Below are 115343 nucleotides of genomic sequence, written 5' to 3'. Positions count from 1 at the left end.
GTAACTTAAGTGTAATTGCAACGTCCGTTCAGCAGGCGCATAGCTAGGTGTCAGTTGAAGTTGCCAAGCACCACCAATATCACAACCATGACGCAATTGTTGAGGCTGGCAAATCGCCTCATCAGTGACCCAATCAGGGGCGTCTTTGGTAACCGCATCAGGCATATCTGACTTCGGCTGACAGCCCGCCAACACTAAGGCTGCAAAGGAAAAGCTTAAAAGTCTATTTAATGCTTGCACTGCTGTTTTCACTAATGGTTTCACGGTTTTTGCGCCACAACCAGTTTCATCTACACTTGAGGACAGTGAATAAGATACCCAATGCAGTCGCTTGATGTAAGTCATGATTTATACAAACTGCGCTATATTTTTTGTCGCGTAAACAGTAGAATGGCGACGGTTTTCAGGGGTGGTTCTGCGGGTTTATTCCGTCTACTCCCTGCAATCACCTGAAGTCTGAGTCTCACTATCGAGCCTAAATTTGTGGAATCAAATGATGAGCCAAACAAGTCAACAACAACCGATAGATTATAACTTGAAGGTCGTTCGTCAATTTACCGTGATGACGATCATTTGGGGTATTATCGGTATGGCTTTGGGGGTTTTTATCGCAGCCGAATTAATTTGGCCAGATTTAAGCCTGCACTTGCCTTACCTTACCTATTCAAGATTACGTCCTTTACACACTAACGCTGTTATTTTCGCTTTTGGTACCAGTGCGCTGTTCGCGACCTCGTACTACGTCGTGCAAAAAACCTGTCAGGTACGGTTATTCTCTGACAAGCTCGCAGCCTTTACTTTCTGGGGCTGGCAAGCAGTCATTGTCGCTGCCGTCATCACCCTGCCTTTAGGTATCACTAGCTCAAAAGAATACGCTGAGCTGGAATGGCCAATTGATATTCTAATTGCGGTGGTTTGGATTGCCTACGCACTGGTGTTCTTTGCTACCATCGTTAAGCGCCGTACTAGTCACATATACGTGGCGAACTGGTTCTACGGTGGCTTCATTGTCACTATCGCGCTGCTGCACATCGGCAATAGCTTAGCCGTACCGGTATCGTTCACTAAGTCTTACTCGATGTACTCCGGTGCCGTCGATGCGATGATGCAGTGGTGGTATGGTCACAACGCTGTCGGTTTCCTGCTGACCGCGGGCTTCTTGGGTATGATGTACTACTTTGTACCTAAACAAGCCGAGCGTCCGGTGTACTCTTATCGCTTATCGGTTGTACACTTCTGGGCCTTGATTTCACTCTACATCTGGGCCGGTCCGCACCACTTGCACTATACCGCACTACCCGACTGGACTCAGTCAGTCGGCATGGTCATGTCAGTTATCCTATTTGTGCCGTCTTGGGGTGGCATGATCAACGGTATCATGACACTGTCAGGTGCTTGGCATAAACTGCGTACTGACCCGATTCTACGCTTCTTAATCGTATCGCTGTCGTTCTACGGTATGTCGACCTTCGAAGGTCCGATGATGGCGATTAAATCGGTTAACGCGCTGTCACACTACACCGACTGGACCATCGGTCACGTTCACTCTGGCGCATTAGGCTGGGTAGCGATGATTTCCATCGGTGCGATGTACTTCTTAGTACCGCGGTTATTTAACCAAGAACGCTTATACAGCACCCGTTTGGTTAACGTGCATTTCTGGTTACACACCATCGGTGTCGTGTTGTACATCGTCGCCATGTGGATTTCCGGTGTCATGCAAGGCCTAATGTGGCGCGCGACCAACTCTGACGGTACCTTGACTTATAGTTTCGTCGAGTCGGTGGAAGCCTCTTACCCATTCTGGTTCGTCCGTTTTGTCGGCGGTGTCTTTATCGTTACCGGTATGCTGATCATGGCTTACAACTGCTACAAAACTATCCGTGCTGGTCAGCGTGCAAGCGCTGCAGTCAGCCACGACGTGAAGACTGCTTAAGGAGTTCGCAGAATGAGTAATCAACACGAACGTGTAGAAAAAAACGTCGGCTGGCTATCGATTTTTATGATCATCGCCATCTCTATCGGTGGTTTGGTCGAAATCACACCGTTGATTTTTCAAAGCCAAACCAACGAACCGATTGTTGGCTTAAAGCCGTATACGGCGTTACAACTGGAAGGTCGAGACATTTATATTCGTGAGGGTTGTAACAACTGTCACAGCCAAATGATCCGTCCTTTCCGTTCAGAAACCGAGCGCTACGGTCACTATTCGTTAGCCGGTGAACACGTTTGGGAGCACCCTTTCTTATGGGGCTCAAAACGTACCGGTCCTGATTTGGCTCGGGTCGGCGGTCGATACAGCGACGAGTGGCACCACGTACATCTGCACAACCCGCGTGACGTCGTACCTCAGTCCAATATGCCGGCTTTTCCATGGTTAGCAGAAAACACCCTTGATGGTGAGCTGACAGCGAAGAAAATGGAAGTTTTCCGTGGTTTTGGTGTGCCTTATACCGACGAAGATATCGCCGGTGCTAAAGCTGCCGTTACCGGTAAAACTGAAATGGAAGCGCTGATCGCCTATCTGCAGTCGTTGGGTACATCGCTTTCAGAAGCCGATAAAGCAATGAGAGAGTCTGAATAATATGGATTATGGAACTTGGCGTGGTGTTTTTACCATCATCATTCTGGTGTTGTTTATCGCCTTAGTGATTTGGGCGTTCAGCAAACGCCAACGTAAGAGCTTTGACGAGGCTGCAAATTCCATATTTGAAGAAAATGAGTCGTCGCTGAACAACCGCAGCGACGATCAACAGGAGTCTAAGAAACATGAGTAGCTTCTGGAGTGCATGGGTTATTGTATTAACCCTCGGCCTGTTGGTAGCCATCATTGTGCTACTGCGCTGGAACATGAAAAACTATACCGACGTTGCCGAAGGCGAAGAAATGGGCCATGAATTCGACGGTATCGTCGAAATCAACAACCCGTTGCCTAAGTGGTGGACCTATCTGTTTTGGATCTGCATCGTTTGGGGCTTTGTCTACTTGGCGTTGTACCCGGGTTTGGGGAACTTTCAGGGTCTATTAGGCTGGAAGAGTTCTAACCAAGATGTGCGTTCATTAGCCGAGTCTCGGGCCGCCGAAAAGCGTGCTGAAGAAGAAGGTCTGATCGTCGAGTATGACCGTCAAATGCGAGCGGCAGAAGCCGAATATGGCCCCATCTTTGCGGCTTACGCGGCACGCTCTATCGAAGATTTAGCCGCTGATCCAGAAGCGGTTGCGGTAGGACAGCGTTTATTCTTGCAAAACTGCTCTCAATGTCACGGTTCAAACGCCATGGGTGGCCCAGGCTTCCCTAATTTGACCGACGACGATTGGTTACATGGTGGCTCTCCGGCAAAAATTAAAGAGACCATCATCGGTGGCCGTCAAGGCGCAATGCCGGCCTTTGGTGAGCAATTTACCGACCAACAAATCACCGAAGTGGCAACCTATGTGTTAAGCCTTAGCGGTCGCAAAGTCGACCCAGAATTGGCGGCAGCCGGTAAAACTCGCTTCGCAGTTTGTAGCGCTTGTCACGGTGTTGACGGTAAAGGTAACCAAGACATCGGCTCGGCCAACTTAACCGACAACATCTGGTTGTATGGCGGTAGTCAGGCCAAAGTCGAAGAAACCCTACGCTATGGTCGTAACGGTGTCATGCCGGCTTGGAAAGACATCTTAGGCGAAGACAAAGTACACGTTGTCGCGGCCTACATTTATAGCTTGTCTAACGAGCAATAATTGATATACCGCAAGGTATCGTAGAAAGTAAGCAAAAGTGTCCGCTGTTGACATTAAAAAAGCCCCGCTCAAGCGGGGCTTTTGTTGTTTAGATTGGTTATAATACGCGCACCAATACGCGATTGTAGTGAGAGCCCCGTATGAGCAATAGCAATTCGTCTGCCACAGCCCCCCGTAGCCACGCTGACACGGCTGACAACACAGTCATTGAACCCTGGTATAAACAGTTTTGGCCATGGGTGCTGATTGCCATTCCGGTTACCGTAGTGATCGTTTGCGCCACTATCATTACCGTTTCTACCAGTCAGGGTAGTTTTAACATGGTGGTTGACGATTATTACAAGCGCGGCAAAACCATTAACGTCGTAGTTGCTAAAGTGGAAGAAGCTCGCAAGCGTGGTATCGAATTTAATATTGCCGCTCACGACGGCCAGCTGCGCTTACGTTACGTGCACGGTCAGCCAGAATTGCTGAGCGCGTTGAAAGTGAGCTTTTATCATGCCACACAACCCGATAAAGATTTCAGCCGCTTAATGAGTGTGGCCGGTGATGGCACCTATCGCACCGACGTGCCAGCCGATTTAGATGGCAAATACACCATTACTGTGGAGCCGCACGACGGTAGCTGGCGTGTGAGTCAGCAATTTCGCCTACCGCTTTTAAAAGACACCACCTTGTCGCCCAAACTTTACGGTGTATAAACCCATGGCGGTAGCGCCCAATGATCAGCAGCAGTCACTAGCCGCCGCTAGCGACTGCTGTTTTCACTGTTTACAACCAATCCCCGAGGGCGTTGCCTTACAGGTTGTTTATCAGGGACAAGCGCAAGCGGTGTGTTGCCAAGGCTGCCAAGCCGTTGCCGAGACCATTATCGAAAAAGGCTTGAGCCACTTTTATCAGTATCGTGACACCAGCAATCCACAAGATATCGCTCTTATTCCGGACGAGTTGAGCGCGCTAGAAGCTTACGACAACGAACAGTTGCAACGCGGCTTTGTCGGCACCGACAAACAGGGTTTACAGCAAATCACGCTATCGGTGGATGGCATGACTTGCGCCGCCTGTGCTTGGCTTATCGAGCGTCAGCTACAACAACAGCCAGCGGTAAAACAAGTACTGGTGAATGCTTCGACCGACCGCGTGCAATTGCATTGGGATGCGCAGCAGCAGCCCCTTAGCGAATTACTGAAAGCCATTGCCCGGGTGGGCTATCGCGCCTTGCCCTTTCAGCAAGCCAACAGCGAAGCAGACATCAAGCGTCGAAAACGACAACTACTAAAACGCTTAGGCGTGGCCGGTTTAGCCACCATGCAAGTCATGATGGTAGCGTTCGCGCTTTATTTTGGTGTGGTCAGCGACCTCGATAGCGATACCCGTCACTACCTGTGGTTGGTCAGCCTTTTATTTGCCACACCGGTGATTGGCTACAGCGCTACGCCGTTTTATATCAGCGCGTTACGCAGTTTACAGGCGGCTAAGCCGAATATGGATGTGCCGGTATCGATTGCTTTACTGGCAACTTACGGCGCTAGTGCCTACGCCACCTTTAGCAATCATGGCGAAGTCTATTTTGAGTCGGTCGCCATGTTTACCTTCTTTTTGCTGATCGGTCGTTATTTAGAACTAGCCACTAAACAGCGTGCCATTAGTTATGCCGCAAACTTAATGAAGTTAGTGCCAGCGCTGGCGACGCGTATCGACGCCGATGGTCAAACGCAAGCGGTGGCGGTGTCGGCCTTAGACATTGGCGATATCATTGTGGTTAAACCCGGCGCCACCGTACCCGCCGATGGCGAACTACTCAGTAGCCAGGGTTGGCTCAGTGAATCGGTCTTAACCGGCGAAAGTCAACCACAAGCCAAAGCTCAAGGCGAACAAATATTAGCCGGCAGCGTCAATCAGCAACAACCGATTCAAATTCGCGTTAACGCCGCCAACCAACAAACCGTATTAGCCAGCATAGTGGCGCTGCAAGACAATGCGCTAGCCCATAAACCCAAGTTGGGGCGGCTGGCTGACTCGTTAGCCAATGATTTTGTTAGTAAATTGCTGGTCATCACCGCCCTCACCTATGCTGGTTGGTATTGGTTCGCGCCCGAACAAGCTTTTTGGGTCGCCTTGTCGGTGCTGGTGGCAACTTGTCCCTGTGCGCTATCGTTAGCGGCGCCAACCGCCTTAACCGGCGCTGTGCATCAGCTCAATAGCCAAGGTATTTTATTAAAAGACAGTGCCGCGTTAGAAACCATGCATGCCATCGATACCGTGGTGTTCGATAAAACCGGCACCCTCAGTAACGGCGAGTTCAGTTTACTCGATAGCCACTACAACACCACCAGCGAGTGGTCAACGGCCACTTTACAAGGTCTCACCAGCAGCTTAGAGAAACATTCAGAGCACCCGTTGGCACGACTATTACAGCAATGGCCAGCGTTACCTGCTGATGCACCTCTGAGCAATATCGAAAATCACGGCGGCGCGGGACTTTCAGCTAACTATGCCGGTCAGGCATGGCGTTTAGGTGCGCTCGACTGGATCAAGCAATGGCATCCGCAATACCGCCCGACGCTGCCACAGGCCAACGTCATTTTAGCCAATCAAACGCAGGTATTGGCCGAGTACTGGCTAGACGATGCACTACGCGATGATGCCGTCAACAGCGTCGCGCAGCTGGGTAAAGTGACGCAATTACAGTTGCTCAGCGGTGACAGCAGCAGTCGCGTGGAGCAATGCGCGCAGACCTTAGCTATCGACACCTGGCAAGCCAACTGTAAACCGGCCGATAAACTCGCACAGGTTGCCGCGTTGCAGCAGCAAGGGCACCATGTAATGATGGTTGGCGACGGCATTAACGACAGCCCCGTATTGGCGCAGGCAGATTTGTCGGTTACCTTTGCTAACGCCGCCGATATGGCGAAAAGTAGCGCCGATGTCGTCATTTTAAAACCGCACTTGCAAGCGCTGTTAAACTTGCGTGAAATTGCCCTACGCTGCCGTCGTATCATGCGTCAAAACTTAAGCTGGGCGGTGGCTTATAATGTGATTATTATTCCGCTCGCCGTGGCTGGCTTGGTCACGCCTTACATTGCCGTATTAGGCATGTCGTTCAGCTCGCTGCTGGTGGTGTTAAATTCATTAAGGTTGTACCCACGATGAGTGTCATTTACGTACTAATTCCAATCGCCATGATCATCGTCGCTATTGGCGTCGCTATTTTCTTTTGGGCGGTGCGCTCTAATCAGTTTGAAGATATTGAGCGGCAAGGCATGAGCATTTTGCTAGACGATGAAGACGAGCAGCAAAACGCTAAGCCACGCAATTCGGCCAACACTGACCAACAACAGCGCGATAAGTCGGACAAGCCGTGAACGCCATAGATGCCTTTGCGGCTTTGTTAATGGGGTTAGCTGGGGCTGGTCATTGCATGGCGATGTGTGGCGGTATCAGCGCCGCTATCGGTCTACAACAACGGCCCGCCTTGTTACTCTGTTATAACTTAGGGCGCATCACTACCTACACCCTGATTGGAGCATTAGTGGGCGCGGCGGTATTGCTTGCCGCGCAAGGTAGCATCGCCGTGCTACAAGGTTTACGCGTGCTGGCGGCACTATTTTTGCTTGCATTAGGCTTGTATTTTGGTGGCTGGTGGTTTGGCTTAAACCGCTTAGAACGACTGGCGCAACCACTGTGGCGACGCATACAACCATTGGCGGTGCGCTTACGTGGTCAACACGGCTATCTGGGCAGCTTTGCCGCCGGCATGGTCTGGGGCTGGTTGCCCTGCGGACTGGTTTACAGTGCGCTAAGTTGGGCGGCATTAAGCGGTAGTGCCGCCGGTGGCGCGCTGTATATGGCGCTGTTTGGCTTAGGAACATTGCCAGCGATGTTTATTTTTGCTCTGTTCAGCCGTACACTACAGGTTATTGTAAGCTCGACAGGGTTTCGTAAAGCCATGGGTGTGTTGCTTATCGCTTATGGCGCGTGGCAATTGCTACAGCTTGCTAAACAGTTTATTGGACAATTATAAGGGGTCGTTGCTATGCCCTCACCTTCAGCTCAACACATTCACTGCCAAAATTGCAGTATTAGCCAACTGTGCTTACCCTACAGCTTAGATAGCCAATCTTTGACTCAACTTGACGACATTATCGAGCGCAATAAACCGTTGCAAAAAGGCGATCAATTGTTTGCCAGCGGCAAACGTTTGCAATGCCTGTATGCAGTGCGGTCGGGTTCGTTAAAGTCCTATACACTGTCGGACGACGGCGACCAACAAGTCATCGGCTTTCATTTGCCCGGCGATTTAATCGGTTTTGATGGTTTAGCTAAGCAGCAGCATCAAAGCTTTGCCGTGGCGCTGGAAACCAGCATGTTGTGCGAAATTCCCTACGAGCAGTTACAACGTTTATCGATGCAACTACCGGCTCTGCAACAACAAGTGATGCGCTTGATGAGTTCTGAGTTGGTTGCCGATCAACGCTTGCATGGGCTATTAAACCAAAAAACCGCCGAGCAACGCTTAGCGGCCTTTTTATTGAGCCTGTCCGAGCGTTTTGCCAGCCGTGGTTTGTCCGCGCGCGAATTTCGCTTATCGATGACCCGAGCCGATATCGGTAATTATTTGGGCTTATCGGTAGAGACCGTCAGTCGCCTGTTAAGCCTGCTACAACGCCAGCAAATCATCGTCGTTGATAATAAGTGGGTAACCATTGCCGACCCGCAAGCACTACGCACCACAGCCAAGGAACTGGCAGGCTGCGAAGCCTAAGCGTTAGCCACTCGTATCGATAATTAATATCGATGCTTCAGTAAACAGCGTCCTCGGCGATCAGCCGACGCGGCGCTGTTTAGACCGCGCCCCTGATCATGAAAAAACCGTGATTTAAGACAATATTGACGCCGCTTTAAGTCATCCGCACTCGCACATCGCCGCGCCCTAGGCTAATCTAATAACAGAGCAATTACCGTATGAACGTTTATTGCAGTGCTGATTAAGGGTGGTCAGATGATGGACAGTACACAGGCAAGCGAACAGCGTATCTTGGTGGTGCTGGACGCCACCGAGCAACAGCAAAAAGCGTTACACCGGGCATTAGAACTAGCGCGCTTAACTTCTGCCAAGCAATTGGCCAACGTCAAGCTAACGCTATTTCTGTCGATTTATGATTTCTCCTACGAAATGACCACGATGTTGGCAGCGCAAGAACGCGAGGCCATGCGACACAGTCTGATTGCCGACCGCGAAGCTTGGATAAAAGATTTACTCAGCGACTATGATATGCACGGCGTTGAGCATGAACTCTGTGTGATGTGGCATAACCGCCCCTACGAGGCTATCGTCATCCATGCTATCGAGCAGCAGCACGACCTGATCATTAAAAGCACTCGCCGTCATGACGGCTTACAGCACGTTATCTTCACCCCTACCGACTGGCACATATTACGTAAAGCACCCTGCCCGGTATTACTGGTCAAAGACCATGACTGGCCCCAACAAGGCCATATTATTGCCGCAATTCATGCGCTTAGCGACAACGACCATCACGACAGCCTGAATCGCCGTATTATTGAGCGTGCTCTAGCTTTGGCAGAGCCGTTACAGGCGCAAGTGCACCTGCTCAACGCCTACCCCGGTGCCCCCATGAACATCGCGGTCGAAATTCCTGAATTCGACATGGTTGGCTACGGTGATACCTTGGCAAAACAGCATTTGCTTCAACTACAACATTACGCCGATCGTTATCACATTCCCGCCGCTTGCTGCCATGTCGAAGAAGGCATGCCCGAACATGTCATTCCCGAGGTGGCAGAACGCTTAGATGCCGAGTTAGTCGTGCTTGGCACGGTTGGTCGCAGCGGTTTTAGCGCCGCCTTGATCGGTAACACCGCCGAACACGTGATCGACCATCTTAATTGCGATGTATTGGCGGTCAAACCCGAGGGCTTTAAATCGCCGTTGGCAAAATCCTGAGTCAGGCGGCTAAATCCAACCTGCAGGGCATGACAGCGCTGACACGGTTCGCTATAATCGGCGCCCGTTAACGTTCAGCCGTCCGCGTCAGTCAGGAGCCAGCATGGCAGCCAATAAGCAGCAATACAGCTTTAATAAATTGCAAAAACGTATCCGTCGTGACGTCGGTAAAGCCATCGAGGACTTTGCCATGATCGAGGACGGCGACCGTATTATGGTGTGCTTATCGGGCGGTAAAGACAGCTATACCCTGCTGGACGTACTGATGTATTTAAAACGCATTGCACCGGTATCATTCGAGCTGATTGCGGTTAACTTAGACCAAAAACAACCCGGCTTTCCCGAGCATGTGTTACCCGACTACCTGAGTGAACTGGGTGTTGACTACCGCATTGTCGAAGAAGACACCTACAGCATCGTGAAAGAAAAGATCCCGGCTGGCAAAACCACCTGCTCGTTGTGCTCGCGCTTACGCCGTGGCATTTTGTATCGCACCGCAAAAGAGTTAGGCGCGACCAAAATCGCTCTCGGTCATCACCGCGACGACATGTTGGAAACCTTGTTTTTGAATATGTTTTACGGCGGCAAGCTAAAATCGATGCCGCCCAAATTAGTGAGCGACAACGGCGAACACGTGGTGATTCGTCCGCTGGCCTACGCCCGCGAAAAAGACATCAGCCGCTACGCCGAACAGATGCAGTTTCCGATCATTCCGTGCAACCTGTGCGGCTCACAAGAAAACCTGCAACGCCAGGCGGTTAAACAGATGCTGTCACAGTGGGATAAACAATTCCCCGGCCGTATCGAAAGCTTGTTCACCGCCGTGCAAAACGTCGTGCCCTCACACCTAGCCGACGCAAACCTATTCGACTTCGCCGCCGTCAGCGCCCACGGCGTCGCCGATAGCAATGGCGACACCGCCTTCGACTCACCCAGCTACAGCGTCCCCAGCATCGACGCCATGGACGCCGAAGAACAGCAACTTGGGAAAATTCAGGTGGTTAATGTGGGTTAGTGGTTAAAGGCGGTTTTGTGGCAGGAGCGAACCGGGGCCAGATTAGTATTCATCATGAATCAGCTCGACAGCCCGTGCCGTTTAGAAAATTATCGATAACGTTAGTAATTTCATCTTTAAGCCATTTAGGGCCGTAATCAGTCATGTCATTGTGACGGGACTCTGGTATTTCTTTGACGCACATGCTGTACTTTTTTGCCTCTTTCTTTGAGGGCAATACGCCCTCGTCAGCAGGATAATCGCTACCTCGAATTGAGAGGACGTTAATACCCTTTCTTCTGGGAAGCGGAACGCGGCGATGGTCAAGTGTAATCAGTGTGACGATATAATCCTTATCGGCATTCGCAAGCCAAGAGGAAATATCCCCACCGTTTGAATGACCAATAAGTAGCAAATCGTTGAAGTTATAGTGTTGGTAAGTGGGTGCCAGCCTGTATTTAATAAACTCCAGTGTTTCTGAGCCTCTCATCCAGTTTTCGCTTCGAGCTTCATACAAATTACCCGAGACCGACAACGGAGGATCGTTTTCTAACTCGTGCCCAATAGCCACCACCATGTAACCCAGTTGGTTTAGATGGTCGGACAAAAAAGTGTATTTAGTATGTGATACGCCGTAACCTGCGCTCAGTAATGCTACTGAGCACTTCTGAGCCTGATTGCAATGTTCGTTTTGATTAGGGTACGAGACTTCTATCGGAATATGTCTATCTCTGGATTCATCGTAAAGCTTATCGCCTGCAAAACTTAAAGCGCTGAAAAATAAACTTGCGAATAATGTGAGGAGTTTCAAGTTACAATCCTTTACGATTTAATCTTTGGCGATTTGTGACGATACTACGGATTGTAATAAATGTCCGCTCCTCGCTTACTACTGAACTTCAGCTTTATGCCATTAGCGGACACTCAACCTTGACACCAAGTGATCAAAAACCAATCGAATACGTTGTGGTACTGGACCACGTTGGGGGCGATAAATATATAAATCCCAAGGCACCGGCTCGACCTCTTCTAACACTCTCACAAGTTTCTCTTGGCGTAATAAGTCTTGGGCCGAAAAGTCAGGAATTTGAGCAAACCCCAGTCCATTTTGTACACCCATTAATTCAGCTTCGGCGTCGGCACTTCGAAAACGTGTTATGGATGGCGTCCACTGTCTGTCCATGGAAAAAACCCATGGCCAAAGCTTTCCCGTATTGCAATCTACTAACCCTGTAACCGGCAAGTGGTTTAGATCTTCAATAGACGCAGGCCTTCCCACTCTATTTATTAAGTCAGGCGAAGCCACGACATACATATTAATTTTGGTGAGCTGGCGGGCAATAAATCGACTATCTCTCATGAAGCCGATACGAATCCCAATATCTATTTTTTCGTCAACTACATCCACGCGCTCGTCACTGAGTGTCAGGTCTATATCCAGTTGAGGATGTATTGTTGAGAGTTCCAGTAATGCTGGCATCAAGCATTTATGACCAAAACCAACAGGCGCTGCGATACGAACCCGCCCTTGTAATTCATTACCCGAGTTAGGGACGCTTGTTTGAAACAATTCATCTACAGCGCGCAGGCGTTCTTTTGCTATCACAGCAAATTTTTCTCCAACTAGGGTCACTTGTATGTGTCGAGTATTTCGATGAAATAAAAGCTCCCCTTGCAATCGCTCTAACTCCTTCACTGCTCGTGTCACCGCCTGAGGAGAAATTCCCAGACGGTTAGCCGCTTCTTTAAAGCTGCGAGACTCAGCAGCAGTACAAAATATCCGGAGCATTTCCAATCTGTTAAGCATCACAGTCACATTCAGGTTTGATATGAATACACTAATATTATTCCAAATTATGGAATTGTGAAATTAAAACGTTTCCATTTATTGATTTTTGACGGTAAGGGATAATTTGCTCGTTATTTAGACAGAGTCATTCATTCAACTGATTTGAGGATATTAACTATGAGTAGTGTTTTAGCAAACAACATCAGCGGTAAGGTCGTTGTTATCACTGGTGGTAGTAGCGGTTTAGGCGAAACCACAGCAAGACATTTAGCCAGTCTTGGCGCATCTGTTGTTTTGGGTGCCCGACGCATCGACAAGCTTGAAGCTATTGCTGCTGACATACGCACAGCGGGTGGAAAAGTTGCGGTTCAAGCGACAGATGTGACTAGCCAGGACGAAGTGAAGGCCCTTGTAAATCTTGCACAAGAGCGCTTCGGTAAAGTTGATGTGGTTATCAATAATGCAGGGTTAATGGCGATTGCACCGTTAGCTGAGACTCGAGTTGACGAATGGGATCGCATGATTGACATCAACGTTAAAGGTCTGCTGTATGGAGTAGCCGCAGCGCTTCCGATCTTTCAGGCTCAGGGAACAGGCCACTTTATCAATATTTCTTCCGTAGCGGGTATCAAAGTATTCAGTCCCGGCGGCACGGTTTATAGCGGAACCAAATTCGCTGTTCGCGCTATTGCCGAAGGCTTACGTCATGAAGTTGGGGGTAAAATTCGTTCAACAATCATTTCACCGGGGGCAATCGAATCTGAATTAAAACATGGAAGTTCAGATACTCAGGGTGCAGCCTTTGTAAAAGATTTTTATCAGCAAAATGAAATTCCATCTGAATCTGTTGCTCGTGCTATCGCATACGCAATTGAGCAGCCTGCGGATGTGGATATCAACGAGATTGTTCTGCGCCCAACTGTTCAAGAGTTTTAATTCGTTTAATAAAAGACCGATTAATCAGCGGGTGATTTAACCACCCGCTGAATATTCAGTTTGTGAGGTTATTGATGACAGCGTTAAACAAACAAATGCGTGCTTTGGTATTAGATAGCTATGAAGAGGGTACAGTATTCCGGGATGCCCTGATTAACTTACCCTCTCCATCAGCAGGTCAGGTGCAAGTAAAAATATTTGCAAGTGGAGTCAATCCTATTGATTACAAGATCCGCCAAGGTATCGCTCCTTATGCCATGCCGGAATTACCCGCAGTACTTGGCACCGATTTAGCTGGAGAAATTGTTGCTATCGGCGACGGCGTCACCGACTTTTCAGTAGGCGATGAAGTTTATGGTCTGACTGGCGGAGTGCGAGGATTGCAAGGATCATTGGCTGAATATGCCAACGTAGATGCTGAGTTACTTGCTCTCAAACCGAAAAATTTGTCCATGCGTGAAGCTGCGGCTTTACCTCTGGTTGCACTTACCGCTTGGGAAGGTTTGGTTGACAAGGCGAATGTTAAAGCGGGCCAGAAAGTCCTTATCCAAGGTGGAGCTGGCGGAGTTGGGCATGTAGCTGTGCAAATTGCTAAGGCCTTAGGTGCCGACGTTTATGCCACTGCATCGACTGGAAAACAACAACTGCTCAAGGCGCTTGGTGCCGCGCCAATTGATTATCACACTGCAAGCCCTGCTGAGTACGTGGACGCATACACCCAAGGCAAAGGATTCGATATCATTTACGACACTGTCGGTGGCTCTGTACTCGATGCCTCATTAGTTATCATTGCACATTATGGACATATTTTAAGCTGTGCTGCATTCGGCTCACATAACCTGGCACCGTCGTCATTACGCTCTGCAACATTGTCAGCGATTTTTGTGTTACACCCACAGCTCAGCGGAGAGGGGCGCAAACATCATGGTGACATTCTGCGGCAAATTACGGCTCTCGTTGAAGCTGGACAAATTAAGCCACTACTCGATCCGTCACGCTTTTCCCTTGACACGGCAATGGATGCACATAATGCCGTAGAGTTGGGGTCCATGGGTAAAGTAGTTATTGATGTAATTGCTTAAAAAATCATTGTTGAGGATGCATATGAGCCCAAGAAAACTAGTTCGAACTGTTCGTTTCCATGAATTAGGTGGTCCCGAGGTGTTAACTATTGACTCGCTGGCGAGTCCAAATTTGCAGGCCACAGATGTTCGTATTGCGGTCAAAGTTGTTGGCCTCAATCGTGCTGATGCCATGTTTAGGCGAGGCCACTATATAGAAAAGGCTGACTTCCCTTCGCGAATCGGCTATGAAGCATCCGGGGTAGTCATTGAAGTCGGGGAAGAGGTAAATCATTTACGCCTTGGGGACGAGGTTTGTATTGTCCCTCAGATGGGGCTTTCTCAGAATGGCTGCTACGCAGAAGAGATTGTCGTACCAAGTGAATATGTGGCACTCAAACCAGCAGGGCTAACCTTTGCTGAAGGCGCAGCAGCTTGGATGCAGTACCTGACAGCTTATGGCGCTTTGGTCGAAATTGCTAACGTGCAAAAAGGCGATTCAGTACTGATAACCGCCGCATCGAGCAGTGTTGGATTGGCTGCGATTCAAATTGTGAATTCTCTGGGGGGTATCCCTATCGCTACAACTCTAACAGGAGCTAAAAAGGCTGCTGTGCTCAAGGCTGGTGCGGCCCATGTGATTGCAACCCAAGAAGAACCGCTACTGGATAGCTTGAGAAGCATCTTGGGAGCAAACAATTTAAAAATCGCATTTGATGCTGTCGGTGGGCCGCAGATAGCTGAAATTGCTGAAGCAATGAGCCCTGAAGGAACAATAATAGTACACGGAGCATTAAGTCCCGAAACAACCCCTTTTCCCTTAAAAATAGCACTTCGTAAAAGTCTGACAGTTAGGGGGTATGTGTTTACTGAAGTTATAAAAGACATCGAGCGTTTTCGCAGAGCAAAGCAATTTATCCACTCGGGTTTATCCGAAGGAACACTCAAGCCTGTCATTGATCGAAGCTTTAAATTTGAAGAGATAGTAGCAGCGCATCACTATCTGGAGTCAAATCAGCAGATTGGTAAAATAGTGGTCGAACTTGATTAACAGTTCGTAGCTTCCGCTTGTCTCTCAACTCAGTCAGTGCCTGATGATAATTAGCGTGCTGTAAGTTTCATACTTAGGCGTAAAGCAGGAACGCTTATTCGGCGAATTATAAATATCTGGATAGTACATGCAGAAAAGTCCGCTTTTCGCTCATAGCAGACCTTAAGCTTTACGTCATATAATTACAAAAAATGCGCCATTAAGGCGCATTTTTAAAAAGCTAAGCTCTTAATTAATTTGCTGTATCAATGGTCGATTAACACGGATCATGGCGTTAAGTTCGTCGATATACTCAGCACCACGTTCGGAGTAGCGGTGCAGGCCTTCGGTGAGTTTTATGGCGCTGATGTCTTCACCCTGTTGGCGTAGTTTTTGTCGAATCAGGCGTAGGTCTAAATAAGCGGGATGGGTGTTGATGTTGCGCATGTACGAACGTACCGAGGCGTTGACCGAATCGAAGCGGGCCACTTCGTGGCGGCCGTCGTCGTCGCGGCTTAGTGGCACTAAACCGCAGCCTTTGCGATAGCACCACTGACCGAAGAAGTTTAGACCCTCTAGTGCGAAGCGTGAGGTGCCCCAACCGGATTCGTTAGCCGCTTGAATCAGCACCAACGATTCCGGCACTTGGTCGACGCGGCGTTCGAGCAACACAAACATGTCGCTGTCGGGGTCTAAGTCGAAGTCGACCTCGTAATTACGGGCAATTTGCCGCAACCAGCGCTTATCGTCAGCACTCAGGGTGGTGCCGAGCTGCCACTGCGAATCCAGCCACTGGATACGTTGCCGTTGATAGTCAATGCGCACGTTTTCAGCACGCACGGTCGGCAATAAAAACTCGAAAAACGCGATTTTCTTTTCGGTAACGTCGTTAAATTGGGTAAAGTCCGGCACTTCGGTTTTTTCATCGACATGCGGAATAGTGGGTAATAATGGCCGTCCGGAAACGGCTTCATCGACACTCGTAGCAGGCTTTAACCAAGGTGTGGCCAAGGCCACCAAGACTAACGCTGCAAAAATTAATCTGAATAACCATTTCATGGCTGTACCGCCTATTAAGCTGACCAGCTATCGTTGTTATCGGTAACGTTAGTGTTGCCGTTACCTCGGTCGTTATCGTCGCCGCGTAAGCGCACTTCAACACCCACGGCTTCGCGATAAATCACCCCAGTGGTAGTGACCAACAATGGGAACGCAATAATACCCACTAGACCATAGGTGATGGGTGTTAATACCAGCAATATACCAATCAGCGCATAGAGCGCCGCAAATACGGTGATTTTTTTATTCACAATCAGCGTCGAGGCATACAGCGAACGTAATGGCGATAACTGACGCTCCATGCACAATGGCATCGCCAAAATAAAAATTAAGGTGCAGTAACTTTGAAATAGAATGCTCAGCACAGGACTAACTAGCGCCAGTACATATTGGCCTAACTGCGAAATTAAAAAGCCCACTACCGCCACTGTGATAAGCGGTAACAAACGACTAAAACCGGCAAAAATATCGCGTACCCGGGTTTTTAAACCGATGCTTTGGTGAATGCCCATCAAAAAGATACCGCCCCATAACGGCGCGCTGACAATTTGATAGACCAATTGCATTTGCATCAGCGTCATCGACGCTTGTTGTTGTTTGTCAGCGGTCAGTTCGGCGCCATTTTGCACCGCCTCGACGATGCTTAAAAACGCACGCAGTTGATCACCCAAAATCAAACTAATGACAATGCTCGACATTAAAATTAATACAATGCCGCCCAGCAATAATTGTGGCATATACTGCAAGCTTAATTGCCAGGCGTTTTTTAGCGTCGCAGCAAAGCCTAAATGATAGTCACCGCGCAGTGCGCGGCTTAAATCGCCGCCAATAATCATTCGTTTATCCGTATCCATTAATGATACTCTTTACCCCATAAAAGCCGTTTATTTTAGAGGATCAGCACGGTGAAGCCAACGAAAATCGGGTCTAACACGAGCCACCGACGCCGTCGAAAAGCCCCCAAAAGCGCCGCAGAACGGCGCCCTGCCAACCCTAAACTGGTGTTATTAAATAAGCCGTTTAATGTGCTTTCGCAGTTTTCTGGCGACGACCCTAGCGCCACCTTAAAGGGTTACGTGCCCTTTACCGATGTTTATCCTGCCGGACGCTTAGATAAAGATAGCGAGGGATTATTGCTGCTCACCAACGACGGCCGTTTACAGGCACGTTTGGCCGATCCCCGTTTTAAAACGGTAAAGACCTATTGGGCGCAAGTCGAAGGCATACCCGATCAAGCAGCGCTGACGGCGCTCGCCAACGGCGTTGAGCTAAACGACGGCCTAACGCTACCGGGCGAAGCTTTTTTAATGCCGCAACCGCAACAATTGTGGCCACGCAATCCGCCCATCCGTAGCCGTAAGAACGTCGCCGACAGTTGGCTTTGCTTGCGTATTCACGAGGGCCGTAATCGCCAAGTTCGGCGCATGACGGCACACGTTGGTCACCCGACACTGCGCTTGATCCGCGCCGCCGTTGGCCCCTTTGCTTTGCGTACCCTGCAACCCGGCCAATGGCGTGAGGAAACGCCGGTCTGGTAGGACGCCAGTTAAAACCCGAGGTAGCACCCCAATGCTACCTTTTAAACGAAAAAACTGCTAAAATCGCGGCCTTAATTTTTACCGATGTTTGTCATTTACGTCAGTAACTCAATACAGCAGAGGTCGCATGTCCAGTCGTAATAGCGCAGATGAAAACGCGCGCCATGCCGCAACAGTGCCACCGGCTACCGCTCAGGTTTTAGCCGACGGCAAACAACCCCAGGATTGTAAAGTCATCGTCGGCATGTCCGGCGGTGTCGATTCGTCGGTATCGGCGTATTTGTTGCAGCAACAAGGCTTTCAGGTGGAAGGCTTGTTTATGAAAAACTGGGAAGAAGACGACGATACCGAATATTGTTCGGCAGCGGCAGACCTAGCCGATGCTCAGCAAGTCTGCGATAAGTTAGGCATTGAATTGCACACGGTTAATTTTGCCGCGGAATATTGGGATAACGTATTCGAGTACTTTTTAGACGAATACCGCGCCGGGCGTACGCCCAACCCCGATATTATGTGCAACAAAGAAATTAAATTTAAGGCGTTTCTAGAGTTTGCTTTAGAGGTGCACGACGCCGATTACATTGCCACTGGTCATTACGTACAACGCAGTAGCGCATCGGCGCATGCAAACCCCGACCAAGCCGATACCGTGCAGATGTTACGCGGTCTCGATGGCAACAAAGACCAAAGCTACTTTTTGTATACCTTATCGTCAGCACAGCTCGCGCGCACGCTGTTTCCAGTCGGCCATTTAGAAAAACCAACGGTACGCGAAATTGCCGAGGCTCAAGGCCTAGTAACCGCCGACAAAAAGGATTCAACCGGCATTTGCTTTATCGGCGAGCGCAAGTTTAGCGACTTTTTACAGCGCTTTTTACCCGCTCAACCGGGTCCCATTAAAAGCGTCGATGGTGAACTACTGGGTGAACACCAAGGCTTGATGTATCACACCTTAGGACAGCGTAAAGGCTTGCACATTGGCGGCCGTGCCGATAGTAACGGCGAGGCTTGGTACGTGGTCGACAAAGACGTGCAGAATAACGTTTTGTTGGTGGCGCAAGGTCACGATCATCCGCGGCTGTACTCGCACGGCATGGTAGTCAACCAATTACATTGGGTCGCTGCGCACGGCCCCGCTGATAATGCCCAATTGACGGTAAAAACACGCTATCGTCAAGCTGATATTGGTTGTCGTGTACAGCGTTTAAACACGCAGCAGTGGCAAGTCGATTTTGCCGAACCAGTAGCGGCGGTAACGCCCGGCCAATCGGCGGTATTTTACTCAGGCGACGTGTGTCTAGGCGGCGGTATCATTGAACAACGCTGCAGCGATCACGAAGTACTGCTATGAACACATCCCCCCAGAGTAACCACTGCTGAGCTGAAGGAGAGCTTTTTGGATAACTTGCAACAGCGGGTATTGGCCTTAGCCGGTTTAGCGCAAGCCGCAGCCAGCGTCAAAGCGCTGGCTCGACAAGGCCAATTGCGCCACCCACAAGCCAGCGATACGCTGATTGATAGCGTGCTATGCCTCGATAGTGAATCGACGGCGGCGGTTTATGGTGGTCAACACAGCAACGATGTGCGGCCTTTGGCAGTAGGCTTACAAGCATTATTAACGCAAATCGGCCCTACCCGCGATAAAGATATGGAAGTCACCCGCTATATGGTTGGCTTAATGCATTTAGAAAGGCGTTTAAGCGCTAACAAAAAAGCCTTAGCCGAGTTATCCGGACGACTCGCTCAAAGCCAACGCCAAGCCAGTCAATTTGGTTTTGAGCGCAGTACCGTTATCGCTAACTTAGCCAGTATTTACAGTGATGTGGTTAGCCCGCTGAGCAAGCCGTTGAGCATTTTGGGTAATCCGCAGCACTTACAACAGCCCGCCCTGCAACAGCAAATTCGAGCGTTGCTATTGGCTGGTTTACGTAGTGCGGTACTGTGGCGACAACTGGGTGGCCGCCGTCGTCAATTTTTATTCAGCCGGCAGCGCATGGTCAAAGTTGCCCAATCCATGATTCAACATTTGTAAGTACACGGAGCAAAAATACATGAATTTATCTTCTTTAACCGCGGTTTCTCCTGTTGATGGCCGTTACGGTAGCAAAGCCGAAGCGTTACGGCCTATTTTCAGCGAATACGGGTTGATTCGCTTTCGTGTATTGGTTGAGGTGCGTTGGTTACAACAACTCGCTAGTTGCGCTGATATCGCCGAAGTACCGGCATTAAGTGCTGACGCCAACGCCAAGTTAGACGCTATCGTCGACAATTTCAGCGAAGCTGATGCCGCACGCGTAAAAGACATCGAGCGCACCACCAACCATGACGTTAAAGCGGTAGAGTACTTTTTAAAAGAACAAGTTGCCGATAACGCCGAACTGGCCGCGGTTGCTGAATTTATTCACTTTGCCTGCACCTCAGAAGACATCAATAACTTGTCACACGGGCTGATGTTAAACAGCGCCCGCGATGAGGTTATTTTACCGCTGATGCGCGAGCTGACCGAGGGCGTGAAAGCGCTGGCTAAGCGCTATCGTGACGTGCCGATGATGGCGCGCACCCACGGCCAACCCGCAACCCCGACCACTATGGGTAAAGAAATGGCGAACGTTTATGTTCGTCTACAACGACAACTGCAGCAGGTTGAGCAAGTTACGGTATTGGGCAAGATTAATGGTGCGGTTGGTAACTATAACGCCCACTTAGCGGCCTATCCGAATGTCGACTGGCATCAACTCTCCGAGCAATTTGTTAGCAACCTAGGGCTAACGTGGAACCCCTACACCACACAAATCGAGCCGCACGACTACATTGCCGAGTTGTTCGACGCCGTGGCACGTTTTAACACCGTGTTAATCGACTTTGATCGTGATATGTGGGGTTATATCGCCTTGAATCACTTCCGCCAGCGTACCATCGCCGGTGAAGTCGGTTCATCGACCATGCCGCACAAGGTCAACCCGATCGATTTTGAAAACTCTGAGGGTAACCTAGGCTTAGCCAACGCCATCATGAACCATTTAGCGCAAAAACTGCCGATCTCGCGTTGGCAGCGCGACCTCACCGACTCCACCGTATTGCGCAATTTAGGTGTCGGTTTTGCGCACGCTATCATCGCTTATCAAGCAACCTTAAAAGGCATGAGTAAGCTGGAAGTGAATGAAGATGTGTTGCGCAACGAGCTGGATCAAAACTGGGAGTTGCTGGCTGAGCCGGTACAGACGGTAATGCGTCGTTATGGTATTGAGAAGCCTTACGAGAAACTGAAAGAGCTAACCCGTGGCAAGCGTATTAACGCTGCTGGTTTAGCCGATTTTATCGACGCGCTGGCGTTACCTGACGCCGCTAAAGACGAACTTAAAGCGCTGACACCGGCCAACTATATCGGTCGTGCGGTGCAGTTTGTTGACGATCTCGACTGATGCAACGACTGACTCTAAATAGCCGTCAGTTTTTAAAGCATGACTGGCAACAACAACCGCGTCTGTTTCGACAGGCGTTTGCCGACAATAGCGATTTACTATCGCCAGAAATGCTAGCCGGCTTGGCGTTAGAAGACGGTGTCGACGCACGTATCGTTCAATATTTACGTCATCAAGATAGCTGGCAGGTTAGCCATGGTCCGTTTAGCGACTATGAAGCCTTTGGCGAACAGGATTGGACGTTGTTGGTACAATCGGTCAATGAGTGGTTGCCCGAAGTACAGCAGTTGCTACAACAGTTTCGCTTTTTACCGGACTGGCGCTTAGACGACGTCATGATCAGTTTTGCCTGTGAGGGTGGCGGCGTGGGTCCGCATTTGGATCAGTACGACGTGTTTATTATTCAGGGCCAAGGCCGACGGCGTTGGCGGGTCGGTGCTCGTGGTGATTACCAACAGCACCGCCCTCACCCGGATTTGTTGCAACTATCGGGCAGTTTCCAACCCATTATTGATGAAGTGCTAGAAGCTGGCGATATGTTGTATATTCCAGCGGGATGCCCGCACGATGGGGTGGCCTTAGAGCCTTGCCTGAATTACTCGGTCGGTTTTCGTGCGCCTAATCAAGCCGAAGCCTTGGCTAGCCTGAGCGATATTGCCTTGGCCGACGATCGGCTGGCAACACGCTATCAAGATCCCGCGCAGGATGATCACGGTCAACCCTGGCAGATCCAACCACAGGCGCTTGACCAATTGCAGCGCTGGCTTAAGCAAGCGTTAGATAGTGATGATATGCCAGCCCTACTAGCGGCGATGTTATCGCAATCTAAGCGCCCGCTGCCAACCCCGGAGCAGCAGTTAACGCCAAGCCAAGTAGCGCAACTGTTGCGTCAGGCTGAAACCAGCGCACAGCCAGCTTGGCTATGTCGCACACCCGGCGCGCGCTTGCTGCAAGATCCACAACAACGCTTTTGGTTTAATGGTGAAGCATTGGCAGTGCCTGCAGCAGCGCACTCATTAGCCACTGAATTGGCCGCACAATGGGACGATATGAGTTTGACCGATTTCCGCGCATTAGCTGATGATCAAGACTGTTGCGCGTTGCTGGCCGAATTGCTTAATCAAGGCGGCTGGTATATTGAACTAGAGGCTAATTAACAGCAAAAATAAAAGGCCTGAGTGTTGTTACACGCAGGCCTTTTATGCAATTAGCTAATTAATTTTTTTAGCTTAAGCTTGTTCTTGCCACAGCTTGTCGTTTTCAGCCAATTGATAAATGGCTTCGGCGCGACTGGTCATCAATGCCGCCATTTTTTGCTCGGTAGCCGATGCTCGCGCACCCGCCGCTTCGATATTACTCGCCTTAAGCTGCCACTGCATGGAAAAATACTTTAATGCCGAACGGGCATCGCTAGCTGCCGTTACCGTTGCATGATCAGTGGGGACATCGCCGTTGATCAACCAGTACTCTTTACGGTCACGCGCTTTAATTTTCCAAACCGCGACGAGTGGCGCAATATAACGACTTGAGCTGCTGATCACTTTCTCGGCGACAATACCGCGCTCCGCTAAATATTTCTGCGCTTTTTTAAACTGATCTTGAACCCATTCTACGGTTTGCTCTTGAGTAAAATCTGCGTGTCTTACGTTTTCTGTTGTCATTGTTATGTTTTCCAACGCTTGTTACATCATTAACTTCATCTTACCCCGTGCGAGAAGCCGATAAAAGCCCTGCGCTACGATTGCGGAAAAAAAATAAAATCATAAAATTACGGCTGCATACACGGTTTCCGTTAACGTTAGCGTAACGCTGTAAAGCGAAGTTGCTAAACGGGTGTTTGAAAACCATTTTTAATTGTTTTGGCGACTAGCTAAGCCCCGATGTCCGTGCTAATGTGCGCGCAATTTTTGGGAAAATGAGGTTACTGTATTATGTCTCTATTCGAGCATAAAGAATTTGACCAACACGAGCAGGTGGTCTTCTGTCACGATAAAGCCACCGGGCTGAAAGCGATTATTGCCATCCATGACACCACCATGGGCCCTGCCCTAGGCGGTACACGTTTATGGAACTATGCGTCGTCGTCTGAAGCATTGACAGATGTATTACGCCTGTCACGCGGTATGACCTATAAAAGCGCCATTTCCGGCTTACCTTTAGGTGGCGGTAAAGCGGTCATTATCGGTGATGCCAAACAGATCAAGTCGGCGGAACTATTCCGCGCCTACGGTCGTTTTGTTAACTCCCTGAGCGGTCGTTACATCACCGCCGAAGATGTCAATATTCGCACTAGCGATATCGCTATCGTTGCCGAAGAAACCAATTTTGTTGCCGGTACCGAGGGTAAAGCCGGTGACCCATCACCACATACCGCGCTGGGCACTTATTTGGGCCTGAAAATCGCAGCGAAGCACCGTTTGGGCAGCGAAGACTTGAGCGGTGTTAAGATTGCCGTGCAAGGCTTAGGCGCGGTTGGTTATGCCTTTGCCGAATACCTAGCCAAAGACGGCGCTGAGCTGTTTGTTACCGATATTAATGAAGAAGCGGTCAATAAAGCCGTTAACGAACTGGGCGCAACAGCGGTTGGTTTAGATGATATTTATGGCTTAGACGTTGATATTTACGCACCTTGTGCGTTGGGTGCGACCATCAACGACGACACCTTGCAGCAGCTTAAAGCAAAAGTTATCGCCGGTAGCGCGAATAATCAGCTGGCAACGCCGAAACACGATCAACTGGTGAAAGATCAAGGCATTCTGTATGCGCCTGATTACGTCATCAACGCCGGTGGTGTCATTCATATTTGTTCAGAAGCGGCTAACTTTACCGTGGAAGAAACCGAAAAACGTGTACGCGGCATCTATGACACATTGGATAACGTATTCACCCGTGCTGCCGAGCAGAACCGCCCTACAGGCGAAATTGCTGACGCAATGGCACGTGAAATCATTGCCAATGAGAAGAAAAAGAAAGCTTAAGTTAGGATCGTTTCGACTTAACCATAATAAGCCCGGACCGTACCGGGCAGTTGCTAAACAACTAGCCCGGTCAATGACCGGGCTTTTTTATGATTGTTCATTAGGGCCTGTTGGCTGCCGACTCTGACTGCAGTGCTTGAGCCAGTACCGATAGTGGGTGACGCGCCCGAGTATCGCTGTAGCGCTTCACCTGACAGCGGCAGGAAAAGCCGGTTGCTAACAAACTGTCTTGCTCAGCCGTACTGACCTTCTCTGCCCAGCTCATATCAAATAAGGCTCGACTGTTAGCTTGATTGTCGACTTCGTGGCCGTAAGTACCAGCCATACCGCAACAACCGACATTTTCACCGACTAATTTTAAGCCAGCGGCGGCAAATAGTTGCTGCCACTGTTTTAACGCAGCTGGAATTGCCGTTTGTTCGGTACAATGAGGTAATAAACGGTACTGACGACTATCGCGCTGACTAGTCGTGGACGGCCATAGCAGACGACCTTGTTGCAATTGCTCGAATAAAAATTCACTAATCGTTTGCACTTGAAAAGCGCTCTCTTCGGCTGTTAAAAACTGCCGATATTCATCGCGATATAGCAACGTAGTTGACGCGTCTAAACCTATCATCGGTAAATCACAGGCAGCGACCTGACGTAACTGTGCACTCACGCGCTTGGCGGTGTCAGTAAAATCGTCTAAAAAGCCTTTAACGTGTTGCGCTTTACCGTTGCCGCTGAAGTTTAACAGCAACGGCTGCCAACCCAACCCGGCTAGTACTTGTCCGGCTTGTTGCACCACCTCGGCATCATAAAAGCTGGTAAACGGATCTTGCACAACCACCACTAACGGTTTGTCACTTTCAGCTTTAAGCGTATGCAACTCCGACGCCTCTGCGCGTAACCAACGCCAACGTTGTGTCACTGTCGGCGTAGAGAGACGCGGCGCATCCTGATAACCGACTAGACGCTTTAACAGCCAACGGCTGAGCGGATTATGAGTAAACAGATTACTTAAGCGCGGGGCTTTTGCTAACCACTGACCGCTAAGCTCAATACTCGCCACTAAATAGTCTTTTAGCGGACGTTTGTAGCGACTATGGTAATGCGCCAAAAAGCGCGCTCTAAAACTGGGTACGTCAACTTTAACCGGGCATTGCCCAGCACACGCCTTACAAGCTAAACAAGCATCCATAGATTGTTTCACTTGATGATTAAAATCGCTGCTATCAACGCTAGCGGCTCGCCACCAAGCGCGCGTGTTCGGTGTTTGACTCGCATCATAATCGGCAGCATGGGTTAAACGTAACCATTCACGTATGAGTGTAGCTCGTCCTTTGGGCGAGTAGCGTCGGTCACGCGTAACCTTATACGACGGACACATCGCAGCATCGGCATCGTAGTTAAAACATAAGCCATTGCCATTACAGTCCATGGCCGCTTGATAGTAGCTTTGCGTCTGTACCGGGATTTGTCGATCATAATAGCCACGTTTACGCGCATCGACAGAGACTAACGTTTGCTCGCTGCCATAAGCGGTCGCTATTTTACCGGGGTTAAGGCGGTTATCGGGGTCGAAACTGGCTTTTATCTTACACAGTTCTTGATAAAGCTGGTCACCGAAAAAGCTTGGTGAATATTCGGAACGGAAACCTTTACCGTGTTCCCCCCACATCAAGCCACCGTATTTAGCGGTTAACTTAGCCACCTGATCGCTGATTTTGCGCAATAGCTTTTCGTCGTCAGGGTTGGTCATATCAAGCGCCGGTCGCACGTGCAACACACCAGCATCGACATGCCCAAACATACCGTAGTGCAACTGTTCGGCGTCCAGCAACGCGCGAAATTCGCCAATAAAATCGGCCAACTTTTCTGGCGGTACGGCGGTATCCTCGGCAAACGCGACCGGTTTGCGCCGACCTTTAGTTGCACCAAGCAAACCCACCGCTTTTTTGCGCATCGCATAAATAGCTTGAATACTGGCCGCTTCACGACAAACCTGATAGCCAATAATGCCCTGTTCAGGATGTTGTTGAATGCGTTCATCTAGCAAGCTTAATAAACGCTGCAGTTTATCGTTGATTTCGTCTTCGTTGACACCGGTAAACTCAACCATATTGATGCCGTTCATGGTATGTTCGGCAACGTCTTGAATGTATTCCTCAACGGACGACCAGATGATGTCTTGTCGTGCTAAATTAAGCACATTGCTATCAATCGTTTCGACCGATGTGGCTCGCGCCTCGACCAAAAAGGGTGCATTTTTTAACGCCGATTGAAAGTTATCGTACTTAACGTTCACCAACACCTTGGCTTTAGGTATCGGTGTAATATTTAGTTTAGCCTCGCAGACAAAACCTAGTGTGCCCTCGGAGCCTGCAATCAAACGCGAGACATCAATTTGTTGCTGTGCTTCATCATAAGCATGCAGTAGGTCATAACCGGTCAAAAAACGGTTTAATGGTGGGAATTTGGCTTTAATCTGTTCGCGTAGCGCAACACAGGTGGCCAGCGTTTGCTGGTAAATTTGGCCAATACGTCCAGCCTGCTGACTGAGCTGTTCGGCTTCAGCGAGTGCAACCGGCGCCGAATCTAGCACTTCGCCACCTAACAATACCGTACGTAGCGCTAAAACATGGTCACTGGTTTTACCATAAACCAATGAACCTTGCCCCGATGCATCGGTACTGATCATACCGCCGATAGTGGCGCGATTACTGGTAGATAAATCGGGTGAAAAAAAATAGCCATGGGGGCGCAAGGCATCGTTCAGTTGGTCTTTCACCACCCCAGCCTGCACACGCACCCAGCCTTGCTCAGCATTGATCTCAAGCACCTGATTCATATGTCGGCTAAGATCGATGACGATACCATCGTTGAGCGATTGCCCGTTAGTACCCGTGCCACCACCACGCGGACTAAAACGCACTGCTTGATAAGCCGACTGCTGTGCTAATTGCATGGCAAGCACAATATCTTGTCGACTTTTAGGATAAATAACGGCTTGCGGCAGCAACTGATAAACACTGTTATCGGTCGCTGCCATCATGCGGCCAGCGTAGCTGGCATCAATGTCACCACAAAAGGCAGACTGCGCTAGTGCCGACAAATAGTCGGCGTAAACCCGACTTAGCGTCGCTGCCGGCGACAAATACGGCAATGTCATAATGTTATGCCGTGCCCTCTTGTTTTAGCTGTTTAGCTAAGTATAGCCAGGTTTCCAGCACGGTATCGGGGTTCAACGATACCGAATCGATACCCTGCTCAACTAGCCAAGCGGCAAAATCGGCGTGATCAGACGGCCCCTGGCCACAAATGCCAACATATTTACCGCGTTTTTTAGCGGCTTGAATGGCCATCGACAACATCGCTTTAACCGCTTCGTTGCGCTCATCAAATAAATGCGCGATAACACCTGAGTCACGGTCTAAGCCCAGCGTCAACTGAGTTAAATCATTAGAACCAATTGAGAAACCGTCAAAAATATCCAAGAACTGATCAGCAAGTAAGGCATTAGATGGCAGTTCGCACATCATGATCACACGCAGACCGTTTTCGCCCTGCACTAAACCTTGCTCACGCAGCAGTTCGATGACTCTGCGTCCTTCTTCGAGGGTGCGCACAAACGGGATCATCACTTCGATATTGGTTAACCCCATATCGTTACGCACACGTTTGATGGCTTCGCATTCCAATGCAAAACAGTCGCGGAATTCTTCAGAAACATAACGTGAAGCGCCGCGGAAACCTAGCATGGGGTTTTCTTCATCGGGCTCGTATTGGCTGCCGCCAACCAAATTCGCGTATTCATTCGACTTAAAATCTGACATACGCACGATGACACGCTCTGGAGAAAACGCTGCGCCCAGTGTCGCAATGCCTTCCGCTAAGCGCGCCACATAATATTCACGTGGGCTGTCGTAGCCAGCCATCATGTTGCTAATCGTCTGTTTTAATTCATCGCTTTGGCTGTCAAAGTTTAACAGCGCTTTGGGATGCACGCCGATCATACGGTTAATGATGAATTCCAAGCGCGCTAAGCCCACGCCAGCGTGCGGTAGGCGAGCAAAGTCAAAAGCTCGGTCAGGGTTACCCACGTTCATCATAATTTTTAACGGCAGATCCGGCATTTCGTCAATCGCCGAGCTGGTTACATCAAAGGCCAATTCACCCTCATAAATATAACCCGTATCACCCTCGGCACATGAAACCGTTACTGCCTGCCCATTGCTGATACGACTGGTTGCGTCGCCACAACCCACAACCGCAGGAATACCCAACTCACGCGCGATGATGGCGGCGTGACAAGTACGTCCGCCTCGATTAGTCACGATGGCGGCGGCACGCTTCATGATCGGCTCCCAGTCAGGATCGGTCATATCGGTCACCAGAACATCTCCGGGCTGAACTTTATCCATTTCGCTGATATCGTTCAGCACGCGCGCCACGCCACTACCAATTTTATGGCCGATAGCACGGCCTTCAACGACCACTTGGCTCTTCTGCTGCAGCGAGAAGCGTTCCATGGCGTTACCCACTTCGTTAGAGCGGACCGTTTCTGGACGTGCCTGCACGATATACAATTTGCCATCGATACCGTCTTTGGCCCATTCGATATCCATCGGACGGCCATAATGCTGTTCAATAATGACCGCTTGTTTTGCTAACGCTTCAACTTCATCATCGCTGATCGAGAACCGCTGACTGTCCGCTTTATCGACATCTTCAATACGAACTTGCTTGCCATGCGCCAACTCGTCGGAATAAACCATTTGTACTAACTTGCTACCGATATTACGACGTAAAACCGCAGGGCGACCGGCTTTTAAAGTGGGTTTATGGACATAAAATTCGTCAGGGTTAACCGCGCCCTGTACCACCATTTCACCCAAACCGAACGAGGAAGTAACAAACACCACTTGATCAAAACCGGATTCGGTGTCGATGGTGAACATTACGCCTGAAGCGGCTTTGTCACTGCGTACCATACGCTGTACGCCGGCTGACAAGGCCACACCACGGTGGTCGTAACCTTGGTGAACACGGTAAGAAATGGCGCGATCATTAAATAACGACGCAAATACGTGTTTAATAGCTTCCATGATGCTATCGATGCCACGTACGTTTAAGAAGGTTTCTTGCTGCCCGGCAAATGACGCATCAGGCATATCTTCGGCGGTCGCTGAACTGCGTACCGCAAAGCTCAGTTGCTCGTTATTATCACTGAGCTCGGCAAAGGCTTCACGAATAGCCTTATCTAATGACGCCTGAAACGGTGTGTCGATGACCCACTGGCGAATCTGCTTACCCGCTTTTGCTAGCTCAGTGACGTCGTCAACGTCCAAACTATCCAATAAATCGTGTATGCGATCATTCAAGCCACTTTGCTCGAGGAACTCATTAAATGCATCGGCGGTTGTCGCAAAACCACCTGGAACGTCAACGCCAGCACCGGCTAAATTGCTGATCATTTCACCCAATGATGCGTTTTTACCGCCAACGCGGTTCACATCCTGCATTCCAAGTTGCTGATACCAAAGTACATATTCTTGCACGTTGTATTCCCCGTGGTTGCTAATGGCGCGCTCGTAGTCGTTATCGCTACAGCGCTAAATGATGCGCTGTATTTTACACAGACTAGGCAGACAAGTTAACATCTCGACGACAATTTACGTTATTTTGAGCATACGCCCATGCGTTCAGTTTTTTATATCTCAGACGGTACCGCCCTCACCGCCGAAGCTTTCGGCAATGCCTTGTTGTCGATGTTCCCGGTTACCGTGGAGCAGCGCACCATCCCGTTTGTCGACAACGAGGATAAAGCGCGGCAAGCGGTTAAGCGTATCAATGAGGCGCACCAAGCGTCGGGCCTACCGCCGTTGGTTTTTCATACCTTTGTCGATTTAAATTTACAGAACATTGTGATTAACAGCGAAGGCGTCTGCTTTGACTTCTTACAACACTATGTCCAGCCTGTCGCCGATCAACTACAACTGGCGCCGCAACCTCGCATGTCGCGCACGCACGGTATACGCGACGATTATTCTGCACGTATCGACGCCATTAACTTCACCTTGGATAACGACGACGGCAGTAACATTAGCGATTATGAGCAAGCGGATATTATCTTGGTGGGCGTATCTCGTACCGGTAAAACCCCGACCAGCTTGTACTTAGCACTGCAATTTGGCATTAAAGCCGCAAACTATCCGTTTACCGAAGACGATGGTTTTGAATCCTTAAAACTGCCTAAATCGCTTAAACCCTATCGTCATAAAATCTATGGCTTAACACTCGACCCGCAACGCTTGCATGAAATTCGCAATAGTCGCCGCGAGGGCAGTCGTTATGCATCGCTACAGCAGTGCCGTTTTGAGGTCGCCGAAGTCGAGCGCTTATATCGTCGTGAGGCGATTCCGTTTATCGATTCGACACAATATTCGGTGGAAGAAATTGCCACCAAAATCATTGCCGAGACCAATTTAAAACGCCGTCATTATTAAGTTTGCTTGAAGATCGCGCATTAAAAAACCCCGTTTGGTAGCGCCTAACGGGGTTTTTATTTGAGTCACTTAACACATTAGCCTTTGGCGTTGGTGCTCTCAAAAATCTTGTCGGCAGATGCCGCAACAAAGCCGGTATACAACTTACCCGGTTGAATTTCATAGCGCTTAGCAAACTCATAAAAGCAACTTGGAATTTCAACGGTCTTATCGTTAAACTCAACCTCGACGCGGTCGGCCATGGTTGACGATTGCTCTAAATAAACCTCGGCTGAACCTTTAATTTCGCCGCCTGAGCTATTTAGTTTAAAGCCAGCGTCTTTTAATTTCTGGTTGACCTGCTCTAACGTTTGGTAGCCTGGCAAATGGTTGACGCTAACCGTGAAGTGATTAGCACGGAAGCCATAAGCCGACATCCAAGCTGCATATTCACTTTCGTCGAGTAATTCTAAATACTCGGCATGCGTCACATTCCAGTGTGTGCCAGAATATAAAAAGTCAGGCTTTTTCACCGCTTCGGCATCGATGCTATGTACCATGCGGTTGATCAGCTCTTGTACACGTGGTGAGAATTCTTCGACCAATAGCTCGCTGATAAACACCTTTGGAAACTCTGGATTACTGTGTTCATAGTGCTTTGCACGCAGTTTTTTCGCTTCAAAGTGGTAATCACCACCCTCTTTATAACCTAAGCGAATAAAGTGCTGAGCCAACGCCTCCAAGCGAACCGGCTCTAGGTTAAAGGTACGGAAAGCAACGTGATCATTGATGATGTCACGCCCTTCACCTAACACATCATGAACTTTCGCCGCTGATGGTGTTTGCTGAATATAATCTTCCCATAACTGGTTAAACAGGTCTTCGACTTGTTCAGCTTGACCCTTTTCAGACTTAAGTTCAGACATATGACCATTAACTCCTGTAAATGAATACTGTGAATAAAAAAGCCCCGCTAGTTTAACGCAGGGCTTAGATTCGCGCCAGCACCCGCCAGCGCATGCATTTAAAAAGCCGCTGGCTTGCTGATCTTTATCAACTATTGTTGACAATCAAGCCTATGTCACTGGGTTAGCGCTTAACCTCGACCGTGGCGCGCTTGTTTCAGTGAGTCAGCGACCAAAAAGGCTAATTCTAACACCTGATCGGCGTTCAAGCGCGGATCGCATTGACTACGATAACGACGGGTTAAATCGTCCTCACTGATTTGATAGGCGCCGCCGGTGCACTCGGTGACATCTTCACCGGTCATTTCTAAATGAATACCGCCGGCGTAGGTGCCTTCCGCCTGATGCACAGCAAAAAACTGTCGTAGTTCTTGATGAATGGCGTCAAAAGAACGCGTTTTAATGCCGTTATCAGCCTTCACTGTATTACCGTGCATGGGATCACTCGACCACACCACATTGCGGCCTTCGGCTTTTACCGCGCGCACTAAACGCGGTAAGTTATCAGCCAACTTGTCAGCCCCCATACGCGTGATCAAGGTCATTCGTCCTGGCTCATTCTCAGGATTTAATACATCCAATAAACGCAATACGTCATCGGCGTCAGCGGTTGGACCCACTTTGACGCCTAACGGATTATGAATACCACGCATAAATTCGACGTGCGCGTGGTCGCATTGACGCGTACGTTCACCGATCCACAACATGTGAGCCGAGCAGTCATAAGGCAAACCGGTCAACGTATCGGTCCTTGTTAGCGCTTCTTCGTAGGGTAACAACAATGCCTCGTGCGAGGTGAACAACTGAGTTTCATGAATCGTGGCATTGGTTTCGGCAGTAATACCGAGTACTTCCATAAATTTTAGCGCCGACTGAATTTGCTCAGCCACCTGCAGGTACTGTGCTTTTTGTGGGTTCGCGGCGACAAAGCTCATGTTCCACTTGTGCACCTTATGCAGGTCGGCCAGCCCCCCCTGAGCGAACGCGCGTAACAGATTCAGCGTTGCCGCAGAGTGATGATAAGCGTGCAGCATACGCTGCGGATCGGGTTGTCGCGCCGCTTCATTAAAGTCAGCACCGTTGATAATATCGCCACGATAACTGGGTAAGCTGACACCATCGATGGTCTCCAGATCGCTGGAACGCGGTTTGGCATACTGACCAGCCATACGCGCCACCTTAGTTACTGGGCAAGATCCGGCAAAGGTCATGACAATCGCCATCTGCAAGATCACTTTAAAGGTATCGCGGATTTTTGGAGCAGTAAAATCTTGAAAAGACTCAGCGCAATCACCGCCTTGCAGCAAAAAACCACGTCCGTGACAAACGTCACCTAGTTGTCGGCGTAAGCTGCGGGTTTCTTCGGCGAAGACCAGCGGTGGAAAACGCTTTAACTGACTCTCCACCGCGGCTAATTGTTCTTGATCCTGATACGACGGTTGTTGTGCAATTGGTTTTGTGCGCCAACTACGTGCACTCCAGCTTGTCATGGCCTACCTGTTTTATTAACGTCATCGGTCTCGACAATGTATCGACAATAACGATTAAACGCAACGCTCATCAAAGTCTTTTCTGTAGCGCTGCAATCCTTTTAGCAAGCGGTGGATGGCTCATAAACCACTCGGCTAAACCACCACCGCCGTGAATACCAAAAGCTTTCAGATTACCATCCAACTGCGAGGCCTGCGTGCCTTGCAAGCGACGTAAAGCGGCGATCATTTTATCGCGACCGACCAAGCTTGCCGATCCAGCATCGGCGCGATACTCACGATAACGAGAAAATGCCATGACGATGATGCTGGCCAACACGCCAAACACCAGCTCAAGTAACATAACAATAGCGATGTACGCCATGCTCCCTAAACCAGCGCCTTGCTGGTTGTTGCTGCGTGTTGCGTTATCAATAATTGATGCGATAACGCGCGCAAAAAAGATCACGAAGGTGTTCAGCACGCCCTGTAACAACGTCATCGTCACCATGTCGCCATTCTTAATATGGCTCACCTCATGCGCCAAAACCGCCTCGACCTCGTCACCATCCATCTGCGTTAATAGCCCCGTACTAACCGCCACTAAGGCATTATTGCGGCTCGCGCCAGTGGCAAAGGCATTAACGTCTGATGAAGAATAAATAGCAACATCAGGCATACCAATACCCGCTTGCTGAGCTTGCCGCTTTACCGTTTGCAAAAGCCACTGTTCAGTACGATTACGGGGCGTTTTTATTAGGGTAGCGCGCACCGAGCGCAACGCTAACCATTTAGACATCGCTAACGATAACAGTGAACCGCCAAAACCAAACAAGGCAGCAATCAACAATAAACTGCTATAGCTATTCGGATCGAGCCCCAGCAGTGGTATCAATAGGTTTAATACCACACTTAATACCAGTAACACCGCCATATTGGTGGCAATAAACAACACTATCCGCTTCATGGCTTGACTCCTGCAATCACCCTCAACTAAATATGGTGGCGACGCTGACACTTAGCAAGTGAGTGAATGACTTTATCAACAGCGTTGAGCGCTGGGAGTAGCGCTAACGTCTTGTTAGACTGTTGGCTTTGAAAAAATCGTCAGGAAGTTAAATGATGTCAGCGTTAAACGCCCTTTTATTAAGCAGTTCACGCGCCGGGGATAGTCCTTACCTCGCTCACACAAAGGCTTGGATAAAGCCCTTGATCGCCGGCAAACGTGTGTTATTTGTTCCCTATGCTGGTGTTGGCATGGCACCCGGCGAGTATCGCGATAAAGTCGCAAGCGCGCTAGCCGATTGTGGCGCCGAAGCCTTTGATTGCTTAAGTTGTAGCGATAATCCGCAAGCCGCCATCGCAGCGGCGCAAGTGATCATGGTTGGCGGTGGTAACACCTTTTGTCTACTAGCTGCCTTACAACGGCAACAACTGCTAAATGCGATGCAACATCGCCTTAACCAAGGCGCAATCTACATTGGCTGGAGCGCCGGTGCTAACCTTGCCGGTTTGAGTATTCGCACCACCAACGACATGCCTATCGTTGAACCCGAGAGCTTTCAAGCGTTGGCGCTGCTACCGGTACAACTGAATCCGCATTACAGCGACTACCAACCTGAGGGCTTTCACGGTGAAACCCGTGACCAACGTTTAGCAGAATTTATGCGCGTCGCCGCTAACACACCGATTCTGGCTATTCGGGAAGGCACAGCATTGCGCATCGAACAGCAACAGATGCGGCTGTTAGGTGAGCGTGACGGTGCGGTCTTTCTTAACGGCGAAAAACATGCATTAGTCGCCGGTGAGGATTGTAGCGAGTGGCTAAGCTATATCGCCAAACGTAGCGTTTAAGCAGCCCCCCTGTTGTCGGCTTAAGTCGCTTACGCAGGCTCCGGTAGCAGCGCATCGACCGTCAAATATTGACCGAGGTTGTGCTGCTGCCAATTGTCGACATAGGGTAAAATGCCCAAACAAGGCGCCGCCAAATGCTGACGTAAGTAATCGATATTTTCGGCTTGTCTCGCCATCCTCTGGGGTTGATTATTGACCCCTATCCAGCCGCGTAGTGTACAACCATCAGCGACAATAGCCGCGGCACTGAGTAAGGCGTGATTTAAGCAACCTAATTGTAAGCCCACCACCAACACCACGCCAGCACCACTCGCTTGTACAAAGCTCGGCATACGCAAGCCCTGATCATTAAGTGGTAATTGCCAGCCCCCGGCGCCTTCGATGACGACGTAATCAGCTCGGTATTGCTGTATTCGTTGTAAACTGGTTAGCAACCGATCCAGCTCAATTTCACGCTGCTCTTCACGGGCAGCGATATGCGGAGCAATGGCTGCCTGTAATGCGTAGGGATTGAGCAAATCGTAAGGCAACATTTGGCTAGCCGCGGCGTTTAACGCTAACGCATCTTCATTACACCAACGCGGAGCCTGTGCTTCGCCATTCGACCCCGCAGCAGTTTGCCATTCACAGCCAGCCGCTACCGGCTTCATCGCTAGCGTGCTCAAACCACGCGCCGTCAGTGCTTGCAACAGCGCCGTGCTGGCTACAGTTTTGCCGACTTCGGTGTCGGTTCCGGTAACAAAAATAGAATTCATATTGCTATTTACTCAATTTAATGGCGGACTATCGCTGCATTCAGGCTCTCAGCGCGTTAACTTCCAAAAACCTAGACACCAGCTTAACGGGTAGCATTGCTGCGCGTCTTGGGGCCATGCTTGTTCGAGCTCACGCAAGCGTCGCGGCGTCAGCAAGCCGCTTTGACGACCGGCTGTGTAGCTGGCACCAACGCCTTTAATACTCATCAATAATTGCCGTACTTGTGAAAACTGTTGGCAATAACGTTGTTGTTGCCCCTGCCAGCGTAATTGCGGGTAGTGTCGCTGCAGTTGCTGCAGTAGCTGTTCGACTTTTGCGGCACTGACAAACCGATTCTGGTGCGGTTGCTGGTCGATACCCTGCCAGGCTTGTCGCAATTCGACTAGGGAGCCATCCAGAACCAGTGCAATCAACGCCGTAGCACCGGGTTTAAGTACCCGAACACATTCGGCCACGGCACTGGTCATATCGTTACACCATTGTAATGATAGGTTGGCAACAACAAGTTCAACGCTGTCATCGGCTAGTGGCAATTGTTCCGCATCGGCCTGTAACCAGCGCCGCCACGGTTGCTCGGCGGTTGGATAGCGTTGCTGCGCTTGATGCAACATACCGGCGGCAATATCAACACCAATATAACGCCGACCATGGCGCGCTAACTGTTGATATTGACTGGCGGGGCCGCAACCCACATCAACCACGAGTTCACTGTGTTGCGCCGGTTGTTGGTCGGGTTTTTGATCAGGTTGTTGATCAGGTAATGCGGCTAACAATTGCGTGGCGCAGTATTGCTGTAAGGCGTCATGCTGGTGGTAATGGTTCGCCGCACGGCTAAAATGACGCGCAACCAATTCTTTATCATACATCTGCGTCATCATTATTCTCATTATGGCGCGCGGTTGAGGCCGCTAAACCCGCTTCAGCTAAGGCCTCCAATAAGCGGTCGATATCTTCCCGTTGATGGGCTGCAGTTAAACAAAAACGTAAGCGTGAACTGCCATTAGGCACTGTCGGTGGGCGTATGGCGCTACACCAAATACCGGCTTGCCGCAGCCGCTGACTGGCTGCTAACGCGGTCCCCTCGTCACCGCATAAACAGACTTGGATCATCGACTGTGAAGCATTGATGGGTAGTCCGAGCGTGCTGGCTTGCGTTCTAAAGTAGCTGATAAGCTGCTGTAACCGCTGCCGCCGCTGCTCACCCTGTTCGCCTGCAATCAACGTTAATGTGGCTTGTAAAGCGTAAGCCTGTGCCGGCGGCATTGCGGTTGAGTAGACCAATTCCCGATGCTGTTGTAACAAGTACTGTGCAACATCGTTATCCACCGCGATGGCGGCGCCAGCCGAGGCAAACGCTTTACCGAAGGTTATAGTCAAATAGGCCACTTCAGCGCTGCTATATTGACCAGCAACACCACGGCCTTGATAACCACTGACGCCGATACCATGCGCATCGTCGATAAATAGCTGCCGCTGCGGGGTAACCAGTTCGACTAACTGGGCTAACGCAGCAGCGTCGCCGTCCATGCTAAAAATACCCTCGCTAATCAGTAGCTGATTGCCCTCGCGGCCGGTTAACTGTTGTGCCAGTTTATTTATCTGGTTATGTAAGAAGCGTCTAAACGCGGTGCCGCTATGGCGGGCGCCGTCGATCAGCGACGCATGTGCCAGCTTGTCTAACCATAACCCTTGATAGGCAGGTGCCAAGGCACAAAGTAAACCGTGATTAGCGGCAAAACCACTGCTAAACAACAGCACTTGGTCGCGCCCTAACCAATCCGCTAACTGTTCCGCTAACTCGGCGTGCGGACGTTGATAACCGGTCACCAACGGCGATGCGGTGCTGCCGCAGCCATAACGACTTAAGCCTTGTTGATAAGCATCGATAAGCTCAGGATGGTGGCTCAAGCCTAAGTAATCATTACTGCTAAAGTTTAAATAACGCTGCCCGTGCAGCTTCAGAAAGCGAGGCGCCTCGGCAGCATCGCCGTCGTTACAACTAAGCTGACGCAATTGCTGCCGCTGCAAACGCTGCTGACATTGCGCCTGCATCCAGGCAAACGCCGTTTGCTCACTCATGCCACCTTCACTCGCTGCTACTAGCGCCGCTTTACACGGCGTTGTTCTGTGGACGTTCTGATAACTATGATGCGTCGTAAAACAACGGCGCCTGCTGTTGCTCGCTGACGGCGTCACGGATCACCGCTTCATGAACATCATCGCTGTAGCCATCACGCTGCTCCGGGCGAATACCGAGTTTGGCGAACAAATCTTGGTCGCGCTGTGCGGCAGGGTTGGCGGTAGTTAATAACCGTTCACCATAAAAAATCGAGTTAGCGCCGGCTAAAAAGCACAGTGCTTGAGTTTGTTCATTCATGTCTTCACGACCGGCTGATAAACGTACGTGCGAAGCCGGCATTAAAATACGTGCCACCGCGATGGTACGAATAAACTCAAATGCGTCGAGATCGTCTAACTCGGCAAACGGTGTGCCCTCGACCTTAACCAGCATATTAATGGGCACGCTTTCAGGGTGTTGCGGCAGATTAGCCAATTGTTGCAAAAGTGCTGCACGATCACGACTGCCCTCGCCCATGCCAACGATGCCACCAGAACAAATTTTCATACCCGCTTCACGCACATGGCTGAGGGTGTCCAAGCGGTCTTGATAGGTTCGGGTAGTGATGATGTCGCCGTAAAACTCTGGTGACGTATCCAAATTGTGATTGTAATAATCTAAACCGGCCTGCTGTAACATTTTAGCCTGTTCTGGCGACAACATACCTAAGGTCATACAGGTTTCTAAGCCCATTGCCTTAACCCCTTTGACCATTTCGATCAAATACGGCATATCGCGATCTTTCGGGTTACGCCAAGCAGCACCCATACAAAAGCGTGAAGCGCCGATATCTTTGGCTGCAGCAGCTTCGGTTAAGACCTTTTCCACTTGCATCAAACGTTCGCGGTCAACATCGGTGGTGTAATGCGCGCTTTGCGGACAATATTTACAGTCCTCTGGGCAGGCGCCGGTTTTAATCGATAGTAGCGTGCTAACTTGGACTTCGTTAGCGTTAAAGTGCTGACGATGGACTTGTTGCGCTTGAAATAGTAAGTCGTTAAACGGTAACTCGAACAACGCTTGAATTTCGCTCAGTTGCCAGTCGTGACGTGTTGGTTGGCTCATAGCAATTTTGGTCTGATTGTTGTGTGCGTGTCGACTAGGATACGAGTAGCCGTTACACTGTCAACAAATTAAAGCAGAAAAACCTTACATCTGGTTATTTTTTATGCAAGAGCCTGTGCAACACCGTCCTTCGCTAACCGACGCCGACCTGCAATTTGATCGTGACCACATTTGGCATCCCTATACCTCGCTAGCCGATCCGTTACCCAGTTATCCGATAGTAGCTGCCGCGGGTTGCGAACTAGAACTGGCCGATGGGCGTCGCTTGGTGGATGGTATGGCATCGTGGTGGGCAGCCATTCACGGCTATAATCATGCCTATTTAAATGCCGCCGCCACCGAGCAGTTGCAACACATGAGTCATGTTATGTTTGGTGGCATTACCCACCCACCGGCAGTCGCGCTAGCGCGGCAATTAGTGGCCATCACACCGGCCAGTTTAGATGCGGTATTTTTTGCCGATTCTGGTTCTGTGGCGGTTGAAGTGGCGATTAAAATGGCGATTCAATATTGGGTGAGTCTGGATAAGCCACAAAAAAATCGTTTAGTCACCATAAAGCGTGGCTATCACGGCGATACCTTTGCCGCCATGTCGGTGTGTGACCCAGTCAATGGTATGCATGGCTTGTTTCAAGGTGCCGTACGTCCGCAGTTATTTGCCGATGCCCCGGAGCTAACGCCAGAACAAGATTGGCAACAGCAAGATATTGCTAGTTTGACGCAATTGCTCGAGCAACAACACCAGCAAATCGCCGCTCTTATACTAGAGCCGATTGTGCAAGGCGCTGGTGGCATGCGCTTTTATCACCCCGAGTATTTACGTCAGGCGCGACGCTTATGTGACCATTATCAGGTGTTACTGATTGCCGATGAAATTGCTACCGGCTTCGGCCGCACCGGACGCTTATTTGCCTGTCAGCATGCCGATATCGAACCCGATATTATGTGTCTGGGTAAAGCGCTAACGGGTGGCTATATGACGCTGGCGGCAGTAATGACACAACGGCATGTCGCCAACACCATCGGTCAGGGCAACGGCGGCGGTGCGTTAATGCACGGCCCGACCTTTATGGGCAACCCGCTGGCTTGTGCCGTAGCGAACGCCAGTTTGGCGTTACTCACTCATCAGCCTTGGCAGTTGCGTGTACACTCGATTGAACAACAACTGCGCGCTCGCTTACTTGGCTTTAATCGTTATGCTAGCGTCGCGGATGCCCGTGTGCTGGGTGCTATTGGCGTGGTAGAAATGCAGCGACCGGTTAATGTGGCAGCACTACAAAAGCGCTTTGTCGAAGCCGGTGTATGGATACGTCCGTTTGGCAAGTTAATTTATATCATGCCGCCCTACGTGATCAGCCGACAACAACTTGAACGCCTGTTAGACGCTATCGAAATGGTGGTATCAGATACTGACTAAATAGTACACAAAACCCGCTACGCACATGAAAATTAAAATAACTAGGTTAAACCAATAATGTTCACGGCTGGAGCGGTACATGACAATATTCAGGGCGAGGCTTAAGCAACTTAAGCACAAACCAAAACTGAGTGCGATCAGATATAAATCTGACAAGGTGATCAACCAGTAATCCCTTACCGGAATACCAAAAAAGTGAGTCAGAATAGTATTGGGCTCTGGCCGCGCATAATGAAAAGTAATTAACGCAATAACAAAGCTGAGCCAGCCCAAAATGTTGAGCCAGCCAACCACGCGCGACCAACAAGCCATGCTACACAAATACGCTAAGGCACTTTGAGGCGGTTGTTTTTGCAACTTTTCGGCGTTTTCTTGCATGAAAGCGACCCTACAACGACGACTGATACTTGAGTCTGAGCCAAACCGAGGTAACATAGCAAGCTTTGCTAGCAAATAATTATCTTTGTAGTAATGATTGTCTGATTGGACAGTACAGTCACCACGTAAACTATATTTAGCGGAGTATAACCATTTATGTCCTACGCCTCTGTCGTTGACGTGCTGACCGGTAAACACCCGGTTGGCACCACCGTCACTGTGCGCGGTTGGGTACGCACCCGCCGTGACTCTAAAGCCGGTATTTCATTTATTAATTTACACGATGGCTCGTGTTTTGATGCATTACAGGCGGTGGTTGCCAATACTCTGTCGAATTACAGCAGCGAAGTGCAAAAGCTCACCACGGGTTGTGCTGTCGCCATTACCGGTGAAGTGGCCGCCTCGCAAGGTCAGGGACAGTCGTTTGAACTACAAGCCAGCGATTTACAGGTATATGGCTGGGTGGAAGACCCTGATACTTACCCCATGGCGCCGAAACGGCATAGCATGGAATACCTACGTGAATACGCGCATTTACGTCCGCGTACCAACATTACCGGCGCCGTCATGCGTGTGCGCAATTGCTTGGCGCAAGCGGTACACCGTTTCTTCCATGAGCACGGTTATTTGTGGGTCAGCACGCCCATTATCACCGCCTCAGATTGTGAGGGTGCCGGCGAAATGTTCCGCGTCTCGACGTTAGACTTGATGAATCTGCCACACAAGGACGACGGTAGTATCGACTTTAGTCAGGATTTTTTCGGTAAAGAGGCCTACTTAACCGTTTCTGGTCAGTTAAACGCCGAAACCTATGCTTGCGCGTTATCTAAAGTGTATACCTTTGGCCCTACCTTCCGTGCTGAGAACTCAAACACCAGCCGTCATTTATCCGAGTTCTGGATGGTCGAACCAGAGGTCGCATTTGCCGATTTAGATCAAGTCGCGGGCTTAGCCGAAGCGATGCTGAAATATGTGTTTAAGGCGGTAATGGAAGAACGCGCCGACGATTTAGCGTTTTTCAACCAGCGCATCGATAACACCGTGCTAGAACGCTTACAAAAAATGGTCAGTAGCGACTTTGTACACATGGATTACACCGACGCCATCGATATTTTACAAAACTGTGGCGAGCAGTTTGAGTACCCAGTCAGCTGGGGCGTCGATTTGCAATCGGAGCACGAGCGCTACTTAGCCGAAAAACATGTCGGAGGACCGGTCATATTAAAGAACTACCCGCGCGACATTAAAGCCTTTTATATGCGTCAAAACGATGACGGCAAAACCGTGGCGGCGATGGACGTATTGGCACCGGGTATCGGCGAAATTATCGGTGGTAGCGCCCGCGAAGAGCGTTTAGATGTGCTTGATAAACGTTTGGACGAGATGCAGTTGCCAAAAGCTGAGTACCAATGGTATCGCGACTTACGTCGTTACGGTACGGTGCCGCACGCCGGTTTCGGTTTGGGGTTTGAGCGCCTAGTCGCTTATGTCACCGGTGTACAAAACATTCGTGACGTGATTCCGTTTCCGCGAACCCCGAAAAACGCCAGTTATTAAGCTGATAACCTTAGTTTCACGCCATAAAAAAAGCCGACTAAACAACGTCGGCTTTTTTATTAATGCTTTAGTCAGTTGACCAAGCTCGGTCGTCCTTACTTACCATTTATCTTCGCTTTTACGCACCACTTCAAACGTATTGCGGTCCAGCTTGATATCATAGTCTTTACCGTCGCTGCCGTAGCCTTCGGCTTCGACATAACGCTCTTCTAAATCAATGCTATCTAAGCTGACAATATCAGCATTCTTTAAAGCATCAATGACGTCTGATAATTGCTCAGCGGTTAGGCCGTAAGCGGCATCATCGTCCTGCTCAACCTCTTCTTCCAGCACTTGACCGTCTAAGCTAAAGCGTACTTCGGCTTCGCGGTTTTCACCGACCCAACCTTCCACATCGATACTTGAGCGATCGGCAGTCTGAATTTCAACAAAGTGGGTAAAACCATACTCTTTAGCTTGATCAACCACACTCGAAAAGCTGTCCAATTTATGGCCTTCGGCAGCCATTGCAGTTGCTGGCAATACCATTGCCGCTGATAAAGAAAGTGCTAAAGCTGATTTCCGTATTACGTTTTGCATGACTATCTCCTTAATTTCAGTCGTACTTAATTAACACTTCAAACGACAGCCTTTTGCGCTAGGCTTGTCATTAACTGTAGGTACGTGATACTTAAAAAAACAGTTCATTTACGCAATTTTACGGCTTATTAGCGTACTATTTACAATGATTTAGTCGTTGATCTAGCGGTTATTCTCAACCCTGCTCAAACAATTCTTGATAGTCTTTCTCAGGCTTGATTGGGATCGGAACCGCCGGTGTACCGATATATAAGAAGCCGATAACGTGGTCATCGCCTTGACAGCCAAGCGCTGCATTTACGTAGTCATCCTGAGCCAACCAGCCGGTGCGCCAAATGGCCCCTAAATCTTGCGCAAAAGCCGCTTGTTGCATCGCCATAGCAGCACAAGCCGCGCTACATAACTGCTCAAACGCGGGGACTTTGTCATGCGCTTGATAACGTGTGCAAACGGCAATAATTAGCGGTGCTCGCATCGGTTGTTGCTGTGCTTTACTGATTTCAGCTTCGCTTTTGCCAGCCTTTGCCGCGGCTTGCGCAAAAATATCGCCAAGTCGTTGTCGCCCTTGTTCCTGATACTCAATAAAACGATACGGCGATAACGCCATATGGTCTGGCACTCGCACGGCAGCCCGTCGGATCACGTGTAATTGCTGTGCGTTGGGCGGGGGATCAATAAGACGAGGCATCGACGAACGTTGCAACAGTAAATCTAAAGCGTCCATTAGGATTTCCTGTGTTTAGAATAGCTGCCCTAAGCTAGCAAATTTTTGTCACTAGGTTAATCGACACAAGCGCTTTTTGTGGTTTTTTCTAACTATCATTGATACCGCGATTTAGGTCTGCTGGCTAACCCCACTATCACTATACATTGTTAGTTACATTCTGCTGCTGGTGTCGCTGTCACAAATTGGTTAGTCTTGGGCGTAATTCTAGGCAAATAGTAGTGAATGATATGCGAGTCATCTCCTCATTTTTTAAATTTCTATGGGCAATTATCAACGGCGCCAGACGGCTTATCGTTAACTTGGTTTTCTTTGCGGTATTAGCCATTGTGTTAGTGTTGATCTTTAGCGAAGAAGAGCCGTTGACCGTACCTGATAGCAGTATTTTGGTACTTAACCCAGTAGGTATCATCGTTGATGAAGAAACCTGGGTTGATCCGGTCGAAAAGGCGTTTGGCCAGGCACTGGGCGCCGAAGACGAGACGCCGGAGGTCTTACTGAGCGACTTGGTGAATGCCATTAATCGCGCTCGCGACGATGACCGCATCGGCGCCATTTATTTGAATTTAGAAAATTTAATGGGTGGCGGTATTAGTAAATTGCAGCGTATCGGCGCGGCACTCGACCAGTTCCGTACCAGTGGCAAACCGATTATTGCGCACGGCGATAACTTCTCGCAAACGCAATATTATTTAGCCAGTTATGCCGATGATCTGAGTTTGAATCCGTTGGGTATGGTTGAGTTTAATGGTTTTAATTACACTCAGCTTTATTTTAAAGAGCTGCTCGATAAGCTCCATATCAAACCCTATATTTTTAAAGTTGGTCAATATAAATCTGCAGTAGAGCCCTTTACTCGTAACGATATGTCTGAGCAGGCGCGCGAAGCCAATAAAGTCGTATTTGACGATTTATGGCAGGCATTTAAAGCCGATATTACTAGCCATCGCGCCTTAACCGACGCTATCAGCAGCGGCCAACAAGCCCCCTATATGGAGGCGTTACGGGCCGCCAACGGCGACTTTGCGCAAATGGCTGTCGACAACGGCTTGGTGGATGCCTTAAAGACCTCTGAAGCCGTACGTACCGAGCTGATTAACCTGTCAGGTTATGACAAAGATGAAGAGAGCTTCCGTGGCATTGGCTTCAAGCATTATTTAGCAGCGACCGATCAAGATGAAGGCTTTGGCGCCGACAACCGCGACCAGATAGCGGTTATCGTTGCCCGTGGTAGCATTGTTCCCGGTTACCAAAAACCCGGTATGATCGGTGGTGATAGCACCGCCGAACAACTGCGCGATGCGCGTTTAAATAAGCATACTAAAGCGGTGGTGTTCCGTATCGACAGCCCCGGTGGTAGTGGCTTTGCTTCGGAAAAGATTCGTCAACAGGTGTTAGAGCTTAAACGCGCTGGTATTCCGGTCGTGGTATCAATGAGCTCAGTCGCAGCTTCAGGCGGTTACTGGATCGCCGCCGACGCCGACGAGATTTTTGCGGCGCCAACAACCATCACCGGATCCATTGGCGTGTTTGGCGTGGTCATGACTTTTGAAGATAGCTTGGCGCAAATCGGTGTACATTCCGATCAAGTCAATACCACTGAGTTGAGCGGTATGACCACGGTAAAAGCACTGAACGAGTCACAACAAGAGATGTTCCAGTTATCGGTTGAGAGTGCTTATGAGCAGTTCATCAACTTGGTGGCCAATGCCCGCGGCATGACCCCTGCTGCGGTCCACGAAATTGCTCAGGGACGCATTTGGACAGGTCGTCAGGCGCTTGAATTAGGTTTAGTCGATGAACTGGGTGGCTTTGATGATGCGGTAGCAAAAGCCGCTGAGCTGGCTGCTATTGATAGCTATCGACTACAAACCTATCAACCAGAGCTGACAGCTCGCGAGCAATTTATTGCTGAACTTTTTGGTGAGTCTGCCAGTTTACTGGGGGTTTCCCCACTGGCTAGCGATTCCTCGCCTTGGTTACTGCAACAACTACGTCAAGTGGCTAGCAGCGCCGATGAACTCAAGACTTTCAGCGATCCTCGTGCGGTTTATGCTTACTGTACATTGTGTCCAGCGGTGCAATAGCGCTGTTAATAGATACGCACTGGCTATCGCGTAATCGTGATAGCAAAAAACGGGAGCCGAACGGCTCCCGTTTTTATTAGGTTTTTTGTTATACTCGCGCCATGGTCGCGAAAAGGATGTGCAAGTGAACAAAAAACGAATCTACGTTGCTTATACCGGTGGTACCATTGGTATGCGAAAGTCAGCACAAGGCTATGTCCCTGTGCCCGGCTTTTTAACCGAGTGCGTTAATAAAATGCCGGAGTTTTTCCGCGACGAAATGCCTCACTTCAGCATCAATGAATATACGCCGTTAATGGATTCATCGGATATGTCACCGAGTGATTGGCAACATATCGCCGACGACATTCAAGCCAATTACCGTGATTACGATGGTTTTGTCATTCTGCACGGCACCGATACCATGGCGTATACTGCCTCGGCATTATCGTTTATGCTAGAGAATCTGTCTAAGCCAGTTATCGTAACGGGTTCCCAGATCCCGCTAGCGGCGTTACGCTCTGATGGCCAAACTAATTTGCTTAACGCCTTATATATCGCCGCTAACTATCCTATCCACGAAGTGTCACTATTTTTTAATAACCGCCTTTATCGTGGCAACCGCGCAACAAAAGCTGATGCCAATGGCTTTAATGCCTTTGCGTCACCGAATTATCCGGCGTTATTAAATGCCGGTATTCAAATCACGCTGGACGCTGGTGAGCTTAAGCCTATTGTGCAACAAGACTTAAGTGTCAGTGGCATTACCCCACAACCGATTGGTGTAGTGACCTTGTACCCTGGGATTTCCCATGAAATCGTCGATAACTTGCTACAACAACCGGTTAAAGCATTGATCATGCAAAGTTATGGGGTTGGCAACGCGCCGCAGAATGAGAAGCTGTTGTCGCGCTTAGCGCGTGCCGTCGAACAAGAAATCGTCGTACTCAATCGTACTCAGTGTTTTCAGGGACGAGTCAATATGAGTGGCTACGCCACCGGTCACGGACTGGCCGAAGTTGGCGTTGTCGGCGCGAGTGATATGACCATTGAGGCAGCTTTGACAAAACTACATTACTTACTGTCAAAATCTTTGCCTTACGCGCAATTAACAGAATTATTGCAGCAAGACTTACGTGGTGAATTAAGCGTGGTGAATTAAACCGGTGCAATAAAGCGGGCTTAATCGAGCCCGCTCTATCCAACGATAATTTACTGCTCGTTATCAGCAACCACCACCCGGTTACGCCCTTCGCTCTTCGCTTGGTAAGAGGCTTTATCAGCTCGTCTTAACCAGTCGTTGATATATTCGTTTGCTTGAAACTCAGCCACCCCGATACTACTCGTTAAGGCGCTGACGTATGGTGACTGCTCTAGCTCTAGAGCATCAATTTCGGCTCTAATTTGCTCGGCAATCGGTATCGCTTGCTGAACATTACAATGACATAACACCACGACAAATTCGTCACCGCCAATGCGCGCAGCAATATCTTGCTCGCGTATTTGCGCCTTAATAATTTGTCCGATCGCGCGTAACACGCGATCGCCCATTTCATGCCCTTGATTATCATTAATGGCTTTGAAAAAATCTAAATCGATAGCCAAAAGACTGCTAGTTTGATTTTCTTTTGTACAAGCTCGATAACAAAGCGAAATTGCTTCTTCATACCCGCGACGATTCAATAAACCCGTTAATGGATCATTATTAGCCGCCGTTTCTAGCGCTTTTTCACGTTCATAACGTTCGCTAATATCAACGATAGTTGCCAGCGATCCTAGTAGTTCGCCATCACGAACCACTGGATAGCCCTGACAATTGACCCAAACCCAATCACCGTTGGGTTTTTCATAAGGATGGTCGAAACTAAAGTAACGACCATACTTAAAGACCTGTTGCCAATGACGTTGCAACTGCTCACGATATGTTTCTGGGATCTGCTGCAACCACCGGCCTTGTTCAAAAAAATCACTCGGCCAACCGGTAATACGAGTCGCGGCTGAATTAACAAACTCCGCTTTTCCTTGCTCATCCGCCACCCACATGCCCACGTTAGAGGCTTCTAAAATAGTGGTTAAATAGCCTTGTCGGGCAACCAGTTGGCGATGGCTGTTCTGATTCTCTCGTAGTTGCTGGTTAAAGCTATCGATGACTCGATCGAGGTCTTGATAGCCAGACAGTGAGATTTGACTACGCTGGCCCGATTGCACACGACCAATATCGCGGGCTAATAGCGATAGTTTACGTAACTGCAATTGTACAATGAAGGCAATTAACAACAGCAATACCGCGCCGACAACAACAAACAGTAATGTCTGCAATTTACCGTAAAGTTGCGCGTTTTCCTGCGCTTCACTGGATGGCAATACACTGACAGCAACCCATGAATACCCCGGTAACTGCGCAAAAGACTGTAAGGTTTCAACTTGTTTGTAATTGAGGCGCTCGACGGTACCATTCCACCCCTGACGCGCTTGTTTTAAATACTGAAAAAAGTCCGATTCGGTGACATGCTTCATCAGTAATTGCGGATCAGGATGAGCGATAATGTTATTGTCGCCACTAAACAACGCGACATAACCCGCCTCACCCACTGAGGCTTCACGAATCCGCTTGAGTAAATGGTTATTCTGTAAATCAAAACCCGCCACGACCACGCCTAACAACTTTCCCGTCTCGTCGCGTACAGCATGACTGAGGTTTATCATCGGAATATCCGGTAAGTTGCCATTGCTGACAAAAAACGGTTCGCTAATGACTACGGATTGACTGCGTAAAGCTTCACGGTAATAGCCTCGTTCGCTGACATCATAGCCACGACGTATCCCTAAGTCTGGCCATTCGTCTTTAATAATGCCGTCGGCGCCGACAACCAGCAGGTTGTCAAACAACACCCGTAAGCCGGATTCGTCGCGCAATAGTGGCTGACCGTATTCGGTATGGGTATGGCGAAAAGACCATTGTCGAATCGCCTCTTTGCGCGTATCCAGCATAAACCGAATCGAGTCAGCAATACGCTTAGTGCTTTCGGTGAGCTGCTGCCCAGCAACTTCATTGGCAAGTTGTCGTTGCAATTGATAAGCACTGACGATTAATACCGTAATAGCGACACAGATACTAAAAAACACACTCCAAAAAAGCTGTGCGGTTAGCGTTCTGCGAAAGCGAAATTTAAACATGACTAGCGCCTTAAACACGCGATCTGAACAAATGTTATATCAACGTTAATAGCTAAAAAGATCAAGTAGAATTTACATGCTTTAAGATGATCACCCAAACAACAGAAAAGCCACGACAACTGATGACATTCGTGAGCAAATCAGTATGCTGTTTGACAACGCTTATAACGATAACAATATTATGGACACTCAGCAGACCAATTCACCCGCCTTCTCATCGCGCTTAGGCTTTATTCTTGCGGCAGCGGGTTCTGCCGTCGGCGTCGGTAATATCTGGGGCTTCCCAACCCAAGCAGCCAGTAACGGCGGTGGTGCTTTTTTATTGGTGTATTTGGTCATGATTGTGTTGCTTGCCTATCCGATGTTAGTTGCCGAAGTAACCATTGGTCGCTTACGCCAACGCAATCCGGTGGCCTCGCTACGTAGCCTGTCTGAACGTCCTTGGTTGCGTCGTTTCGGCGCTACCAGCGGTATTGTTGGTTTGCTCGTGTTAGCGTTGATCCTCAGTTTTTATGCCATCGTATCCGGCTGGTTATTAGCCTATATGTTAGCGCCGTTAATGTCGCTACTTGGCCTCACACAAACAGCAACGTGGTTAACCGAATTTTCCATCACACGTAATATCAGCATGATGGTGATTTTTATGCTGCTAACCATTTACGTGGTACGTGCTGGTGTTAGCCAAGGTATCGAGCGCTGGTCGCGACGCTTAATGCCGTTATTATTTATTCTCTTGTTGCTGATGGCAGCCTATATTTTAACCTTGCCGGGCGCCTTAGACGGATTAAAAATGTATCTGGTGCCTGATTTTAGCCGCATTAACGATCCTGACTTAATCATTCGAGCTATGGGCCAAGCCTTTTTTTCATTATCCATCGGCGTCTGCTGCATGATGACTTACGGCGCGTACCTATCGCGTGATGCCAACCTTCCGAAAACCACGGCTTGGGTGGCCGGTATCGACACGCTGGTGGCGTTCTTAGCGGGCTTGCTGATCCTACCGGCGATGTTTGCCGCGCAAGCCAACGGTGTAGCCATTTATGCGGCTGACGGTAGTTTACTGTCTGCCGATACCTTGGTGTTCACAGTATTACCCGCGATGTTCGATACCTTAGGCGGCGCCGGACCCTATGCCGCATTTGGCTTCTTTTTATTGATGACCATCGCTGCCGTAACCTCGTCGATTTCGATGTTGGAAGCGCCGGTTAATACCCTTTGTGAGGAAACACAGAGTCGCCGCAATGGCGTGGTCTGGTTGGTAGCCGGCAGCATTGCCATATTCTCGGCGATTATCGTATTTAATTTTGATGCGTTATTTGGTTTGGTGGTTACCGTTACTACGGTGTATATGCAACCGTTAATGGCGTTGATATTTGGTGTCATGCTGACTTGGGTATTACGTCAGCACTTGTTATTAAGAGCATTGCAGCAAGGCGCTGAAAATATCGAGACCAGTTACTTTTGGCGTATCTGGCCTTGGTACGTCAAATTTATCTGTCCTTTACTCATTTTGCTGGTGATGTGGCGTGGCTAATCCAACCACGCCTCAATCAGACTGATTAATTTAATTGGCGGTCGGGCATCTTTGGTAATTGTAGCAAGACCCGAGAGCCCTTTTGTGTTTGCTCATCAATGCGCAAGTCGGCGTTGAGTAAGGTGGCTAAATGACGGCTTAGCGCAAGCCCTAAGCCAACAGCGCTCACCGGCTCGTCACGCTTGGCTAACTCAGGCCATTGAATAAACGCTTGTTGTGTGTCGAGTTCTGCCGGCATACCGGCGCCCACATCACTCACGGTAAGTAACAAGTGTTGTTGCTGATCGCGTAATTTCACCTGAATAACTTTACCCGGTGGACTGTGCTGAATGGCATTATCAAGCAGATTCAGGATAATAAGCCGTAAGTAACGACGGTCAGCCCAGGCGTAAGCCGCTTCCGGCACCTCGAAATGCAGTGTCAGACGTCGCTGCTCGGCACAAGGTAATAATTGTTGGTCAAGCTGCTGCAATAATTCTGATAGATTAACCACCGCAGCCTCAGGCGCAATCGCGTCCATTTGCCACGCTAAATAGGTAACCAAATTATGTAACTGACGACTCCACTGCTGCCGCTGACAGCGCTGTGCTAGGCTATCGTCACTCAATTCAAGTTGATCTAACCAGTCCAGCAATGGCGACACCAATAGCTGTTCAAAGCGCGGTAAGCCGCGCTGCCAAACAGCGTTTTGTTGCTGTTGTTGCGCGACTAATTGCTGTTGCTGCTGTTGTTGTTGATACCACTCAGTAACGTCAATATGCAGCCCGTTTATCAGCGTTTGACCATTCTCTGATTCGGCGCATACTGCATATGCTCGTAGCCAACGTGCTGGGCTAGTGGCGGTGGCCCGTAACTGAAAGTCGATGTGATCAGCCAGCGTTTCACGTGTCTCTGTTTGACAGTGGAAGGTCAATACCGCGTGCCGTTGTTGTTTGTCCAGCAACACGGCGAACTGTTCGATGGCGTAAGTTTTGGCCGCACTGATACCCTCGGCATCAGCCATCATAACGGTGATTCGACGTGTTTGCGGCTGATACTGCCAAGGCCGATACAGGCCATGTCGTTGAAGCAAACCGACGAGCTGTTGCTGCTCTTGCAGTGCTAACTGTTGTTGCTGTTGCTGACGCTGGTTAGACGTCAACTCTTGAGCAAGCTGCTGAAGTTCGCGACTGTATAACGCGTTAATGTCAGTGTCTGGCTGACCAAGCAAGGCTTGGCTAGCGGCACTTAACGCACGTTGCTGGCGCGCTAATAACGCGCTTGCCAATATGCTCGACAGCAACCACAGCAGCACTATCGCTGCACTGGCATGCAGTAGTGAGCACGGTATGGTGGTTGGCCATTGTCCTTGTCGCAGTGCCATATATGTCTGTTGCAGCGGTGTCTCGGGCACAATCACCAAGCCCTGCCATGGGAAATTCGGCAATGCGCTAAAGTGTTGCCGCTGGCCCAGCCAACGCTGTTGTAGCCAGCGATAACGGGTGTCACTTTCGGGTAAACGAGTTAACCTTTGTGACCGCAAATCGGCCAGTGCCGCGCTGCCGCTGGTTAACTCGGCTAGCAGCTCATCGGTATCGCCATCAATGAATAAGTAGCGGCTATCCACAGTCATTTTGCCGACCCGTTGTACCAACGCATGAATCGGCAACTGAAAAGCCAAATATTGGGGTCTTAGCTGACCATCGTAGACTTCCGATACCAGTGTTAACTGTGCCACTCGTTCCGCTGTTGCTGGCATTATTAGCCAACGACAAGGGCAATTGACGTTAGTCGCTGACGATGCTGGCTCGGCGGGCGACTTTGCGGCATCCGCCAGCCACTGATTAACGCTCGCCAACGATAAGCGTTGCAATCGAGCTTGTGGCCAACGTTGTAGACTTTCGGGCAAGCTCGTCGACGTCAGTGACGTCGAGGCGGACGTTAACGATAAGCCCGGTAACGGCTGACGGCTTGATAAGTAAGCGGCAAAATCCTGCTGAAACAGCTGCAGTTCGCTTTCAACAGCGGTCTGCCATGCTGCTGCCTCGCGTGCTAACGATTGTCGTTGCTGGTTCTGTTGGCTAAGCCATGTGGTATAAAACCATGCCGCAATAGCGACGACGCTGAACATGGCCGATAGCACAATAAAAGCCGCTAGCGTGCGCCGATATCGTTGCCTAAACGTCGGTAATAGCTTTATTTTTGATTTCGGTTCCGCGGCAACCCTAGGCATAGTCAACGTCCCTATTATGATTCTGTATCGGTAACAAACCGGCGGGCTGAATGCCCTGAATCACCCGCCAGTAGCGCCAATAGAGTCGAATTAAATAGGAAAGTTCCGGTTAGCCCATGTAAAGGTTGAGCAATCAACCATTATCGTCTTGGCTATCCGCAGGCACCAATCTTAGGTACTAATCCAGATACTCACTCCATTACTATGAAGAAGTGCTAAATAAGCCCATAAACTCATCAACTGGCGTTGCTATCAGCCGTTCGTGATCGTTGCAAAGCTCAAATAAATGTTGGCTTTGCTGTGTCGCGAAACGCGTTGCTAAATTACGGCGGAATTTTTGTGTTAACAGGGGTAACCCCTCTTGTCGACGTTTACGATGACCGACCGGATACTCAACGGCCACCGTTTCGGTTTCACTGCCATCGTTAAAAGTGATAGATAACGCATTAGCGATTGAACGTTTATCAGGGTCTAAATAGTCTTGGCTATACTGTGAGTTTTCTTTGATAACGATCCGTGCGCGCAAATCATCAATCAGATCAGCGTGTTGTTGATGAAATTCGTCTTCGTAATATTCCGCTTTTAAATCACCAAAAATCAACGCGACTACGGTCATATATTGTAAGCAGTGATCGCGGTCAGCGGGATTAGCCAACTGCCCTTCTTTGGAAATAATGCGGATGGCCGACTCATGGGTCGTCAAAGTAATTTGCTTTATATCCTGCAATCGTTGTTTAACCTGTGAATGCAAACTGATAGCCGCTTCACACGCTGTTTGCGCATGAAACTCGGCGGGAAAAGCAATTTTAAACAAAATGTTTTGCATCACGTAGCTAGCAAATGGCTGGGTTAGTTTAAATTGGCGTTGCTCGGGTGGTTTCAGTTGCTGATCGCGGTTAGTTTTACTAAAGAGTACATCGTAAAATCCCCATTGCGGCGCCGTTAATGCGCTAGGAATGCCCATTTCGCCGCGCATGGCAATATCGGCCAAGCGCACCGCTCGCGAGCTAGCGTCACCAGCTGCCCAGGATTTACGAGAGCCAGCATTGGGAGCATGCCGATAGGTGCGCAATGCCTGACCGTCCACCCATGCATGAGATATTGCCGACATTAATTGCTCTCGATTGGCCCCCATTAAAGCGGCGGCGACTGCCGTTGAAGCGACTTTGACCAACACCACATGGTCTAACCCTACCCGATTAAAACTGTTTTCAAGTGCCAAAATGCCCTGAATCTCATGGGCGATGATCATGTAGTGTAAAACGGTTTTCATCGTTAACGGCGCTTGTTGCTGACGCTGACGACGTTGAGAAACATGGTCAGCGACCGCTAAAATCGCGCCCAGATTATCTGAGGGATGTCCCCACTCGGCCGCTAGCCAAGTGTCGTTGTAATCCAGCCAACGAATAATACAACCGATATCCCAAGCGGCCTTAACTGGATCTAACTGCGACGCAGTACCGGGTACACGAGCGCCATCAGGCACAATGGTACCAGCGACCAGAGGGCCTAAATGTTTGCTGCACTCAGGAAAACGTAAAGCTAATAAACCACAACCTATAGAATCCATCAGGCAATAACGCGCTGTCTGCCATGCCTCGTCGCTATCTGGCTGATAACTTAATACATAATCGGCAATTTGCTGAATCACCGTATCGTATGCGGGGCGTTGATTGCTTTCTACATGATTGGCCATAATCGTTGTGCTCCTTGCATCAAAAATGTTTGCCGCTAGGAAAAGGCGGTCACGCTGAACCGATAACTAAGCGTAGTTTATTATCATACGCGACTGTGCTGATTTAGATTGCCGGTTGAGATGACTAAGTAACGAACGACGTCAGCGCGAGTATCGCTAAAGTAAATACAGATAAAAAAAGCCCGGAACCAATCCAGATTGTTCCGGGCATAGGGGAATGGCTCAATGGATGAGCCGTGCGCTAACTCGGTGACTGTTTAAGAGGTTAAAGCTGAGCCAGATTGGCGGTATCGAACGTTGTCAAAAAACCATTCAGCGACTGCTTAACTTTTAAACAATGAGTAACTTTTTAGTCTAGCCAAAAAAAACCTGATTGCTAATTTTTGTGGATATTTATTTTTATTTAGCAACATTAGTCTAGCTAACTTGTACGCACGCTCCACACAGGTTACCCACAGCTTTTACTGCGCAGGTAAGACTAGCCGCTATGCCTCACCGAATAACTGGTAATAGTTTTCACGAGTCACGCGAGCGACAGTCTCTAAACGCTCGCCTTTTACATCTGCGACCCATTTGGCGACATCAGCGACGTAAGCGGGCTGATTCTGTTTACCACGATGCGGTACCGGTGCTAACCATGGGCTATCGGTCTCGATAAGTAGCTTATCAAGTGGCAGTGCTTTGACTGTAGCACGCAGTGCTTCAGCATTTCGAAAGGATACGATGCCCGATATCGAGATCATAAAATCGAGTTCATCAATAGCCTGCTTTGCCATCTCGGTCGACTCAGTAAAGCAATGTAATACACCGCGACAACGTTGCGCTTGCCCAGCTTTCAAAATCGATAAGGTATCTTGCTGCGCATCACGCGTGTGAATGATCAGCGGCTTGTTCAGCTCGACGGCGACCTCGACATGGTTAGCAAAATGCGCTTGTTGCTGAGCCTTACTATCTTTATCGTAAAAATAGTCCAAACCGGTTTCGCCAATCGCTACCACCCGAGGATCAGCAGCAAGCGCTAGCAAAGCGTTTTTATCAACCGCTTGATCGGCCACATAAAGCGGGTGCACACCGCAAGACATAGAGACTTGCGCAAATTGCTCAACCGCCGCTCGCATCTTTGGATACTCGTCCAAGGTGACACTGACACAAAGCATACGCTCTACCCCAGCAGCTTCAGCCTGACTCACCACAGCAGCCAAGTCACCGCCAAACTCGTCGAGCTTTAAACGGTCGAGGTGGCAATGTGAATCAACAAACATGAACGTCCTCCTACTCCGGGTACGGAGTGCTTTAATACTTAGAATGGCTTTGCATGACTTAAAAATGCGTCGATATACTGCTGTGTTTGTTCACTCGGGTCAATAAAACGCAATAGCAGCCAAGGCCACTGCTGAGCACCTTGCGCTAACGCAATCACTTCGACCTGCGCCGTTAACCATTGCTGGTTAGGTAAACCAATACGTATTTTAAATGAATGCCCAAGTTGTGCTTGCGCAGCAGATAGCTGCGTGGCTGCAATCGCTAACACGCCGCCTTCAAAAAAGTCACCGTAGCTGGCTGTTAATGCAGCTATTGACGGAAACTGATACTCAATCACCAGCGTTGACCATGCTGCCATGTCAGCCATTGCTGCTGTAATAACAGATTGATAGCCAGTCCTTTTTGTTCATGCTGCCAACGCAATAGTTGCTGCGCCTGATGTAACCAATGCTGCAAACTATCCACATCGACAGCCGCTTGTATTAACCATTGTTTAATCGCTGTCTGTAACTGCGGATAGCGTAACTGTTGGTGGTTCAAAGCTGAACTGACTCGCACCAGCTCTTGCAGCGTTTCTATACTGGCTTGCAACCAATCTCCCGCCTGTTCACGATCGTTTAGCGTTGGCCACGGCTGTTGTTGCACTAATGCCAAGAGTAACTGTTCGGTATGATCCGTTACCTCAGTATCGCTTTGTTGCAAATACGCTAGTGCCGCCAATGGCCGCTCCGTAAAACGCTGTAAAACCGACTCGTCAATGGCAACCTGACCACTATATTGAGCTAGCCATTGTTGCAGTATATCGCGTTTCGGTGGCTGTACCTGATAACGCTGTAAGCGACTCGCGATAGTCGGCAGCAGCTGCCCGTAGCGGCTTGGTGCAACCACAATATAAGTATCGTCGGTCGGCTCTTCTAAGGTTTTTAATAACGCATTGGCGGCAGCATCAGTCATTTGCTCTGCCCGCATCAACAGGGCTACCTTGCTTTGTCCCTGATTTGCCGTAGACGATAAACGCGTCGATAACTGACGGATATCGTCAACACCAATACGCGCATCAGCTTCGCCCAAACGATAAAAGTCCGGGTGCGTGCCAGCCTGAAAAAGTTGACAGGATTTACACTTTCCACAAGCACTCAATGGCTTTGGAGTAAGACACAGTAGCCGTTGTGATAAGGTTTGCAGCAAGTTATCGGTAGCCAATTCGGGCTGCCACAAAATACCAATAGCATGTGCCAGCCGTTGCTGCTGCAAGGCTTGCATCAATTGTTGCCAACTATCTCTTAGCCACGGATAACGCATGATTAAAACAACTTCGCCTCTATTGCCTGTAAAATCGCTTGATGCACATCAGTCATAGATTGATTGGCATCGATAACGACAATCTGCGGATCACGCGCAGCAATCGCTAAATAGCGTTGTCGGGTGCGTTGAAAAAACTCAATATGCTCTTGTTCAATGCGATCTAATTCGCCCCGTTCACGAGCTCGCTGTAAACCGGTTTCTTCGTCAACATCGAGTAGTAAGGTTAAATCCGGTTGGAAATCACCTAACACCAAACGTTTTAAGTTAACTAACAGCTCATCGCCAAGTTGACGACCACCACCTTGATAGGCTCGCGACGATAAATCGTGGCGATCACCGATAACCCAACGGCCTTTTGCCAATGAGGGTTTAATCACATTATCAACCAATTGCACACGACTGGCATACATTAGCAGCAACTCGGTTTGCGGACTCACTCGCTCTTGCCAAGACTGCTTAACTAACTGGCGTAGTTGCTCAGCCAGCGGCGTGCCGCCCGGCTCGCGAACCGTTTCGGGGCGAATACCTTTAGCCTGCAAATGCGCAACAATACTGGCAATTGCAGAACTTTTTCCTGCTCCCTCCAAGCCTTCAATGGCTATAAATTTACCGCTCATCGGAATCCTTGTTGTTAACGTCATGATGAGTTACATCGTTGTCTTCTGGCATAATACCACGCTGGTAACGGTTAACCGCGCGGTTATGTTGCTGCAACGTTTCTGAAAACACATGCTCACCCTTACCATTAGCGACAAAATAGTAATAATCAGACGCAATCGGCGCCGCGGCTGCTTGTAATGACGCTAATCCGGGCATGGCAATAGGCGTCGGTGGCAAACCGTCGATACGATAAGTATTAAACGGCGTTTTTTCACGCAAGTGAGCACGGGTTAAGTTACCGTCAAAATCACTGATACCATAAATTGTGGTGGGATCAGATTGTAGTCGCATGCCCTTACGCATACGGTTTGCAAATACCGATGCGACCAGTTCGCGCTCACTGGCGACGCCGGTCTCTTTTTCGATGATCGAAGCCAAAATGACGAGTTCATAGGGGGTGCTAACGGTCACTTGATCGTTACGTTGCTGCCAAACCTGCTGTAATTCGTCCTGCATACGCTGATAAGCCTGTCGCAACAACACTAAGTCACTGGTGTAAGCGGTGTAACTATACGTATCAGGGAACAACATGCCCTCCAAGCTTTGCCAATCCGAAGATGCGGCTATTGCCTGCTGTAATTGTGTCGCCGACAGCGTTGCACTGTCATACTGCAAATAGGGCTGTTCAGCTAGCCGCTGCAACCACTGTTGCAGCGTTTGACCTTCCACTAAGGTGACGCGAAATTGATGCTGCTCGCCCGCGCTTAAACGTTGCCAAAAGTCAGCCAATGTATCACCCACTTGCAACTGATAAACGCCCGCTCGAATAGCACCGCCAACACGTTGGATGCGTGAGCTCCAGTAATAGCTGTCAATCTCGTCGATGGTGATTGGCGGCTCAGGCAATATCTTCATGTCAGATAATTGCCGCAACACCGAGCGCGCATGGCTGCCCGGCTTCACTTCAATCAGCTGCGCTTGTTTAACTTGCAGAGGTTGTTGTAACAGATACTGGCTACCAAACCATAAGCTGCCAATCAGTACCATGATCAATAAAAATACGCCTGCCATAAATTTCATATATCCCTACTATCCTATATCCTGCTTGCTAATAGCTTGGTCGCGTCAAGGCGCTACGATTTGCTGCAATACAGCTGGCAACTCGGGGAAACTGACTACTTTACCATTAATTTTATTGACCGGCACAGCACCGCGTACGCTGTTACAAATAAAGGCATTATCGACATCTTTAAAGTCTTTTAGCGCAATACGTACCTGTTTAACGTCTCCCAGCCAACCCTGATTTAAGATCAGCTGACGAGCGACACCGTCGATACCCGCTTCGGCTAAACAGGGGGTAAACCATTGTGAGCCCTGTTGCCAAAATAAATTGCCAGCAGCGGCCTCGACCAAATAGCCGTCGGTATCACACACCAGCGCATCCTGCCATGGCAGTTGCGCCAATTCACGCTGAATCATCACTTGCTCTAAACGCGCTAAGGTTTTTAAACCGGCAAACAATGGCTGTTTCGCCAACCTTGTGGTGACTTCGCCAATATCGATTGAGACTTGCTTAGCTGGCAGCGCTGCTGTACTGATGTACCATTGCGCACGTTCGGCATTGGCCATACCGTTACTGGCATAGCCACGACCACCGCAACCCCGCGTAATGATCACTTTCACTACCGCTTGTTGTTGGCCCTGAGTAGCTTCGGCAATGGTGTCGAGTAGTTGTTGCTCGGAAGGAGGTTGTTGAATCGCTAGACGTTGGTTAGCAGCACACAAGCGACGCCAATGGTAATCCCACCACAATGGATGCTGCTGCCAACGCATGGTGGTGAAATGACCGTCTGCAAACTGTAAGCCGCGATCGAGACCATCGTCTAACGATAGCGTCGTCGCGGCTTGACCATTTACCCATAGCGCTGCCATTATTGGCCACCGTTAAACGCGGCTAAACACCAATGAACCATTTGTTCCGCCAAAACCGAATGAATTACACAACACATGGTTGAGCTTAGCATCTCGGCTATGGTGTGGCACATAGTCTAAATCGCATTCTGTATCAGGATTATCCAGATTGATCGTCGGTGGTACTTGCTGATGCTGTAACGCTAATACCGAGAAAATAGCCTCTACCGCACCCGCTGCACCCAGCAGATGACCCGTCATTGACTTAGTAGAACTGACCATCACTTGTTTAGCGTGCGCGCCGTATACGGCTTTGATGGCACGAGTTTCGGCAATATCACCAGCGGCCGTTGAAGTGCCATGGGCATTAATATAAGCCACTTGCTCGGCATTTAATTGAGCGTCTTTTAAGGCATTCCGCATCGCCAATGCCGCGCCACGGCCATCTTCCGGTGGCGAGGTGATATGAAACGCATCGGCGCTCATACCAAAGCCACTCAATTCAGCGTAAATCTTGGCTCCGCGAGCTTTCGCATGTTCATACTCTTCGAGTACCATAACACCTGCACCGTCACCCAATACAAAGCCATCACGGTCGCGATCCCACGGTCGACTCGCCGCTTGCGGATCGTCATTGCGGGTGGATAAGGCTCGGGCTGCACCAAAACCACCTAAGCCAAGCGGCGTCGAGGCCTTTTCTGCACCGCCAGCCAACATCACGTCGGCATCACCGTAGGCAATCACTCGGGCGGCCTGACCAATATTATGCACGCCGGTGGTACAGGCGGTAACTATCGCCATGTTCGGGCCGGTTAACCCAAACATCATCGATAAGTGCCCAGAAATCATATTAATAATGGTTGAGGGCACAAAGAAAGGCGACATTTTCCGTGGCCCGCCTTGCAGTAGCTTATTATGGTTTTCTTCGATTAAGCCCAAGCCACCAATACCCGAACTGACCATTACCCCAATTCGCTCGGCATTTTGCTCGCTAATCGCTAAGCCCGAATCACGCAACGCCTGCACACCGGCAGCGATACCGTACTGGATAAAATCATCCATTTTGCGCGCTTCTTTTGCACTGAGATAATCGGTCACAGGGAAATCTTTGACCAAGGCGGCAAAATGCGTAGAAAATTGACTGGTGTCGAAGTGATCAATACTGACCACACCGCTTGTTCCGGCGCTTAGTCCCTGCCAACTGGATTGCACATCATTGCCTAATGGCGACAACAATCCCATACCGGTAATGACGACGCGTCTTTTACTCAAGCCGAATTCCTCTTGCTGATCTGATGACCTTGCCAACGTCAAAAAACAGGCAAAAAAAAGGCGGAATTTAACATTCCGCCTCTCGTTCCATGTGCTGTTACTCTTGCGAGTGCGCCTTCACATAGTCGATGGCGGCTTGAACAGTTTTGATCTTTTCCGCTTCTTCGTCAGGAATTTCAGTTTCGAATTCCTCTTCCAAAGCCATCACCAATTCAACAGTATCAAGAGAATCGGCACCTAGGTCGTTTTCAAAAGAAGCTTCTGGCTTCACTTCTTCTTCTTTAACGCCAAGCTGTTCAATGATGATTTTTTTAACGCGTTCTTCGATATTACTCATGTTTTAAGATTCCCTCAATATTTGTCGCGAGAGTGAAATTGGCTGTAGTGTAGTGAAACCAGCCTCAATAATAAAGCAAAAATTTAAGCAAAAACGAGAGGTCGTACCCCTGCCCGCTTAAATCATCGCCATACCGCCATTCACATGAATGGTTTCACCGGTAATATAAGCGGCGCCTTTAGACGCTAAGAATACCACAGCAGCAGCTACTTCTTCAGGTTCACCGAGGCGCGTTGCCGGTATATTAGCAAAAATTGCCGACTTTTGGTCTTCGGTCAAGGCTTTCGTCATATCGGTATCGATAAAACCCGGTGCCACACAGTTGACAGTTACCCCACGGGCAGCAATTTCTTTTGCCAGAGACTTAGAGAAACCCACTAAACCCGCTTTTGCTGCACAGTAGTTCGTTTGTCCAGGATTACCCGTAGTGCCGACTACCGACGAAATATTAATGATGCGACCATGACGACGCTTCATCATACCACGCATGACAGCCTTACACAGGCGGAAAATCGCAGTCAGGTTGGTATCAATAACTGACTGCCACTCGTCATCTTTCATGCGCATCAGCAAGTTGTCCTGCGTAATACCAGCATTATTGACTAAAATATCGATTTTTTGATAATCGCTTTCGACTTGCTTAATCAAGCCGCTGACAGCCTCGCTATCGGTCACATTTAATGCCATGCCACAACCGCGTTCACCTAAATAGTCACTGATCGCCGTCGCACCTTTGTCACTGGTCGCGGTACCGATAACGGTGGCACCTGCCGCCGCTAACTGCTCGGCGATGGCACGGCCAATCCCCCGGCTAGCACCCGTCACTAAAGCCACTTGTCCTGTTAAATCAAACATCTTGTTGTCCTATCTATTATCGATGAATTTAGCTTAGCGCCTGCACGCTGGCCAAATCGTTTAGCGCAGCACAGCTCATAGTTTTTACAATACGCTTGTTTAACCCGCTTAACACTTTGCCAGGCCCCACTTCGTAGGCTTGTTCAACGCCTTGTTCGGCTAGCCAAGTAACCGTTTCGGTCCAGCGCACCGGCGAAAACAACTGCCGAACTAAAGCGTCACGAATGACGGCAGGATCTTGGCTTACCGCCACATCAACATTATTAACCACCGCCACTTTTGGCGCATTAATCTCAATCGAAGCCAGTAACTGCTGCAATTGCTCGGCAGCTGGCTGCATCAATGCACAATGCGAAGGTACGCTGACGGGTAGCGGTAACACCCGTTTAGCGCCCGCAGCTTTACAAGCTTCAGCGGCACGTTCGACGGCATGAATATCACCAGCGATCACCACTTGTCCTGGCGAATTATAGTTTACCGGCGCGACCACTTCACCGTTGGCGTTGTCGCGACAGGCCTGTGCAATCACATCATCGGCCAAGCCAATAATAGCCGCCATCGCACCTTTACCCGCAGGCACCGCTTGCTGCATGAATTCGCCGCGTTTAGCAACCAGTTTAACAGCATCAGCAAAGGCTAAAGCGCCGCTGCAAACCAGCGCCGAGTATTCACCCAAGCTATGACCAGCCATATAATCCGGTTGTGCCACACCTTGCTGTTGTAACACCCGAGCAATGGCCACACTGGCCGCCAATAGTGCCGGCTGCGTATGCTGTGTTTGATTTAACTCGGCTTCTGGACCTTGTTGTACCAATTGCCAAACATCGAAGCCGAGCGCATCGCTTGCCTCGGCGTAGGTTTCTTTAACCACGCCAAATTCATCAGCAAGGTCAGCCAACATACCGACTGCCTGTGAGCCCTGTCCGGGGAATAACCATGCTGTTTTTGCCATGAACATCCTCAATACTTTAGTTGATTGTAACGGCATTGCTATTGCTTCGTTTGCTGCCGACTAGGTTAATAAGTGACTAACGCCGATCCCCAAGCAAAACCACCGCCGAATGCTTCTAATAATAACCGTTGACCGCGCTGAATGCGACCATCACGAATAGCAACATCTAAGGCTATCGGTACCGAGGCAGCCGACGTGTTACCGGTATAATCTAGAGTTACCACGACTTGCTGCATCGACATTTTCAATTTTTTTGCGGTCGCGCTAATAATGCGCAGATTGGCTTGATGTGGCACCAGCCAATCGATATCAGCGGTAGTTAGCTGATTGGCTTGCAAGGTGTTAGTCACCAATTCACTCAGCTTGGTCACCGCCACTTTAAATACTTCGTTCCCCTTCATGTACATCCAGGCTTCACCAACACTCTCGACGTCGCCGCGACGCGGCATGCCCGCACCCAGTAACGAGGCATACTCGCCAGCGCTAAATAAGTGCGTTGAGTGAATACCCGGCTGCGGCGAACTTTCCAGTACCATGGCGCCGGCGCCGTCACCAAACAAAATCAGCGTGTTGCGGTCATCGGGACGACAAAGCCTTGATAACACGTCGCTACCCACCACCAGAATGCGGCGATACTGACCGCTGCGCAAATACTGATCGGCTACGCTCATGGCAAACATAAAACCAGAGCAAGCGGCGGCGACATCGAATGCTGGAATATTAGTGACGCCCAACGCGGCTTGTAACTCGCACGCTGCGCTGGGAAAAGCCCGATCGGCCGACGTGGTCGCAACCACGATCATGTCTAATTGCTGAGCATCACAGTCAGCTGCCTGCAATGCTTGTTGAGATGCGGCTAGCGCCATGCTAACAACGCTTTCATCGCTGCCAGCAATATGCCGTTGACGAATACCGGTACGTTCAACTATCCAGCTATCGGAGGTGTCGACCCGTTGTTCTAGGTCCGCATTGGTTAGCCGTTGGCGAGGCAAGTAATGACCCGTACCGGCAATTTTTGAATACATAAACCTTCACTTATTGCTGTTCTAACAGAACGGTCTCAACTTTGTCTTTTATCAAATTAGGGAGACCCTGGGTGGCCGCTGTAATGGCCTGACCAATGGCGCTAAAAAACGCATCGCTATTGGCATCGCCATGGCTTTTGATCACCACGCCGCGCAATCCTATCAGACTGGCGCCGTTGTAGTGGTCGGGCTTCAACCAATCCCAAGATTTTTGCAGTTGACGTTGGAACAGTTTAACAAATAAGCGAGAAGTCCAATGACTCGAAATACTTTGCCGCATGTTATGCATCAGCAACTCGGCTAAGCCTTCGCAGCTTTTTAACGCAATGTTACCGACAAAGCCGTCACAAACGATAACATCGGCACGGTCGGCAAACAGGTCGTCACCCTCAATGAAGCCGATATAATTCACATGAGGAGATTGTTGCAGCAATTGCGCTGCGGCTTTTACCACATCATTGCCTTTAATGTCCTCAGAACCCATATTCAGCAATGCCACTCGAGGCTGTTCTAGCTTTAATACATGCTGTGCCGCAACCGAACCCATCACACCAAATTGAAATAGGGTATCCGAGTCACATACTGGATTGGCACCTAAATCGAGTAAAAACGCATGCCCCCCCTGACGATTAGGAATGGCTGACATTAACGCCGGACGTAATACACCCGGTAAGGTTTTCAGTGCAAAGTAGGCATTGGTCATTAAAGCGCCGGTATTACCCGCGCTAATACAGGCATCAGCCTGTTTATCGGCGACCAAATCAAGCGCGATACGCATTGAAGATTGTGGTTTAGCACGCAAAGAATAGCCAGGCTTGTCGGTCATTTCGACCACTTGCTCGGCATGGTGCAAAGTAATACGGGGAGAGTTATCGAGCCCCGCCGACGTTAACAACGGTTGTAAAACCGCATCCTGTCCGACCACGATGAATTGCACATCGGCGAACTGTCGGTGGGCTCGCTGCAAAGCCTCAATAACAACTGAGGGGCCGTTATCGCCCCCCATTGCATCAAGTGCTAAGCGTAGTGTGGCCACAGCCGCACTTACTTGCTGATGACTTTACGGCCTTTGTAGTAACCGTCAGCTGTTACATGGTGACGACGATGCGTCTCACCAGAGGTAGAATCAACCGACAGTGTAGGGCCGCTCAGCGCATCGTGTGAACGACGCATGTCGCGTTTTGAACGACTTTTACGGTTCTGTTGTACAGCCATTTACGCTATCTCCTAGAAGTTATTTACGCTTTAAATCTTGTAACACCGCGAACGGGTTATCGTGTTCTGCTGGGGTTTCGTCAATCTCACCCCAACTCATATTATTCGGGTCGATCTTGCAGTCGCTTTCGTCGTGCTTAACAACGATGGGCATCGCCAGAATCAACTCATCTTCTACTACGCCATGCACATTGATTTCACCAAATTCGTTTGGTTCAATCGGTTCATAAGCGTCGGGCATATTATCTGCCGTTTGCTTACGCGTGACAGGAGCATACGCAAATTGCGCTGCTACATCAACTGTCAAAGGCTCGCCGCAACGCTCGCAGCTAACTTTGGCAGTGACACTCGCCTGCCCCTGCATGACATATAACCCTTGCTCATCCACCAAGAAGTTTAACACCACTTCGGGATCGGCGCAGGTTTCAACCAACATGCCCTGAAAACGCTGTAAGGCTGACGCTGGCACAAGGCCGTCGTATGTTAGTTGTTTGCCGGCACTTTTGACCGGATCGACCATCATTGGGATTCGAACTTTTTGCATAGCGCGCGCATGTTAATTGATTTAGCCTTGACTGACAAGCGATTTCTACCTCGCTACAGTCCCTATTGACGTTTGTTTATTCGCCTACTAGCAGCGGATTGACGCCCTTTTCGCGTAACATCGCCAATAACCGAATGAGCGGTAAACCGATTAAGCTATTCGGATCGGTACCGTGTAAGCCGTTAAACAAACTAATACCCAGCCCTTCGCTTTTAAAGGAGCCAGCGCAGTTAAAAGGCTGCTCTAGTTGCACGTAACCGCGAATTTCAACATCGCTTAATTGACGGAATTCAACATCAAAGGTTTCGACATCAACCTGCACGCTATCATCACGACTATCAACTAGCGCCAAGCCGGTGTAAAAACGTACCCGTTTACCGCTAGCCCGTTGCAGTTGCTTTATCGCGTTGGCGCTATCGCCGGGTTTCCCCAGAATCTGCTCATCGATCACCGCAACCTGATCGGAACCAATGATCAGCGCGTTCGGGTTGTCTGCTTGCACCGCCCTCGCCTTGGCTTCGGCTAAGCGTCGCACTAAATCTGAAGCGCTCTCGCCTGGCGTTGGCGTTTCGTCGGTTTGTGGTTTACAGCAACTAAATGGCAGTTGCAGTTTTTCTAACAGTTCGCGCCTAAAGGGCGATGTCGACGCTAGTACCAGTTGTCGCATCATGACCTCCTTGACTCTGAGCCCTGCGTTATTTCTAGAATGTCACTGAGCCGATCCAGCACGGCTATTGGTTGATGCTCACTCAAGCGCGCTTTGTCATGCACGCCAAAACTGACGCCAATGCAATCCATGCCAGCGTTCGCCGCCATTTGCATGTCATAAATCGAATCGCCCACCATCACAGCACGCTGTGCCTCAACGCCAGTTTCTTGCAAAATATCGTGTAGCATTTGCGGATGGGGTTTGGATTGTGATTCGTCTGCACAGCGTGAACTCACAAATAGATGGCCGATAGCGGTTTCTTGCCAAACCCGATCTAATCCGCGGCGTGCTTTACCCGTCGCTACAGCAAGTTGATGCCCGCGTTGCTGTAATTGCTGCAAGGTCAGCAAGGTATCGTCAAATAATGGTGAGGGTGTCACGTTGTTATCAACGTATTCGTCGCGATAATGCACTAAAAATTGGTCGTATAATGGCGCCGCCTGCTGACCGAACAAACGTTCATAGGCGGGTGCTAAACTGAGACCAATAATATCGCGTACCGCAACCGTTGATGGTATCGGCAACTGTAACTGTTGAGCGGTGTTTTGCATCGCCGAGACGATCCGCGCCACCGAATTCATCAAGGTGCCATCCCAGTCAAAAATGATTAAATCGTACTTCATGCTTTACTCTCAATTGACTAACGATCGCATAAGCGCCGCCAACATGTTGTCTATACACGACTATATTGCTGTTAAGGCAGCGAGTGTCTGTTGCAAGTTATTATCTAGCGGCGCATCAATACTGATTAACTTTTCACTTTGCGGATGCTGAAAGGTCAACGACGCAGCGTGTAAAAATAAGCGCTGTAAACCGCGTTCTTGCATGATCTGATCGAATTGTTGGTCACCGTATTTCGGATCCATCGCGATGGGATGGCCGGCATGCAACGTATGCACACGAATTTGATGAGTTCGACCAGTCACCGGAAACGCATTAACCAGGGTCGCCTCGGCGTATCGCTGAGCGATATTAAAACGTGTCTCCGAAGGCTTTCCTTCGGCATCCACGCGCACGACGCGCTCGCCCGACTTGAGGGTATTTTTTTGCAGCGGCGCAGTAACCACTTTATCGTGTGCTTGCCACTGTCCACGCACCAACGCTAAATAACGTTTTTGCATGCTTTTCTCGCGCAATTGCTGATGTAAATGGCGTAACGCCGAGCGCCGCTTGGCAACCAAAATACAGCCGCTGGTTTCCCGATCTAAACGATGTACCAACTCCATCTGCTTGGCTTGTGGACGCAACGCCCGTAGTCCTTCAATCAAGCCAAATTGTAAACCGGAACCGCCATGTACAGCTAAACCCGACGGCTTATTCAAGACTAATAGCACGTCATCTTCGTACAAAATATGAGATTCTAACGCCGCGACTTGGGTTAACTTTGGCGATGGCAGCGCCGTTTGTTCTGGTAACTTCACTGGCGGAATACGTACTTGGTCACCAGCTTTCAACTTATAGTCTGGCTTCACACGCTTTTTATTAACCCGCACTTCGCCTTTACGCAAAATACGGTAAACCAGCGACTTCGGTATACCTTTTAGCTGCGCGATCAAATAGTTGTCGATGCGCTGCTGTTCGTGACCGGCGTCGATGGTATGAAAACTGACTTGTTGATGTATCATGCTCATGGCGCGCATTCTAGCACGATTGCCCGCGCCACAGCACGGAAAATTGGCGCTTGTATAAACACCTTTAAGTGTGAAATAATTAAGTGTCAATTTCTATCGCCAAATCCTGTTTGAGCGAACATCTACCCGAGTAGGGTTCGCAAATTAGTCATGACAGTGAGCTAGATAGAAATACAGAACTCGTATTATCGTGTGACCTTGAATACCCGTTCGCAAAAACGACATGTCCACGTCAGAGTACGGTAATTATCGCAATAACTCATCTGTTACTGCGAGGTAGTTTGAATTGACGGCATTAGCTTTGGAATCATTAGTCCAGCGTTGCTGACCATAACTACCCTATGCCGAGATTCTGATGGCACGGAAACATCGGCCTGCTGCCGTAAAGTTGTCATTAACAGCAGGTGTAAAGCCTATAAGGGTAATCAAGTTCGCTTTTTAATTGGAATAAGCGATAGCATGGCACGAGTACGCAAGCGCATTTCGGCTTAGTAAAGAATTTAGATATGACACGTTTTACGGCATTTACTGGTCAATAGACGGGTCATCAGCCAAGCCTTAGCGATTAAGGTCGAGGCTCAAAAATAGACGAATTCGATCGTACTTTAAGGAGATAGTGACAGGACTATCTGTACTATCTTTGGTGTCATGCTGTGGCATAAGTCATAGAGTGACAATATGAAAAGAATGTTAATTAATGCCACGCAGCAAGAAGAGTTGCGTGTGGCGTTGGTCGATGGCCAACGTTTGTATGATTTAGATATCGAAAGTCCCGGTCGCGAACAGAAAAAAGCCAATATTTATAAAGGCAAAATTACCCGCATCGAACCTAGTTTAGAAGCCGCTTTTGTTGATTATGGCGCTGAACGTCACGGTTTCTTACCGTTAAAAGAAATTGCCCGCAGTTACTTTCCCGATGGTTACACCTTTAATGGCCGCCCCAACATCAAAGATGTGGTCAAAGAAGGCCAGCAAGTTATTGTACAAATCGATAAGGAAGAACGCGGTCAAAAAGGTGCAGCGTTAACAACATTTATTTCGCTAGCCGGTAGTTACTTGGTGTTAATGCCAAACAATCCTCGCGCAGGCGGTATTTCTCGTCGTATCGAGGGTGACGAGCGTAGCGACTTGAAAGATGCCTTAGCGCAATTAAATCTGCCTGAAGAAATGGGCTTGATTGTGCGTACCGCGGGCGTTGGCAAATCGGTGGAAGAACTGGCTTGGGATTTAAATGTATTATTAAATCACTGGCAAACCATCGTCAAAGCAGCCGATGAGCGCCCTGCTCCGTTTTTAATTCACCAAGAAAGCAACGTTATTTTCCGCGCTATTCGCGACTATTTACGTCGCGACATTGGTGAGATCCTGATCGATCACAGCCAAGTTTTTGAGCAAGTTAAAGAGCACGTGTCGCTGATCCGTCCAGACTTCGTTAGCAAAATTAAACGTTACGAAGGCGATGTGCCGCTATTTAGTCATTATCAAATAGAAAGCCAAATTGAATCGGCTTTTCAGCGTGAAGTACGTCTGCCTTCCGGTGGTTCGATCGTTATCGACCCCACCGAAGCATTGACCTCGATTGATATTAACTCGTCCAAAGCAACCAAGGGCGGCGATATTGAAGAGACGGCGTTACAAACTAACTTGGAAGCCGCCGAAGAAATCGCCCGCCAACTGCGTTTGCGCGATGTCGGCGGTTTGATTGTTATCGATTTTATCGACATGACGCCGACGCGCCACCAACGCGAAGTTGAAAACCGCTTACGCGACTGCTTACAACAAGATCGCGCGCGCATTCAAGTATCTCGCATCTCGCGTTTTGGCCTATTAGAAATGTCACGACAGCGTTTGCGTCCATCGTTAGGCGAAGCCGCCAACCACGTTTGTCCGCGTTGTAGTGGCCAAGGCACTATCCGCTCTAGCGAATCATTAGCACTGTCGATTTTACGTTTAATCGAAGAAGAAGCGCTAAAAGATAATACCGCCCAAGTGCAGGCACAGGTCCCGGTTTCGGTAGCAACTTATCTGCTTAACGAAAAGCGTGACTCGGTACTAAAAATCGAAAAGCGTCATAATGTATCGCTGGTGGTGATCCCAAATCATCATCTGGATACCCCGCATTTTGATGTGGTGCGCGTGCGCACCGACGAAGTGACCGAACAAGCCAGCTTCCAGCTGATGCAACAACCGCCTCAAGAGTCCGTGAGCATTTCACTGACTAAAGATAAGAGCAATGAACAACCTGCGTTGCAGGGCTTACAGGCACCAACCGCAGCACCACAGGTAAGCAAACCGCAAAGCGCTAAGCCGGCAGCTTCTGCTGCATCTCAACCATCGTTACTATCACGCCTAGCTAAATGGCTGAAAGGTCTATTTGCGGACGACGATCAGCAACAACAAGGCAAATCGTCAGCCAACCAACAACAACGTGGTCAGCAACGTCGTGGTTCAAATAATGGCCAGCGTCGTGGTAATAACCGCAATCGTCGCGGTGGTCGTAACAATAATCGTCATCGTCATGACGCTAACGCGCAAAGCGAGGGCAATAAAAAGTCTGATAACGGCAAAGAGTCCGATCAGCGTCAGGACAATCGCGACAACAACCGCGATAGCAATCGTGACAACAACCGCGAGGGCAACCGCAATAATCGCCGTCGTCGTGGCGGTCGTAATAACCGTCAACAGGCGGATAATACCAACAAACAAGATAACGCCACGCAAACAGAAGCGGCGAAAACTAACGAGCAAGCTGAGCCAAAAGCACAAGCACCGAAGCCGCGTCGTCAACGTCGCAACTTAAATCGCTCGGTACGCTCAGGCAGCTGATGCCGTTGTCGCCGATAACGAAAAGGCTGTCAGCCCTAGCAACGACAACGCTGCTGAACAGCAAACCGTGGCAAATAATACGGTTAGCGACAGCAATAATGTGCAAGCAGCGGCGACAACTCATGCCTCGTCGCAGCACGAGGTCGAATCGACGCCAACCGCTGCGGACAAGCAGAGCCAAGAAAGTCAGCCAGCAGCCGAGCATGAGGTTCAACAACAAGCCACTGAAGAGCAATCAGCGGCGGCTAACGACAAGGCGCCTGCAGATGATGCCAGCGATAGCGGCAGTGAAGCGCAGCCACAAGACGATAGCCAAGCTAAACAATCGCGCACCCGTTCACGTCGCTCACCTCGCCATTTGCGAGCGGCCGGGCAACGCCGTAAACGTGAGCAGCAAGAGCAAACGCACACCGAGCTAAATGCGGAGAACTCCACCGCACCTAGCGACGATGATGCAGCCGCTGCACCAACGGTTATGCAGCAAGCCCACAGTGCTAGTGATGTAAGCGTCGAACCAGCATCAGCTCCAGCAGAGACCGATGAACAGTCAAATCACGCGGAGTTACCAAGCCAAGCGCAGTTACCTGCTGCCGATGCAGTGCCGGCGGAACATCCAGCCGCAAGCATTCATCATGCTGCTGAAGTGAGCAGCGCCGCCATGACTGCGGCGCCTGTGGTTGAGGATTCGCCAGAGAAGCCGGCAGCGAGCAATTCAGCCCAAACGGTAGAGACCGATGCAACTGCAGCGGACAACGATACCGCTCAAGCGGTTGAAGTCGATAGCAACGAAAGCGACGCTGTTAGCCCAGCCGAGCTATCTGCGTCTGCCGAAGCCGAGCCAGTTACCGCTAGCGCAGATTCAGACGCAGCAGCTGATGCGGTAGTTGCACAGGAACAAGCCGTGGTACTAACGCCTAGCCGCGTTAAAGGAGCCGCCTATGCGGCAATGACCAAGGCTTCAGCAGCTCCGCGTCAAGGCGCCTTTGCAGCGCTTGCGGTGGCTACCGATGAGCAACGCCGGACTTTCCCGAAAGCGACTCGTGAAGCCGGCTTTTTAGCGGCGTCACACCGTGCCAGCGCGGCAATGGCTAAGTGCAGCCCGAGTTAATCGAGTTGTATTAATAGCAGTTAAAAAAGGGACCTTCTAGGTCCCTTTTTTTATCTATTAAGAACGATTAACGAGTCAACGCTATAAACTTAAGCGATGCTTATTATTGGCAATAAAAATTGGTCCAATTCCCCTCACCTGTTGCAGTTGCTCAATCGTTTTAAAGCCGCCCAAATGCTCGCGCAAGGCAATGATTTGTCCGGCACGCTTTAAACCAATGCCTTTTAGCTGACTTGCCAATTCATTCGCCGACGCCGTATTGATGTTTATGGTTTGCTCACCGGCAGCAACAGCGTCTTGCTCCTCTTTAGCGCTTTGTATTCCACCACCACTAGGATTAAATAACGGCTGCGCCGCACTTAAGGGCGCATAGCATAGTGGCAATAGACTGAACATCACTAGCGTCGACCAAGTCGCCATTTTTATCATCAATTTATTAATCATTAGAATCAGTTCCTCCAACAAAAAAGCCGCACGAGCGGCGGCTTATTAGTGTAGGCTGATTAAAAGAGGAGCGACGTAAAATACGATATCACGGTTAGCGAACAGCGTTGATCTCTTTATTAATGCTCGCCAATGCCGCTGCAGGATCAGCAGCTTGTGTGATCGGACGACCAATCACTAAGTAGCTAACACCAGCTTGGATAGCATCGACCGGCGTCATAATGCGACGCTGGTCACCACTATCGGTTCCCTCCGGACGGATGCCCGGCGTCACCAACAAAAAGTCTTGATGGGTGTACTGGCGCAACATGACCGCCTCTTGCGCTGAACAAACGACACCGTCTAAACCGCAGTCAGCGGTCAGCGCTGCTAATCGACTAACCTGCTCTGATACCGGCTTACGTACACCAACCTCGTGCAATTCATCGTCGGTCATACTGGTTAATACCGTAACGGCAATCAGATCTGGCGCTTGCTGGCCGTAATGACTAAGCGCTTGCCGCGCCGCTTCCATCATACGCCGACCACCACTGGCGTGTACATTAACCATACCAACCCCTAATTCGGCTGCGGCACTCACGGCTTTTGCCACAGTGTTAGGAATATCATGGAATTTTAAGTCTAAAAACACATTAAAACCGCGCTTTGTTAAGCCCTTAACAAAATCTGGACCGGCAGCGGTAAATAACTCTTTGCCCACTTTTAAGCCGGTATCGGTCGGTGAAAGTTGTTCGACTAACGCCTCTGCTGCGGCAGCGTTAGGATAATCTAAGGCAACAAAAATTGGCGGTTTCACTGTCATTCTCCGTCTAATCCTCTAATCGGTTTAATAGTCGTCCACGATTTACACGACGGGCAATGCCAATACAGCGTGTGGCCAGCGAAACCACAATACTGACATTTATAACGCGGACGTTGTTGTAATTGTTGTTGTACCATTTTTTGTAGCATCACCAAGCTGTCGCGAGCGCGGCCAACATCGGCGGCACGAATGTGCAAATCCATCAATTGATGGAAGCCTTTCATGGTTGGGTGACGAACCAGATGAGTTTCTATAAATTGCTCAGCGGCTTCGATGCCGTTCTCGCTGGCAATTAATTCCGACAGCATGATCGAGGCACTAGCACCGCCCTGATGCTTAACGCATTCATGAAGAAAACTGGCTAGGCCATTATGGTCGTGTTGCGCTTCAAAGCAGGCTTTTATTAAGGGTAACGCTTCCGATAAAAACGCCATCTCTTGCTTAGGTACCGCTAATAACACCTTCAACGCTTTGCTATACTGCCCTTGTCCATACCACAGCTGACCGAGCGCCAAGTTAGCACGAACACAATCCGGGTCGTGTTGTAAAGCTTTGTGGTAATACTTCAACAGCAACTTTTGTTCATCTTGTAAGCTAGCCAGCTCGCAATATAGCTGCGCCACAATAATAGCGATATTGTCATCACCACGAGCCAGACGTAGCGCAACTTTAATAGCTTTATCCCACTCATGGGTGGCTTGATATAGTTCAAGCAGTTGTAGCTGACTATCGCGTCGAAAGTCACGGTGTTGCTGTAATTCGTAAAACATTTTTTCGGCACGGTCATACAAACCTGCCGCTAAATAATCTTTGCCCAGCTCCTGCATGGCTAAACGACGATTATGCTCGCTCAAGCTGGGACGGGAAATGAGATTTTGATGGATCTTAATAGCTCGGTCGACTTCGCCACGACGACGAAACAGCTTACCCAAGGCCCAATGCGTTTCGATGGTATCACTGTCGACATCGAGTAATTCAACAAAGAGGTCAACCGCTTTATCGGGTTGATCAGAGAGTAATAAATTTAATCCTGTTACGTATTGCCGCGAGAACTGTTCCTGTTCACGACGCCCCTCAGAGCGCACACTATTGCGGCCCATAAACCAACCATAGGCAGCAGCAACTGGCAGCAATAAAAACAGCAGTTCTAACATATTAAGCCTGACTTGAGCTTGGCTTTGGCCGCTCGAGAGTGGCGATGCGCTTACGTAACTGGCGATTTGCCATGCGTAAACGTAGTTGTTGGGTCAGCATCGCTAAGACGCCGAAGATAAAGCCAAAAGCGACGAATAATCCCAGTAACACTGTCACCGAAAGCTGCTGTTTAACAATAAAAAAGTTAACTTCAACCTGAGCATCATTTTGGGCACCAAATGCTAATGCCAATACAAACACCACAGCTAAAGGTAGGTAGGTAAATATTACGCGAAGCATCGTCAGTTCCTTTGCATCGTTATGCTGTTATAAAAAAACGGCATGCCATTATAGCATGCCGTTTTCAAACATCGCGTTTTAACGCTGACGACCACCATCGTCAACCTGTTCACGGAGCAATTTACCGGGCTTGAAATGAGGGACATATTTACCCGTCAAGTCTACCGATGCTCCGGTCTTTGGGTTGCGACCAACGCGTGGTGCTCGATAATGCAAAGAAAAGCTACCAAAACCTCGAATCTCGATACGCTCACCGTTAGCCAGTGTTTGCACCATATGTTCAAGCATTTCTTTAACCGCCATCTCTACATCGCGCGGAGGCAATTGCGGATATTTTTCCATCAACTGCTCAATCAGCTCTGACTTGGTCATCATAGACCTCCCTCAGTCGAGTACCACACATTTAGGTGTTAATTAATCGTCAGTTTTAGCCGCTTTAAAGGCGTCAGCCATAGCGCTGTTGATACCGCTGCTATCTTGCTGTTTGTTGACCTGGTCAACCGCTTCTTTCTCTTCAGCTTCGTCTTTCGCACGGATAGACAGGCTTAGAGTACGGTTCTTACGATCAACGCCCATGAAGCGCGCTTCAACATCATCACCAACATTCAATACCGTGCTGGCATCTTCGATACGGTCACGAGAAATGTCGGCTACACGGATATAACCTTCAACGCTATCGGCTAACTCAACTTTAGCGCCTTTAGCATCGACTTCGGTGATCTTACCATTGACGATAGCACCTTTCTTGTTAGCTGCTAAGTAATTGTTGAACGGGTCTTCTTCAAGCTGCTTGATGCCTAAAGAGATACGCTCACGCTCAGCGTCAACTTGTAATACAACCGCGGTGACTTCTTCGCCTTTTTTGTACTCACGTACGGCTTCTTCACCGGTTGCGTTCCAGCTGATATCTGACAAGTGGACTAAGCCGTCGATACCGCCGTCAAGGCCGATGAAAATACCAAAGTCAGTGATTGACTTGATTTTACCGGTGACTTTTTCAGCTTTATCGTGGTTCTTAGCAAACTCTTCCCAAGGGTTTGGTTTACATTGCTTCAGACCCAGAGAGATACGACGACGTTCTTCGTCGATTTCCAGTACCATGACTTCAACAACGTCATCCAAGTTAACCACTTTAGAAGGATGTACGTTTTTGTTGGTCCAATCCATTTCAGAAACGTGTACCAGACCTTCAACGCCTTCTTCGATTTCAACGAAGCAGCCGTAATCGGTCAAGTTAGTCACGCGACCTTGCAAACGCGTACCCTCTGGGTAACGGTTAGCAATATCTGCCCATGGATCTTCGCCTAACTGTTTCAGACCCAGTGATACACGCGTACGCTCACGATCGAACTTCAACACTTTCACGTTGATTTCGTCGCCAACATTAACGATTTCACTTGGATGCTTAACGCGTTTCCACGCCATATCGGTGATGTGCAACAGGCCGTCTACACCACCCAAGTCAACGAATGCACCGTAGTCAGTTAGGTTCTTAACGATACCCTTAACTTCCTGACCTTCTTGCAGGTTCTCCAGCAGCTCTTCGCGTTCAGCACTGTTTTCTTTCTCGATCACAGCACGACGTGAAACAACAACGTTGTTGCGCTTCTGGTCTAATTTGATGACTTTGAATTCCAGCTCTTTGTTTTCCAGGTGAGCAGTGTCGCGTACTGGACGTACATCAACCAAAGAACCTGGTAAGAACGCGCGAACACCGCCTAAATCGACAGTGAAACCACCTTTAACTTTGCCACTGATTGAGCCGTTAACGGTCGCGTCGTCTTCGTAAGCTTTTTCCAGCTGCAGCCAAGCTTCATAGCGCTTAGCTTTTTCGCGTGAAAGGATTGTCTCACCGAAACCATCTTCTACCGCATCCAGTGCAACATCGATTTCATCACCGATATTAACGTCGATTTCACCATCGGCGTTACGGAATTGCTCTGCTGGAATGGCGCTTTCAGATTTAAGACCGGCATCAACTAAGACAACGTCTTTCTGAATCGCTACGATAGTACCTTTGACGATGGAGCCTGGGCGAGTTTCGATTTCTTTCAGGCTTTCTTCGAACAGCTGTGCAAAATTTTCTGACATATGTATATTAACTTCGCTAATTGACGACCACTGCACATCCTATGACAGCGGGGTTATGATAAATATCTGCTCGCATCCTTACGGGCAGATGCCCTAATCAAGCTTACGCCTGACTAGCTTGTGACAACTTGCTATGTGCAAATGTCATCACTTTATCCACCACTTCATCGATGGATAATTCGGTTGAATCCACAAACAATGCATCATCGGCAGCCTTTAATGGCGCCACAGAGCGGTTGGTATCCCGATCATCGCGCTCACGAATTTCGGTGATTAATTGCTCAATATTAGCAGAGAAGCCCTTTTGCTTCAATTGCTGCGCACGACGTTGCGCACGTTCTGCGGCGCTCGCCGTCAAAAAAATCTTAGCGTCAGCATCTTTGAACACCACGGTGCCCATATCTCGACCATCGGCGATTAAGCCGGGTAGCTCTTTAAACGCTCGCTGCCGACGTAATAATGCCTCTCTAACACGCGGTAACGCCGCGATTTTAGAAGCCATATTACCAACCTCTTCGGTGCGGATGCTCAACGTCACGTCCTCACCCTCTAAAATAATATGGGTTAACGCACGTTCTTCTTCGCTGACAAATTTTACATCAAGGTTCGCGGCCAACACCACCAGACTTTCTTCATCGTCAGGGCTGAAGTGATGATGTATTGCTGCTAACGCCAACACCCGATAAATGGCACCGCTGTCGAGCAGATGCCAACCCAATTTGTCAGCCAACAAACGGCTAACGGTGCCCTTTCCCGCACCACTGGGTCCATCGATAGTTATTACCGGTATATGGCTGCTCATATCATCCTCAATCATTGCGCTGCAAGGTCAGCATAAAGCGCCGCAATTATACGGGAAATAAAAAGAAATGCACCTGATGCGGCTCAATCGTTACGAAAATTTAACGTTAAAACCGGTTAAATGCTTAGCTCGGTGCGGGGCAAAGACGAGCGAATTCGGTAAAATAACGAGGATAAGTCTTACTACAACAGGCGGGATCGCAAATGGTCACGCCACTCGGCGCAAAAGCCAATAACGAAAAGCACATTGCCATACGGTGATCGTTGTACGTCTTGATATCGGCGTGCTGCCAATGTTGCGGTGGACTAATGGCCAAACCATCGTCGTAAATGGTCACGCTGGCACCCACTTTACGCAGTTCATTGGCCATGGCGTCGATACGGTCGGTTTCTTTTACGCGCCAATTCGCAACGCCACGAATACGCGTGTCACCCTTAGCAAATAAGGCCAATACAGCGATGGTCATAGCGGCATCGGGAATAGTATTTAAATCGACATCAATACCGTGCAACTGGCCACCGGCAACCTCTATATGTTGTGCCTGTAAAGTCACCTGGCCACCCATCCGCGCCACGACATCGGCAAAATTAATATCGCCTTGGATACTATGACGACCCACCCCATCGATGCGCAATGGTCCGTGCCCCAACACGCCAGCCGCTATCCAGTAAGAAGCCGCACTGGCGTCACCTTCAACCCAATAATGGTTACTCGCTTGCTGCAGTTGATAGCGTTGTCCGCCGGCAATGGCAAAGCGGTTATCATCGAGTGCTTGAATAGCAATACCAAAGTCGCGCAGCATGGCTAGGGTCAAGTTGATGTATGGGCGTGACACAACGGTGCCGATCAGGTGCAGTTCGCTGTCATCTTTTAATAGCGGCAAGGCCATTAACAACGCACTAATATATTGACTTGAGGTGGAGCCGTCGACGCGGATAATGCCCCCCCGCAAGCCGGGTTTGATAGACAGCGGCGGATAGCCGATATTATGCTGATAGTCGATCTGCGCACCACCTTGACGCAAAGCGTCGACCAAATCACCCAGTGGCCGTTCACACATGCGTGCATCGCCAGTCAGGCAATAGGCTTCGCGTGCTGTCGCCGCTAGCACCGCGGTTAATGGTCGCATTGCCGTACCCGCGTTGCCTAGGTACAGCGCCGTCGATAGCGCCTGCCATTGACCACCATTACCTTGGACCAACCAAGCGTTATCGCCCCGCCGTTGTATGCCGACTCCCAAGCGTTGTAAAGCTTGTTGCATATGCTCGGTATCGTCACTTTGTAACAAGTTTTGCAACACGACACAATGCCGCCATTAACAACGCGCGGTTAGCGATACTTTTTGAGCCGGGTAGAGAAACTTGACCTTGGCAGCGCTGCCGCGCCGCCAAGTACAACTTATCGGACATGAACGATACCTTCTTTTGGGCCGATCATTCTAACTTAGGGGTATAGTCGCTCAGTTACGCCAACGCAATCAACGTCCAAGCTTGACCATGGCGTCAATAAAGGCCTGATTTTCTGCTGGCAAACCGATGCTAACGCGCAAATGACGAGGCAACTGATAGCCCGTGACCGGGCGCACGATGACACCTTGCTGTAGCAGCTCTTGATATAACTGCTCGGCGTCGTCACCCACTTCAATGGTCAAAAAGTTACCATAGGAGGGGATATAACTCAGGCCACGTTGCTCGCAAAAATTCACTAGCTGTTGCATACCAGCTTGATTAATGGCTACCGATTGCTGCAAGTATTCGTCATCGTCTAACGCGACTTCTGCCGCACGCAGCGATAAGCTATTCATATTGAAAGGCTGGCGCACACGGTTGAGCAAATCAGCGATACGAGCGTCAGAAACGGTATAACCTGCACGTAACCCAGCTAAGCCATAAGCCTTGGCGAAGGTACGACAAACCAATAAATTAGGAAATTCAGTAACCCAAGCAAACGACGGTGAGCGTTCAGCGACGGGTACGAATTCGGTGTAGGCTTCGTCTAACACCACCAATACGTTATCAGGCACTTGCTTTAAAAAGTCATGAAGCGCCTCGGCACTTAAAAAGGTGCCGGTAGGATTATTCGGATTAGCAATAAAAATCAGTCGTGTTTTATCGCTAATTGCTGCCAGCATGGCATCCAGATCGTGACCATACTGTTTCGCCGGTACAGCCACTGCGGTAGCGCCAATTGCCTGAGTAACAATCGGATAAACCACAAACGCGTGCTGCGAAAAAATCACTTCGTGGCTATCGTTAACAAAGGTTCTGGCAATCAATTCCAGCACGTCGTTAGAACCATTACCGAGGGTAATTTGATTCATTTCAACGCCCTGCTTTTTGGCTATTTTCTCTTTTAAATAAAAGCCATTGGCATCTGGATAACGAGCCAGATCGTTGAGTTCCTCGGCTAACGCCGCTTTCACTTTCTGACTAATGCCTAACGGATTTTCGTTAGACGCTAGCTTAACGATATTCTTTATACCCAGCTCACGTTCTAATTCGGTGATTGGCTTGCCAGCCTGATAAGGACGCAATTGACGAACGCCGGGATTAGCTAATTGTTCAGGGTTAAAACTCGACATAATGGTAATTGTTATCCGTTCTTTTCCGCGAAGTGTTGCATAAACTCAACCAGTGTCTGCACGCCAGCTAAAGGCATTGCATTATAAATACTGGCTCGCATGCCCCCTACAAAGCGATGGCCTTTCAAGCCCATCAGCCCTTGCTGTTCAGCCTGACGTAAAAACTCGGCATCAAGCTGCTCGTTGATGAGTTGGAATGGTACGTTCATTCGCGAACGAAAGTCAGGGTGAATACGATTTTGATAAAACTCAGATTTGTCAATAAAGTCATACAACAAGGCAGCCTTTGCGGCGTTAATGCGGCCCATTTCAGCGACCCCGCCCTGTTCCTTTAACCACTGAAACACTAAACCCGATAAATACCAAGCAAAAGTATTCGGGGTATTGTACATGGAGCCATCAGCAGCCTGTGCAGCATAGTCCATGATGGTCGAAACCTGTTGCTGAGGCTGCGTCAGCAACGACTGCTTAACAATTGCGATAGCAAAACCCGACGGACCGATATTCTTTTGCGCACCGGCATAAATGACGCCAAAACGGCTAACATCTAGCGGCTCAGACAAAATATTTGACGACATATCGGCGACAATCGGCGCTGTCACTTGAGTGGGCAATTGATGCAAGGCAATGCCATCAACCGTCTCGTTCGGACAATAATGAAAGTACGCGGCGTCGTCAGACAATTGCCACTGTTCAAACGGTGCAATGGCAGTACCCTGCTCGGTTTGCACACGGCCACCGACAACATTGACCCGACCGACAAACTTTTCGGCTTCGCGAATGGCATAACCAGACCAAATGCCACTATCAAGATAATCGACGGTAGCGCTGCTGGTGGCAATGTTTTGCGGCACGGCGGCAAACTGTCCGCGACCACCACCATGCAAGAATAGGACATGATAATCGTCGGGAACCGACATCAATTCACGTAAATCTTGCTCAGCCTGACGCGCCATACGCACATAAGCGGGATCGCGATGGCTGATTTCCATCACCGAAATACCCAACCCTTGCCAGTCTAACAGCTCTTCCTGAGCGCGCTTGAGAACCGCGGCCGGCAACATCGCCGGCCCTGCCGAAAAGTTATAGATCATTGACCCTTTACTCCTCGCTGTCGTCCGCGTTATCGACACCAGCGTCAGCTTCGTCAACCACCACGTCAGCCGCTTCACCATCTAAGATAGCGATATCGCTGTCGTCTTCGTCAATTTCATCAATACGCTGTAAGCCCACCACGGTTTCGTCATCAGCCGTTCGAATCAAGCGAACGCCTTGCGTGTTACGTCCTACGGTTGACACTTCATTAACGCGAGTACGTACCAGCGTACCTTTATTTGAAATCAGCATGATTTCGTTACCATCGATGACTTCCATGGCGCCCACCACGGGCCCATTACGATCGCTGACTTTAATTGAAACCACGCCTTTGGTGGCACGGCTCTTAGCTGGGTATTGCGTGATGCCGGTGCGCTTACCAAAACCATTAGCGGTCACGGTTAAGATTTTTGGCTCTTCGTCGCTGTCATAGGCTCGCGGTACAATCAATGAGACCACGCGCTGACCCGGTTCTAAGCGAATACCACGAACACCGGTAGCGGTACGGCCCATTGAACGCACTTGATCTTCGGTAAAGCGTACAACTTTACCTCCGTCCGAGAACAGCATAATTTCATCACCGCCATCGGTAATATCGACCCCAATCAACTCGTCATCATCGACCAAGTTCAGGGCGATAATACCGCCGTTACGTGGCCGCGAATAATCGACCAATGGCGTCTTTTTAACAGTACCGTTACGCGTCGCCATGACCACAAATTTATCCTCAGGATAATCTCGTGTCGGCAATATCGCCGTAATACGCTCGTTTTCTTCTAACGGTAACAAGTTAACGATAGGTCGACCACGCGATATCCGTGTGGCTAATGGCAACTGGTAGACTTTCATCCAGTAAATCCGACCCAGTGTCGAGAAGCAAAGGATGGTATCGTGAGTATTAGCCACCCAAAGTCGTTCGATGAAGTCTTCGTCTTTCATTTTCGTGGCTGATTTACCCTTACCACCGCGACGTTGCGCTTCATATTCGGTCAATGGCTGATATTTGACGTAGCCATGGTGAGACAAGGTCAATACCACGTCTTCTTCGTTGATCAGATCTTCCATCGAAATATCGTGAGTGGCAGCGGTAATTTCGGTGCGACGCGCATCGCCAAATTCGGCTTTAACCGCTTCTAATTCCTCGCGAATTACTTCCATTAAGCGTTCCGCGCTGTTCAGAATTAACAATAGCGCTTCGATCTGCTTCAACAACTCTTTATATTCATCAAGGATTTTCTCGTGCTCTAAGCCGGTTAACTTATGCAAGCGTAAATCCAAAATGGCTTGAGCCTGCTCCAAGGTTAACTGGTAATGTCCGCCAACCACGCCGAATTCTGCGGGTAAATGGTCAGGACGAGCCGCGTCAACACCAGCGCGCTCAAGCATCGCGGCGACATCGCCTAACTGCCAAGAGCGACTGGTTAACGCTTCTTTAGCTTCTGCTGGCGTCGGTGAGCGACGAATTAATTCGATGATTTCATCGATATTGGCCAGCGCGATGGCTAACCCTTCTAAGATATGTGCACGCTCTCGTGCCTTGCGCAACTCATAAACTGAGCGACGTGTCACCACTTCGCGACGGTGACGAATAAAGGCTTCCAACATGTCACGTAAGTTAAATAAACGCGGTTGGTTTTTATCCAAGGCCACCATGTTGATACCAAACACCACCTGCATTTGGGTGTTGGCATACAAATGGTTTAACACCACTTCGCCGACTTCGCCGCGCTTCAATTCAATGACAATACGCATACCATCTTTATCAGATTCGTCGCGTAAGCCACTGATGCCTTCTAAGCGCTTTTCTTTGACTAATTCAGCAATTTTCTCGATAAGTCGTGCTTTATTTACCTGATACGGAATCTCGGTCACGATGATGGTTTCTCGACCACCGTTATCGTCACGTTCAATCTCGGCTTTGGCGCGTAAATGAATACGACCACGCCCGGTACGATAAGCCTCGATAATACCCGCACGACCTGAAATGCTGGCGGCAGTTGGGAAATCTGGCCCGGGAATGTATTCCATCAATTCATCAATACCGATATCGGGCGTATCGATCATCGCCAAACAACCGTTGATAACTTCGGTCAGGTTATGCGGCGGAATATTGGTCGCCATACCGACGGCAATACCCGACGAACCATTGACCAACAAATTCGGTACTTTGGTGGGTAACACGTCAGGAATTTGTTCGGTACCGTCGTAGTTGGGAACGAAGTCGACGGTTTCTTTATCTAAATCCGCTAGTAATTGATGGGCAATTTTTGCCATACGGACTTCGGTATAACGCATCGCGGCAGCCGAGTCGCCATCAACCGAACCAAAGTTACCTTGGCCGTCAACCAACATGTAACGCAGCGAGAACGGCTGTGCCATACGTACAATGGTGTCGTACACGGCACTATCGCCATGCGGGTGATATTTACCGATAACGTCACCGACCACCCGGGCCGATTTTTTATAAGGCTTGTTAAAGTCGTTGCGCAGCTCGTTCATGGCGAACAGCACGCGACGGTGTACCGGCTTTAAGCCATCCCTGACATCCGGTAGCGCGCGGCCCACGATAACGCTCATGGCGTAATCTAAGTATGAACTCTTGAGTTCGTCCTCAATATTTACCGGCGCGACTTCTCTTGCTAGATCGGTCATAGATACTATCCCTAAAACGCTAACTTTGTGTTGTTCTTCTGATTCAGCTCATTGTACCCATACAAGGCGCCGCTCGCACCCTCTTTTTATCGGCACACAATTTCAGTAAACTCGCACTACCTAAGATGCAGTTTTGCCGACCCAAAGAGTTGTATATCGTTATGCCTAACACCAGCAACAACAGCCCGGCTTTCCCTAGCGACAACGTCGATAGTCACGAAATCGACAAATTCTCCGCGATTGCGTCGCGTTGGTGGGATCCAGACGGCGAATTCAAGCCATTACATCAAATCAATCCACTGCGCTTAGATTATATTGAGCGCCAGTGTCAGGGCGTATTCGGTAAGCGTTTGCTCGATGTTGGTTGCGGCGGCGGTTTAGTCGCCGAAGGACTAGCCAAACGCGGTGCCAATGTGACCGGTATCGATATGGCCAAGGCGGCGCTGCAAGTGGCTAAATTGCATGCCCTGGAACAACAGGTTGAGGTCGATTATCAACTGATGGCTGCGGAAACCTTTGCCGAACAGCATGCCGCTCAGTTTGATGTAGTCACTTGCTTAGAAATGTTGGAGCACGTGCCAGACCCAAGCTCGGTTATCCGCGCCTGCGCAAAGTTATTGAAACCCGGCGGGCGGTTATTCTTATCGACACTTAATCGCACGCCAAAGAGCTGGTTATTAGGTATCGTTGCCGCTGAATACGTGTTGCGCTGGGTACCTACCGGCACCCATGACCACCATAAATTCATTCGTCCAGCCGAACTGCTGGCGATGACCGATGCCTGCCAGCTACGTGCTAACGACATGACGGGTATGCATTATTTGCCTTGGCGTGGTTTCTTTTTTAGTTCGCGTAATGTTGACGTTAACTACATTGTTAGTTTGGAAAAACCGTTGTGAAACAAAATCCAAAAGCTGTTCTATTCGACCTTGACGGCACCTTATTAGATACCGCTCCCGATTTGGGCGCGGCCTTAAATCAGGTATTACGTGAAGAAGGACGCGCCGAAGTCAGTAACGACATTTATCGTTCATATGCGTCTCACGGTGCCAATGGCCTATTAACGCTAGGCTTCGGCGAACAAGATTATGCCGCCGACCAAGCACGTTTAAGAGCCGCTTTTTTAGCCGCATACAGCGCCGCGATTCATCATCATTCGGTGTTATTTCCGGGTATTGAGGAAATGCTCAGTGAATTACAGCAACAAGGCTATTTGTGCGCCATAGTGACCAATAAGCCGAGTCAGCTAACCCAACAGTTGTTGCCTTATTTTGCACCACTCAATGCGCTCGATGTGGTCGTTTGCGGTGACACCCTAAGTGTCGCCAAGCCGCATCCACAACCGCTGTTATACGCTGCTGAGCAATTGGCGGTGGAGGCCAACCAGTGTTGGTATGTCGGCGATGCTGAACGCGATATACTGGCCGGTCGCGCGGCAGGCATGACCACGGTATTGGCTGAATACGGTTATATTACGCCCGACGAGGTACCGGCGCAGTGGCCCGCTGATCACCGCATCGCCGAGCCCGCCGCCCTGACTGCACTATTACGGCAGTTGACGCTGGCTTAATGGCAGCGGACATTGTTCGCACGCGTTCGGCTGCGGCGTTGGTTCTAAGAATTGCCGTCGCCGATTCAGCAAACACTAGATATAGGTCATACCTCATAGCTAAGACGCTATATCTGGTGTTTTCTCATAAATCCCTTGAAAATCAACGCTTATAAAATATCGCTAAAATTCGCTATTAGCTCAGTCAAAAATGTTTTAAAAAAAGTTATTAACAAGCAAAGCGTGTACACCTCTAGGTTACTCAGTTAGTAGAGACTAACAGTCACGATTTTGACCCAGTATCTTAACGTTTTTTGGCTTGATCACTGACGCATAGCTCTCTAGTATATCAGCTAAACCTACAACCCCAAGATATTGTGTAGTAAACGCACAATCCGGACTCTATTTCACTATATCTTGTGGTTCCGTTTTGACTAAAAATCAAACAAAAAGTCGAGCGCTAATCATGAACCAGCAATTATCTGTAACGAAACGAGACGGTCAACGTGAACCGCTTAACCTGGATAAGATCCATCGCGTCATCACCTGGGCGGCTGAAGGCTTACATAATGTATCTGCTTCACAAGTCGAAATTAAATCTCATATTCAGTTTTATGATGGCATCAAAACCGAAGATATCCACGAAACCATCATTAAAGCCGCAGCTGACCTGATTTCAGAAGAAGCGCCCGACTATCAATACATGGCAGCCCGTCTTGCTATTTTTCATTTGCGCAAAAAAGCGTACGGTCAATTTGAGCCACCGCGCTTAGCCGATCACGTTAAACGCATGGTCGAAAACGGCCGCTATGACCGTCATTTGCTCGACGACTACAGCAGTGACGAATTTGATCAAATGGATGAATTTATCGACCACTGGCGCGACATGAATTTTTCTTACGCGGCGGTAAAACAGTTGGAAGGTAAATATTTAGTGCAAAACCGCGTTAGCGGAGAGATTTACGAAAGCGCGCAGTTTCTTTATGTGTTAGTTGCCGCTTGCTTGTTTGCCAATTATCCGCGCGACACGCGCATGGCCTATATCAAGCGTTTTTATGACGCCACTTCAGAGTTCAAAATTTCGTTGCCGACGCCCATCATGTCCGGCGTTCGTACACCGACGCGTCAATTTAGTTCGTGCGTACTGATTGAAACCGGTGACAGCCTAGACTCTATCAATGCCACCGCCAGCGCTATCGTTAAATACGTATCACAACGCGCTGGGATTGGTATCAACGCGGGCCGTATTCGCGCCTTAGGTAGCCCAATTCGTAATGGCGAAGCCTTCCACACCGGTTGTATCCCATTTTATAAATACTTCCAAACAGCGGTGAAAAGCTGTTCGCAAGGTGGTGTTCGTGGCGGCGCAGCTACCCTATTCTATCCACTTTGGCATTTAGAAGTGGAAAGTTTATTGGTGCTCAAAAATAACCGTGGTGTGGAAGAAAACCGCGTACGTCATCTGGATTACGGCGTACAATTTAACCGCTTAATGTATCAACGCCTAGTCAAAGATGACTTCATTACCTTATTTAGTCCGTCTGATGTACCGGGTCTCTATGATGCGTTCTTCGCCGACCAAAATGAGTTTGAACGGTTATACGTCCAATACGAGCAGGATGAGTCGATCCGCAAAAAACGGATCAAGGCGATTGAACTGTTTAGTTTGTTTATGCAAGAACGTGCTAGTACCGGTCGTATTTACTTGCAGAACGTTGACCACACCAACAACCATAGCCCGTTTGATGCCAGCGTGGCGCCGATTCGACAAAGTAACCTGTGTTTAGAAATCGCGTTACCGACCAAACCGTTACAACACGTCAACGACGAGAACGGTGAAATCGCACTGTGCACCTTATCAGCCTTTAACTTAGGCAAAATAGAGTCGCTTGAGGACTTTGACGAATTGGCCGATTTGGCCGTGCGTGCCTTGGATAGCTTGTTAGATTATCAAGAGTATCCGGTGCCGGCGGCCTACAACGCCACCATGAACCGTCGTACGCTCGGTATTGGTGTGATCAACTTTGCCTACTACCTCGCTAAACACGGCGTGAAATACTCCGATGGCTCGGCTAATGGTCTGGTACACCGCACCTTTGAAGCGATGCAGTACTACTTAATGAAAGCCTCGGTCAATTTGGCCAAGGAAAAAGGTGCTTGTCCGAAGTTTAACGAGACCACTTATTCACAAGGTATCATGCCGATTGATACTTATAAGAAAGATTTGGACGGCGTTTGTGGTGAACCATTGCAGCAAGATTGGGACGCATTGCGCGCTGCAATCAAGCAATATGGCATGCGTAATTCGACGCTATCGGCCTTGATGCCATCGGAAACATCATCACAGATATCAAACGCCACCAATGGTATCGAGCCACCGCGCGGATTTGTCAGTATTAAAGCGTCTAAAGACGGCGTGACAAAACAGGTAGTACCGGATTACGAGAACCTTAAAGATAACTATGAATTGCTATGGAATATTCCGAGCAATAAGGGTTATTTAGAATTAGTGGGTATTATGCAAAAATTCGTCGATCAAACGATTTCTGCTAACACCAACTACGACCCAGGTAAATTTGACGCGGGTAAAGTACCGATGAAGCAATTGCTACAAGACTTGCTGTACGCCTATAAACTGGGTGTGAAGACGCTGTATTATCACAACACCCGTGATGGCGCCTCAGACAATCAGTCAGATCTCGCCGCAAAAGCATTGAAAAATCGTGATCAGGCACAAGCCGCAGAGGTCATGGTAGAAGACGATGATTGCGCCGGTGGCGCCTGCAAAATTTAAGGGATAACGGATTTATGTCTTATTCTACATTTAGTCAGGAACAGAGCGATCCGTTAAAGGAACCGATGTTCTTTGGCCACTCGGTCAACGTCGCTCGTTATGATCAACAAAAGCACAGTATTTTCGAAAAACTGATCGAAAAACAAATCAGCTTCTTCTGGCGTCCAGAAGAAGTTGACGTCAGTCGCGACCGCGTCGACTTTAATAAGATGACTGACAGCGAAAAGCATATTTTTATTTCAAACTTGAAATATCAAACGCTGCTCGATTCAGTACAAGGCCGCAGCCCGAATATCGCCTTGTTACCGATTGTTTCAATTCCTGAGTTAGAAACCTGGATCGAAACTTGGTCGTTTTATGAGACCATCCATTCGCGCTCTTACACGCACATTTTGCGTAACCTGTTCTCCGATCCGAGTGAAGTATTCGAAGACATTGTCATTAACGAACAGATAAAGAAGCGTGCTGCCGATATTTCCCGTTATTACGATGATTTGATCTTCTACACGCAACTTTGGCAAACCCAAGGTGAAGGCCAGCACGAGGTTGACGGTGAAGTACACAACGTGACCATGCGTGAATTGAAGAAAAAGCTATTTTTATGCATTAACTCGGTTAACGCACTCGAAGCCATCCGTTTTTACGTCAGTTTTGCTTGCACTTTTGCCTTTGCCGAGCGTGAATTAATGGAGGGTAACTCAAAAATCATCCGTTTGATCGCTCGCGATGAAAACCTTCATTTAGTATCGACTCAGCACATTCTGAATTTATGGCAATACGGCGAAGATGATCCAGAAATGAAGGAAATCGCTGAAGAGCTGCGTGACGATGCGTATAACATCTTTATGACCGCGGTCGAGCAAGAAAAGGAATGGGCTCACTATTTGTTCCGCGATGGCTCAATGATCGGTCTTAATGAAGACATGTTATGTCAGTATGTCGAGTACATTGCCAATTTACGTATGGAAGCGATTGGTTTTGATGCGCCGTTTGAAAATCGCCGCAGTAATCCACTACCGTGGATGAATAAATACTTGGTCTCAGATAACGTCCAAGTAGCACCACAAGAAGCCGAAATCAGTTCTTATCTGGTCGGTCAAATTGATAGTGAGGTTAGCGCCGCCGATTTAGGAGATTTCGATCTGTAATCGCTATGGCAAAAGCGTTCAAAGTTAAACTCAACGGTCAGCACGAGCTGACCGTTGATGCGTCTCAAGGCAGCTTATTAGAAGCCTTAGAACAACACCAAATTGACGTCCATTACCACTGCCGTAATGGCTTTTGTGGCGCCTGTCGAACCAAGCTGATTTGCGGCAAAGTTAAATACACTAGCGAACCTTTAGCCTTTATTCGTAAAGGCGATATCCTGCCCTGCTGCTGTATTGCCGACTCCGATATCGAAATCGAACATTAAGCGACTGTAAACATATCGAACAAATCGATAATGCACATCGTAAAAATATATTATCCAAAGTAAGCTTAATTTTGGCACAATAGCCGTATTCGAAAACAAACTGATTACGTTGTAACGATTAACGAGGTTTCGCTATGTATACCGTTATTTTTGGTCGCCCCGGTTGTCCGTATTGTGTCCGAGCGAAAGACATTGCCGAGCAACTGAAAGCCGACCGCGAAGATTTTGACTACCGTTACGTGGATATCCACGCGGAAGGCCTGACCAAGGCCGATTTAGAAAAAACCGTTGGTAAACCCGTGCACACCGTGCCACAAATTTTTATCGACGAACAACACGTGGGCGGCTGTACCGAATTTGAAGCCTATGCGCGTGAGAACTTAGGTTTATACGCTGCCTAATTACCCCGATAGCAGTCATCATCCATGAACGTCGAGTCGTTCTGCTATGAGCTTTATAAAAGCCGTAGCTAAAACACGATTCGGCGTTTTCTTTTTTATCGAAACATTCGCTATGTCCATGTAAAAGCTAGGTAAACTTGCTTACCAGCCGATCATCTGTGTTCCATAATAGAAGCTGATTTATGAACACAGGTTGCACTCATGCTTCTAATAGACGACAGCGAAAAAATCGACGAAGAAGACGTTTATCCGGATTTATTTGGCGATTTTGATCGGCAGGCATCAGTCCCACTTAGCGCCAGCTTATTTAAGCAATTAGGTTGTCGACAACTGCAGCCGCAATGGTTAGATTGCCGAGTTATGGTTAGCCCCCCCAACGATAAGCACCCCCATTGGTTATACGTGAGTTCGGGTTTATCCTTAGCCAGCAAGCCACCTACGCCCCGCTATGAACTGTTGCTAGAAGCACCACAGGCGGCCAACTGGCCAATCAGCCTGTTACAGCAGCTGATGGTCGAACACTTGTTGCAACAAACAAGCACCAACCACCAGTCATTACCCATCGGTGAGCCGATTGCGCAACACCTATCTGAAGAAATACCCGGCGTCATGCTGCTTAAGCCACTACATTATCGCAGCGATGTCACCCTCGCTCACGGCCGTACGACATTATTGCAAGTGGTCGGTATTACCGCCGAAGAATGGTTATTTGCTAAACGTCGCTCAACGCAAGCCTTAATTGAAGAATTCACCATCAATCAAGGCCATTACGTCACCCGGCTACACCGACAAAGCGTTGTCTAAGTCGCAGTCGATTAACTCGCATCAGCCAGCGCTTGCTTAACACGTTTTTCCGAGATGGGGTATTGCGTGCCCAATTGCTGAGCAAATAACGATACCCTTAACTCTTCGAGCATCCAGCGAACTTCCTTCACGGCATCGGGTAGTGGCTCAGCTTTAGGCTGACGCTGTAATAATTGTTGGTACTCTTGCTGTAAGCGTTCTAATACCATCAGTTGTAATCGATCACGTTGCGGGTCAACCGGCAACTTTTCTAAGCGACGCTGAATCGCTTTTAAGTAACGCACGATATGCGGTAAGCGCTTAACACCAATATCACTGACAAAACCAGCGTAGATCAAGCCGTCCAACTGCGCTTGGATGTCACCGCGCGACTGGATTTGATCTAACGGGACCTGACCTTTTTGCTGCTTTTTAATTTGATGACCGAGTAGCAAGATCTGCTCGACGTGTGCGGCAACCTGCTCCACAGTTTCATTAAGTTGCTCACGAACGCGTGTCACGACTTCCTGAAAACGCTGTTGGTCGCGCACTTGATCGGCATCTTGTAGCAGCTCATCAACCGCGGCATCGATACAATCATTAACCAAAGACTCGACTTTGCCCCAGGGGTTAAAATACATCGCCAACTTAGCTTTGTTAGACAGCGATTTTTGTAAATAGCGCACCGGCGATGGTACTTGCAGCAATACCAACTTGCGTAACCCTTTGCGATGCTCAAACGCGGCTCGCTGTTGGCTTTCGAAAACATCCACAGCTACCTGTTTGCCATTGTCGCGCAATGCCGGAAAAGCTTGCAGTTGATACGGCCCTTGTTGCTGTGACAACGTCACTGGCAACGCCCCCATTTGCCAATCGGTAATGGCTTCGCGGCGAATGGCAGCACCACTATTATCGCTGCGTTTTACCAGTGTTTGCTTAACCTTGCCGCGCAAACGTTGCTGTAAAGCATCTAAATCACGACCTTGTGCTATACACTGTTGTTTCTCGTCGACGATACAAAAGTTCATACGCAAATGAGCGGGTAATTGCGCCAAAGGCCAGTCTTGTGGATCGATATCCATGCCAGTCATACGCTTTACTTTATAGCTAAGCGCAGCTAACAAAGGTTGTTGCAACGGCTGCAAATCGGCAACGATGGCACGCGCATAATCGGGTGCTGGCACCAGTTGACGCCGCTGCGCTTTAGGTAGAGCTTTTATTAACGCCGTCACCAGCTCTTCGCGTAAAGCTGGGATCAACCATTCGGTGCCCTCACTACTCACTTGATTTAATAGCGCCAATGGAATTTGCAGAGTAACGCCATCGTCTTCGGCACTGGGCTCAAAACGATAGTGTAACGGCAGTCGCAAATTACCCTGCTGCCAAAACGCCGGGTAAGCCTCATCGGTAACGTGTTCGGCATCCTGCTGTTTCAACTGTTGCAGGGTGAAATATAACAGTTGTGGTTGTTTTTTCGCCGCTTTGTGCCACCAACCGGCTAACAATTGCTCGTTATAAATGCCCGCTGGCAATTCAGCATCATAAGCATTAAAAAGCGCTTCTTCATCGACCAAAATATCGCGTCGACGAGATTTTTCTTCTAACGACTCGACTTCCGCTATCAGCGCTTGGTTGTGTTCGATAAACGGCAGTGGACGTTTGAGTTCACCACTCACCAGTCCTTCTCGGATAAAAATTTCGCGAGCCACAACCGGTGAAATCGGGCCAAACTGCACGCGCCGACGCGGCACCAAAACTAAGCCAAGCAAACTCACTTGCTCGTCGGCGACGACACTGCCCTGCTTTTTCTCGAAACGTGGGTCTAAATACTGTCGCTTAACCAAGTGTTGCGCCGCGGCTTCAACCCAACCCGGATCAATGCGCGCGTTGGTGCGTGCAAATAAACGTGAGGTTTCCACCAGTTCAGCGCTAACCAGCCACTTCGGCGGCTTTTTGAATAAATTACTGCCGGGAAAAACAAAAAATTTACGTTGTCGGGCACCTAAGTATTCATGCCGCTCATCTTTTTGCCCCACATAGGACAATAAGCCGCTGATCAGGGCTCGATGAATGGCTTCATAACTTGCTGCTTCACTATTAATTTGTATGCCTAACTCACGCACCGTCTGCCGCGTTTGGGTATAAACGTCCTGCCATTCACGCACACGTAAAAAATGAATAAATTCGCGCTGACACAAGCGCCGTAATTGTGTTTTTGAAAGACTTTTTTGCTGCTCGGCTAAATAATCCCAAAGCTTAAGATAGCTAATAAAATCAGAATCTTTATCATGAAAACGCTGATGTAATTGATCAGCTTTTTGCTGTTTATCGCTGGGTCGCTCGCGCGGATCTTGAATCGACAACGCCGCTACAATCACCATCACCTCACGTACACAGCCGTGTTGCTGTGCTGCCAACACCATCCGCGCTAAACGCGGATCTAAGGGTAAACGTGATAGCTGTTGGCCTAACGGCGTTAACTTGGCAGTTTCACCATAACGAGCACTGGCTAACGCGTTAAGCTCTTCCAGCAAATTGAAGCCGTCTTTAACAAAACGCTCATCGGGTTTCTGCAAAAACGGAAACTGACGAATATCGCCCAATTCTAATGCCGTCATCTGCAGGATAACGGCAGCCAAATTAGTACGCAAAATTTCCGGATCGGTGAACGCCGGCCGCGAATTAAAATCATCTTCGCTATACAAACGAATACAAATGCCCGGCCCAACACGGCCACAGCGGCCTTTGCGCTGGTTAGCACTGGCTTGTGAAATCGGTTCAATGGGTAGTCGTTGCACCTTGCTGCGGTAACTATAACGACTGATTCTAGCCGTACCAGGGTCGATAACATAACGAATACCAGGCACCGTTAACGAGGTTTCGGCAACGTTAGTGGCGATCACCACCCGGCGTTGACTATGTGACTGGAAAATACGATTTTGTTCAGTTGCCGACAAACGGGCGTAAAGTGGCAATACTTCGGTATTTTTTAGTGCTAATTGTGTAATGGCATCGGCAAAGTCGCGAATTTCTCGCTCACCGCTGGCAAATAATAAAATGTCACCGGGGCCTTCGTCCTGCAGTTCCAGTACCGCTTCCGCGACCGCGTCAAGCACGTCTCGTGGCGCTTGTCGCTGGCCTTGCTGAAGCGCTTGATAGCGGACTTCAACCGGATAGGCGCGGCCACTAACTTCGATAATCGGAGCCTGCTGAAAATGTTCAGCAAAGCGCTCGGTCTCAATCGTCGCCGACGTGATGACCACCTTTAAGTCTGGTCGCTTAGGCAACAGTTGATGCAATACCCCCAGTAAAAAATCAATGTTCAGACTACGTTCGTGTGCCTCGTCGATAATAATGGCATCGTAGGCACGTAATAATCGATCCTGTTGTAACTCAGCCAGCAGTACCCCATCGGTCATTAACTTAATGGCGGTATTGGCTTCGGTTTGATCATTAAAACGAACTTTGTAGCCCACACTCGAGCCCAACGGCACCCGTAATTCTTCCGCGATACGGCTGGCAACACTGCGCGCTGCTAAGCGTCGTGGTTGGGTATGACCAATAAAGCCACGCCGACCATAGCCGAGCTCTAATAACATTTTCGGTAATTGCGTGGTCTTACCCGAGCCGGTTTCGCCAGCCACGACCACCACCTGATGCTTAGCAATGGCATCTTTAATGCGTTGCTGTTGCTCAGCGACCGGTAACTGCGGCGGATAATCAATGTGGTGAGACTGTGCTAGACGCGTTGCTAAACGCGCTTTCGCCTGCTCAATATCGCTATCGATTTGTGCCAACACCTGCTGTTGACGCTGTGCTTGCTTAATTTTCGTTAAACCTCGGAGACGCCGCCGAAGCTGCGCCGCATCGGCAATCATACAGTGTGTTAATTCGGCAAAACGAGACGCTAATGATTCGGGGGTAGCACTGACAGACATGGGACTCCAATATTGCTGCTTGGCTGACAATCAGGCACAAGTAATAGCGCCATTATACCAGCAGCTAAAACCCCCGTCAGCCACCGCCGCGACGATAACCATCACCTAAACACAGGTCCATAGCACGCAGTACTTCACTGCGACCAATGAGTCCGGTTAAACGGTTATTTTCATCGATGACTGGGTAGAGTTTGGGTTTATTCACTTGCATTTGTTCAGCTAAGTCTAAAATCGACATATCGCTGCGTACCGTTAACACCGGTGTGGTCATACAGTCTTCAACTAAGGCCGATTGCTCTTGATGATAGGTTGCCCGTAACATCGCCGCTAAACAATCTTGCTCGGATAAAAAACCGACCACCCGTTGCTGCGCGTTAACCACCGGGCCACCACGTTGTTGAGAACGCAATAGCTCTTCGACAGCTTTCTCGATGGTCATCTGCGTGGTAAATATTACCGGATAACGAGTCATATAATCGCTGACTTTCACCGACTTCATTGCATTCTCCTTATTGAGTTTTTTCTGAAATTTTGGCTAACCCCTTATCGCTAAGCTTTTATCGCAAAACGTTCAGCAGATAAGACTGACTGATGCGACCAAGGCTCACTTGCCAGCTCGGCGGTAACAAGTGAGCTTTTTCAAGTATAGTCGATAGCTACTGCTGTCAATCGCCGTAAATGGCAACCTGCGCGGGCTCGCCCTGCTTGCGATAACCGCGATACATGCCCTCGGTATTAAACGGCTGATAAACGTTGCCTTGAGCATCGAGAATAATGACGCCGCCGGTGCCACCCGCCTGCTGCAGAACACCGTGAATGACTTCATCACCCGCTGCTTTAATGGTCTTTTGCTGATATTTCACGCGTGCACAAATATCGGCTGCAACATGATAGCGAATAAAGTATTCGCCATGACCTGTCGCGGAAATCGCACAACTGGCATTATCTGCCCACGTACCGGCACCAATAATCGGCGAATCGCCGATGCGGCCATAACGTTTAGCTGTCATGCCGCCGGTCGAGGTACCCGCGGCTAAGTTACCTTGTTGGTCCAATGCCACGGCACCCACCGTGCCATATTTATAATCTAAATCGAGATAACGCCACGCTTGTTGTTCGGGCTGTTCGCTGCGACGAATTTTTTGTTTAGCGCGATTTAGCTGCTGCAAGCGCTGCTCGGTGTCAAAATAATCGTTGTCGACCTGGGTTAAGCCCTGTTGCTTGGCAAACTGTTCGGCGCCGCTGCCGCTCAACATCACATGCACCGACTTATCCATGACCGTACGAGCTAACTGAATCGGGCTTTTCACCGTTTTTACACCAGCCACGGCTCCAGCATTACCGTTAGCGCCAGACATTATAGACGCGTCTAACTCATGCTCTCCGTCCCAAGTATAGACAGCGCCACGACCGGCATTAAATAACGGCGAGTCTTCCATGATCTGAATGGCAGCAATCACCGCATCGGTGCTATTACCGCCTTTTTCCAACACCGCATAGCCAGCGTCTAGCGCTTGCTTTAATTTATCTTTATAAGCTTGCTCTTGCTCAGCCGACAAATTAGCGCGAGTAATGGTACCGGCACCACCGTGAATGGCGATGGCGATGGGTTGTTCCGTAGCCATGCTGGCGACCGGCAACGCGCTGCTAAGCGCGGCCACCAGAGCTGCTACTGCTATGCTTGCTGCTTTCATATGTTCTCCTCGTTATTATAATAAAGACCGTTATTACGCGTTCGCCAGCCGCGCTGACGATTGCAGCCAATCAGCCCTTGGGTTACCCTTTGCCGCTCACATTGACGTTCGGCGAGGAAGCCACGCTATGCAACCATCCTCTGCGCAAACTACTGCAGCGACGGCCAGTCTGTACTGGCACGATTACGAAACCTGGGGTGTTAACCCGTTAGTTGACCGTCCGGCACAGTTTGCCGGTTTACGCACCGACCTATCATTGCAGCCAATCGGTAAGCCGATGACCTTGTTTAATCAGCCAACAGCCGACTTTCTTCCGCATCCAGAGGCTGCTTTGATCACCGGCATTACCCCGCAACAAGCACTCAATCAAGGAATGAATGAATGCAGTTTTAGCGGCAAAATTGCCGAACAGTTCACACAACCACAAACCGTCATCGTTGGTTATAACAATATTCGCTTCGACGATGAAGTCACACGTGCCTTGTTTTATCGTAATTTCATCGATCCTTATGCGCACACGTGGCAACAAGGTAACAGCCGCTGGGACTTGATTGATTTGGTCCGCGCCTGCTATGCACTGCGCCCCGACGGCATTCAATGGCCGCGTCACGAGGACGGTCGAGTCAGTATGAAACTGGAAGACTTAACCGCCGCCAACGGCATTGACCACGGTCAGGCTCACGATGCCATGGCCGATGTTTATGCGACCATAGCGATTGCTCGCCTGATCCGTGAACAGCAGCCCAAACTGTGGGATTACGCCTTTAATCTACGTACTAAAAAAGCGGTTCAGCAGCAAATCGACTTGCTGCAACGTAAGCCGCTGGTGCACGTGAGTGGTCATTACGGCGCAGCACAGGGCTATGTCAGCTACTTGATGCCGTTGGCCTATCACCCACAACAAGCCAACGTTTTACTCGGTTGGGATTTGCGTCACGATCCGCGTGCGATTGCGAACTTATCGATCGATCAATTACGCGAACGCTTTTATCTGCCAAAAGCCGAGCGGGAACAACAGCAGTTAGCGAGCGTGGCATTGCACAAAGTGGCGATCAATCGTTGCCCGTTTATTGCTCCTAGCAACGTCCTCAGCGACGAACGCGGCGCCCATTTTGGCTTAGACAAAGCACAATGCTTACAGCATTATCAGCAGCTACAAGCCGATGCCGAGCTACGTGAACGCTTAATCGACGCCTTAAGTGAAAACGACTATCCAGCGCCAGCTGACGATCCTGAGCTGCAGCTATACAGCGGTGATTTTTTTGGCGAACAGGATAAGTCCAATATGCGCTTGATCCGCGAAGCCGATCCCGAGCAATTGGCTGGTATGCAATTTAATTTCGTCGATGCACGCTTGCCTACGCTGTTGTTTCGCTACCGAGCACGCAACTTTCCAGCAACGCTTAGCGAGCAAGAATTGCAACGCTGGCAGCGCTTTTGCCAACAGCGTCTGATGGAGCCACTAGCGGGTGCGCTAAGTATCGAAGAATACGCCCTTAAGCTTGAACATTTGGCCGAACAACATAGCGGTGACGCGAATAAACTGGCGATATTACGCGCACTTTACCAGTACGCACAATCGTTATAACAGCCGTAAAAAAACGCGCTGGTCGGTTAAGACCAGCGCGTTTTTTATACCTAGCCGTCACCGGCCGGTAATACCGCTAATTAGCGTGGTGGTGGATTAATACGACCCGCTGACTTGGGTCCGACACGGAATAAACGCGCTAACGCAGGAATCAATATTAGCGCGCCCAACATATTCCAAATGAACATAAAGGTTAGCAGTATGCCCATATCGGCCTGGAATTTAATTGGCGAGAAAATCCAAGTAGCAACACCAATTGCCAGCGTTAAACCGGTGAAACCAACGGCTTTACCGGTGCTATCCAACGCATATTGGTAGGCATCGGTTAACGAGCCGCCCTGATTAAGCGATTCTTTTACTCGACTGTAAATATAGATGCCGTAATCGACACCAATCCCCACCCCTAACGCAATAACCGGCAAGGTTGCTACCTTCACGCCAATATCCATGACGGCCATCAAGCCCTGGCTCATAACGGTGGTAAATGCTAACGGCAAAATAATACAGGCGACCGTTCGCAAACTACGGAAAGTCAGTAAGCACAGGACAATCACCACCCCGTATACCCAAATCAGCATTTTATATTGTGCGGTTTCGATAACCGAGTTAGTGGCCGCCTCTATACCGGAATTACCTGCCGCCATTAAAAACTCGATACCCTCTTGCTGGTAGTCGGCGGTAAATTGGTTCACCGCGGCAACCACCGTTTTCAGCGTTTCAGCTTTATGGTCATCCAAATAAATAATGATCGGTGCCATTGAGCAGTCGGCGTTAAATAAGCCCGACGGCGCTTTATTAACCGAGGCATTAATAACATACTGATTGCGGTTCACACTAAACCACTTCAGATTGCCCTCGTTTAAACCAAACATACCCATGCGCGATACGTACACAATCGACTTAACGTCTTGTACGCCAGCGGTGTTTTGCATATGCCAGCTAAAACGGTCCATTAATTCCAAGTTATCGTAGGCGATACACTTTTGCGGCTCTGTTTTAGCCATCACCACAAAAATATCGGTACTTGAGCTGTAGTTATCGACAATAAAGGCATTATCAAGGTTATAGCGGCTATCTTGACGTAGCTCTGGCGCGCCGGCATCCAGATCGCCAATTTTCATTTGCTGTCCTTTGACCAGACCCCAGCTCAACATCAACAACGATACCAGTAGTGCACCATAAGCCCATTTCGGTTGCGCGAAACGGCTAAAAAAGCTAACCACAATGTGCTTATTATTTTGCGTGCGTAACTGATACTCAATGGCGTAATCGGTCACCCCGCTATACGACATTAAAATTGGCAATAACATCAGGTTGGTTAGTACCACAACAGCAACGCCAATACTGGCTGCAATAGCCAGTTCTTTAATCACATCAATATCGATAACCATCAACGTGGTGAAGCCAATAGCATCGCTCGCCAAGGCGGTCAAACCGGCAATATAAAGACCGCGGAATGCCATTTTGGCAGCGTCCAGCTTATTATGTCCGGCCACGCGGTTGGCCACCATCGCGTTAATGATTTGCACACCATGCGAGACACCAATCGCGAACACCAAAAACGGTACCAGCATCGAATACGGGTTAATGCCCGAACCAATGAGTTCGATAATACCCAGTTGCCAGATCACGGCGATAATCGAACAGGCTAGAACAATCACCGAACTGCGCCAGCAGCGGCTATAGAGATAAAGCATGCCGAGCGTGATCAAAATCGCCAAAACAAAGAACAGACCGACTTGAATCGCGCCGTCGATCAAGTCGCCAATCACCTTGGCGAAACCGGTAATATGAATTTTAACACTAGCAGAGTTGTACTTATCTCTAACCAGCTTTTCTAAGCGCTGCGAGAAATCTTGATAATCCAGCCGCGCACCGGTTTCAGGGTTAATTTCATCCAACGGCACGTAAATTAACGCCGAGCGAAAATTATTGGCAACCAAATTACCCACTTCACCAGAGCGCAGCACGTTGGTGCGTAATTGCTCTAATGATTGCTTGCTACCATCATAGTTGTCTGGAATAACCGGACCACCGACAAAGCCCTCTTCGGTGACTTCCATCCACCGAACATTGGGCGTCCAAATACTGCGTAAGCCACTACGATTAACGCCGGGAATAAAAAAGATTTCGTCGTTAATTTGCTGCAATGTCTGTTGAAATTCGGCATCAAAAATGGTGCCTTGAGTATTCTCGACGGCGACCCGCACCACGTTGCCTAAGCTGGCTAAATCATCACGATAATCAAAATAATTTTGAATGAACTCATGATGAGTCGGGATCATTTTGGTAAAGCTGGCATCGGGTCGTACTTTGGTCGCGTGATAGCCCAAAAACAGGGTTAATACGGCAAAAATAATGAGCCAAATGGGACGCACGTTAAATAATGCTTTTTCAGCCCAAACCGACGATCCCGTGTGTTGTTCTGTTGACATAGTTAACTCCCTGTTCACTGCTTGTTCTGCACACGGTAATGTTGGATACCATTGCGACCGACCAACACGAAGCCTTCGTCGTTGCTGAGCGCATCGGTCAACACGCTACCACTACTATGCTCAATAACGTCTGGATTACTGCTGTTATCGGCCGTCACTTTACTCATAACACCAGAGTTCCCGACCAGCAAGGTATAACCCGTTGCTAGCGACAAACCACCGGATAGATTGGCGTCGGTGCCAGTCGCTATTTTTAAAAAGCTGTCGCCATTATCGCTGGAGACATAAGCATGGCCGCGCAAGCCATACAGCCACCAACGGCCCTGCTCATCAACATGGGTACCAAAAAATGAACCGTTATAAGGTGAGTTTAAGGTTTGCCAAGTCTGTCCGGCGTCATCGCTACGAAACAGCTGACCGGCTTCGCCAACGATAAATAACGTATCGCCCTGACCGGTCATGGCATTGAGATGGAAGCCACCACTATTTTCTAAACGTCCCGCAATGGATTGCCAGTTACGGCCACCATCAGCGCTATAAAGAAACGTATTATAGGCGCCCACCGCAAAAATTCGCTCGGCATCCATGGCATAAACGTCTAACAAGGGTTTTACCGGACCGGATTCTTGCCGCGCTAAATCGATATTTTCTAAAAGGAACTGCGCGTCTTCGAGCGCAAATTGTAAATCACCCGCGTCGTCCTCTGCCGCTTGCTCAAGCTCGCTTTGCAAATGCGCAATCCGCTGCTTGAGCTCTGCGGCTTCGAGATCAAATAACTGGAAGCCATCCAACTGCCGTTGCCAATGTTGGCCGCCATCGCTGCTGTAGATGATCACGCCGTGATGCCCCACTGCCCATGCTTGCTCAGCCACGCTGGTGACGGCGGTTAACAACACGCTGGTATCCACTTGCGCCTTTTGCCAATCACCACCGACTTCGGTTTGACGTAATACATTGCCCCAGTCGCCGACCGCTAAGCGATAGCCATCAGCCTGCTGCAAATCTAACAAGACGTTGCTACTGGCGAGTGTGGACGCCGGTGAAGCCGCATAAATCACATCGTACTGCTGGCTTTGCGGTGACGTTTCGGACGCTGCATTAGCCGTTAGCGGCGCTTGTTGTAACGCCACGGCCGTGTGCGCGGCACCACCTAAACACATCACCGCAAGAATGTAGCTCACCTTATTCAACTTACGCATGAAACCTCCTGCGTAGAAAATTATCGTCGGATTGTAACCTTAAGCCCACGATATGATAGTCATTTTTATCGCGACTGACCGCTTTTGCCGAGCACTAACAGCGACAACGGCGTGGTGTGTGCCATTAGCAATTTGCGCTTTACGTAAACGGAATCATAAATTGTCCGTCAACATGGTTGCAAAAATCGCGGCGCCGATACATGCTTAGGCAACAGCGAAACAGGTCAGTCCTGTTATGAAGTCCATATACTAGCAAGGATTTCGACAAGATTGTGTAGTTCGCAACAGAATTTATCTTTTCGCTATTTTGGTGTAGCTTTATCAAGAAAGCAGAACAACAAGGATCAATATAATGAATAAACAGATGCTGAAAGCCGGTATTTTTGCGTTATCGGTCGTGTCTGCCAGCGTGATGGCGAAAGTCAGCCCGGACGAGGCGGCACGGTTAGGCCAGGATTTGACTCCTATCGGCGCTGAAAAAGCCGCTAATGCGGATGGCTCGATCCCGGCTTGGAACGGTGGTTATAGTAATACCGAAGTAGCTCAAGAACGAGGCAACGACCCGTTCGCCAGCGATAAAATTCAGTTCACCATCACTCGTGACAACCTTGACCAATATCGCGATAACTTGTCTCCTGGGCAAGTCGCCATGTTCGAGCGTTACCCTGACTATAAAATGAATGTTTATCAGTCTCGTCGTACCGCAACCTATCCTGACGAATTATGGCCAACCATCAAAAGTAATGCCGAAAACACGGCCTTAGTTGCCGGTGGTAACGGTTTAGAAAACTTTGATTTAGCCGTTGCCTTCCCTATCCCAGCAAATGGTTTAGAAGTGGTTTGGAACCATATAACACGTTTCCGTGGTGGTAAAACCGAGCGTTTGGTCAACCAGTTCCCGGTCTTATCTAACGGCGATTATGTGCCGGTTAAGTTGCGTGAAAAATTGGTTTTCCCAGAGTACTTGGTGAGTGGTCGTGAAGCCGCTGATGACAACGTACTGTTCTATTTTCTACAAGAAGTCTTAGCGCCAGCGCGCTTAACCGGTACCGTGTTGCTGGTTCACGAGACCATCAACCAGGTCAAAGAGGGCCGTCGCGCGTGGATCTACAACGCCGGTCAGCGCCGTGTACGTCGGGCCCCCAACGTCGCTTATGATGGTCCGGGTACAGCGGCAGATGGCCTGCGTACATCTGACAACTTAGATATGTATAACGGTGCTCCCGATAAGTACAACTGGGAACTGAAAGGTAAAAAAGAGTTGTACATTCCGTACAATAACTTCAAGTTGATGGATCCGGCGCTGAGCTATGATGAGATCATCAATGAAGGCCATATGAACCCAGACTTCTTGCGTTACGAGAAACACCGCGTCTGGGTTGTTGAAGGCACCTTGAAAGATGGCGAACGTCATATCTACTCGAAACGTACTATGTACATCGACGAAGATACTTGGACAGCTTCGGTTATCGACCACTACGACGGTCGCGGTGAACTATGGCGTGTTGCAGAATCATACAACACCCAATTTTATACACGCGACGTACCTTGGATGGCAGCCGAAGCCTTGTATGACCTGAATTCGGGTCGTTACTTGGTGTTAGGTTTAGCCAACGAAGAAAGCGAGTACATGAACTGGGATATTCAACCAAAACGTGAAGACTTCTCAACCAACGCTTTACGACGTATGGGTATTCGCTAATCGCAGCGCTTTTTGAGCTTTTAAAAAAGGGGCGATAACGCCCCTTTTTTTATGCTGGTTATTGTTTAGTGAAACTCTCTAAACGCGCCAGCAAACTTGAGGTGTCCCAACGCTGTCCCCCCATACGTTGTACCTCACCATAGAACTGATCGACCAAGGCTGTCAGCGGCAAACTCACTCCCTGACGATTGGCTTCTTGTAAGGCAATGGCCAGATCTTTACGCATCCAATCGACCGCAAAGCCGTGCTCATAATCGCCCTGCCACATGGTTTTATAGCGATTTTGCATTTGCCAAGAGCCTGCCGCCCCCTGACTGATGGCTGCTACCAATTTATCCGCGTCTAAACCGACTTGCTTTGCCAAATGCAGCCCCTCTGATAGGCCTTGCAATACGCCAGCGATACAAATTTGATTAACCATTTTAGCCAGTTGTCCGGCACCGGCCTCGCCCATCAACTGCTGAGTTTTGCAATAACTAGCAAAAACCGGCTGGCAACGTTCAAATGCCTGTTGTTGACCGCCGGCCATGGTGGTTAACATGCCGTTCTCGGCACCGGCCTGACCACCTGACACGGGCGCATCGATAAAGTCGATATCACGTTCCCGGCAAGCCTCGGCTAACTCGCGCGCCAATTCGGCGGAAGCGGTGGTGTGGTCGACCAGAATACTACCCGCTTGCATACCCGCGAGTACCCCCTGTTCGCCGTAAACCACGCTGCGTACGTCATCATCGTTACCGACACAAAGTAGCACCAAGCAGCCGGTGTCGCAGCATGAGCACCGCCGTATTGTTGCTGCCACTGTTCGGCTTTGGCAACGGTGCGATTATAAACGCAAACTTGTCCACCCTGCTGTTTAAGCTGATTGTGCAAGTGCCCAGCCATGGGGTATCCCATGACGCCTAATCCTATGAATGCACAGCGTTGCTGAGTCATGCTTACTCCTATTGTTGATGTTGTATGAGCCAGTGTTGATAACGCCCTAACGGCTGAAAAGTTGGATGCTGACAATAGCGTAACTCCAATGCCAGCAATTCATCAAAGCGTTGTTGATCGGTCTTATCACGTAAATAATCATGAAAACAACGGACACCGGTACGCTGTATTACTTGCAACTGTTGTGCCGCCAGCCAGCTGTCGACAGCAGTTGGATCAATCGGGTTTTGCGGACTCAAGCGCACAGTTTTTTTAACCGTTAAATCGTCGCTGACATAAGCAAAATTGCCGTAAACCATGTTCGCAAAAAGCTTTGCATCGCGATTATAAAACATTAACGATAATTGCCCGTCGGCGGCCAGTAACTGTCTGAGTACCGCAATCGCTTGGGCCGGTTGTACCAACCACTCTAGCACTGCATGGCATAACACCACATCAAATTGCTGCTGCAGTAAGTCAGGCAAATCATAGAGACTCGCCTGCCAGTATTGATACGCATCAGCCACACCCAACTGTTGGTGATGCTGCTTGGCGGCCGCGATCATGTCGGCGGCAATATCGGTGTGTATCACCGTGTGGCCGTGCTGCGCAAAATAACTATTAAACTGGCCCTGACCGGCACCAATATCCAGCACCCGCAACGGCTGCGGCGATTCAATTAATCCGGCCAACTGCTGCTGCAGTACCGCCATTCGCAAACGCCCTTTGCTGGTGGCGTATATGTTACGAGCGAACTTAGCGCTAATGCCGCTAAAGCTGCCATCTTGCTGACGTCGACTCATGCAGGATTATCAATATCAATAAATTGCACATTAACACCAAAGCGTTGGGCGAGATGTTCACCCAAGGCTTTGGCACCGTAGCGCTCAGTAGCATGGTGACCTGCGGCAAAAAAATGTAGGCCTTGTTCACGGGCGCTATGAATGGTTTGCTCTGACACTTCACCGGTAATAAAGGCATCGACACCGAGCGCTGCGGCTTGGTCGATATAGCCTTGACCACCGCCACTACACCAGGCGAGTTTGGTGATCGGCGTTGGCTGGGTCACTTGGCAAGTCAGCGGCCGTTGTAATCGCTCGGCTAACTGTGCTGCTAATTGTTCGCCGCTAGTTGCTTGGCAGTGACCCAATAATAGCGCGCAAGCGGGATCATTCGGTTCAGCGCTAGCGTCGACTTGCCACCCCATCAATTGCGCCAACTGTGCATTGTTACCAAATTGCGGATGGACGTCTAACGGCAAATGATAAGCGAGTAAATTGATATCGTGTTTGAGTAACTGCGCGATACGTCGCTTTTTCATGCCAACAATAGCCGGCGCTTCACCACGCCAGAAATAGCCATGGTGTACCAACAGCGTGTCGGCTTGTTGTTCTATGGCTGTATCAATCAGCGCTTGGCTGGCGGTAACGCCGGTGACAATTCGGTTTATCTCGGCCCGCCCTTCTACTTGTAAACCGTTCGGGCAATAATCTTTAATTCGGTCTACCATTAATAAATCGCTTAAATAAGCCGTCAGCGTTTGCCGTTCCATAAATGACCTTTTGTCGTGCTATTTAACGATACGAAACCGAGATTTTACTCGAAATTAGACAAGATTCCGAAAAAACGGTATAAAATGAATGTTCTTTGAACAATAAGACGAAAATAACACCAGAAACGTTAATAAAATAGGACCCGATGCATGAGCAAACTGGATAAAGACAAGGTACTGGCAGCATATAAGGACGCGTACCAGAAGGCTCACGGCAAAGCTCCGTCAATAGACAGCAATAATGGTTGGTACAGTGTCGATGGCGGCAAAAATGTGCGGTTAGCCGACCTCGCTGAAGAAACTAAGCAATTAGCGAAAGGCGGTTCTAGCGACAAAGCTGGCACTGAAAAATCAGCGGCGGCGAAAAAAGACAGTAAAGCCGCGGCGAACAAGAACAGCGGCGACAAAAAAGCGGCTTCAAGTAAGTCGTCTTCGGCCAAATCGTCGTCTAAGTCGTCTTCTACAAAATCTTCATCGACCAAGAGTTCGAGCAAAAAGTCATCGTCAAACTCAGGCGGGATGACGGCAAAAGAATTGTGGAAACAAAAGCTAGAGTCTGACGCCCGTCAAAATCGTCTACCACGCGGTAAGTTTTAACCGTCACAGTCATTTATTTTGCTGACATACCGCACCATAAAAAGCGCCATTAGGCGCTTTTTTAGTAGACATTGATCGGCTTATTGACAGCCTGCGTAGCCTATATCTAGACTGAACAACATAACCAACCATCAGCAAGGAACGCCAGATGCCCGTATTAAAACACCTACTATTGTTGCCATTACCCTTAGCGATAGCGGCCTGCTCGCCGCCGCCAGATGCTATCCCTGATTTGGGTGGGCAATGCGATAACGCTCAACACTATGATATTAACTTTACTCGCTTTGATGAAACCGCACAGCAGATCGCGCATGGTACCGGTTGCTTTATCGAAGCTGATTTGAGTGAGTTGGGGGCAATTAAACCCAATCCGGTAAAAGGCAAGTTGCGGGTACGAGAAGCGGTACGTATGGCGATAAAAGATACGCCATTAAAAATCATTGATGAAAAACCCGATCGTATTAAAGTTGGCAAACGTTAATCGCCCAACAGCATGAGCAACAGCTAGCGAGCAGTGTTATGCGCCATGACGGTATCGCTAGCTTTAATTCTGGTTAGCTACCGGAGGGTTAAATGACATTCGGAGATTTGCCGATGACACGGTCGATAGGAATGCGCATTTTTCGGTGACGATAAACTAAAAACTCACCACGCTCGAAAGTAATATGCTGGTCACCAAAATCGCCATGGGTCACGGTAAAATGATCGTCATCCACTTGTTTTCGCACCATACCCAGCTTGCCCTGATGCGGGCCACGCTTAATAAATACGGTTTGCCCTAAAATGCGTGGGCTGTTGTACACAAAAGTGGGTCCGACTGCCATGATGACCTTATGCTCTACTGAGGGTTTTAACTGATATCGGCGCGACTGAATAAAACTTGAGTCGCCAAGGCTTGGCGACTCATTATCAAACACGTCTTAACGGCGGCCAATATACAGCGTTATTTCGCCTACCGGCAAGCCATATTTATACATTTTACTTCGATTAATCAGGTTATTTTCATCGACCAAATACATCCAGTCATCAATACCTAGCACCATCGGCTCACCATCAACTTCAACCTCTAAATCGTAGGTCCAATGAAACGCGTTACCGGCAACTTGGCCGCTTGCCACCCCTTCCACATCGCCGGCTCGACCCTCGTAGCTATCTGGGCCGGTTTTACGCAGCTTCCAAACACGTTCCTGTTGACGTCCATCGGCATAATAAAATTGTTCCGCTAATTCACCTTGGTCGCCATCCCAACTGCCTTGCAACTCTACCCGAAAGCGTTGAATCACCTTACCGCTATAATCCTGGACGGTACCGTATGCAATTAAATCGCCTTGGAAAAACTGCTCAAGTTTTAATTGTGGTTGCTCACTACGGTAGTCACTGATATCTGCCGAGCAAGCGCTTAGCAGTAACACTGCCACTAACACCAATGCTTGATAACCAAGTTTCATGGTTGTGCTCCTATTAATTGTTGGCGTTCTTCCTTAAAACGACTCTTTTCAGATAGCCAAATTGCTAAAAAGTCGTCGGTAAAACGCTGACTATCGATTTCGCCCAAGCGCTTTTCGGCGTTGTAAAATATCGCCTCGCCCTGCTCACCTTCGACCAATACTAAACAGTCGCCCTCGTTGACATCAGGCCAAATCGAGGTGAGTTGTTTAAGCCATTGCTGAGCCTGCTGATCGATCGCAATACCTTGCTTTTGCCATTCTTCTTCGGTGGTCTCGATCAGATCCGCCGCTTTGATATCGCGCAGATAAACCAATTGTAAGGCGCGACGGCCGCCGTCGGGATAGTTACCCTCAGCGGTATACAATGTGGCGTCATAAACATCCCATAACCAAACACTGAGACGCGTTTCCCCCACTTTTTTTAACTCACTCAACGGTTCAATCTGGCAACTCTGTGCTTGCGCATTGGATTGCCAAGCGCTGACCAGCAGTATCGCTAACGCCGATAAGTAGCCTGTTTTTCTATTTGCTAAGGACATGTTCACCTCGATAACATTGTGCTTGTTGCGAAGCGTTTCAGCGCTGCACTGAGCAACACCATATAGAGGGCATAGGCAACCGCATAAGCGAGATAAAGCAGCACTAAATTGGTACTACTAGCAGCACCTAATTTGACCCCAACGATATAACTAATAGGCGCAAACAACGCGCCTAACAAAGCGGCGATAACGGGCTTATGCGCTAACCATGCAAACGCCACCGGGGCCATCGCCGCAAAACCAAGCCACAACAGCAATAACCAACTGGGTAACCAGCCCCCGTTAAACTCGATAAAGCCTAATTGACTGACGCTAAGTTCCAACACGATGCCGGCGACAAATAAGCTGCCGCTTAAGCGCCAACTCAGTTGCTTCCGCCAACCACACAGGAGCCACTGCAACAGCACCAGAGCGGCGCTTACCAAAAGCCAATCTTGGCGGCCAGCGACGGCGCTAAACCAAATTAAATCAAACAATAGAAAACTGGCTAACGCCGCCACATAGGACATTACAGTGGACCTCGGGCCGCTGGCTTGGTGGCCAGTAATTGCAGCGCAGAAACGGTGCGCTCACTAAAACCACCCTCGCAGTAACTCAAATAATAGTGCCATAGACGTTTAAAACGTTCGTCATAGCCGTATTCAGCCAGTTCAGGTAGGTGTTGATCAAAGTTTTTGCGCCAATCACGCAAGGTCTGAGCGTAGTCCAAACCAATGTCTTGCACCTGCCGCACTACCATATCGGTATGCTCGGTGAACAATTTCAACATCAATTGCAACGACGGCAAAAAGCCGCCTGGAAATATGTGACGCTGAATAAAATCGACTGAGCGGGCGTAACTGTTCATTCGTTGATCAGCAATGGTGATGGCTTGTAATGCCATTTTGCCGTTATCTTTTAACAGACGATTGCACTGTTTAAAAAAGCTCGGTAAATAACGCTTACCCACCGCTTCAATCATTTCCACCGACACCAACTTGTCGTATTGTCCTTGCAAATCGCGATAATCTTCTTTTAATAGCGTAATTTGCTGAGTTAGGCCGTGCGCAGCCACTTGTTCTTGCGCGTAACGGTATTGTTCCGCAGAAATAGTCGTGGTGGTTACCCGGCAACCATAGCGCTGTGCAGCAAATACCGCCAGCCCACCCCAGCCGGTCCCGATTTCTAATAAGTGATCGTCGGCAGTTAACTTAAGCGAGTCACAAAGCGCGGTTAATTTAGCCGCTTGCGCATCAGCTAACGACATCGCCGACGTTTTATAAATGGCGCTACTGTATTGCATGCGGGGGTCAAGAAAACGACGGTATAACTCGTTCCCCAAATCGTAGTGCGCAGCAATATTTTGTTTCGCTTGCTGTTTGTGATTACGACGTCGCCAATGTGATAAACGCTGCATGGGATAACTTAACCATCCCAAGCGTCCTTCAAGCTTATCCAAGGCCGGTAAGTTGCGTGCGAAAATACGGATGACGCTGGTCAAATCTGGCGTCTGCCAATAATTATCAACGTAAGTTTCACCAGCAGCGATGCTGCCACCGACTAATAAGCGACGATAAAAACGCCCATCCAACACCGTCACATGGGCCTTAATATCACTATTAGGGTCGCCAAAATGCCACTGTTCACCATTTTGCTCTTGTAGATGTAACTGCCCCTGTTTTAAATAGGAAAGCAGCTTTAGCGCCACACGGCGACTCTGTTTGTCTACCCACGATAGCTGGTCAACGCTATTGTTGGTGACTGACTCTGTGCTTGGCATCCTTTTATCCTTTACCTTTGTTGTTGTCTGGATGTCCGTAAAACGGTACGCGTTTAAAAAATAGTTTGAGCGCCTGCCAATAAATGCCTAATACAATGCGTAACGTCATTACTGGATATTGTCTTAATACGCGAGCAATGCCTTTAGCGTTTACTGGGCTTGCTGACATATCTACACTGGCATTAAAGTGCTTATCGCCATGACGAAACGCATCTATTTGCATACGCAAATGCTCTGCTGGCGCTGAAATACGCCATTGATAATGCATATCCATCGGATTAAAGGGCGATACATGAAAGGCTTTATCATGAGTGATGCGGCGATAAACCGCACTAGCGGACGCGGCTTTATCGTCTTTGCTGGCTTCTAATTGAAGCACATAATAGTGGCGCTGCAACCAAGGCGTATTGCTCACCTCCGCCAACATATGACTATAGCGACCTTGTTGGTCGGCCAAAAAATAACAATTAAGCGGACTAAAATAGAGCCCTAAGGTGCGCAGATTAACCAGCGCAAATACGCGTCCTTGCAACGGCTGCCCACTTAGTGCTGACATTTTTGCCAACACCGCTGCGCTTAATTGCTCGGCATTTTCGGCTCGCGCATCCGGTAAATAATCAGCGTAACGGAACTGCAGCAAATTAAAGCGATTTAACGAAAACCAGCGACTCTTAGTCGCGACTTGAGGCAACTCATCCAGTGCCAGCCACCACTGCATAAAACGGTAACGAAAGCTATGTGCCTTAGGTGACCAGCGTCGATGGCTGACGGATCCCGTATAAATGCGGCTGGCTAAACTCATAATTGTTCACCAAAGCGCTTGGCAACATCGATAGCGCTACGTACGCCGTCTTCATGAAAGCCGTTATACCAATAGGCGCCACAAAAGTGGGTATGTTGCTGACCACAAATCTGCTCACGCTGACCTCGAGCCGCCAGTGACTCAATCGAGTAAACCGGGTGATGATAGACAAACTCAGCTAAAATTTTGTCAGCGGCGATCATTGCGCTGTTGTTCAGCGTCACACACAAGGTTTCTGGGGCATCAATACCCTGTAGAATATTCATATTATAGGTGACTGAACTGGGCCGTTGGCTATCGCCATGTAATAGATAATTCCAACTCGCCCAAGCGCGTCGCTGTTGCGGTAACAAGCTAGCGTCGGTATGCAGCACCACTTGATTAGCTTGATAAGGAATAGCGCCGAGAATTTGCCGTTCGCTGGCGCTGGCATAACGGAGTAACGCTAACGCCTGGTCGCTATGGCACGCCAGTATGACTTCATCAAACTGTTGTTGGCGATTGTCCGCAAAAGTCAGTAGCGCCCCCTGCTGATTACGTTCAATCGCACGAATATCGCTATTTACGTGAATGTTGTCGCTAAATCCGGCGGTTAAGGCCGGCAAATAACTGCGCGAACCACCAACGATGGTATGCCACTGTGGTCTGTCGGCGACATTGAGCAAACCATGATGGTCAAAAAAGCGCAGAAAAAAGCCCAGTGGAAAGTCTTTAGCTTCGGCCAAACTAGCCGACCAAATCGCCGCTATCATGGGTAATAAATACCGATCCGCAACGTCATCGTCGATATCATGTTGCGCTAAAAAATCACCTAAGCGGCGATTATCGGTATCCTCGCCTGCGGCTAACGCCGCTTTTGCCGCTTTGTTAAATCGCAAAATGCCGCTCAACAAACGATAAAAGCTAGCTTTAAATAAATTCTTTCGCTGCGCGAACAAGGTGTTTAAATTATGACCGTTATATTCCAGACCCGATACCGGGTCGGTCACGCTAAAACTCATTTCAGTGTCGCGCCACGCCACCTTAAGTTGCGATAGTAACTTTTTAAAGTTGGGATAAGTGCGGTCATTAAAAACAATAAACCCGGTATCAACCGCGTAGTCTTGGCCTGCAATATTGATGTCAACGGTGGCGGTATGACCGCCAATTTTTTCACTTTTTTCGAACACCGAAACCTGGTGTCGACGAGCGAGTAAATGGGCACAAACTAACCCAGAAATACCGCTACCAATTACCGCTATTTGCTTCACTAACAATTATCCTTACAGGGTCAGGCCAAACGTTTTGATATCGCTACCTGCCAACTGGCTGGCAAGCGCGCGATGAACTTCAGAAATAACGCAAAAAAGGTAGGAAAAGCGATATCCGTTTTGTTCTTTTCGATACCACGACGAATCGCTTTAGAGGCTTTATCAACACTCACGCGCATCGGCATTTCAAAATCATTCGCATCGGTCATCGGCGTTTCAACAAAGCCAGGCGATACCGATTGCACGCGTATACCACGTGCTTTCAAATCAACTTCAAGGCTACGTGCAATATAATCAATCGCAGCCTTGGATGAACCATAAACTTGCGCTCGAGTAAACGGCACCAGTCGCGCACTACTACCCACCAATACCAAGCGACTTCCGGCTTTTAAATTGGGCAGTATCGCTTCGACACAATGCATCATGCCAAATACGTTGACCCGATAGACTCGTTCAAACATATCGCTATCAAAGCGCTCGACATCTAAATACTCGCAAACACCAGCACATAAGATGACGCAGTCAACATCGGTCAGTGTTGCCAGTTGTTGTATGGTTTGCGCTTTATCGGTTACGTCAAAACACAAACTAGCAATCTGCTGCTCAAAGCGTTGCTGAAGCTGTTGTAACGCTTCTTGGTTACGGCCACAGGCCACCACATGGTGTCCTGCAGCAGCGTAATCTAAGGCCAATTGCTTACCGATACCGGAGGTGGCACCAGTGATCACGATGTTCATTAGTCGTTCACCAATCGTTGTTTAATTTTATCGATGACATAGCCCACCAGCGGCACATGTTCATACAACATAGCACCCACATCATAAAAGTCTTGATGAGTACGAATTTTGCCATCTGCAAAGGTTAAGTATGTGACGCCGGGCAAGACGATTTCTGCACCGCTAGCCAATTTGGGATGGCTATAACGCATTTGCCAGGCAAAAAAAGCTTTTTCATCGGTGACCAGTTCATCATCAAAAGCAAAGTGACAATACTCGACATTTTCCATCAAATTTTTAAAATAATCGTGCAGTTGATCACGGCCAACAATTTGATGAATCGGATCAGAAAACGTGACGTCTTCATGGTACAAGTTTGCTAACTCATCCAGCTTGTCGCTCTCTAATTCGTCGTAAAAGTCTTTAAACTCGTCGATCAGTGCCTGTTTAGCCATTTTTCACCCGTTTAAAGCTGTTGATGAATGTCTCTCGAGCCGCGGCGTGATCAACCATCGGCGCTGGATAATCGTCACGCCCGTGCTTTTCTAACCAGCCGCGTGGCTGATGGATATGTGCCGTCGGCACCGTCTCGAGTTCTTTCACCCAGTTACGAATGTAAACACCGTCGGGATCAAATTTTTCGCTTTGTTTGAAGGGGTTAAAGACACGGAAATACGGTACGGCATCGGTTCCCACCGATGCACTCCACTGCCAACCACCGTTATTCGCTGGAAAGCTACCATCAATTAGCTGTTGCATAAAAAAACGTTCACCCAGACGCCAATCAAGCATTAAGTCTTTTACCAAAAAATTAGCCACAATCATGCGCACTCGGTTATGCATCCAGCCTTCCTGTAGCAATTGCCGGATACCCGCATCGACAATGGGTACGCCGGTACGTCCCTCGCACCAACGACGAAAATCTTCGTCGCTTTGTCGCCATTGCATATCGTCGGCGTAACGAATAAAGCTCTGGCCTTTACTCAGGCGCGGCTCATGCTGCATCAGGTGTTGATAAAACTCGCGCCACGCCAATTCGGTTAACCAGGTATCGGCGCCGACTTTTAAGCCCTCGGGAAACTGCGGAGAGTGTTCTAACAAACGCCTTGCCGCCGTACGTGGCGACAGTAACCCCAACTCCCAATAGGGCGATAAACGTGACGTATTGTCGCGCGCAGGATAGTCTCGGTCGCGCTTATAATCATCGATTAACTCGTTGATATAGCGAGTCAGGCGTTGTTTCGCCGATTTCTCACTCACCGGCCACGCGCTACTATCGCGCCGTGGATAAGGGCAGTCCGGTAGCGCTACCGGCGACAGCGCTTTACGCTGCGGCAAGCTGACGGGTTGCCAGTCAGCATGGCTGGCTAAATGCTTACGCCAAGCCCGATTGAAAGGGGTAAATTTTTGATAATAACTGCCCTGTTGCGTGCGCACCGCCTGCGGCGGGACTAACAGCGCCCCATGCCAGCCCTGACAGACCACCTGGTGCTGCTGTAGCCATGCTTGGACCGCACGGTCACGATTGGCCTCATGCACAGGATACTCGTGATTGTAGGCAAGGTAATTAATCTCATGCTGCTGACAGAAGCGTGCCAATACCCCCGGCACTTCGCTAAAGCGCTGTGCATTGATAACCTGTAATTGAATGCCTTGCTGCGCCAACTCTTCATTAAAAGCTTGTAAATGACGCCATAAAAAATCCGCTTTTATCGGCGCCCAATCATGCACATGCCAAGTCGCCGGGGTGGCAACAAAAATACCAAACACCGCTTCATCAGCGTTTGCGCGCTGCAGAGCATCAGCTACAGCCGGGTTATCGGTGATACGTAAATCTTGTTTAAACCAGATTGCTGTTGCCATGATTTAGAGTCCGTAGCGTAGTTTCAGCGACTTTGGATAAGGCTGTAAATAGCGCTGTTGCTGCAAATAATCCTTGGGATATAAGCGTTGAAAATGTTGCAGCAGAGTTAGCGGCGCCAATAACGGCTCGATACCTTGATGATAATCCAGAATCAACTGGCTCAATTCTTGTTTTTCATCAGCGCTAAGATCGTGCTTAAAGTAACCTTGGATGTGTTGTAATACATTCGTTTGATTGCGTCGACTCGCCGGTTGGCTTAGCGCAGCCATAGTCGCTTCAATATAGCGTTGGCAAAACTCAGCATCGGTGCTTTGTTGTTCTGCGAGCAAGCGCCCAAGCTGACGATAAGCCTGTTGATCGTGCGCCAGTAACAACAGTTTCAAGCGTTGGTGAAAAGCAAGTAAATCAGCCTTG

At 49.1% G+C, this 115343-nt stretch carries 106 protein-coding genes and 2 pseudogenes (2 of these 108 only partly in view); 40 read left to right on the top strand and 68 right to left on the bottom strand.

Annotated elements, in window-relative coordinates; genetic code table 11:
• On the bottom strand, nucleotides 1-252 hold the 5' portion of the coding sequence (locus A10D4_RS02125; RefSeq protein ID WP_156812066.1) for a hypothetical protein. The gene continues 246 nt to the left of window position 1, outside the view; the window shows 252 of its 498 coding nt (coding positions 1-252); it begins with the start codon at nucleotides 250-252; the stop codon falls past the left edge of the window.
• Between the two features lie 244 nt (nucleotides 253-496).
• Here A10D4_RS02125 and ccoN point away from each other — a divergent pair, with 244 nt between their 5' ends.
• The 11 genes from ccoN to ttcA all read left to right on the top strand — a co-directional run bounded on the left by ccoN (nucleotide 497) and on the right by ttcA (nucleotide 10706).
• Entirely contained in the window at nucleotides 497-1936 is a 1440-nt protein-coding gene (ccoN, locus tag A10D4_RS02120; protein WP_008487439.1) for a cytochrome-c oxidase, cbb3-type subunit I, read from the top strand.
• A 12-nt stretch (nucleotides 1937-1948) separates the two neighbouring features.
• Entirely contained in the window at nucleotides 1949-2584 is a 636-nt protein-coding gene (gene ccoO / locus A10D4_RS02115; protein WP_008487438.1) for a cytochrome-c oxidase, cbb3-type subunit II, read from the top strand.
• Between the two features lies 1 nt (nucleotide 2585).
• Entirely contained in the window at nucleotides 2586-2777 is a 192-nt protein-coding gene (locus A10D4_RS02110) for a CcoQ/FixQ family Cbb3-type cytochrome c oxidase assembly chaperone (protein ID WP_008487436.1), read from the top strand.
• On the top strand, nucleotides 2770-3723 hold the full coding sequence (gene ccoP, locus A10D4_RS02105) for a cytochrome-c oxidase, cbb3-type subunit III (RefSeq protein WP_008487435.1): 954 nt from the start codon (nucleotides 2770-2772) through the stop codon (nucleotides 3721-3723). Before A10D4_RS02110 ends, ccoP begins: the two co-directional genes overlap by 8 nt.
• A 140-nt stretch (nucleotides 3724-3863) precedes the next feature.
• Nucleotides 3864-4424, top strand: a complete 561-nt coding sequence (locus A10D4_RS02100) for a FixH family protein (RefSeq protein WP_008487434.1) — start codon at nucleotides 3864-3866, stop codon at nucleotides 4422-4424.
• 4 nt (nucleotides 4425-4428) lie between these two features.
• Complete coding sequence (locus A10D4_RS02095) at nucleotides 4429-6876, top strand: heavy metal translocating P-type ATPase (protein WP_008487433.1); 2448 nt, start codon at nucleotides 4429-4431, stop codon at nucleotides 6874-6876.
• Entirely contained in the window at nucleotides 6873-7088 is a 216-nt protein-coding gene (gene ccoS, locus A10D4_RS02090; protein ID WP_008487432.1) for a cbb3-type cytochrome oxidase assembly protein CcoS, read from the top strand. The genes A10D4_RS02095 and ccoS overlap by 4 nt, the downstream gene beginning before the upstream one ends.
• Nucleotides 7085-7747 (top strand): sulfite exporter TauE/SafE family protein, encoded by a 663-nt coding sequence (locus A10D4_RS02085; protein WP_008487431.1) that lies wholly within the window; start codon nucleotides 7085-7087, stop codon nucleotides 7745-7747. Before ccoS ends, A10D4_RS02085 begins: the two co-directional genes overlap by 4 nt.
• A 12-nt stretch (nucleotides 7748-7759) precedes the next feature.
• A complete protein-coding gene (gene fnr, locus A10D4_RS02080) occupies nucleotides 7760-8488 on the top strand; it encodes a fumarate/nitrate reduction transcriptional regulator Fnr (RefSeq protein ID WP_008487429.1) in 729 nt (242 codons plus the stop codon).
• Nucleotides 8489-8728: 240 nt separating this feature from the next.
• Nucleotides 8729-9691, top strand: a complete 963-nt coding sequence (gene uspE / locus A10D4_RS02075; protein WP_008487428.1) for a universal stress protein UspE — start codon at nucleotides 8729-8731, stop codon at nucleotides 9689-9691.
• A 103-nt stretch (nucleotides 9692-9794) separates the two neighbouring features.
• On the top strand, nucleotides 9795-10706 hold the full coding sequence (ttcA, locus tag A10D4_RS02070) for a tRNA 2-thiocytidine(32) synthetase TtcA (protein WP_008487427.1): 912 nt from the start codon (nucleotides 9795-9797) through the stop codon (nucleotides 10704-10706).
• 52 nt (nucleotides 10707-10758) lie between these two features.
• Here ttcA and A10D4_RS02065 read toward each other — a convergent pair whose 3' ends face one another.
• Both A10D4_RS02065 and A10D4_RS02060 read right to left on the bottom strand, forming a co-directional pair.
• Nucleotides 10759-11496 carry an alpha/beta hydrolase gene (locus A10D4_RS02065; protein ID WP_008487426.1) on the bottom strand — a complete coding sequence of 246 codons (738 nt, stop codon included), beginning with the start codon at nucleotides 11494-11496 and terminating at the stop codon, nucleotides 10759-10761.
• 102 nt (nucleotides 11497-11598) lie between these two features.
• Nucleotides 11599-12492, bottom strand: a complete 894-nt coding sequence (locus A10D4_RS02060; protein WP_008487425.1) for a LysR family transcriptional regulator — start codon at nucleotides 12490-12492, stop codon at nucleotides 11599-11601.
• Between the two features lie 159 nt (nucleotides 12493-12651).
• Here A10D4_RS02060 and A10D4_RS02055 point away from each other — a divergent pair, with 159 nt between their 5' ends.
• From A10D4_RS02055 to A10D4_RS02045, 3 genes are all read left to right on the top strand, one after another.
• Nucleotides 12652-13410 (top strand): SDR family oxidoreductase, encoded by a 759-nt coding sequence (locus A10D4_RS02055; RefSeq protein WP_008111098.1) that lies wholly within the window; start codon nucleotides 12652-12654, stop codon nucleotides 13408-13410.
• A gap of 74 nt (nucleotides 13411-13484) precedes the next feature.
• The gene (locus A10D4_RS02050; RefSeq protein ID WP_008487422.1) at nucleotides 13485-14492 is read left to right on the top strand and encodes a zinc-dependent alcohol dehydrogenase family protein; all 1008 of its coding nucleotides are present in this window, start codon (nucleotides 13485-13487) and stop codon (nucleotides 14490-14492) included.
• Between the two features lie 22 nt (nucleotides 14493-14514).
• A complete protein-coding gene (locus A10D4_RS02045) occupies nucleotides 14515-15522 on the top strand; it encodes a zinc-dependent alcohol dehydrogenase family protein (RefSeq protein WP_008487421.1) in 1008 nt (335 codons plus the stop codon).
• A 228-nt stretch (nucleotides 15523-15750) separates the two neighbouring features.
• Here the strand turns inward: A10D4_RS02045 and A10D4_RS02040 are convergent, their stop codons facing one another.
• Together A10D4_RS02040 and A10D4_RS02035 are read right to left on the bottom strand one after the other, a co-directional pair.
• Nucleotides 15751-16560, bottom strand: coding sequence for a glucosaminidase domain-containing protein (locus A10D4_RS02040; protein ID WP_008487420.1), 810 nt, complete (start codon nucleotides 16558-16560; stop codon nucleotides 15751-15753).
• A gap of 14 nt (nucleotides 16561-16574) precedes the next feature.
• A complete protein-coding gene (locus tag A10D4_RS02035) occupies nucleotides 16575-17414 on the bottom strand; it encodes a hypothetical protein (protein WP_008487418.1) in 840 nt (279 codons plus the stop codon).
• Between the two features lie 51 nt (nucleotides 17415-17465).
• Here A10D4_RS02035 and A10D4_RS02030 point away from each other — a divergent pair, with 51 nt between their 5' ends.
• The 5 genes from A10D4_RS02030 (at nucleotide 17466) to A10D4_RS02010 (ending at nucleotide 22677) form a co-directional block, all read left to right on the top strand.
• Nucleotides 17466-18098 (top strand): pseudouridine synthase, encoded by a 633-nt coding sequence (locus tag A10D4_RS02030; RefSeq protein WP_008487417.1) that lies wholly within the window; start codon nucleotides 17466-17468, stop codon nucleotides 18096-18098.
• A 127-nt stretch (nucleotides 18099-18225) separates the two neighbouring features.
• Nucleotides 18226-19449: a tRNA 2-thiouridine(34) synthase MnmA gene (gene mnmA, locus A10D4_RS02025; protein ID WP_008487415.1), complete on the top strand. Its 1224-nt coding sequence runs from the start codon at nucleotides 18226-18228 to the stop codon at nucleotides 19447-19449.
• Between the two features lie 45 nt (nucleotides 19450-19494).
• Nucleotides 19495-20130 (top strand): high frequency lysogenization protein HflD, encoded by a 636-nt coding sequence (hflD, locus tag A10D4_RS02020; RefSeq protein WP_008487414.1) that lies wholly within the window; start codon nucleotides 19495-19497, stop codon nucleotides 20128-20130.
• A 19-nt stretch (nucleotides 20131-20149) separates the two neighbouring features.
• On the top strand, nucleotides 20150-21520 hold the full coding sequence (gene purB / locus A10D4_RS02015; protein ID WP_008487411.1) for an adenylosuccinate lyase: 1371 nt from the start codon (nucleotides 20150-20152) through the stop codon (nucleotides 21518-21520).
• On the top strand, nucleotides 21520-22677 hold the full coding sequence (locus tag A10D4_RS02010; RefSeq protein WP_008487409.1) for a cupin domain-containing protein: 1158 nt from the start codon (nucleotides 21520-21522) through the stop codon (nucleotides 22675-22677). The genes purB and A10D4_RS02010 overlap by 1 nt, the downstream gene beginning before the upstream one ends.
• 72 nt (nucleotides 22678-22749) lie before the next feature.
• Here A10D4_RS02010 and A10D4_RS02005 read toward each other — a convergent pair whose 3' ends face one another.
• On the bottom strand, nucleotides 22750-23181 hold the full coding sequence (locus A10D4_RS02005) for a DUF4826 family protein (RefSeq protein ID WP_008487408.1): 432 nt from the start codon (nucleotides 23179-23181) through the stop codon (nucleotides 22750-22752).
• Between the two features lie 270 nt (nucleotides 23182-23451).
• Here A10D4_RS02005 and A10D4_RS02000 point away from each other — a divergent pair, with 270 nt between their 5' ends.
• Nucleotides 23452-24498, top strand: a complete 1047-nt coding sequence (locus A10D4_RS02000) for a Glu/Leu/Phe/Val dehydrogenase dimerization domain-containing protein (RefSeq protein ID WP_008487407.1) — start codon at nucleotides 23452-23454, stop codon at nucleotides 24496-24498.
• A gap of 100 nt (nucleotides 24499-24598) precedes the next feature.
• Here A10D4_RS02000 and ydiJ read toward each other — a convergent pair whose 3' ends face one another.
• Together ydiJ and ppsA are read right to left on the bottom strand one after the other, a co-directional pair.
• The gene (gene ydiJ / locus A10D4_RS01995; protein WP_008487406.1) at nucleotides 24599-27652 is read right to left on the bottom strand and encodes a D-2-hydroxyglutarate dehydrogenase YdiJ; all 3054 of its coding nucleotides are present in this window, start codon (nucleotides 27650-27652) and stop codon (nucleotides 24599-24601) included.
• Between the two features lie 4 nt (nucleotides 27653-27656).
• Nucleotides 27657-30041 carry a phosphoenolpyruvate synthase gene (gene ppsA, locus A10D4_RS01990; RefSeq protein ID WP_008487405.1) on the bottom strand — a complete coding sequence of 795 codons (2385 nt, stop codon included), beginning with the start codon at nucleotides 30039-30041 and terminating at the stop codon, nucleotides 27657-27659.
• 138 nt (nucleotides 30042-30179) lie between these two features.
• Here ppsA and ppsR point away from each other — a divergent pair, with 138 nt between their 5' ends.
• Nucleotides 30180-30989, top strand: a complete 810-nt coding sequence (ppsR, locus tag A10D4_RS01985) for a posphoenolpyruvate synthetase regulatory kinase/phosphorylase PpsR (RefSeq protein WP_008487403.1) — start codon at nucleotides 30180-30182, stop codon at nucleotides 30987-30989.
• A 77-nt stretch (nucleotides 30990-31066) separates the two neighbouring features.
• Here ppsR and A10D4_RS01980 read toward each other — a convergent pair whose 3' ends face one another.
• From A10D4_RS01980 to htpX, 3 genes are all read right to left on the bottom strand, one after another.
• Complete coding sequence (locus A10D4_RS01980; protein WP_008487402.1) at nucleotides 31067-31894, bottom strand: DUF1338 domain-containing protein; 828 nt, start codon at nucleotides 31892-31894, stop codon at nucleotides 31067-31069.
• Between the two features lie 170 nt (nucleotides 31895-32064).
• Nucleotides 32065-33423, bottom strand: a complete 1359-nt coding sequence (locus tag A10D4_RS01975; protein ID WP_008487401.1) for a class II 3-deoxy-7-phosphoheptulonate synthase — start codon at nucleotides 33421-33423, stop codon at nucleotides 32065-32067.
• A 70-nt stretch (nucleotides 33424-33493) separates the two neighbouring features.
• On the bottom strand, nucleotides 33494-34369 hold the full coding sequence (htpX, locus tag A10D4_RS01970) for a protease HtpX (RefSeq protein WP_008487400.1): 876 nt from the start codon (nucleotides 34367-34369) through the stop codon (nucleotides 33494-33496).
• A 155-nt stretch (nucleotides 34370-34524) separates the two neighbouring features.
• Between htpX and pepE the strand changes: the two genes are divergently transcribed.
• A complete protein-coding gene (pepE, locus tag A10D4_RS01965; RefSeq protein ID WP_008487397.1) occupies nucleotides 34525-35256 on the top strand; it encodes a dipeptidase PepE in 732 nt (243 codons plus the stop codon).
• 29 nt (nucleotides 35257-35285) lie between these two features.
• Here the strand turns inward: pepE and bioD are convergent, their stop codons facing one another.
• From bioD to bioB, 4 genes are all read right to left on the bottom strand, one after another.
• A complete protein-coding gene (gene bioD / locus A10D4_RS01960) occupies nucleotides 35286-36011 on the bottom strand; it encodes a dethiobiotin synthase (RefSeq protein WP_008487395.1) in 726 nt (241 codons plus the stop codon).
• 48 nt (nucleotides 36012-36059) lie between these two features.
• Nucleotides 36060-36890, bottom strand: a complete 831-nt coding sequence (locus A10D4_RS01955) for a methyltransferase domain-containing protein (RefSeq protein WP_192811498.1) — start codon at nucleotides 36888-36890, stop codon at nucleotides 36060-36062.
• Nucleotides 36871-38091: an 8-amino-7-oxononanoate synthase gene (locus A10D4_RS01950; RefSeq protein WP_008487393.1), complete on the bottom strand. Its 1221-nt coding sequence runs from the start codon at nucleotides 38089-38091 to the stop codon at nucleotides 36871-36873. Before A10D4_RS01950 ends, A10D4_RS01955 begins: the two co-directional genes overlap by 20 nt.
• 64 nt (nucleotides 38092-38155) lie before the next feature.
• Nucleotides 38156-39196 (bottom strand): biotin synthase BioB, encoded by a 1041-nt coding sequence (bioB, locus tag A10D4_RS01945; protein WP_008487392.1) that lies wholly within the window; start codon nucleotides 39194-39196, stop codon nucleotides 38156-38158.
• Between the two features lie 103 nt (nucleotides 39197-39299).
• Between bioB and bioA the strand changes: the two genes are divergently transcribed.
• Nucleotides 39300-40613 carry an adenosylmethionine--8-amino-7-oxononanoate transaminase gene (bioA, locus tag A10D4_RS01940; protein WP_008487390.1) on the top strand — a complete coding sequence of 438 codons (1314 nt, stop codon included), beginning with the start codon at nucleotides 39300-39302 and terminating at the stop codon, nucleotides 40611-40613.
• Here bioA and A10D4_RS01935 read toward each other — a convergent pair.
• Nucleotides 40599-40991 carry a hypothetical protein gene (locus tag A10D4_RS01935; protein WP_008487389.1) on the bottom strand — a complete coding sequence of 131 codons (393 nt, stop codon included), beginning with the start codon at nucleotides 40989-40991 and terminating at the stop codon, nucleotides 40599-40601. The genes bioA and A10D4_RS01935 overlap by 15 nt on opposite strands.
• A gap of 156 nt (nucleotides 40992-41147) precedes the next feature.
• Here A10D4_RS01935 and asnS point away from each other — a divergent pair, with 156 nt between their 5' ends.
• On the top strand, nucleotides 41148-42548 hold the full coding sequence (gene asnS / locus A10D4_RS01930; protein ID WP_008487388.1) for an asparagine--tRNA ligase: 1401 nt from the start codon (nucleotides 41148-41150) through the stop codon (nucleotides 42546-42548).
• Between the two features lie 99 nt (nucleotides 42549-42647).
• Here asnS and A10D4_RS01925 read toward each other — a convergent pair whose 3' ends face one another.
• Together A10D4_RS01925 and A10D4_RS01920 are read right to left on the bottom strand one after the other, a co-directional pair.
• The gene (locus A10D4_RS01925; RefSeq protein ID WP_008487387.1) at nucleotides 42648-43127 is read right to left on the bottom strand and encodes a hypothetical protein; all 480 of its coding nucleotides are present in this window, start codon (nucleotides 43125-43127) and stop codon (nucleotides 42648-42650) included.
• 175 nt (nucleotides 43128-43302) lie between these two features.
• Nucleotides 43303-43851: an NAD(P)H nitroreductase gene (locus tag A10D4_RS01920; protein ID WP_008487384.1), complete on the bottom strand. Its 549-nt coding sequence runs from the start codon at nucleotides 43849-43851 to the stop codon at nucleotides 43303-43305.
• Between the two features lie 230 nt (nucleotides 43852-44081).
• Here A10D4_RS01920 and sppA point away from each other — a divergent pair, with 230 nt between their 5' ends.
• Together sppA and ansA are read left to right on the top strand one after the other, a co-directional pair.
• Entirely contained in the window at nucleotides 44082-45938 is a 1857-nt protein-coding gene (gene sppA, locus A10D4_RS01915; protein WP_008487383.1) for a signal peptide peptidase SppA, read from the top strand.
• A 124-nt stretch (nucleotides 45939-46062) separates the two neighbouring features.
• A complete protein-coding gene (ansA, locus tag A10D4_RS01910) occupies nucleotides 46063-47079 on the top strand; it encodes an asparaginase (RefSeq protein ID WP_008487382.1) in 1017 nt (338 codons plus the stop codon).
• A gap of 50 nt (nucleotides 47080-47129) precedes the next feature.
• On the opposite strand, the gene A10D4_RS01905 is transcribed toward ansA, so the two are convergent.
• The gene (locus A10D4_RS01905) at nucleotides 47130-49094 is read right to left on the bottom strand and encodes a sensor domain-containing diguanylate cyclase (RefSeq protein ID WP_008487381.1); all 1965 of its coding nucleotides are present in this window, start codon (nucleotides 49092-49094) and stop codon (nucleotides 47130-47132) included.
• A 145-nt stretch (nucleotides 49095-49239) separates the two neighbouring features.
• Between A10D4_RS01905 and A10D4_RS01900 the strand changes: the two genes are divergently transcribed.
• Nucleotides 49240-50628, top strand: a complete 1389-nt coding sequence (locus A10D4_RS01900; RefSeq protein WP_008487380.1) for a sodium-dependent transporter — start codon at nucleotides 49240-49242, stop codon at nucleotides 50626-50628.
• A 25-nt stretch (nucleotides 50629-50653) separates the two neighbouring features.
• On the opposite strand, the gene A10D4_RS01895 is transcribed toward A10D4_RS01900, so the two are convergent.
• From A10D4_RS01895 to rluC, 19 genes are all read right to left on the bottom strand, one after another.
• Nucleotides 50654-52840 carry a sensor histidine kinase gene (locus A10D4_RS01895; RefSeq protein ID WP_008487379.1) on the bottom strand — a complete coding sequence of 729 codons (2187 nt, stop codon included), beginning with the start codon at nucleotides 52838-52840 and terminating at the stop codon, nucleotides 50654-50656.
• Between the two features lie 202 nt (nucleotides 52841-53042).
• A complete protein-coding gene (locus A10D4_RS01890; protein WP_008487378.1) occupies nucleotides 53043-54536 on the bottom strand; it encodes a bifunctional 2-methylcitrate dehydratase/aconitate hydratase in 1494 nt (497 codons plus the stop codon).
• A gap of 485 nt (nucleotides 54537-55021) precedes the next feature.
• Nucleotides 55022-55798 carry a TatD family hydrolase gene (locus A10D4_RS01885; RefSeq protein WP_008487376.1) on the bottom strand — a complete coding sequence of 259 codons (777 nt, stop codon included), beginning with the start codon at nucleotides 55796-55798 and terminating at the stop codon, nucleotides 55022-55024.
• A gap of 38 nt (nucleotides 55799-55836) precedes the next feature.
• Nucleotides 55837-56157: a hypothetical protein gene (locus A10D4_RS01880; RefSeq protein ID WP_008487375.1), complete on the bottom strand. Its 321-nt coding sequence runs from the start codon at nucleotides 56155-56157 to the stop codon at nucleotides 55837-55839.
• Nucleotides 56133-57101 (bottom strand): DNA polymerase III subunit delta', encoded by a 969-nt coding sequence (locus A10D4_RS13550; protein WP_008487374.1) that lies wholly within the window; start codon nucleotides 57099-57101, stop codon nucleotides 56133-56135. Before A10D4_RS13550 ends, A10D4_RS01880 begins: the two co-directional genes overlap by 25 nt.
• Nucleotides 57102-57103: 2 nt before the next feature.
• The gene (gene tmk, locus A10D4_RS01870; RefSeq protein WP_008487373.1) at nucleotides 57104-57721 is read right to left on the bottom strand and encodes a dTMP kinase; all 618 of its coding nucleotides are present in this window, start codon (nucleotides 57719-57721) and stop codon (nucleotides 57104-57106) included.
• Complete coding sequence (mltG, locus tag A10D4_RS01865; protein ID WP_008487372.1) at nucleotides 57711-58784, bottom strand: endolytic transglycosylase MltG; 1074 nt, start codon at nucleotides 58782-58784, stop codon at nucleotides 57711-57713. The genes tmk and mltG overlap by 11 nt, the downstream gene beginning before the upstream one ends.
• Nucleotides 58785-58829: 45 nt before the next feature.
• The gene (pabC, locus tag A10D4_RS01860; protein ID WP_008487371.1) at nucleotides 58830-59636 is read right to left on the bottom strand and encodes an aminodeoxychorismate lyase; all 807 of its coding nucleotides are present in this window, start codon (nucleotides 59634-59636) and stop codon (nucleotides 58830-58832) included.
• A 12-nt stretch (nucleotides 59637-59648) separates the two neighbouring features.
• Nucleotides 59649-60887 (bottom strand): beta-ketoacyl-ACP synthase II, encoded by a 1239-nt coding sequence (fabF, locus tag A10D4_RS01855; RefSeq protein ID WP_008487370.1) that lies wholly within the window; start codon nucleotides 60885-60887, stop codon nucleotides 59649-59651.
• 97 nt (nucleotides 60888-60984) lie between these two features.
• Nucleotides 60985-61224, bottom strand: coding sequence for an acyl carrier protein (gene acpP, locus A10D4_RS01850; protein WP_008487367.1), 240 nt, complete (start codon nucleotides 61222-61224; stop codon nucleotides 60985-60987).
• Nucleotides 61225-61341: 117 nt separating this feature from the next.
• A complete protein-coding gene (fabG, locus tag A10D4_RS01845; RefSeq protein ID WP_008487366.1) occupies nucleotides 61342-62079 on the bottom strand; it encodes a 3-oxoacyl-ACP reductase FabG in 738 nt (245 codons plus the stop codon).
• A gap of 28 nt (nucleotides 62080-62107) precedes the next feature.
• A complete protein-coding gene (gene fabD / locus A10D4_RS01840; RefSeq protein WP_008487365.1) occupies nucleotides 62108-63031 on the bottom strand; it encodes an ACP S-malonyltransferase in 924 nt (307 codons plus the stop codon).
• Between the two features lie 65 nt (nucleotides 63032-63096).
• Entirely contained in the window at nucleotides 63097-64056 is a 960-nt protein-coding gene (locus A10D4_RS01835) for a beta-ketoacyl-ACP synthase III (RefSeq protein WP_008487364.1), read from the bottom strand.
• A gap of 10 nt (nucleotides 64057-64066) precedes the next feature.
• Entirely contained in the window at nucleotides 64067-65092 is a 1026-nt protein-coding gene (plsX, locus tag A10D4_RS01830; RefSeq protein WP_008487363.1) for a phosphate acyltransferase PlsX, read from the bottom strand.
• Between the two features lie 8 nt (nucleotides 65093-65100).
• Entirely contained in the window at nucleotides 65101-65271 is a 171-nt protein-coding gene (gene rpmF / locus A10D4_RS01825) for a 50S ribosomal protein L32 (protein ID WP_008487362.1), read from the bottom strand.
• A gap of 19 nt (nucleotides 65272-65290) precedes the next feature.
• Complete coding sequence (yceD, locus tag A10D4_RS01820; protein WP_040502241.1) at nucleotides 65291-65815, bottom strand: 23S rRNA accumulation protein YceD; 525 nt, start codon at nucleotides 65813-65815, stop codon at nucleotides 65291-65293.
• 76 nt (nucleotides 65816-65891) lie between these two features.
• Nucleotides 65892-66485 (bottom strand): Maf family protein, encoded by a 594-nt coding sequence (locus A10D4_RS01815; protein WP_272942925.1) that lies wholly within the window; start codon nucleotides 66483-66485, stop codon nucleotides 65892-65894.
• Nucleotides 66482-67147, bottom strand: a complete 666-nt coding sequence (locus A10D4_RS01810) for an HAD-IIIA family hydrolase (protein ID WP_008487359.1) — start codon at nucleotides 67145-67147, stop codon at nucleotides 66482-66484. Before A10D4_RS01810 ends, A10D4_RS01815 begins: the two co-directional genes overlap by 4 nt.
• 60 nt (nucleotides 67148-67207) lie before the next feature.
• On the bottom strand, nucleotides 67208-68155 hold the full coding sequence (gene rluC, locus A10D4_RS01805; RefSeq protein ID WP_008487357.1) for a 23S rRNA pseudouridine(955/2504/2580) synthase RluC: 948 nt from the start codon (nucleotides 68153-68155) through the stop codon (nucleotides 67208-67210).
• A gap of 678 nt (nucleotides 68156-68833) precedes the next feature.
• Here rluC and rne point away from each other — a divergent pair.
• Nucleotides 68834-70981 (top strand): ribonuclease E, encoded by a 2148-nt coding sequence (gene rne / locus A10D4_RS01800; RefSeq protein WP_156812065.1) that lies wholly within the window; start codon nucleotides 68834-68836, stop codon nucleotides 70979-70981.
• A gap of 67 nt (nucleotides 70982-71048) precedes the next feature.
• Nucleotides 71049-72089 (top strand): ribonuclease E domain-containing protein, encoded by a 1041-nt coding sequence (locus A10D4_RS13830; RefSeq protein WP_008487355.1) that lies wholly within the window; start codon nucleotides 71049-71051, stop codon nucleotides 72087-72089.
• Between the two features lie 81 nt (nucleotides 72090-72170).
• On the opposite strand, the gene A10D4_RS13545 is transcribed toward A10D4_RS13830, so the two are convergent.
• From A10D4_RS13545 to gyrA, 11 genes and pseudogenes are all read right to left on the bottom strand, one after another.
• Nucleotides 72171-72533: a ComEA family DNA-binding protein gene (locus tag A10D4_RS13545; protein WP_008487354.1), complete on the bottom strand. Its 363-nt coding sequence runs from the start codon at nucleotides 72531-72533 to the stop codon at nucleotides 72171-72173.
• A 94-nt stretch (nucleotides 72534-72627) separates the two neighbouring features.
• A complete protein-coding gene (gene pyrF / locus A10D4_RS01785; protein WP_008487353.1) occupies nucleotides 72628-73335 on the bottom strand; it encodes an orotidine-5'-phosphate decarboxylase in 708 nt (235 codons plus the stop codon).
• Complete coding sequence (gene lapB, locus A10D4_RS01780; RefSeq protein WP_008487352.1) at nucleotides 73332-74489, bottom strand: lipopolysaccharide assembly protein LapB; 1158 nt, start codon at nucleotides 74487-74489, stop codon at nucleotides 73332-73334. Before lapB ends, pyrF begins: the two co-directional genes overlap by 4 nt.
• A 1-nt stretch (nucleotide 74490) precedes the next feature.
• Nucleotides 74491-74769 (bottom strand): lipopolysaccharide assembly protein LapA domain-containing protein, encoded by a 279-nt coding sequence (locus A10D4_RS01775; RefSeq protein ID WP_008487351.1) that lies wholly within the window; start codon nucleotides 74767-74769, stop codon nucleotides 74491-74493.
• 78 nt (nucleotides 74770-74847) lie between these two features.
• Complete coding sequence (ihfB, locus tag A10D4_RS01770) at nucleotides 74848-75141, bottom strand: integration host factor subunit beta (protein ID WP_008487350.1); 294 nt, start codon at nucleotides 75139-75141, stop codon at nucleotides 74848-74850.
• A 42-nt stretch (nucleotides 75142-75183) separates the two neighbouring features.
• A complete protein-coding gene (gene rpsA, locus A10D4_RS01765; RefSeq protein ID WP_008487349.1) occupies nucleotides 75184-76860 on the bottom strand; it encodes a 30S ribosomal protein S1 in 1677 nt (558 codons plus the stop codon).
• A gap of 103 nt (nucleotides 76861-76963) precedes the next feature.
• Entirely contained in the window at nucleotides 76964-77662 is a 699-nt protein-coding gene (cmk, locus tag A10D4_RS01760; RefSeq protein WP_008487348.1) for a (d)CMP kinase, read from the bottom strand.
• A 124-nt stretch (nucleotides 77663-77786) separates the two neighbouring features.
• A pseudogene (gene aroA / locus A10D4_RS01755) lies at nucleotides 77787-79071 on the bottom strand (3-phosphoshikimate 1-carboxyvinyltransferase).
• 68 nt (nucleotides 79072-79139) lie between these two features.
• Nucleotides 79140-80243 carry a histidinol-phosphate transaminase gene (gene hisC / locus A10D4_RS01750; RefSeq protein ID WP_008487345.1) on the bottom strand — a complete coding sequence of 368 codons (1104 nt, stop codon included), beginning with the start codon at nucleotides 80241-80243 and terminating at the stop codon, nucleotides 79140-79142.
• Between the two features lie 11 nt (nucleotides 80244-80254).
• A complete protein-coding gene (gene serC, locus A10D4_RS01745) occupies nucleotides 80255-81337 on the bottom strand; it encodes a 3-phosphoserine/phosphohydroxythreonine transaminase (RefSeq protein WP_008487344.1) in 1083 nt (360 codons plus the stop codon).
• A 7-nt stretch (nucleotides 81338-81344) separates the two neighbouring features.
• Complete coding sequence (gyrA, locus tag A10D4_RS01740) at nucleotides 81345-83990, bottom strand: DNA topoisomerase (ATP-hydrolyzing) subunit A (RefSeq protein WP_008487343.1); 2646 nt, start codon at nucleotides 83988-83990, stop codon at nucleotides 81345-81347.
• 161 nt (nucleotides 83991-84151) lie between these two features.
• Here gyrA and ubiG point away from each other — a divergent pair, with 161 nt between their 5' ends.
• The 7 genes from ubiG to A10D4_RS01705 all read left to right on the top strand — a co-directional run bounded on the left by ubiG (nucleotide 84152) and on the right by A10D4_RS01705 (nucleotide 90952).
• On the top strand, nucleotides 84152-84889 hold the full coding sequence (ubiG, locus tag A10D4_RS01735) for a bifunctional 2-polyprenyl-6-hydroxyphenol methylase/3-demethylubiquinol 3-O-methyltransferase UbiG (RefSeq protein ID WP_008487342.1): 738 nt from the start codon (nucleotides 84152-84154) through the stop codon (nucleotides 84887-84889).
• Nucleotides 84886-85560 carry a phosphoglycolate phosphatase gene (gph, locus tag A10D4_RS01730; RefSeq protein WP_008487341.1) on the top strand — a complete coding sequence of 225 codons (675 nt, stop codon included), beginning with the start codon at nucleotides 84886-84888 and terminating at the stop codon, nucleotides 85558-85560. Before ubiG ends, gph begins: the two co-directional genes overlap by 4 nt.
• A 445-nt stretch (nucleotides 85561-86005) precedes the next feature.
• Nucleotides 86006-88333, top strand: a complete 2328-nt coding sequence (gene nrdA / locus A10D4_RS01725; protein WP_008487339.1) for a class 1a ribonucleoside-diphosphate reductase subunit alpha — start codon at nucleotides 86006-86008, stop codon at nucleotides 88331-88333.
• A gap of 14 nt (nucleotides 88334-88347) precedes the next feature.
• Complete coding sequence (gene nrdB, locus A10D4_RS01720; protein ID WP_008487336.1) at nucleotides 88348-89481, top strand: class Ia ribonucleoside-diphosphate reductase subunit beta; 1134 nt, start codon at nucleotides 88348-88350, stop codon at nucleotides 89479-89481.
• A gap of 5 nt (nucleotides 89482-89486) precedes the next feature.
• Entirely contained in the window at nucleotides 89487-89747 is a 261-nt protein-coding gene (gene yfaE / locus A10D4_RS01715) for a class I ribonucleotide reductase maintenance protein YfaE (protein WP_008487335.1), read from the top strand.
• Nucleotides 89748-89881: 134 nt separating this feature from the next.
• Complete coding sequence (locus tag A10D4_RS01710) at nucleotides 89882-90148, top strand: GrxA family glutaredoxin (protein WP_008487334.1); 267 nt, start codon at nucleotides 89882-89884, stop codon at nucleotides 90146-90148.
• A gap of 201 nt (nucleotides 90149-90349) precedes the next feature.
• On the top strand, nucleotides 90350-90952 hold the full coding sequence (locus tag A10D4_RS01705) for a suppressor of fused domain protein (RefSeq protein ID WP_008487333.1): 603 nt from the start codon (nucleotides 90350-90352) through the stop codon (nucleotides 90950-90952).
• An 11-nt stretch (nucleotides 90953-90963) separates the two neighbouring features.
• On the opposite strand, the gene hrpA is transcribed toward A10D4_RS01705, so the two are convergent.
• From hrpA to A10D4_RS01690, 3 genes are all read right to left on the bottom strand, one after another.
• A complete protein-coding gene (gene hrpA / locus A10D4_RS01700) occupies nucleotides 90964-94869 on the bottom strand; it encodes an ATP-dependent RNA helicase HrpA (RefSeq protein WP_008487332.1) in 3906 nt (1301 codons plus the stop codon).
• A gap of 76 nt (nucleotides 94870-94945) precedes the next feature.
• A complete protein-coding gene (locus A10D4_RS01695; protein ID WP_008487331.1) occupies nucleotides 94946-95368 on the bottom strand; it encodes a CBS domain-containing protein in 423 nt (140 codons plus the stop codon).
• Nucleotides 95369-95534: 166 nt separating this feature from the next.
• Entirely contained in the window at nucleotides 95535-96563 is a 1029-nt protein-coding gene (locus A10D4_RS01690; RefSeq protein WP_008487330.1) for an isoaspartyl peptidase/L-asparaginase family protein, read from the bottom strand.
• A gap of 127 nt (nucleotides 96564-96690) precedes the next feature.
• On the opposite strand from A10D4_RS01690, the gene sbcB reads away from it, so the two are divergent.
• On the top strand, nucleotides 96691-98151 hold the full coding sequence (gene sbcB, locus A10D4_RS01685) for an exodeoxyribonuclease I (RefSeq protein WP_008487329.1): 1461 nt from the start codon (nucleotides 96691-96693) through the stop codon (nucleotides 98149-98151).
• Nucleotides 98152-98231: 80 nt separating this feature from the next.
• Here the strand turns inward: sbcB and A10D4_RS01680 are convergent, their stop codons facing one another.
• Nucleotides 98232-100586 (bottom strand): efflux RND transporter permease subunit, encoded by a 2355-nt coding sequence (locus tag A10D4_RS01680; RefSeq protein WP_008487328.1) that lies wholly within the window; start codon nucleotides 100584-100586, stop codon nucleotides 98232-98234.
• Between the two features lie 14 nt (nucleotides 100587-100600).
• Complete coding sequence (locus tag A10D4_RS01675) at nucleotides 100601-101785, bottom strand: WD40/YVTN/BNR-like repeat-containing protein (protein ID WP_008487324.1); 1185 nt, start codon at nucleotides 101783-101785, stop codon at nucleotides 100601-100603.
• A 352-nt stretch (nucleotides 101786-102137) separates the two neighbouring features.
• On the opposite strand from A10D4_RS01675, the gene A10D4_RS01670 reads away from it, so the two are divergent.
• Nucleotides 102138-103487, top strand: a complete 1350-nt coding sequence (locus A10D4_RS01670; RefSeq protein WP_008487323.1) for a DUF1329 domain-containing protein — start codon at nucleotides 102138-102140, stop codon at nucleotides 103485-103487.
• 58 nt (nucleotides 103488-103545) lie between these two features.
• Here the strand turns inward: A10D4_RS01670 and A10D4_RS01665 are convergent.
• From A10D4_RS01665 to A10D4_RS01655, 3 genes and pseudogenes are all read right to left on the bottom strand, one after another.
• Nucleotides 103546-104423, bottom strand: a pseudogene (locus tag A10D4_RS01665) (NAD(P)-dependent oxidoreductase).
• Nucleotides 104424-104431: 8 nt separating this feature from the next.
• Entirely contained in the window at nucleotides 104432-105205 is a 774-nt protein-coding gene (locus A10D4_RS01660; RefSeq protein ID WP_008487319.1) for a methyltransferase domain-containing protein, read from the bottom strand.
• Nucleotides 105202-105954 (bottom strand): Nif3-like dinuclear metal center hexameric protein, encoded by a 753-nt coding sequence (locus A10D4_RS01655; RefSeq protein ID WP_008487318.1) that lies wholly within the window; start codon nucleotides 105952-105954, stop codon nucleotides 105202-105204. Before A10D4_RS01655 ends, A10D4_RS01660 begins: the two co-directional genes overlap by 4 nt.
• Before the next feature lie 150 nt (nucleotides 105955-106104).
• Between A10D4_RS01655 and A10D4_RS01650 the strand changes: the two genes are divergently transcribed.
• Nucleotides 106105-106551, top strand: a complete 447-nt coding sequence (locus A10D4_RS01650; RefSeq protein ID WP_008487317.1) for a hypothetical protein — start codon at nucleotides 106105-106107, stop codon at nucleotides 106549-106551.
• A 148-nt stretch (nucleotides 106552-106699) separates the two neighbouring features.
• Nucleotides 106700-107032 carry a hypothetical protein gene (locus A10D4_RS01645; RefSeq protein WP_008487316.1) on the top strand — a complete coding sequence of 111 codons (333 nt, stop codon included), beginning with the start codon at nucleotides 106700-106702 and terminating at the stop codon, nucleotides 107030-107032.
• 88 nt (nucleotides 107033-107120) lie between these two features.
• Here A10D4_RS01645 and A10D4_RS01640 read toward each other — a convergent pair whose 3' ends face one another.
• The 11 genes from A10D4_RS01640 to A10D4_RS01590 form a co-directional block, all read right to left on the bottom strand.
• A complete protein-coding gene (locus tag A10D4_RS01640; protein WP_008487313.1) occupies nucleotides 107121-107375 on the bottom strand; it encodes a DUF3912 family protein in 255 nt (84 codons plus the stop codon).
• 96 nt (nucleotides 107376-107471) lie between these two features.
• Nucleotides 107472-107999: a DUF3833 domain-containing protein gene (locus tag A10D4_RS01635; RefSeq protein WP_008487312.1), complete on the bottom strand. Its 528-nt coding sequence runs from the start codon at nucleotides 107997-107999 to the stop codon at nucleotides 107472-107474.
• Nucleotides 107996-108538, bottom strand: coding sequence for a chalcone isomerase family protein (locus tag A10D4_RS01630; RefSeq protein WP_008487311.1), 543 nt, complete (start codon nucleotides 108536-108538; stop codon nucleotides 107996-107998). Before A10D4_RS01630 ends, A10D4_RS01635 begins: the two co-directional genes overlap by 4 nt.
• A 2-nt stretch (nucleotides 108539-108540) precedes the next feature.
• The gene (locus A10D4_RS01625) at nucleotides 108541-109047 is read right to left on the bottom strand and encodes a DUF2878 family protein (RefSeq protein ID WP_008487310.1); all 507 of its coding nucleotides are present in this window, start codon (nucleotides 109045-109047) and stop codon (nucleotides 108541-108543) included.
• A complete protein-coding gene (locus tag A10D4_RS01620; protein WP_008487309.1) occupies nucleotides 109047-110297 on the bottom strand; it encodes an SAM-dependent methyltransferase in 1251 nt (416 codons plus the stop codon). The genes A10D4_RS01625 and A10D4_RS01620 overlap by 1 nt, the downstream gene beginning before the upstream one ends.
• Before the next feature lie 4 nt (nucleotides 110298-110301).
• A complete protein-coding gene (locus tag A10D4_RS01615) occupies nucleotides 110302-111099 on the bottom strand; it encodes a DUF1365 domain-containing protein (RefSeq protein ID WP_008487306.1) in 798 nt (265 codons plus the stop codon).
• Nucleotides 111096-112349 carry an NAD(P)/FAD-dependent oxidoreductase gene (locus A10D4_RS01610; protein ID WP_008487305.1) on the bottom strand — a complete coding sequence of 418 codons (1254 nt, stop codon included), beginning with the start codon at nucleotides 112347-112349 and terminating at the stop codon, nucleotides 111096-111098. The genes A10D4_RS01615 and A10D4_RS01610 overlap by 4 nt, the downstream gene beginning before the upstream one ends.
• Nucleotides 112350-112369: 20 nt before the next feature.
• Nucleotides 112370-113086 (bottom strand): SDR family NAD(P)-dependent oxidoreductase, encoded by a 717-nt coding sequence (locus A10D4_RS01605; protein ID WP_008487304.1) that lies wholly within the window; start codon nucleotides 113084-113086, stop codon nucleotides 112370-112372.
• Nucleotides 113086-113520: a nuclear transport factor 2 family protein gene (locus tag A10D4_RS01600; RefSeq protein ID WP_008487303.1), complete on the bottom strand. Its 435-nt coding sequence runs from the start codon at nucleotides 113518-113520 to the stop codon at nucleotides 113086-113088. The genes A10D4_RS01605 and A10D4_RS01600 overlap by 1 nt, the downstream gene beginning before the upstream one ends.
• Nucleotides 113513-114928, bottom strand: a complete 1416-nt coding sequence (gene phrB / locus A10D4_RS01595) for a deoxyribodipyrimidine photo-lyase (RefSeq protein WP_008487302.1) — start codon at nucleotides 114926-114928, stop codon at nucleotides 113513-113515. Before phrB ends, A10D4_RS01600 begins: the two co-directional genes overlap by 8 nt.
• A 3-nt stretch (nucleotides 114929-114931) precedes the next feature.
• Nucleotides 114932-115343, bottom strand: the 3' portion of a protein-coding gene (locus tag A10D4_RS01590) for a YbgA family protein (RefSeq protein WP_008487301.1). Its footprint extends 557 nt past the window's final position; the window shows 412 of its 969 coding nt (coding positions 558-969); the start codon falls outside the window, past its right edge; its stop codon occupies nucleotides 114932-114934.

Origin of the sequence: Idiomarina xiamenensis 10-D-4 (assembly GCF_000299895.1) — a bacterium.
Classification (GTDB): Bacteria; Pseudomonadota; Gammaproteobacteria; order Enterobacterales; family Alteromonadaceae; genus Idiomarina; species Idiomarina xiamenensis.
This window is presented reverse-complemented; position numbering and strand designations above follow the sequence as displayed.

Bases quoted from the DNA above. Each gene is read 5' to 3' on its own strand.
- A10D4_RS01650 (WP_008487317.1), top strand. From the start codon at position 106,105: ATGAGCAAACTGGATAAAGACAAGGTACTGGCAGCATATAAGGACGCG.
- tmk (WP_008487373.1), bottom strand. From the start codon at position 57,721: ATGAGCGGTAAATTTATAGCCATTGAAGGCTTGGAGGGAGCAGGAAAA.
- A10D4_RS01620 (WP_008487309.1), bottom strand. From the start codon at position 110,297: ATGCCAAGCACAGAGTCAGTCACCAACAATAGCGTTGACCAGCTATCG.
- A10D4_RS01635 (WP_008487312.1), bottom strand. From the start codon at position 107,999: ATGAAACTTGGTTATCAAGCATTGGTGTTAGTGGCAGTGTTACTGCTA.
- A10D4_RS01880 (WP_008487375.1), bottom strand. From the start codon at position 56,157: ATGGCAGCATGGTCAACGCTGGTGATTGAGTATCAGTTTCCGTCAATA.
- A10D4_RS02045 (WP_008487421.1), top strand. From the start codon at position 14,515: ATGAGCCCAAGAAAACTAGTTCGAACTGTTCGTTTCCATGAATTAGGT.
- A10D4_RS02060 (WP_008487425.1), bottom strand. From the start codon at position 12,492: ATGCTTAACAGATTGGAAATGCTCCGGATATTTTGTACTGCTGCTGAG.
- A10D4_RS01900 (WP_008487380.1), top strand. From the start codon at position 49,240: ATGCTGTTTGACAACGCTTATAACGATAACAATATTATGGACACTCAG.
- A10D4_RS01625 (WP_008487310.1), bottom strand. From the start codon at position 109,047: ATGTCCTATGTGGCGGCGTTAGCCAGTTTTCTATTGTTTGATTTAATT.
- A10D4_RS02100 (WP_008487434.1), top strand. From the start codon at position 3,864: ATGAGCAATAGCAATTCGTCTGCCACAGCCCCCCGTAGCCACGCTGAC.
- rpmF (WP_008487362.1), bottom strand. From the start codon at position 65,271: ATGGCTGTACAACAGAACCGTAAAAGTCGTTCAAAACGCGACATGCGT.
- nrdA (WP_008487339.1), top strand. From the start codon at position 86,006: ATGAACCAGCAATTATCTGTAACGAAACGAGACGGTCAACGTGAACCG.
- rpsA (WP_008487349.1), bottom strand. From the start codon at position 76,860: ATGTCAGAAAATTTTGCACAGCTGTTCGAAGAAAGCCTGAAAGAAATC.
- A10D4_RS01835 (WP_008487364.1), bottom strand. From the start codon at position 64,056: ATGTATTCAAAAATTGCCGGTACGGGTCATTACTTGCCTCGCCAACGG.
- hrpA (WP_008487332.1), bottom strand. From the start codon at position 94,869: ATGTCTGTCAGTGCTACCCCCGAATCATTAGCGTCTCGTTTTGCCGAA.
- A10D4_RS01810 (WP_008487359.1), bottom strand. From the start codon at position 67,147: ATGAAGTACGATTTAATCATTTTTGACTGGGATGGCACCTTGATGAAT.
- fnr (WP_008487429.1), top strand. From the start codon at position 7,760: ATGCCCTCACCTTCAGCTCAACACATTCACTGCCAAAATTGCAGTATT.
- A10D4_RS13550 (WP_008487374.1), bottom strand. From the start codon at position 57,101: ATGCGTTATCCGTGGCTAAGAGATAGTTGGCAACAATTGATGCAAGCC.
- A10D4_RS01615 (WP_008487306.1), bottom strand. From the start codon at position 111,099: ATGAGTTTAGCCAGCCGCATTTATACGGGATCCGTCAGCCATCGACGC.
- ihfB (WP_008487350.1), bottom strand. From the start codon at position 75,141: ATGACCAAGTCAGAGCTGATTGAGCAGTTGATGGAAAAATATCCGCAA.
- A10D4_RS02095 (WP_008487433.1), top strand. From the start codon at position 4,429: ATGGCGGTAGCGCCCAATGATCAGCAGCAGTCACTAGCCGCCGCTAGC.
- yceD (WP_040502241.1), bottom strand. From the start codon at position 65,815: ATGCAAAAAGTTCGAATCCCAATGATGGTCGATCCGGTCAAAAGTGCC.
- serC (WP_008487344.1), bottom strand. From the start codon at position 81,337: ATGATCTATAACTTTTCGGCAGGGCCGGCGATGTTGCCGGCCGCGGTT.
- A10D4_RS01680 (WP_008487328.1), bottom strand. From the start codon at position 100,586: ATGTCAACAGAACAACACACGGGATCGTCGGTTTGGGCTGAAAAAGCA.
- rne (WP_156812065.1), top strand. From the start codon at position 68,834: ATGAAAAGAATGTTAATTAATGCCACGCAGCAAGAAGAGTTGCGTGTG.
- A10D4_RS02000 (WP_008487407.1), top strand. From the start codon at position 23,452: ATGTCTCTATTCGAGCATAAAGAATTTGACCAACACGAGCAGGTGGTC.
- A10D4_RS01660 (WP_008487319.1), bottom strand. From the start codon at position 105,205: ATGAGTCGACGTCAGCAAGATGGCAGCTTTAGCGGCATTAGCGCTAAG.
- pyrF (WP_008487353.1), bottom strand. From the start codon at position 73,335: ATGACAGTGAAACCGCCAATTTTTGTTGCCTTAGATTATCCTAACGCT.
- mltG (WP_008487372.1), bottom strand. From the start codon at position 58,784: ATGAAATTTATGGCAGGCGTATTTTTATTGATCATGGTACTGATTGGC.
- A10D4_RS01675 (WP_008487324.1), bottom strand. From the start codon at position 101,785: ATGCGTAAGTTGAATAAGGTGAGCTACATTCTTGCGGTGATGTGTTTA.
- bioB (WP_008487392.1), bottom strand. From the start codon at position 39,196: ATGAGCCAACCAACACGTCACGACTGGCAACTGAGCGAAATTCAAGCG.
- A10D4_RS01605 (WP_008487304.1), bottom strand. From the start codon at position 113,086: ATGAACATCGTGATCACTGGTGCCACCTCCGGTATCGGTAAGCAATTG.
- A10D4_RS02055 (WP_008111098.1), top strand. From the start codon at position 12,652: ATGAGTAGTGTTTTAGCAAACAACATCAGCGGTAAGGTCGTTGTTATC.
- A10D4_RS02035 (WP_008487418.1), bottom strand. From the start codon at position 17,414: ATGGATACGGATAAACGAATGATTATTGGCGGCGATTTAAGCCGCGCA.
- sbcB (WP_008487329.1), top strand. From the start codon at position 96,691: ATGCAACCATCCTCTGCGCAAACTACTGCAGCGACGGCCAGTCTGTAC.
- A10D4_RS01640 (WP_008487313.1), bottom strand. From the start codon at position 107,375: ATGGCAGTCGGACCCACTTTTGTGTACAACAGCCCACGCATTTTAGGG.
- A10D4_RS01710 (WP_008487334.1), top strand. From the start codon at position 89,882: ATGTATACCGTTATTTTTGGTCGCCCCGGTTGTCCGTATTGTGTCCGA.
- nrdB (WP_008487336.1), top strand. From the start codon at position 88,348: ATGTCTTATTCTACATTTAGTCAGGAACAGAGCGATCCGTTAAAGGAA.
- bioD (WP_008487395.1), bottom strand. From the start codon at position 36,011: ATGAATTCTATTTTTGTTACCGGAACCGACACCGAAGTCGGCAAAACT.
- A10D4_RS01815 (WP_272942925.1), bottom strand. From the start codon at position 66,485: ATGATGCGACAACTGGTACTAGCGTCGACATCGCCCTTTAGGCGCGAA.
- asnS (WP_008487388.1), top strand. From the start codon at position 41,148: ATGTCCTACGCCTCTGTCGTTGACGTGCTGACCGGTAAACACCCGGTT.
- A10D4_RS01655 (WP_008487318.1), bottom strand. From the start codon at position 105,954: ATGGAACGGCAAACGCTGACGGCTTATTTAAGCGATTTATTAATGGTA.
- A10D4_RS01935 (WP_008487389.1), bottom strand. From the start codon at position 40,991: ATGCAAGAAAACGCCGAAAAGTTGCAAAAACAACCGCCTCAAAGTGCC.
- A10D4_RS02010 (WP_008487409.1), top strand. From the start codon at position 21,520: ATGCAACGACTGACTCTAAATAGCCGTCAGTTTTTAAAGCATGACTGG.
- A10D4_RS13545 (WP_008487354.1), bottom strand. From the start codon at position 72,533: ATGATTAATAAATTGATGATAAAAATGGCGACTTGGTCGACGCTAGTG.
- A10D4_RS01980 (WP_008487402.1), bottom strand. From the start codon at position 31,894: ATGTCTGAACTTAAGTCTGAAAAGGGTCAAGCTGAACAAGTCGAAGAC.
- ccoO (WP_008487438.1), top strand. From the start codon at position 1,949: ATGAGTAATCAACACGAACGTGTAGAAAAAAACGTCGGCTGGCTATCG.
- hisC (WP_008487345.1), bottom strand. From the start codon at position 80,243: ATGTCGAGTTTTAACCCTGAACAATTAGCTAATCCCGGCGTTCGTCAA.
- uspE (WP_008487428.1), top strand. From the start codon at position 8,729: ATGGACAGTACACAGGCAAGCGAACAGCGTATCTTGGTGGTGCTGGAC.
- A10D4_RS01905 (WP_008487381.1), bottom strand. From the start codon at position 49,094: ATGTTTAAATTTCGCTTTCGCAGAACGCTAACCGCACAGCTTTTTTGG.
- A10D4_RS01885 (WP_008487376.1), bottom strand. From the start codon at position 55,798: ATGTTTGTTGATTCACATTGCCACCTCGACCGTTTAAAGCTCGACGAG.
- bioA (WP_008487390.1), top strand. From the start codon at position 39,300: ATGCAAGAGCCTGTGCAACACCGTCCTTCGCTAACCGACGCCGACCTG.
- A10D4_RS01975 (WP_008487401.1), bottom strand. From the start codon at position 33,423: ATGACAAGCTGGAGTGCACGTAGTTGGCGCACAAAACCAATTGCACAA.
- A10D4_RS02110 (WP_008487436.1), top strand. From the start codon at position 2,586: ATGGATTATGGAACTTGGCGTGGTGTTTTTACCATCATCATTCTGGTG.
- mnmA (WP_008487415.1), top strand. From the start codon at position 18,226: ATGTCCAGTCGTAATAGCGCAGATGAAAACGCGCGCCATGCCGCAACA.
- purB (WP_008487411.1), top strand. From the start codon at position 20,150: ATGAATTTATCTTCTTTAACCGCGGTTTCTCCTGTTGATGGCCGTTAC.
- ubiG (WP_008487342.1), top strand. From the start codon at position 84,152: ATGCCTAACACCAGCAACAACAGCCCGGCTTTCCCTAGCGACAACGTC.
- A10D4_RS01705 (WP_008487333.1), top strand. From the start codon at position 90,350: ATGCTTCTAATAGACGACAGCGAAAAAATCGACGAAGAAGACGTTTAT.
- A10D4_RS02040 (WP_008487420.1), bottom strand. From the start codon at position 16,560: ATGAAATGGTTATTCAGATTAATTTTTGCAGCGTTAGTCTTGGTGGCC.
- A10D4_RS01955 (WP_192811498.1), bottom strand. From the start codon at position 36,890: ATGATGACGCAGATGTATGATAAAGAATTGGTTGCGCGTCATTTTAGC.
- A10D4_RS01920 (WP_008487384.1), bottom strand. From the start codon at position 43,851: ATGGACGCTTTAGATTTACTGTTGCAACGTTCGTCGATGCCTCGTCTT.
- ccoP (WP_008487435.1), top strand. From the start codon at position 2,770: ATGAGTAGCTTCTGGAGTGCATGGGTTATTGTATTAACCCTCGGCCTG.
- ttcA (WP_008487427.1), top strand. From the start codon at position 9,795: ATGGCAGCCAATAAGCAGCAATACAGCTTTAATAAATTGCAAAAACGT.
- A10D4_RS01690 (WP_008487330.1), bottom strand. From the start codon at position 96,563: ATGAAAGCAGCAAGCATAGCAGTAGCAGCTCTGGTGGCCGCGCTTAGC.
- A10D4_RS01600 (WP_008487303.1), bottom strand. From the start codon at position 113,520: ATGGCTAAACAGGCACTGATCGACGAGTTTAAAGACTTTTACGACGAA.
- htpX (WP_008487400.1), bottom strand. From the start codon at position 34,369: ATGAAGCGGATAGTGTTGTTTATTGCCACCAATATGGCGGTGTTACTG.
- A10D4_RS02005 (WP_008487408.1), bottom strand. From the start codon at position 23,181: ATGACAACAGAAAACGTAAGACACGCAGATTTTACTCAAGAGCAAACC.
- cmk (WP_008487348.1), bottom strand. From the start codon at position 77,662: ATGAGCAGCCATATACCGGTAATAACTATCGATGGACCCAGTGGTGCG.
- lapB (WP_008487352.1), bottom strand. From the start codon at position 74,489: ATGTTAGAACTGCTGTTTTTATTGCTGCCAGTTGCTGCTGCCTATGGT.
- sppA (WP_008487383.1), top strand. From the start codon at position 44,082: ATGCGAGTCATCTCCTCATTTTTTAAATTTCTATGGGCAATTATCAAC.
- phrB (WP_008487302.1), bottom strand. From the start codon at position 114,928: ATGGCAACAGCAATCTGGTTTAAACAAGATTTACGTATCACCGATAAC.
- fabD (WP_008487365.1), bottom strand. From the start codon at position 63,031: ATGGCAAAAACAGCATGGTTATTCCCCGGACAGGGCTCACAGGCAGTC.
- acpP (WP_008487367.1), bottom strand. From the start codon at position 61,224: ATGAGTAATATCGAAGAACGCGTTAAAAAAATCATCATTGAACAGCTT.
- A10D4_RS01645 (WP_008487316.1), top strand. From the start codon at position 106,700: ATGCCCGTATTAAAACACCTACTATTGTTGCCATTACCCTTAGCGATA.
- A10D4_RS01695 (WP_008487331.1), bottom strand. From the start codon at position 95,368: ATGAAGTCGGTGAAAGTCAGCGATTATATGACTCGTTATCCGGTAATA.
- ccoN (WP_008487439.1), top strand. From the start codon at position 497: ATGAGCCAAACAAGTCAACAACAACCGATAGATTATAACTTGAAGGTC.
- A10D4_RS01890 (WP_008487378.1), bottom strand. From the start codon at position 54,536: ATGGCCAATCATGTAGAAAGCAATCAACGCCCCGCATACGATACGGTG.
- A10D4_RS01775 (WP_008487351.1), bottom strand. From the start codon at position 74,769: ATGCTTCGCGTAATATTTACCTACCTACCTTTAGCTGTGGTGTTTGTA.
- A10D4_RS01925 (WP_008487387.1), bottom strand. From the start codon at position 43,127: ATGCAAAACGTAATACGGAAATCAGCTTTAGCACTTTCTTTATCAGCG.
- ydiJ (WP_008487406.1), bottom strand. From the start codon at position 27,652: ATGACATTGCCGTATTTGTCGCCGGCAGCGACGCTAAGTCGGGTTTAC.
- A10D4_RS01630 (WP_008487311.1), bottom strand. From the start codon at position 108,538: ATGTCCTTAGCAAATAGAAAAACAGGCTACTTATCGGCGTTAGCGATA.
- rluC (WP_008487357.1), bottom strand. From the start codon at position 68,155: ATGAGCATGATACATCAACAAGTCAGTTTTCATACCATCGACGCCGGT.
- A10D4_RS01950 (WP_008487393.1), bottom strand. From the start codon at position 38,091: ATGAGTGAGCAAACGGCGTTTGCCTGGATGCAGGCGCAATGTCAGCAG.
- gyrA (WP_008487343.1), bottom strand. From the start codon at position 83,990: ATGACCGATCTAGCAAGAGAAGTCGCGCCGGTAAATATTGAGGACGAA.
- ccoS (WP_008487432.1), top strand. From the start codon at position 6,873: ATGAGTGTCATTTACGTACTAATTCCAATCGCCATGATCATCGTCGCT.
- pepE (WP_008487397.1), top strand. From the start codon at position 34,525: ATGTCAGCGTTAAACGCCCTTTTATTAAGCAGTTCACGCGCCGGGGAT.
- A10D4_RS01895 (WP_008487379.1), bottom strand. From the start codon at position 52,840: ATGCCTAGGGTTGCCGCGGAACCGAAATCAAAAATAAAGCTATTACCG.
- A10D4_RS02050 (WP_008487422.1), top strand. From the start codon at position 13,485: ATGACAGCGTTAAACAAACAAATGCGTGCTTTGGTATTAGATAGCTAT.
- A10D4_RS01670 (WP_008487323.1), top strand. From the start codon at position 102,138: ATGAATAAACAGATGCTGAAAGCCGGTATTTTTGCGTTATCGGTCGTG.
- ppsR (WP_008487403.1), top strand. From the start codon at position 30,180: ATGCGTTCAGTTTTTTATATCTCAGACGGTACCGCCCTCACCGCCGAA.
- fabG (WP_008487366.1), bottom strand. From the start codon at position 62,079: ATGTTTGATTTAACAGGACAAGTGGCTTTAGTGACGGGTGCTAGCCGG.
- pabC (WP_008487371.1), bottom strand. From the start codon at position 59,636: ATGGCAGCGCTATGGGTAAATGGTCAAGCCGCGACGACGCTATCGTTA.
- yfaE (WP_008487335.1), top strand. From the start codon at position 89,487: ATGGCAAAAGCGTTCAAAGTTAAACTCAACGGTCAGCACGAGCTGACC.